The organism is Spirosoma aerolatum (assembly GCF_002056795.1).
In the GTDB taxonomy this organism is placed as follows: Bacteria; Bacteroidota; Bacteroidia; order Cytophagales; family Spirosomataceae; genus Spirosoma; species Spirosoma aerolatum.
This window is the reverse complement of sequence record NZ_CP020104.1, coordinates 4744766-4860108: the sequence shown is the minus strand read 5'-3', so window position 1 is coordinate 4860108 and position 115343 is coordinate 4744766. Positions and strand designations below refer to the sequence as shown.

The 115343-nt window shown below is 48.4% G+C and carries 103 protein-coding genes and 1 tRNA gene (1 of these 104 cut by a window edge); 59 read left to right on the top strand and 45 right to left on the bottom strand.

All coding sequences use genetic code 11. From position 1 onward, the window contains the following. Positions 1-323, bottom strand: partial view of a TetR/AcrR family transcriptional regulator gene (locus tag B5M13_RS20210; RefSeq protein ID WP_080057385.1) — the 5' end (the start) only. 370 nt of this gene lie to the left of the window's left edge; only the first 323 of its 693 coding nucleotides appear in the window; it begins with the start codon at positions 321-323; its stop codon lies beyond the left edge, outside the window. Between the two features lie 119 nt (positions 324-442). Here B5M13_RS20210 and B5M13_RS20205 point away from each other — a divergent pair, with 119 nt between their 5' ends. The 3 genes from B5M13_RS20205 to B5M13_RS20195 are packed head-to-tail and all read left to right on the top strand — an operon-like array spanning position 443 to position 4250. Further along, positions 443-1447: an ABC transporter transmembrane domain-containing protein gene (locus B5M13_RS20205; protein ID WP_080057384.1), complete on the top strand. Its 1005-nt coding sequence runs from the start codon at positions 443-445 to the stop codon at positions 1445-1447. A gap of 14 nt (positions 1448-1461) precedes the next feature. Continuing rightward, positions 1462-2820, top strand: coding sequence for an HlyD family secretion protein (locus tag B5M13_RS20200; protein WP_080057383.1), 1359 nt, complete (start codon positions 1462-1464; stop codon positions 2818-2820). Then, positions 2817-4250, top strand: coding sequence for a TolC family protein (locus tag B5M13_RS20195; protein WP_080057382.1), 1434 nt, complete (start codon positions 2817-2819; stop codon positions 4248-4250). Before B5M13_RS20200 ends, B5M13_RS20195 begins: the two co-directional genes overlap by 4 nt. 3 nt (positions 4251-4253) lie before the next feature. Here the strand turns inward: B5M13_RS20195 and B5M13_RS20190 are convergent, their stop codons facing one another. Genes B5M13_RS20190 through B5M13_RS20180 form a run of 3 tightly spaced genes read right to left on the bottom strand, consistent with a single transcriptional unit; the run spans position 4254 to position 7682 of the window. Beyond that, positions 4254-4883: an NUDIX hydrolase gene (locus tag B5M13_RS20190; protein WP_080057381.1), complete on the bottom strand. Its 630-nt coding sequence runs from the start codon at positions 4881-4883 to the stop codon at positions 4254-4256. A gap of 13 nt (positions 4884-4896) precedes the next feature. Continuing rightward, entirely contained in the window at positions 4897-6090 is a 1194-nt protein-coding gene (locus tag B5M13_RS20185) for a hypothetical protein (RefSeq protein WP_080057380.1), read from the bottom strand. A gap of 8 nt (positions 6091-6098) precedes the next feature. After that, positions 6099-7682: an NAD(P)/FAD-dependent oxidoreductase gene (locus tag B5M13_RS20180; protein ID WP_080057379.1), complete on the bottom strand. Its 1584-nt coding sequence runs from the start codon at positions 7680-7682 to the stop codon at positions 6099-6101. Positions 7683-7923: 241 nt separating this feature from the next. Here B5M13_RS20180 and B5M13_RS20175 point away from each other — a divergent pair, with 241 nt between their 5' ends. Then, on the top strand, positions 7924-9888 hold the full coding sequence (locus B5M13_RS20175; RefSeq protein ID WP_080057378.1) for a DUF4350 domain-containing protein: 1965 nt from the start codon (positions 7924-7926) through the stop codon (positions 9886-9888). Between the two features lie 89 nt (positions 9889-9977). Here the strand turns inward: B5M13_RS20175 and B5M13_RS20170 are convergent, their stop codons facing one another. Beyond that, positions 9978-11690 (bottom strand): FAD-dependent oxidoreductase, encoded by a 1713-nt coding sequence (locus B5M13_RS20170; protein WP_080057377.1) that lies wholly within the window; start codon positions 11688-11690, stop codon positions 9978-9980. Positions 11691-11719: 29 nt separating this feature from the next. Next, entirely contained in the window at positions 11720-12268 is a 549-nt protein-coding gene (locus B5M13_RS20165) for a P-loop NTPase family protein (RefSeq protein ID WP_080057376.1), read from the bottom strand. Between the two features lie 125 nt (positions 12269-12393). Between B5M13_RS20165 and B5M13_RS20160 the strand changes: the two genes are divergently transcribed. The 4 genes from B5M13_RS20160 to B5M13_RS20145 all read left to right on the top strand — a co-directional run bounded on the left by B5M13_RS20160 (position 12394) and on the right by B5M13_RS20145 (position 16533). Then, positions 12394-13602: an acyl-CoA dehydrogenase family protein gene (locus tag B5M13_RS20160; RefSeq protein ID WP_080057375.1), complete on the top strand. Its 1209-nt coding sequence runs from the start codon at positions 12394-12396 to the stop codon at positions 13600-13602. Between the two features lie 223 nt (positions 13603-13825). Next, entirely contained in the window at positions 13826-14365 is a 540-nt protein-coding gene (locus B5M13_RS20155; protein WP_080057374.1) for a hypothetical protein, read from the top strand. Positions 14366-14717: 352 nt separating this feature from the next. After that, the gene (locus B5M13_RS20150) at positions 14718-16139 is read left to right on the top strand and encodes a vanadium-dependent haloperoxidase (protein WP_080057373.1); all 1422 of its coding nucleotides are present in this window, start codon (positions 14718-14720) and stop codon (positions 16137-16139) included. A gap of 4 nt (positions 16140-16143) precedes the next feature. Further along, positions 16144-16533: a hypothetical protein gene (locus B5M13_RS20145; RefSeq protein WP_080057372.1), complete on the top strand. Its 390-nt coding sequence runs from the start codon at positions 16144-16146 to the stop codon at positions 16531-16533. A gap of 32 nt (positions 16534-16565) precedes the next feature. Here B5M13_RS20145 and B5M13_RS20140 read toward each other — a convergent pair whose 3' ends face one another. Next, positions 16566-16997, bottom strand: a complete 432-nt coding sequence (locus B5M13_RS20140) for an SRPBCC family protein (protein ID WP_080057371.1) — start codon at positions 16995-16997, stop codon at positions 16566-16568. 183 nt (positions 16998-17180) lie between these two features. Next, positions 17181-18140, bottom strand: a complete 960-nt coding sequence (locus B5M13_RS20135) for a helix-turn-helix transcriptional regulator (RefSeq protein ID WP_080057370.1) — start codon at positions 18138-18140, stop codon at positions 17181-17183. 174 nt (positions 18141-18314) lie between these two features. Between B5M13_RS20135 and B5M13_RS20130 the strand changes: the two genes are divergently transcribed. Both B5M13_RS20130 and B5M13_RS20125 read left to right on the top strand, forming a co-directional pair. Beyond that, positions 18315-18614 (top strand): GNAT family N-acetyltransferase, encoded by a 300-nt coding sequence (locus tag B5M13_RS20130; protein WP_080057369.1) that lies wholly within the window; start codon positions 18315-18317, stop codon positions 18612-18614. Further along, on the top strand, positions 18614-19579 hold the full coding sequence (locus tag B5M13_RS20125) for a polysaccharide deacetylase family protein (protein WP_080057368.1): 966 nt from the start codon (positions 18614-18616) through the stop codon (positions 19577-19579). The genes B5M13_RS20130 and B5M13_RS20125 overlap by 1 nt, the downstream gene beginning before the upstream one ends. A gap of 15 nt (positions 19580-19594) precedes the next feature. Here the strand turns inward: B5M13_RS20125 and B5M13_RS20120 are convergent, their stop codons facing one another. Both B5M13_RS20120 and B5M13_RS20115 read right to left on the bottom strand, forming a co-directional pair. Continuing rightward, a complete protein-coding gene (locus B5M13_RS20120; protein WP_080057367.1) occupies positions 19595-20338 on the bottom strand; it encodes a potassium channel family protein in 744 nt (247 codons plus the stop codon). After that, positions 20335-21036 (bottom strand): hypothetical protein, encoded by a 702-nt coding sequence (locus B5M13_RS20115; RefSeq protein ID WP_080057366.1) that lies wholly within the window; start codon positions 21034-21036, stop codon positions 20335-20337. The genes B5M13_RS20120 and B5M13_RS20115 overlap by 4 nt, the downstream gene beginning before the upstream one ends. 210 nt (positions 21037-21246) lie before the next feature. Between B5M13_RS20115 and B5M13_RS20110 the strand changes: the two genes are divergently transcribed. Continuing rightward, a complete protein-coding gene (locus B5M13_RS20110) occupies positions 21247-22569 on the top strand; it encodes a TolC family protein (protein WP_080057365.1) in 1323 nt (440 codons plus the stop codon). Positions 22570-22656: 87 nt separating this feature from the next. On the opposite strand, the gene B5M13_RS20105 is transcribed toward B5M13_RS20110, so the two are convergent. Beyond that, the gene (locus B5M13_RS20105) at positions 22657-22956 is read right to left on the bottom strand and encodes a YXWGXW repeat-containing protein (protein WP_080057364.1); all 300 of its coding nucleotides are present in this window, start codon (positions 22954-22956) and stop codon (positions 22657-22659) included. 217 nt (positions 22957-23173) lie between these two features. Beyond that, complete coding sequence (locus tag B5M13_RS20100) at positions 23174-24067, bottom strand: sterol desaturase family protein (protein WP_080057363.1); 894 nt, start codon at positions 24065-24067, stop codon at positions 23174-23176. A gap of 201 nt (positions 24068-24268) precedes the next feature. Between B5M13_RS20100 and B5M13_RS20095 the strand changes: the two genes are divergently transcribed. Further along, a complete protein-coding gene (locus tag B5M13_RS20095) occupies positions 24269-25222 on the top strand; it encodes a threonine ammonia-lyase (RefSeq protein WP_080057362.1) in 954 nt (317 codons plus the stop codon). 105 nt (positions 25223-25327) lie between these two features. Then, complete coding sequence (locus B5M13_RS20090; RefSeq protein ID WP_080057361.1) at positions 25328-26668, top strand: DUF4249 domain-containing protein; 1341 nt, start codon at positions 25328-25330, stop codon at positions 26666-26668. 4 nt (positions 26669-26672) lie between these two features. Here B5M13_RS20090 and B5M13_RS20085 read toward each other — a convergent pair whose 3' ends face one another. Continuing rightward, positions 26673-27440 (bottom strand): class I SAM-dependent methyltransferase, encoded by a 768-nt coding sequence (locus B5M13_RS20085; protein WP_080057360.1) that lies wholly within the window; start codon positions 27438-27440, stop codon positions 26673-26675. A gap of 229 nt (positions 27441-27669) precedes the next feature. Here B5M13_RS20085 and B5M13_RS20080 point away from each other — a divergent pair, with 229 nt between their 5' ends. Together B5M13_RS20080 and rlmB are read left to right on the top strand one after the other, a co-directional pair. Beyond that, the gene (locus B5M13_RS20080; protein WP_080057359.1) at positions 27670-29109 is read left to right on the top strand and encodes a GWxTD domain-containing protein; all 1440 of its coding nucleotides are present in this window, start codon (positions 27670-27672) and stop codon (positions 29107-29109) included. 83 nt (positions 29110-29192) lie between these two features. Beyond that, entirely contained in the window at positions 29193-29987 is a 795-nt protein-coding gene (gene rlmB / locus B5M13_RS20075) for a 23S rRNA (guanosine(2251)-2'-O)-methyltransferase RlmB (protein ID WP_080057358.1), read from the top strand. Between the two features lie 88 nt (positions 29988-30075). Here the strand turns inward: rlmB and B5M13_RS20070 are convergent, their stop codons facing one another. Next, the gene (locus B5M13_RS20070; RefSeq protein WP_080057357.1) at positions 30076-30465 is read right to left on the bottom strand and encodes a c-type cytochrome; all 390 of its coding nucleotides are present in this window, start codon (positions 30463-30465) and stop codon (positions 30076-30078) included. 167 nt (positions 30466-30632) lie between these two features. Between B5M13_RS20070 and B5M13_RS20065 the strand changes: the two genes are divergently transcribed. The 4 genes from B5M13_RS20065 to B5M13_RS20050 all read left to right on the top strand — a co-directional run bounded on the left by B5M13_RS20065 (position 30633) and on the right by B5M13_RS20050 (position 36540). Further along, positions 30633-31370, top strand: a complete 738-nt coding sequence (locus tag B5M13_RS20065) for a class I SAM-dependent methyltransferase (RefSeq protein WP_080057356.1) — start codon at positions 30633-30635, stop codon at positions 31368-31370. Positions 31371-31668: 298 nt separating this feature from the next. Further along, positions 31669-33909: a peptidase domain-containing ABC transporter gene (locus B5M13_RS20060; protein ID WP_394334321.1), complete on the top strand. Its 2241-nt coding sequence runs from the start codon at positions 31669-31671 to the stop codon at positions 33907-33909. A 5-nt stretch (positions 33910-33914) separates the two neighbouring features. Next, the gene (locus B5M13_RS20055; protein WP_080057354.1) at positions 33915-35210 is read left to right on the top strand and encodes an HlyD family secretion protein; all 1296 of its coding nucleotides are present in this window, start codon (positions 33915-33917) and stop codon (positions 35208-35210) included. Continuing rightward, positions 35185-36540 (top strand): TolC family protein, encoded by a 1356-nt coding sequence (locus B5M13_RS20050; RefSeq protein WP_170061161.1) that lies wholly within the window; start codon positions 35185-35187, stop codon positions 36538-36540. The genes B5M13_RS20055 and B5M13_RS20050 overlap by 26 nt, the downstream gene beginning before the upstream one ends. A 39-nt stretch (positions 36541-36579) precedes the next feature. On the opposite strand, the gene B5M13_RS20045 is transcribed toward B5M13_RS20050, so the two are convergent. From B5M13_RS20045 to B5M13_RS20035, 3 genes are all read right to left on the bottom strand, one after another. Then, the gene (locus tag B5M13_RS20045) at positions 36580-36801 is read right to left on the bottom strand and encodes a hypothetical protein (RefSeq protein ID WP_080057352.1); all 222 of its coding nucleotides are present in this window, start codon (positions 36799-36801) and stop codon (positions 36580-36582) included. Between the two features lie 43 nt (positions 36802-36844). Further along, positions 36845-37045, bottom strand: a complete 201-nt coding sequence (locus B5M13_RS20040) for a hypothetical protein (RefSeq protein WP_080057351.1) — start codon at positions 37043-37045, stop codon at positions 36845-36847. A 214-nt stretch (positions 37046-37259) separates the two neighbouring features. Further along, positions 37260-38948, bottom strand: coding sequence for a VRR-NUC domain-containing protein (locus tag B5M13_RS20035; protein WP_080057350.1), 1689 nt, complete (start codon positions 38946-38948; stop codon positions 37260-37262). A gap of 90 nt (positions 38949-39038) precedes the next feature. Between B5M13_RS20035 and B5M13_RS20030 the strand changes: the two genes are divergently transcribed. The 5 genes from B5M13_RS20030 (at position 39039) to B5M13_RS20010 (ending at position 43178) form a co-directional block, all read left to right on the top strand. Continuing rightward, the gene (locus tag B5M13_RS20030) at positions 39039-40001 is read left to right on the top strand and encodes a DUF2157 domain-containing protein (protein WP_080057349.1); all 963 of its coding nucleotides are present in this window, start codon (positions 39039-39041) and stop codon (positions 39999-40001) included. Continuing rightward, a complete protein-coding gene (locus tag B5M13_RS20025) occupies positions 39998-41185 on the top strand; it encodes a hypothetical protein (protein ID WP_080057348.1) in 1188 nt (395 codons plus the stop codon). Before B5M13_RS20030 ends, B5M13_RS20025 begins: the two co-directional genes overlap by 4 nt. Before the next feature lie 46 nt (positions 41186-41231). Then, the gene (locus tag B5M13_RS20020; protein WP_080057347.1) at positions 41232-41447 is read left to right on the top strand and encodes a type II toxin-antitoxin system VapB family antitoxin; all 216 of its coding nucleotides are present in this window, start codon (positions 41232-41234) and stop codon (positions 41445-41447) included. Beyond that, complete coding sequence (gene vapC, locus B5M13_RS20015) at positions 41444-41839, top strand: type II toxin-antitoxin system VapC family toxin (RefSeq protein ID WP_080057346.1); 396 nt, start codon at positions 41444-41446, stop codon at positions 41837-41839. Before B5M13_RS20020 ends, vapC begins: the two co-directional genes overlap by 4 nt. Before the next feature lie 151 nt (positions 41840-41990). Further along, positions 41991-43178 (top strand): phosphoglycerate kinase, encoded by a 1188-nt coding sequence (locus B5M13_RS20010; RefSeq protein WP_080057345.1) that lies wholly within the window; start codon positions 41991-41993, stop codon positions 43176-43178. 199 nt (positions 43179-43377) lie between these two features. Here the strand turns inward: B5M13_RS20010 and B5M13_RS20005 are convergent, their stop codons facing one another. The 4 genes from B5M13_RS20005 to B5M13_RS19990 form a co-directional block, all read right to left on the bottom strand. Next, entirely contained in the window at positions 43378-44928 is a 1551-nt protein-coding gene (locus B5M13_RS20005; RefSeq protein WP_080057344.1) for a tetratricopeptide repeat protein, read from the bottom strand. Then, positions 44912-45667 (bottom strand): zinc ribbon domain-containing protein, encoded by a 756-nt coding sequence (locus B5M13_RS20000; RefSeq protein WP_080057343.1) that lies wholly within the window; start codon positions 45665-45667, stop codon positions 44912-44914. The genes B5M13_RS20005 and B5M13_RS20000 overlap by 17 nt, the downstream gene beginning before the upstream one ends. Before the next feature lie 117 nt (positions 45668-45784). Next, positions 45785-46882, bottom strand: coding sequence for a Nif3-like dinuclear metal center hexameric protein (locus B5M13_RS19995; RefSeq protein WP_080060001.1), 1098 nt, complete (start codon positions 46880-46882; stop codon positions 45785-45787). A 103-nt stretch (positions 46883-46985) separates the two neighbouring features. Next, on the bottom strand, positions 46986-47630 hold the full coding sequence (locus B5M13_RS19990) for a porin family protein (RefSeq protein WP_080057342.1): 645 nt from the start codon (positions 47628-47630) through the stop codon (positions 46986-46988). Positions 47631-48128: 498 nt separating this feature from the next. Between B5M13_RS19990 and B5M13_RS19980 the strand changes: the two genes are divergently transcribed. The 5 genes from B5M13_RS19980 (at position 48129) to B5M13_RS19960 (ending at position 51692) form a co-directional block, all read left to right on the top strand. Then, entirely contained in the window at positions 48129-48569 is a 441-nt protein-coding gene (locus B5M13_RS19980) for a response regulator (protein ID WP_026261924.1), read from the top strand. 73 nt (positions 48570-48642) lie between these two features. Continuing rightward, positions 48643-50121: a hybrid sensor histidine kinase/response regulator gene (locus B5M13_RS19975; protein ID WP_080057340.1), complete on the top strand. Its 1479-nt coding sequence runs from the start codon at positions 48643-48645 to the stop codon at positions 50119-50121. A 296-nt stretch (positions 50122-50417) separates the two neighbouring features. After that, the gene (locus B5M13_RS19970; protein ID WP_080057339.1) at positions 50418-50627 is read left to right on the top strand and encodes a DUF2188 domain-containing protein; all 210 of its coding nucleotides are present in this window, start codon (positions 50418-50420) and stop codon (positions 50625-50627) included. Between the two features lie 40 nt (positions 50628-50667). After that, positions 50668-51084 (top strand): four-helix bundle copper-binding protein, encoded by a 417-nt coding sequence (locus B5M13_RS19965; RefSeq protein ID WP_080057338.1) that lies wholly within the window; start codon positions 50668-50670, stop codon positions 51082-51084. 104 nt (positions 51085-51188) lie between these two features. Beyond that, positions 51189-51692 carry a pyridoxamine 5'-phosphate oxidase family protein gene (locus B5M13_RS19960; RefSeq protein ID WP_080057337.1) on the top strand — a complete coding sequence of 168 codons (504 nt, stop codon included), beginning with the start codon at positions 51189-51191 and terminating at the stop codon, positions 51690-51692. 93 nt (positions 51693-51785) lie between these two features. Here B5M13_RS19960 and glgX read toward each other — a convergent pair whose 3' ends face one another. The 5 genes from glgX to B5M13_RS19935 all read right to left on the bottom strand — a co-directional run bounded on the left by glgX (position 51786) and on the right by B5M13_RS19935 (position 55930). After that, positions 51786-53924 carry a glycogen debranching protein GlgX gene (gene glgX, locus B5M13_RS19955; RefSeq protein ID WP_080057336.1) on the bottom strand — a complete coding sequence of 713 codons (2139 nt, stop codon included), beginning with the start codon at positions 53922-53924 and terminating at the stop codon, positions 51786-51788. A gap of 128 nt (positions 53925-54052) precedes the next feature. Beyond that, positions 54053-54508: a ferritin-like domain-containing protein gene (locus B5M13_RS19950; protein WP_080057335.1), complete on the bottom strand. Its 456-nt coding sequence runs from the start codon at positions 54506-54508 to the stop codon at positions 54053-54055. An 89-nt stretch (positions 54509-54597) separates the two neighbouring features. Beyond that, on the bottom strand, positions 54598-54942 hold the full coding sequence (locus tag B5M13_RS19945) for a DUF3140 domain-containing protein (RefSeq protein WP_080057334.1): 345 nt from the start codon (positions 54940-54942) through the stop codon (positions 54598-54600). A gap of 8 nt (positions 54943-54950) precedes the next feature. Then, positions 54951-55163 (bottom strand): hypervirulence associated TUDOR domain-containing protein, encoded by a 213-nt coding sequence (locus B5M13_RS19940; protein WP_080057333.1) that lies wholly within the window; start codon positions 55161-55163, stop codon positions 54951-54953. A 62-nt stretch (positions 55164-55225) separates the two neighbouring features. Continuing rightward, complete coding sequence (locus B5M13_RS19935) at positions 55226-55930, bottom strand: OmpA family protein (RefSeq protein WP_080057332.1); 705 nt, start codon at positions 55928-55930, stop codon at positions 55226-55228. Positions 55931-56367: 437 nt separating this feature from the next. Between B5M13_RS19935 and B5M13_RS19930 the strand changes: the two genes are divergently transcribed. Continuing rightward, on the top strand, positions 56368-57564 hold the full coding sequence (locus B5M13_RS19930) for an alpha/beta hydrolase family protein (protein ID WP_080057331.1): 1197 nt from the start codon (positions 56368-56370) through the stop codon (positions 57562-57564). 97 nt (positions 57565-57661) lie between these two features. On the opposite strand, the gene B5M13_RS19925 is transcribed toward B5M13_RS19930, so the two are convergent. The 3 genes from B5M13_RS19925 to B5M13_RS19915 form a co-directional block, all read right to left on the bottom strand. After that, complete coding sequence (locus B5M13_RS19925) at positions 57662-58774, bottom strand: hypothetical protein (RefSeq protein ID WP_080057330.1); 1113 nt, start codon at positions 58772-58774, stop codon at positions 57662-57664. Positions 58775-58883: 109 nt separating this feature from the next. Beyond that, positions 58884-59555: a response regulator transcription factor gene (locus B5M13_RS19920; protein ID WP_080057329.1), complete on the bottom strand. Its 672-nt coding sequence runs from the start codon at positions 59553-59555 to the stop codon at positions 58884-58886. A gap of 2 nt (positions 59556-59557) precedes the next feature. Beyond that, positions 59558-60865, bottom strand: coding sequence for a sensor histidine kinase (locus B5M13_RS19915; RefSeq protein WP_080057328.1), 1308 nt, complete (start codon positions 60863-60865; stop codon positions 59558-59560). Positions 60866-61073: 208 nt separating this feature from the next. On the opposite strand from B5M13_RS19915, the gene B5M13_RS19910 reads away from it, so the two are divergent. Next, entirely contained in the window at positions 61074-61466 is a 393-nt protein-coding gene (locus B5M13_RS19910) for a DUF1573 domain-containing protein (protein ID WP_080057327.1), read from the top strand. Between the two features lie 104 nt (positions 61467-61570). On the opposite strand, the gene B5M13_RS19905 is transcribed toward B5M13_RS19910, so the two are convergent. From B5M13_RS19905 to B5M13_RS19890, 4 genes are all read right to left on the bottom strand, one after another. Continuing rightward, entirely contained in the window at positions 61571-61912 is a 342-nt protein-coding gene (locus B5M13_RS19905) for a retropepsin-like aspartic protease (RefSeq protein ID WP_080057326.1), read from the bottom strand. A gap of 94 nt (positions 61913-62006) precedes the next feature. Continuing rightward, positions 62007-65015, bottom strand: coding sequence for an alpha/beta hydrolase family protein (locus tag B5M13_RS19900; protein ID WP_080057325.1), 3009 nt, complete (start codon positions 65013-65015; stop codon positions 62007-62009). 418 nt (positions 65016-65433) lie between these two features. Further along, positions 65434-66495: a ferrochelatase gene (gene hemH, locus B5M13_RS19895; RefSeq protein WP_080057324.1), complete on the bottom strand. Its 1062-nt coding sequence runs from the start codon at positions 66493-66495 to the stop codon at positions 65434-65436. A 96-nt stretch (positions 66496-66591) separates the two neighbouring features. Then, positions 66592-67380 carry a hypothetical protein gene (locus B5M13_RS19890; RefSeq protein ID WP_080057323.1) on the bottom strand — a complete coding sequence of 263 codons (789 nt, stop codon included), beginning with the start codon at positions 67378-67380 and terminating at the stop codon, positions 66592-66594. Positions 67381-67539: 159 nt separating this feature from the next. On the opposite strand from B5M13_RS19890, the gene B5M13_RS19885 reads away from it, so the two are divergent. The 4 genes from B5M13_RS19885 (at position 67540) to B5M13_RS19870 (ending at position 73984) form a co-directional block, all read left to right on the top strand. Beyond that, on the top strand, positions 67540-68481 hold the full coding sequence (locus B5M13_RS19885; RefSeq protein WP_080057322.1) for a hydrogen peroxide-inducible genes activator: 942 nt from the start codon (positions 67540-67542) through the stop codon (positions 68479-68481). Positions 68482-68578: 97 nt separating this feature from the next. Continuing rightward, positions 68579-70171, top strand: coding sequence for a T9SS type A sorting domain-containing protein (locus B5M13_RS19880; protein ID WP_080057321.1), 1593 nt, complete (start codon positions 68579-68581; stop codon positions 70169-70171). Between the two features lie 925 nt (positions 70172-71096). Continuing rightward, positions 71097-71936, top strand: coding sequence for a T9SS type A sorting domain-containing protein (locus B5M13_RS33735; protein ID WP_170061160.1), 840 nt, complete (start codon positions 71097-71099; stop codon positions 71934-71936). A 104-nt stretch (positions 71937-72040) separates the two neighbouring features. Further along, on the top strand, positions 72041-73984 hold the full coding sequence (locus B5M13_RS19870) for a peptidoglycan DD-metalloendopeptidase family protein (RefSeq protein ID WP_080057319.1): 1944 nt from the start codon (positions 72041-72043) through the stop codon (positions 73982-73984). A gap of 12 nt (positions 73985-73996) precedes the next feature. Here the strand turns inward: B5M13_RS19870 and B5M13_RS19865 are convergent, their stop codons facing one another. Continuing rightward, complete coding sequence (locus B5M13_RS19865) at positions 73997-74806, bottom strand: hypothetical protein (protein WP_080057318.1); 810 nt, start codon at positions 74804-74806, stop codon at positions 73997-73999. A 68-nt stretch (positions 74807-74874) separates the two neighbouring features. Then, positions 74875-75615, bottom strand: a complete 741-nt coding sequence (locus tag B5M13_RS19860; RefSeq protein ID WP_080057317.1) for an NUDIX hydrolase — start codon at positions 75613-75615, stop codon at positions 74875-74877. Between the two features lie 148 nt (positions 75616-75763). On the opposite strand from B5M13_RS19860, the gene B5M13_RS19855 reads away from it, so the two are divergent. Then, positions 75764-77395, top strand: coding sequence for a carboxylesterase/lipase family protein (locus B5M13_RS19855; RefSeq protein ID WP_080057316.1), 1632 nt, complete (start codon positions 75764-75766; stop codon positions 77393-77395). Positions 77396-77472: 77 nt separating this feature from the next. Here B5M13_RS19855 and B5M13_RS19850 read toward each other — a convergent pair whose 3' ends face one another. Then, on the bottom strand, positions 77473-78771 hold the full coding sequence (locus B5M13_RS19850; protein WP_080057315.1) for a protoporphyrinogen/coproporphyrinogen oxidase: 1299 nt from the start codon (positions 78769-78771) through the stop codon (positions 77473-77475). Positions 78772-78991: 220 nt separating this feature from the next. On the opposite strand from B5M13_RS19850, the gene B5M13_RS19845 reads away from it, so the two are divergent. The 11 genes from B5M13_RS19845 (at position 78992) to B5M13_RS19795 (ending at position 89862) form a co-directional block, all read left to right on the top strand. After that, a complete protein-coding gene (locus tag B5M13_RS19845; protein ID WP_080057314.1) occupies positions 78992-79621 on the top strand; it encodes an anthranilate synthase component II in 630 nt (209 codons plus the stop codon). Next, on the top strand, positions 79605-80381 hold the full coding sequence (locus tag B5M13_RS19840; protein WP_080057313.1) for an alpha/beta fold hydrolase: 777 nt from the start codon (positions 79605-79607) through the stop codon (positions 80379-80381). Before B5M13_RS19845 ends, B5M13_RS19840 begins: the two co-directional genes overlap by 17 nt. Before the next feature lie 134 nt (positions 80382-80515). Beyond that, the gene (locus B5M13_RS19835; RefSeq protein ID WP_080057312.1) at positions 80516-81184 is read left to right on the top strand and encodes a CBS domain-containing protein; all 669 of its coding nucleotides are present in this window, start codon (positions 80516-80518) and stop codon (positions 81182-81184) included. A gap of 87 nt (positions 81185-81271) precedes the next feature. Further along, entirely contained in the window at positions 81272-82150 is an 879-nt protein-coding gene (locus B5M13_RS19830; RefSeq protein ID WP_080057311.1) for an NAD kinase, read from the top strand. A 175-nt stretch (positions 82151-82325) separates the two neighbouring features. Continuing rightward, positions 82326-83312: a hypothetical protein gene (locus B5M13_RS19825; RefSeq protein WP_080060000.1), complete on the top strand. Its 987-nt coding sequence runs from the start codon at positions 82326-82328 to the stop codon at positions 83310-83312. Positions 83313-83316: 4 nt separating this feature from the next. Beyond that, entirely contained in the window at positions 83317-83988 is a 672-nt protein-coding gene (gene porG / locus B5M13_RS19820; protein WP_080057310.1) for a type IX secretion system protein PorG, read from the top strand. 143 nt (positions 83989-84131) lie between these two features. Next, on the top strand, positions 84132-84905 hold the full coding sequence (locus B5M13_RS19815; protein WP_080059999.1) for an HpcH/HpaI aldolase family protein: 774 nt from the start codon (positions 84132-84134) through the stop codon (positions 84903-84905). Positions 84906-84993: 88 nt separating this feature from the next. Beyond that, complete coding sequence (locus tag B5M13_RS19810) at positions 84994-86439, top strand: GntP family permease (RefSeq protein WP_080057309.1); 1446 nt, start codon at positions 84994-84996, stop codon at positions 86437-86439. A gap of 89 nt (positions 86440-86528) precedes the next feature. Next, positions 86529-87389 (top strand): 2-hydroxy-3-oxopropionate reductase, encoded by an 861-nt coding sequence (locus B5M13_RS19805; protein WP_080057308.1) that lies wholly within the window; start codon positions 86529-86531, stop codon positions 87387-87389. Positions 87390-87416: 27 nt separating this feature from the next. Further along, positions 87417-88529 (top strand): mannonate dehydratase, encoded by a 1113-nt coding sequence (locus tag B5M13_RS19800; protein WP_080057307.1) that lies wholly within the window; start codon positions 87417-87419, stop codon positions 88527-88529. 28 nt (positions 88530-88557) lie between these two features. Beyond that, positions 88558-89862 carry an enolase C-terminal domain-like protein gene (locus B5M13_RS19795; RefSeq protein ID WP_080057306.1) on the top strand — a complete coding sequence of 435 codons (1305 nt, stop codon included), beginning with the start codon at positions 88558-88560 and terminating at the stop codon, positions 89860-89862. A gap of 76 nt (positions 89863-89938) precedes the next feature. On the opposite strand, the gene B5M13_RS19790 is transcribed toward B5M13_RS19795, so the two are convergent. The 3 genes from B5M13_RS19790 to B5M13_RS19780 all read right to left on the bottom strand — a co-directional run bounded on the left by B5M13_RS19790 (position 89939) and on the right by B5M13_RS19780 (position 94104). Next, on the bottom strand, positions 89939-92659 hold the full coding sequence (locus B5M13_RS19790; protein ID WP_080059998.1) for a VWA domain-containing protein: 2721 nt from the start codon (positions 92657-92659) through the stop codon (positions 89939-89941). Positions 92660-92805: 146 nt separating this feature from the next. After that, on the bottom strand, positions 92806-93495 hold the full coding sequence (locus B5M13_RS19785) for a hypothetical protein (RefSeq protein ID WP_080057305.1): 690 nt from the start codon (positions 93493-93495) through the stop codon (positions 92806-92808). A 48-nt stretch (positions 93496-93543) separates the two neighbouring features. Beyond that, positions 93544-94104 (bottom strand): hypothetical protein, encoded by a 561-nt coding sequence (locus tag B5M13_RS19780; RefSeq protein WP_080057304.1) that lies wholly within the window; start codon positions 94102-94104, stop codon positions 93544-93546. Positions 94105-94272: 168 nt separating this feature from the next. On the opposite strand from B5M13_RS19780, the gene B5M13_RS19775 reads away from it, so the two are divergent. Both B5M13_RS19775 and B5M13_RS19770 read left to right on the top strand, forming a co-directional pair. Further along, the gene (locus B5M13_RS19775) at positions 94273-94992 is read left to right on the top strand and encodes a membrane or secreted protein (protein ID WP_080057303.1); all 720 of its coding nucleotides are present in this window, start codon (positions 94273-94275) and stop codon (positions 94990-94992) included. A 141-nt stretch (positions 94993-95133) separates the two neighbouring features. Beyond that, entirely contained in the window at positions 95134-97626 is a 2493-nt protein-coding gene (locus B5M13_RS19770) for a S9 family peptidase (RefSeq protein WP_080057302.1), read from the top strand. A 77-nt stretch (positions 97627-97703) separates the two neighbouring features. Here the strand turns inward: B5M13_RS19770 and B5M13_RS19765 are convergent, their stop codons facing one another. Together B5M13_RS19765 and B5M13_RS19760 are read right to left on the bottom strand one after the other, a co-directional pair. Beyond that, positions 97704-98444, bottom strand: a complete 741-nt coding sequence (locus B5M13_RS19765) for a LytR/AlgR family response regulator transcription factor (RefSeq protein ID WP_080057301.1) — start codon at positions 98442-98444, stop codon at positions 97704-97706. Further along, positions 98441-99682, bottom strand: a complete 1242-nt coding sequence (locus B5M13_RS19760; RefSeq protein ID WP_245859403.1) for a histidine kinase — start codon at positions 99680-99682, stop codon at positions 98441-98443. Before B5M13_RS19760 ends, B5M13_RS19765 begins: the two co-directional genes overlap by 4 nt. A 376-nt stretch (positions 99683-100058) precedes the next feature. On the opposite strand from B5M13_RS19760, the gene B5M13_RS19755 reads away from it, so the two are divergent. After that, the gene (locus B5M13_RS19755; protein ID WP_245859401.1) at positions 100059-103220 is read left to right on the top strand and encodes a ligand-binding sensor domain-containing protein; all 3162 of its coding nucleotides are present in this window, start codon (positions 100059-100061) and stop codon (positions 103218-103220) included. Between the two features lie 13 nt (positions 103221-103233). Here the strand turns inward: B5M13_RS19755 and bshB1 are convergent, their stop codons facing one another. Next, a complete protein-coding gene (bshB1, locus tag B5M13_RS19750) occupies positions 103234-103953 on the bottom strand; it encodes a bacillithiol biosynthesis deacetylase BshB1 (RefSeq protein ID WP_080057299.1) in 720 nt (239 codons plus the stop codon). 167 nt (positions 103954-104120) lie between these two features. Between bshB1 and B5M13_RS19745 the strand changes: the two genes are divergently transcribed. Then, positions 104121-105128 (top strand): nitrilase-related carbon-nitrogen hydrolase, encoded by a 1008-nt coding sequence (locus B5M13_RS19745; protein WP_080057298.1) that lies wholly within the window; start codon positions 104121-104123, stop codon positions 105126-105128. A gap of 56 nt (positions 105129-105184) precedes the next feature. Here B5M13_RS19745 and B5M13_RS19740 read toward each other — a convergent pair whose 3' ends face one another. Beyond that, entirely contained in the window at positions 105185-106297 is a 1113-nt protein-coding gene (locus B5M13_RS19740; RefSeq protein WP_080057297.1) for an AI-2E family transporter, read from the bottom strand. Between the two features lie 181 nt (positions 106298-106478). Between B5M13_RS19740 and B5M13_RS19735 the strand changes: the two genes are divergently transcribed. From B5M13_RS19735 to B5M13_RS19720, 4 genes are all read left to right on the top strand, one after another. Next, positions 106479-107042, top strand: coding sequence for an L-threonylcarbamoyladenylate synthase (locus B5M13_RS19735; protein WP_080057296.1), 564 nt, complete (start codon positions 106479-106481; stop codon positions 107040-107042). Between the two features lie 91 nt (positions 107043-107133). After that, a complete protein-coding gene (locus B5M13_RS19730; RefSeq protein WP_080057295.1) occupies positions 107134-108603 on the top strand; it encodes a CCA tRNA nucleotidyltransferase in 1470 nt (489 codons plus the stop codon). A gap of 102 nt (positions 108604-108705) precedes the next feature. Then, the gene (locus tag B5M13_RS19725; RefSeq protein WP_020595613.1) at positions 108706-108915 is read left to right on the top strand and encodes a hypothetical protein; all 210 of its coding nucleotides are present in this window, start codon (positions 108706-108708) and stop codon (positions 108913-108915) included. Between the two features lie 133 nt (positions 108916-109048). Next, positions 109049-110230 (top strand): acyltransferase family protein, encoded by a 1182-nt coding sequence (locus B5M13_RS19720; protein WP_080057294.1) that lies wholly within the window; start codon positions 109049-109051, stop codon positions 110228-110230. 82 nt (positions 110231-110312) lie between these two features. Here the strand turns inward: B5M13_RS19720 and B5M13_RS19715 are convergent, their stop codons facing one another. Further along, positions 110313-111104, bottom strand: a complete 792-nt coding sequence (locus B5M13_RS19715) for a M23 family metallopeptidase (protein WP_179950503.1) — start codon at positions 111102-111104, stop codon at positions 110313-110315. Positions 111105-111301: 197 nt separating this feature from the next. Between B5M13_RS19715 and B5M13_RS19710 the strand changes: the two genes are divergently transcribed. The 3 genes from B5M13_RS19710 (at position 111302) to B5M13_RS19700 (ending at position 114529) form a co-directional block, all read left to right on the top strand. Then, positions 111302-111493, top strand: coding sequence for a cold-shock protein (locus B5M13_RS19710; RefSeq protein ID WP_020595610.1), 192 nt, complete (start codon positions 111302-111304; stop codon positions 111491-111493). A 185-nt stretch (positions 111494-111678) separates the two neighbouring features. Further along, positions 111679-113838, top strand: a complete 2160-nt coding sequence (locus tag B5M13_RS19705; RefSeq protein ID WP_080057292.1) for a Tex family protein — start codon at positions 111679-111681, stop codon at positions 113836-113838. 67 nt (positions 113839-113905) lie between these two features. Beyond that, positions 113906-114529, top strand: a complete 624-nt coding sequence (locus tag B5M13_RS19700; protein ID WP_080057291.1) for a C40 family peptidase — start codon at positions 113906-113908, stop codon at positions 114527-114529. Between the two features lie 270 nt (positions 114530-114799). On the opposite strand, the gene B5M13_RS19695 is transcribed toward B5M13_RS19700, so the two are convergent. Further along, positions 114800-115054 (bottom strand): GIY-YIG nuclease family protein, encoded by a 255-nt coding sequence (locus B5M13_RS19695; protein ID WP_080057290.1) that lies wholly within the window; start codon positions 115052-115054, stop codon positions 114800-114802. Positions 115055-115204: 150 nt separating this feature from the next. Between B5M13_RS19695 and B5M13_RS19690 the strand changes: the two genes are divergently transcribed. Then, a tRNA-Ala gene (locus B5M13_RS19690) sits at positions 115205-115281 on the top strand. The last annotated feature ends 62 nt before the right edge of the window (positions 115282-115343 follow it).

Here is a 115343-nt window from a genome sequence, read left to right as displayed (position 1 = left end):
AACAGAAGCAAACGGATTAGTCGTTCCAGTTTTTGCCGGGGATCAGTCAGGTTGTTCGTTTGGAAAACCAGTTGAAATTCAAGCCATTGCCAATACCAGGCTACCAGGTACACCAGCAACCGATGCTTGTTCTCAAAGTAGCGATAGATGCTGGCTTCTTTCGTCCCCATCCGGTCGGCTAACTTCCGAAACGTAGTGTCTTCAAAACCAATCTCATTGACCAGTAAAATGCCTTGCCGAACAATACGTCGACCTAATTCTGAGCTTTCGGGGTCGCGCAGAAACAGGCGTTCGTTCATGCGCACATGTACAGAATACTCCATTTATCCTGATTTATAACCAATTGTCGAAAGAAAGGGTGCAAATTAAACAAAGGTTTGGTCGAGAAAGTTATATTTGCATTAAAGTTAGTAAAACTATCATATAATATTATAAAACTATCATGAGTGTTGTAAGGCCTATCGAATTACCTCCCTCGCCCTGGCAGCGATTGATGCGGCTTCTGGTCAATGAGAAAAAGGATATAGGCTACATCTATTTGTATGCGCTGGTAACAGGGATTATTAGCCTGTCTCTTCCATTAGGTATACAGGCCGTTTTTAACCTGGTATCAGGAGGGCTGGTTTTTAGCTCGGTGTACGTACTGATTGGGGTCGTTATTCTAGGGGTACTGGCAGCTGGTTTGTTATTGGTAGGGCAGATGGCCCTGGTAGAAGTTCTACAGCAGCGAATTTTTGCCAAGGCGGCCTTTGAATTTACCTACCGATTACCTCGAATTGAACCTGAAGCCTTGGAGGGCTATTATCCGCCTGAGTTGATGAACCGATTTTTCGATGTTCTGACCATTCAGAAGGGGTTGCCCAAATTATTGATCGATCTGACAGCCGCAACGGTTCAAATCATTTTCGGTCTGATTCTTTTGTCGGCCTACCATCCAATATTTGTTGGATTCGGGATTTTTACGGTATTTATTATCTGGCTCTTAAGTCGGTTATATGGACCAAGTGGTGTACGGACAAGTCTGAACGAGTCAAAATATAAATATAAAGTAGTGGCCTGGCTCGAAGCGATAGCCAGTGACTTACCCAGGTATCGAAACCCACCGAGAGCTGTCGATCAAGACCCGATCGATAAAATGGATGAACTGGTTGCAAACTATGTGAAGTACCGCAACGAGCATTTCAAAGTACTTCGCCAGTTTTTTTATGGGGGCGTAGCCTTTAAAACGATTGTAACGGGGGGGCTGTTGATCCTGGGCACCACGCTGGTTGTCGGTCGTGAAATGTCGCTGGGTCAATTCGTGGCTGCCGAACTGGTCATTGTCTTAATTACGGGCTCAGTCGATAAGCTTATTTCGGGAATCGATACCGTATTTGATTTGGTTACGGCGGTCGAGAAAATCGGAACTGTAACGGACATGCCCCTGATCGATCAACCATTATCCTGAATCTTGAAAGAACAATGCTCAATATATCCAATCAGCGGGTCAACGAAGAGTTATTGACCAAGTACCCACTTAAAACGCTTCACGCACTTCCGCAGTCGGATGGAGGACGAAAGCTGGGGCGCTGGATGCTTTTCTTTCTCATAGTCGGTGTTCTGATCATGTTTTTGCCCTGGCAACAGAATATCAACGGCGAAGGAACGCTTACAGCCCTGACACCCCAGGACCGCCCTCAGACGATCCAGAACGCCATTGCCGGTCGGATCGAACGCTGGGCCGTGAAAGATGGTGACTACGTAAAAAAAGGAGATACCTTACTGGTTATCTCCGACATAAAAGACGAGTATTTTGATCCCAACCTACCTCTGCGGCTGGATGAACAATTGGCCGCCAAACAAGGCAGTTTACAGGCTACCAATGCGAAAATAAAAGCATTGGATGGGCAAATTACGGCCTTACAGACGGGGATTACGGTAAAACTCGAAGCTGCTCGAAATAAAGTTCGGCAAAGTGAATACAAGCTATCAGCCGACGAAGCTGATCTGGCTGCCATTCAGAAGAACTATCAGATTGCTCTCGACCGATTATCCCGCTACGAAAAAGGCTACACGAATGGGTTGTTTTCATTGACAGATCTGGAAACCAGACGACTCAAAGTGCAGGAAGACAATGCCAAAGTGATTTCGCAGGAGAATAAAGTCAATGTGTCGCGGCAGGAATTGGTGAACGCCAAACTTGAATTAGGTACGCTCAGAGCTGACTTCCAGGAAAAGCTGGCTAAAGCGCAGTCGGACCGAAGTTCAGCTGTTTCGTATCTGGCTGATATCAACGGTGAAATTTCTAAACTTCAGAATAAGATGACCAGTGTGGATGTTCGACGCGGACTATATATTGTTCGGGCACCGCAGGCAGGATACGTCGTCCGTCCATCGAAAGCTGGTATTGGCGAAACCATTAAAGAAGGAGAGCCGATTGCTACACTTCAGCCGGCCAATCCGCAACTTGCCGTTGAGTTATATGTGCGTGCGATGGATGTTCCCCTGATTCAACGCGGGCGAACTGTTCGGTTGCAGTTCGATGGCTGGCCAGCTATTCAGTTCTCGGGCTGGCCGTCTGTATCGGTCGGTACGTTTGGCGGGCGGGTTGCGGTAATCGATGCGGTAAGCAGTGTAGGTGGCAAATACCGGCTACTGGTCCAGCCGATACAGGAAAAGGGCGATCAGCCCTGGCCTACCCAGTTGCGGGTCGGGTCGGGTGTATATGGCTGGGTTATGCTCGACGATGTACCCGTCTGGTATGAACTCTGGCGCCAGCTCAATGGCTTTCCGCCCAGTTTGAAAGAAGAACCTAAGGAAGAAAAAGGAGCGAAGAAATGAAGCGGTTGACAGCGTTATTCCTTTGCGGATTAGGAATTCTGGTGGGGAGGGTGTCGGCCCAGTCATTGGCTAGCCCGACCGATACCACCGTTTTTACGGCTGAATTATTCTTCGAATTGATTCGGGCCAACCACCCAATTATCAAACAGGCCGGATTGTTTGGCGAAGAAGCAAAGCAGGTCGTAATGCAGGCACGAGGGGCGTTCGATCCGAAATTGGCCTCGAGCTACGACCGGAAAGAGTTTGGTAATACCCTCTATTACAATCACTGGCAAAATAAACTGTTAGTGCCATTATGGTGGGCGGGGATTGATTTGAATGCCTCCTATGACCAGAATGCAGGTCAATATATTAACCCGGCCGAAAGAACTCCATCGTCTGGCCTTGCCGGAATCGGTCTGAGTTTGCCAATCGGCAGAACGATCAGTATTGATGCCCGACGTTCGGCCGTGCGACAGGCGCGTCTGGCCGTAAATCTGGCCGAAGCCGATCGGCTGAAACTGGTCAACAAAACGCTTTTCGATGCGGCCAAATCATACTGGGAGTGGTTTCTGGCGTATCAACAGCGTAGGTTACTGGTAGAAGGGTATGAACTGGCCGATTTACGTTTTCGGGCCTTACGCGAGCGGGCTTTGATAGGCGATGCCGCCATAATTGATACGACAGAAGCGCTGATAACGGCACAGGATCGACTGGTGCAGCGCCAGCAGGCAGAACTTGAGGAGCAAAACGCCCGGCTCAGGGTGAGCACCTTTTTATGGAACGAACGGGGGCAACCCGCCGAGTTACCTGTGTCAGCTATACCACAGCAGGCTCCGCTAACCACTTACTCAGCCGATACGCTTCAGGCACTCCTGAATCGGGCCACTCAGCAGCACCCTGAATTGCTGAAGCTGGCGGCCAAGGCGCAACAGCTCACGATTGAGGAGCAGTTTAGGCGAGCGATGGTACAGCCACAGATCACGGTCAGTGCCAGCCTGTTGAGTCAGACGCCTACGGTCGATGTTCCCTACGATTGGAGCGATTATTACTCGTTCCGCCCACAGAATCATAAAATTGGGTTGGACGTAGTATTTCCTTTATTTCTTCGGAAAGAGCGGGGTAAACTGCGGGAAGTTCAGGTGAAAAATCAGCAGGTGGCCTTAGAACGACAACAGACTAATCGGGACATTACAAACACCGTTCAGGCGGCCTATAATCAGCTTCAGGCTCTGGCCGGACAGGTGATTGTACAGCAACAGGCTGTTCAGAACCAGCAACGACTTCTTCAGGCTGAACAGCAAAAGTTCGACATTGGGGAAAGTTCTCTGTTTCTGGTTAATTCCCGCGAAACCAAGCTGATTGATTTACGAATAAAAGGAGAAGAACTGAAAACGAAATACCAGAAAGCGATTGCGGAGCTGTATTATGTAGCCGGTACCAGTCAATAGAGTTTAAGCATCCAGCAGCATCAACAATTCGCTGATCATCATGGCGGTAGCCCCCCATACCCGGTGCCCCTGAATCTGGTAGAATGGCGCATCGACCAGTACGCCCCGTACTTCGATCTGGCTATCGCCTACGATGGTTTCGTCGAGCAAGGTTTCCAGATCAACTTCAACGATGGCTTCTACCTCACGAGGGTCGGGGTAGAAGTCAGGGCGGTAGGGGAGTACACCCACCACAGGCTGTACGTAAAAATTGCTGGGTGGAATGAATAGCTCCGTGAGCAGGCCGAGTACCTTCACATCCGACACCCGAATACCAACCTCTTCCTGCGATTCGCGTAAGGCGGTACGGGTCAGATTCTCATCGAATCGCTCCATGCGACCACCCGGAAAGGCCATTTGCCCGGCATGAACGCCATCGTACTGAGGGCGAAGAATGAGCGGTAAATAAATGGAGTTCTGAAAAGGATAGAAACAAATCAGGACCGCACTCCGACGTGTCCGCTCGTTGGGTTTGATACCCAGCCGATACCGCGCTGCCGACGCCATTTTCTGGTGCGCAGCCTCACCGGGCAACGGTTGCTGTAACCGTTGCTGGAGGTTTTCGGTAAAAGCGTTGAACGAGGTTTGTAACATTCGGGCGGAATTTTTATGGATAATACTCGATCTTACGGACTAAGGCGCTGCCAATTTGTTTACCAGTAGCATCAACCTGTCTTCGTTCGATCCAGTTGCTATGTGTATCGTATTGGTACTGGTAAATCGGTTTGGTTATGTTGGTATAGTCAAATACACGTTCCTCCCATTTTCCGGCATGATTATTTCGCGAAACGTCAGATAATATGTAGCCCTCTACAGGATGCTGACGACTCTTAGTCTCGTTAATTAAATTGCCAGATCGATCATAATATTGAACTACCCTATGAGTAGCTTCTGGGGTGTAACTAAAACTAAATACCTCTGTCAATCGATTCTGTTTATAAGATGCTTGCCTAAGTAGTCTGGATTGATTGTCGTATTGATTTCGATATACCGTTGTATCGACAGACCATTCTGGCTGAAGGGCATATAAACTATCTTCTACACGTTTAAGACTATCTTCCCGATTTTTCAATTGGACTTTTCCTTTGGCCGCTTCTGCTTTGAAGGCTGCTTTTTCGTCCTCGGAAAGATTACTGGTTATTTCATCCATGAATGCGTCAAGCTCTGCCTGACCGAGTTTGGGCATTTCGTTAACTTGCTTCCGCCTGCGTATGATATGCTCCGTCAAATATCCCGGCTTATCCCAGGTATAACGTTCATCTTCTATCAGCAGTGTATCCTGTTTATAGGTACGTTTTATGGCAACCCGGTTTGCGGAATCCATCTGCATCTCCGTCCGAGTATTCCGGGGAACTCCTCCAATGATTCGTTTATCCCGAATTATATAGAGCTTGCTAGTTGGATTAAATTCATAGCTAACACGACCTTCGGAAAGAGGCATTCTCGATTTTTGGGCTAAAACTTCGTCCCAAATGGCGCTAATTTCTCCGATGGATCTATACGCGTAATGAGTAGCTACCTGTGGTTTATTATAATCGTCGAAGGAAGTACGTTTTTCCAGATAACCCTGCTTGTTGTATTCTTCTGAATAGTTCTGACCTGAATAGCCGTCGAGCCAATCGGCGGGTTTATTCGTGACAGGGGACTGCGTCTGAGTAATTGTTTTAACATTGCCTTTCAATTCATGCTTTTTGGCAACAGGCAACGAAAATCCCCAATAGGCACTGATACGAGCTTGTGCCTTTAGGTGAGAAGGAGTTAAGCCTAAAACTATAAGAACAATATAGAGTGGATATTTCATACTGAAAACTACCTGTACAACTTAACTAATTCTTCCGCACAACGTTCACCATCCATGGCTGCTGAAACAATACCTCCCGCATAACCAGCCCCTTCGCCACAGGGAAACAGCCGTTGAATGTCGACATGCTCACAGGTATCGCGGTGACGGGGTATGCGTACAGGCGATGAGGTTCGGCTCTCAACGCCAATCAATTGACCCTCGTTGCTCACATAGCCCCGCATTTTTCGACCAAAATCCCGCAACCCCTGCCGTAATGGCTGGGCAATATGATCGGGTAATACCTCCGTCATATCGACCGAAGCCAGGCCCGGCTGATAGGACGTTGGCAGCAGATCATTAGAGATACGGCCATCCACAAAATCGGCAATTAGCTGTGCAGGAGCCGTTTGTGAGGGTCGATCTGCCTGAGTTGCACCCATCCGGCAGGCCCAGCGTTCGAGTTCCTGCTGTAAGGCTAATCCGGCCAGGGGGCCTTCGTCGGCATAGGGTCGTAAATCGGCATCGGTAATAGCCACGACCAGTCCCGAATTGGCGTACTGAGAATCCCGACGGGAAGGCGACATGCCATTGACGACCAGTTCGCCCGGTGCAGTAGCTGCCGGAACAATAAACCCACCCGGACACATACAAAACGAAAAAACGCCACGTTCTACCCCCTGATAACGTGTTTGGGCAACTAAACTGTAAGACGCAGCAGGTAAATAATCTCCGCGGTTCGGGCGGTGATACTGAAATTGGTCGATCAGTCGTTGCTGGTGCTCAATCCGAACGCCCATCGCAAATGGCTTTGCTTCGATACGTACCTTTCGGTTGTGGAGCAGGTAAAAAATGTCGCGGGCCGAGTGGCCTGTTGCCAGAATGACCCCAATACCTGTTATCGCTTCGCCGTTGGCTAGTACCACACCATTCAGCTCTTTCCCGTCGAGTAAGAGGTCAGTTACTTTGGTATCGAATCGAACGTCCCCTCCAGCATTCAGAATACTGGTCCGAAGGTCGGCCACTACGTTCGGAAGTTTATTGGTGCCAATGTGGGGATGAGCATCCACCAGAATTTGTTCGGTAGCGCCGTGAGCAACAAAAATCTCCAGAATGCGCTTGACATCTCCACGTTTGGTTGAGCGTGTATACAGTTTTCCATCCGAGTACGTACCAGCTCCACCCTCGCCAAAACAATAGTTTGATTCAGGATTGACGATATGGTCTTTATTGATGGCAGCCAAATCGCGTCGGCGGGTGCGTACATCGCTGCCACGCTCTACAACGACCGGCTTGATGCCCAGTTCAATAAGCCGCAGAGCGGCAAACAATCCGGCTGGCCCTGCTCCTACCACAATAGCCTGCGGAGCTTTGCTGACATCGGTCTGTGGTTTTTGGTATTGAATCAGTGGGGGAGGAGTCTGGCCTACAAAAACATCGGCCTCAACCTGTATCCGCACCTGACGATTACGCGCGTCGATGGATTGGCGTTTTTTTCGAACAAGTATATCATCGGTGTTGGGTAGTGATAGATGACCGAGTACATGCATTCGAAATGCATCATCATCTAAAGCCAGTTCGGGCGCAAGCGTTAACGAAAGTTGGTGAATCATTGTAAATACGGCCAGTGTTTATCTGGCAAAGGACTATTTGTTAGGTAACAGGCGGCCCTGGGTTTGGGTTCGATTGCCTGCCAAGTAACATTTTTTCTGCCAATCATAGAGTATGTGGGCCGAATTTATGACTATATTCTTATTCAGCGATAAATCTTGTTCGTATGATTTACGCAGATCATACGGATCAATAAGACAAGAATTTTAGTCCAAATTGGCTAGTTGAGGGTAGCCTATAGAAATGATGAAATTTAGCCTTTTCAGTTGTTTGGTGGTTGTAAGTCAGGCCGTATTGGCCCAGTCTGGCACAACCCTCCCGTGGTCGGAGCGTATGGTAACCTCTATTATGGCCAGTAACCCTGATTCGATTTCGTATAAGCGGCAGGACGGTACTAAGGGTACTGCCCATTGGGAATATGAAACGGGCGTTTTGCTGGAAGGGGTAAAACAGGTTTGGTACCGTACCGCTGATGATCGGTATGTCAATTACATCCAGAAAAACATGGATCGGTACGTGAAAGCCGATGGCGATATCCGTACCTATAAGCTCGACGATTATAACCTGGATTTTATTACACCCGGCCGGTCGTTGCTCCTGTTATATCAACAGTCGTTGCCCGGCAAGGAAAAGTACCGAAAAGCGGCTGACCTGCTTCGGAAACAACTGGCCGAACAACCGCGCACAAAAGAGGGGGGCTACTGGCACAAGAAACGGTATCCCTATCAGATGTGGCTCGACGGACTCTACATGGCCGAACCGTTCTATGCCGAGTATACCGCCTTATTCGGCGATGCCAAGCACTTCGACGATGTGATCAATGAGTTTGTCTGGATGGAGAAGCACGCCCGCGATCCTAAAACCGGGCTGATTTACCACGGTTGGGACGAGAGCCGCGAACAGAAATGGGCTAACAAAGAAACAGGTAATTCGCCCAATTTCTGGAGTCGGGCTATGGGCTGGTATGCGATGGCGCTGGTCGATGTACTGGATTATGTTCCCCAGAATCACCCTCGTCGTGGCGAACTGATTGCCATTCTGAATCGGTTTATGCCGTCGGTGGTGAAATTTCAGGACCCCAAATCGGGTTGCTGGTGGCAGGTAACCGACCGTATGGGCGATAAAGGAAATTACCTCGAAGCTTCGGGTTCCTGCATGTTTGTGTATGCCCTGGCCAAAGGTGTTCGTATGGGCTATCTGCCAGCATCGCTGATGGCACCTGCTCGGAAAGGCTATGAAGGTATACTGAAACAATTTATCACCACCGACGATAAAGGACTCATTCACCTGGAAAAAACGGTGGTTGTAGGTGGCTTAGGCGGTTCACCTTATCGCGATGGTAGCTACGAATACTACCTTAGTGAGCCTATTCGGCAGGATGATCTGAAAGGCGTGGGGCCGTTTATCATGGCGAGTGTCGAAATGGAGATTGCCGCCGAAAATGCACTCGGAAAAGGCAAAACTGTTGCCGTCGATAATTATTTCAACCATGAGTTCCGCAAAGGCTATACAGGTGAACAGGAACCGTTTCATTACACCTGGGAGGATCAGCAGCATTCTGGATTCTTTTGGTGGGGTAGTATCTTTCGCAAACTGGGTGCTAAAACCACCACGGTTACAGGCGCTCCGACAGCCGCGTCGCTGAAAGGGGTTGATGTGTACATCATTGTTGATCCCGACACACCAAAGGAAACCTCTAAACCTAATTACGTGAGCGAAAGCGACATCAATGCCATTGCCACTTGGGTCGAGGCAGGTGGTACGCTGGTACTAATGGCTAATGATACATCGAACTGCGAACACAAGCATTTTAACCAGCTAGCTGCCCGATTTGGTATGCAGTTACTGCCCAAAAATCGGAATATGGTACAGGGCGACAAGTTTGAGCAGGGAAAAATCAGTATTCCGGCTGGTAATACGGTATTCCCGACCACCCGGACGGTATACATTAAGGAACTGTCGCCATTGAGCGTGAAAGCTCCGGCTAAAGCGGTGGTTACAGATGGCGGTGATGTGATTATGAGTGTTGCCAAAGTGGGCAAGGGAACCGTGTTTGCGGTTGGCGATCCCTGGTTGTATAATGAGTATGTAGACGGGCGGAAAATTCCCGCTCAGTATGAGAATTTTAAGGCAGCTAAAGAATTGGCCAGCTGGTTGTTGAAACAGGGAGGCACTGTTGCCCCTGGTTCGGCAACCAGCAAGCGGTAGCTTTACTTTTTTGTCATTCTGAGGAACGAAGAATCTTAATGCATCCTATTAGGGAATTTTGAGATTCTTCGTTCCTCAGAATGACAAAGTTAAAGCGTTGATCTCTTCATCTGCCTGACTGCGTAATTGGCAGCTCGGGCTGTAAGGGCCATGTAGGTCAACGACGGGTTTTGGGTACTGGTAGAAGTCATGCAGGCACCGTCGGTGACAAATACATTTGAACAGTGGTGGAGTTGATTCCAGCGGTTGAGCAACGACGTTTTAGGATCACGGCCCATGCGCACACCGCCCATCTCATGATTTTCGCTGCCGGGTAATCGCCCAGTATCAATCGTCCGAATGTTTTTAAAACCCGCCTGGGTAAACATCTCCGTAAACTGCTCAAAGAAATCATTCAGAATCTTCCGGTCATTCTCATCATAGTCGACCGATACGCGTAGCTGCGGAATCCCAAAATTATCTTTGAGAACAGGGTCGAGCCGAACGGTACTGTGCGGTTTCGGAATGGTTTCAGCCATCATGGCCGAACCTACCTGCCATTCGCCCAGATCAGGATTGATCAGGTTTTGTTTTAAGGCCGCACCGACACCGTTCTGATTGTCAACAGGGTTTCGAGATGAATAAAAGGTGGCAGCATAGCCACGCAGGAAGTCGGTTTCCTGTTTAAAAACGTTTCTAAAGCGAGGGATATAACTGCTGTTGGGCCGTCGTCCGTCGGTGGTAGCGTCCAGTAAGCCATCGTAAGTGGCCGTAATCCGGCCCCGGTAGCTGTGAAAGGCCATATACGTTCCCAATAAACCCGAATCATTGCCCAGCCCATTCGGAAAACGATGGGTGGTGGAGTTCAGTAGAATTAGATTCGTGTGCAGGGCCGACGCGTTGACAAAAATGATCCGGGCGTAGTACTCCGTCATTTGATGCGTCTGGGTGTCGATCACACGAACGCCCGTTGCCCGCTGTTTTTGCTCATCATAGATGATGGAATGCACTACCGAGTAGGGGCGTAGGGTAAGTTTGCCGGTACGCATGGCCCAGGGTATGGTGGAGGCATTGCTGCTAAAATACCCGCCGTATGGACAGCCCCGTTCGCAAAGGGTTCGATGCTGGCAGCGTGCCCGGCCCTGTTGTAAATGAATAGGTTTAGGCTCTGTAATATGGGCCGCCCGGCCAATAATCACATGCCGGTCCGAATGGCGGGCCGACACCTGTTGCTTAAAATAACGCTCCACACAAGACATCTCGTGTGGGGGTAAAAACTCCCCATCGGGCAGGGTAGCCAGTCCATCTTTATGTCCGGTTATGCCCACAAAGCGTTCTACATGGCTGTACCAGGGAGCTATATCGGCATAACGAATGGGCCAATCCACGGCATAGCCATCACGGGCGGGGCCTTCAAAGTCGAAATCGCTCCAGCGTTGGGTTTGCCGCCCCCAGGTTAGCGAACGACCGCCAACCTGATAGCCATGTATCCAATCGTAGGGTTTTTCCTGCACGTAAGGCTGCTCACTGTCTTTGGCAAAAAAGTGCATGGTATCCTCATGGAAGGCATAATTCCGGCTGGCTATTGAATACTCGTTTCGAACGGCCAACGGAACCTGTCCCCGATGGTCTAGTTCCCAGGGATTCAGCATGGCCGTCGGATAATCAGTAACGTGATTGACGGGACGCCCACGTTCCAGTAGCAACGTTCGAAGACCCTGTTGCGTAAGTTCTTTAGCTGCCCAGCCGCCACTGATACCAGACCCCACAACAATGGCATCGTAGGTTTGCGCTTTGCGACTATCGATGAGGAAGTTTGCCATGTTTTAGTAAAGTGAACAGATCAGGATTCTTACCTATGGTTCTGAAGGGCCAGTTGGCGGGCAACCATGTCTAGTCGTTCGGTAACAGTATGGTTACCCCGCAGTTCGATGAGTGGACAGGTAAGTTTCTGCATCCAGTTTTCGTGTGCCTGTAATGTCCGCCCATGTGCTACGTTGGTATCATAGCCCGATGCCCAGTCAATGAATTCTTCGTATTGTTGATGGCGATCTTTGTCTGTAAAAATGACATCGCCATACCGCTCAAACTCGCGTTTGCGCAGGCGTTCCAATCGTAAGGAAGGAGGAACCCAGAGGAAAACGGCCAGATCGAACGCAGAAAGCCATTGGTCGCCCCAGTTGAGGAGTGATCCTCCTACAATCCAGTTTGCAGAATGGCTCAGGTCGGTGGTCAGTAAAGCAATACGTTCAGTCGGATCTCTTCTGAAAAGATAGGGCGGGTTTGAAGGTATCCAGTAATACGCATCTGTATCGAAATAAGGTATTCCAGTTTGGGTGGATAAGGCGTTGCCCAGCGTAGTAACACCCGAGCCGGAAGCGCCAAAAATGTGGATTCTCATGGAATTAATAAGGCCTATCGGTTAGTCAGAAAATGCCTGCCCGAACGGATACGCAATTCTTCTCGTAAATTGGCAAAAAATACCCTATTCCTACAACAAGCCCCGTTTTTTTCGGTTAACCCACTATGCAATCCCAATCGATAACTCCGCCCAGAAACAAGGTCGATACGTTCGAATCGCCCGATTTCTATAACCTCGACGATCTATTTACGGCCGAACATAAATTAGTTCGGTCGGCAGTACGTGATTTTGTGAAGCGCGAAATAACACCCATTGCGGAAGAGTACGCTCAACGGGCCGAATTCCCCCAGCAGCTGGTTCGTAAGTTTGGTCAGATCGGTGTGTTCGGAGCTACCGTCCCAACCGAATATGGGGGTGGTGGACTGGATCAGATTTCGTATGGGTTGATGACGCAGGAAATTGAACGGGGCGATTCGGGTATGCGTTCATGTGTATCCGTTCAAAACTCCCTGGTTATGTATCCTATTCTGACGTTTGGCTCGGAAAAACAGAAGAAGAAATACCTGCCTAAACTGGCAAAGGGCGATATGCTCGGTTGCTTTGGCCTTACGGAGCCTAATCATGGTTCAGATCCGGGTGGTATGGAATCGAACTTTATCGAGCGCAGCGATTACTACCTGCTCAACGGCTCTAAACTCTGGATTACCAACGCCAACATTGCTGATATTGCCATTGTGTGGGCCAGAAACGACCAGGGAAAAGTTCGCGGCCTGATTCTGGAACGAGGTATGGAAGGCTTTACAACCGCCGAAATCAAAAACAAATGGTCGCTCAGGGCAAGCAGTACGGGAGAACTGGTGTTTCGGGATGTACAGGTGCCGAAAGAGAATATCCTGCCCGAAGCATACGGGCTAAAAAGTGCCTTGAAATGTCTGGAACAGGCTCGTTATGGCATTTGCTGGGGCGCGGTTGGAGCCGCTATGGAATGCTATGAGGTAGCCAGGCGATATGCACTCGAACGGATTCAATTCAATAAACCCATCGCCAGTTTCCAGCTTGTGCAGAAGAAACTGGCCGAGATGCTGACCGATATTACGCAGGCTCAGCTACTTTGCTGGCGGCTGGGGATGCTCAAAAATGAAGATCGGGCTACGGTAGCGCAGATTTCGCTGGCCAAGCGTAACAATGTTGAAATGGCCTTAAAAACGGCCCGCGAGGCTCGCCAGATTTTGGGCGCTATGGGTATATCAGGTGAATACCCAATTATGCGGCATCTGATGAACCTCGAATCGGTTAGTACGTACGAAGGTACACATGATATTCAACTACTGATTCTGGGAGCTGAAATCACGGGAATACCAGCCTTTAAATAGATAGATAAACGAACTTAAATACCGTAAAACGCGCTATTTTGTCATGTCGACCCAGGCGATATTTCAAGCTTCTCCAGTAAGTATGCCTGAAATATCGCCTGGGTCGACATGGCAAAATAGCCACTATACCGCCTATTTTAATAGAAAAGATGACTTAGAAGACTGGCATAAGTTTTGTAGATGGCTTGGCATACGTTGATGTTGCGTTGCCAAACCTCTTTACGTGAAGAAAGTTCTATCCATCGGCTTTTTTATATTGATTGTATATCATACGCTGGCTTATATGCTAGTGGCGGTAGCTAGCTGGTGGCAGGCTGAACACGATTTATCGGAACGCCTTTTAGTATACCGATCGGTAGATAGTCTTGTCGAGTTTCAAATTCCGCTAAAAAATAAATTTGAACTCAACGATATTGCTCATACAACATCTGATGGCTTTACATATCGCGGTCATTATTACTCAGTTGTTAGTATGGAAGTCAGGGAGGCCATACTTTATATTGCTGGCCTTGAAATGGAAAGCCATTCGGTTTGGCAGCATGATTTACTCTCTTTTCTGAATGATCATATTAGCGAAGCCAGTGAATCACAACGAAAAGCTAATCGCTTTCTTAAGTTCTTATTGAAAGAGTATTCACCCACTCCACGAGTGGTTTTTTATTTTCTTACTCCTCATTGGCGAAAGACCATTCGGATTCCTGATCTGTCGTTTGTGTTTCTGGCGCGGTCCCTACCTATTCACTCACCCCCTCCCGAGTGCTAAAGTGCTTACGTACAGCGTTGCCCATCCTCTGTCTCCAGTTGTTGACTGAAAGACTGGGGTTGCCACACTATGCGTATATCAGCGATTCGCCTGTTACCAGAAAATGCACACCGAATAAATAGATAAGGCTTACTGGTATAGGGCTGGTGCTGGCCCGATTTGTTCGAGTAAACCCCACCATACAGGCTCTACGTTCGCCTGGGGTAGTTAAGCTGTATCACTGGGTCATTCATTTGTTGGGGATTAATGTCCCGTAGGATCTGATCTGTTGGCGGTGGCTTTACATGGTATTAACCGTCATAGTTGGTACCAAAGTAAATACACCGTGACTTCACCATAACTTTCACTGATTATGAAAATAGTGCATTACATACTACAACTGAATTTAAGTAATTTGTTGAATTTGAGAGGGGCAATTCGGCTTCACTTCCTCTATGTTGCGGTTTTAGGGCTGTTACTAGCAGGATGTACCTCTACCATTGATGTAGAACCAGTTAAGCCGAACACGGTTTCCAATTATTCCGCTGATTTTCTACGTGAGTGGTTTTCGCTCGAATGTAGGATTGTGAAAGAAACGGCGGGTTTTTTACCGCCACAGGCTTCGCGGGCCTTTGGGTATGTAGGTATAGCAGCCTACGAGTCGGTGTATAGTGGGATTCCGAATGCAAGCCCCCTTGCCGGACAAATCAATCAACTCGTGCCTGCCAGTATGCCCAAAGCATCACCAGATTATATACGGTACCATTGGGGGATTGTGGTCAATGCGGCAGTCGCGGATATGATGCGGAATATGTTCGGCAAGAACTTAAGCGAAGCTAACCTGAAAAAAATAAACGATCTGGAAGCCCAAAATCTGGCCAATTTCACGGCCACGATTAACAAGCCCCTCGCCGATCTTTCTGAGCAACATGGGAAGGCTATAGCGCAGGCGATCTACGAATATTCTAAGACCGATGGTGGGCACGACTCTTATCTGAACCCTTTTTCAAAACCGTATACCCCAGTTACCGGTGTGGATAAATGGGTGCCAACCGATGCCAAAAATCTGACGCCGTTAAGCCCTTATTGGTACAAATGTCGTCCCATCGTTGCATCTAACATGACGTTTGGTAGTCCTTCGAAACCGATTGCCTTCTCAACGGATAAAACATCGAATTTCTATAAGCAGGCATTAGCCGTTTACAATCAGGTTAAAGGCAATACTGCTGAGCAGGTTGATATCGCCAAGTTCTGGGCCGACGATCCGTTTGCCACCTGTACACCTACCGGTCACACGTTTAATATTATGACGCAGTTGCTGGAAGAAACCAATGCTACGCTTGAAAAAGCAGTAGTCGGTTATGCTATGTTAGGTATTGCGGAGATCGATGCATTTATCGCCTGTTGGAAAGCGAAATACGACTACTCGTTGATCCGGCCAGTTTCATACATCCAGAAGTACATTGATCCTAATTTTCAGACTGTAATCGGTACACCAGCGTTCCCGGCCTATACCTCAGGACACGCCACCGAAATCGGTGTGGGTGAACGAATCTTTATAAAGCTATTTACGAATGGAGACGGGAACTATGCGTTCACCGACCGTTCGCAGGTACAGCATGGGTTTCAGCCAAGGAAGTTTACCAATTTTACGGCGATGGCTCTGGAATGTGCTAATTCCCGTCTATATGGTGGTATTCACTACGATATGGACAATCAAAATGGCTTGTTGATGGGACGAGGTATTGGCGACAATGTTATAAAATCGATTCAGTGGCCACAAATGATAAAATAACAGAATGAACAGGAACACGGCTCTTGGATTTGTACTTATAGGCTTCGCGGTTGGCAACTGCCAGAAAATCCAGCAATCGCAGCTAGATCGCGATGCCCAACTCATGGCAACATTGGAATGCGAGGCCCGCCAATTGAAAAATGAACGATTTAAGGCGGCCAACGATATTCGTTTTATGGAGGATTCGTTAGCAAAACACAACATACAACTTACGTCTGCCCAAAGTATCAAGATCGATTCAGTCAAAGAAAACTATACACTGCGTACGGGACAACTGGCTGAGAAAATCACGAAAACAATGGATAGTCTCTATGCTGCGACTTATCAACACCCGGAAGAACGTCAACAACTTGACGATGCTGTAGAAAAGGTTTTACAAACGATTTGTCATTGAGTGAAGCCCTCTTCACTCAATGACCTTATAAATTACCGCTCAGCAATTGCCTTGATCTGATTCAGGAAATCATCCATACCATTGAGCGAATGGGTGTAGCCTGCTTCTGATGAAAAGCCTTGCTGAGTCCAGGTGAATTCAGCAAGGTTTGCCCCTTTTTCAGCAATTTGGTAGGTGACTGTAGCGTAGTTCTCGGGTTTATCGTCCAGGCCCGAAAAACCGCTCCAATAGCTATAACTTAGTAATTGGTTGGGTACATTTTTCAGAATAATACCCTTGTCGCGATAGTGTTGATTTTCGTATTCGCCCTGAAAAATAATCTCGCTGCCAATGGCCCAGCTGGTAATTGTTTGGGTGCCGAACAGGTATTCCTGAATAAGTGCTGGGTTGGTTAGTACTTCCCAAACTCGGGCGGAGCTAGCGTAAATGTCGATGGATTTAGATACGATTAGGTCTTGTCGCATGGCGTTTCAATTGATTTACGCCAAAGTTGCATCGGCTGGCTGACAACCCTATGTCAGTAGGTTTCGGGTGAAGCTTTTTAGCTGAATGCCAGGATTGGTAAGGGGTATAGAACAAGTTTGTTGACCTTTTCGGGGGCTTTTCAGGTAATGATAGAGCAGGGTTTCGCCTGAAAGATCATCGATTTACCCCACAACTGGATGGGCTGAATAATGCGCCTGGAGTTCATCGACCTGTTTTTGAATCAGTGTCCGAAGCGATTCCGACTGTTCGATAGTTACCGCATTGCCATACATGAGTAGCCAGCGAGCCAATCCCTCCAGGTAAGGTGTTTGAAAAACCATACGAACCTGATCGCCAAGGTCTTCTTCATGCTGAAAGCCGTATGCGTACCGTTCTTCCAGCATGAAGCGGATCATGGATTTTGGGAAGACAACTGTAGCCTCAAAAATTTCCCAATCTTTACCCATCCGATTAAGATAATCCTGCAACGACAAGCGTTCAGGTCGGGCGAATCGCTGGCCTGTGTTGGTCAGTTCGCGAATCCGATCGACCCGGAAATCACGATAGTCCTGACGGGTTCGACAAAAGGCGATCAGGTGCCAGCTCATCCGGTAATGATGAAGTCCGACAGGTTCTACTTCCCGTTCCGTTTCAGCATCGTTGTATTGCGAATGATACCGTAGCAACAGCACGTTGTTCTGCGCAATAGCATGTTGAATATGGGTCAATAAACCATCCGAATAGGGTTGGCGATGCCTTGGTTTGGCTACGGCGATATGCGCATCCAGATCGTCCAGTCGCTCCTGATCGGTGCGTTTCAGAACGGATTTGATTTTGTACAAAGCCGATTCAAACTCAGTGCGGACGGAGGCATCGGCCCACTTTTCAATCAGTTTACTGCCCATAAGCAATGCGCTGGCTTCAGCACTGGTAAACATTACTGGCGGCAAGTGGTAATCGGTCAGAAAATAGCCAACACCCGCTTCAGCCCCAATTGGAACGCCTGCTTCTTCCAGCGATCGTACATCCCGATACACTGTTCGGAGGCTAATGCCAAAGCGGTCGGCAAGCTCCTGAGCACGCACAACCCGTTTGGTTTGTAGATGAATCAGAATGGCAGTCAGGCGGTCAAGGCGGTTCATAAAAGCAACAATTGGAATGACTGGCGCAAATTACGACGGATGAGTTAAATAGTGTTTCGGACTATTCTGAGGATTCTATTGTTTCTTTTGGTTCTTTTGCAGCTACAAACCGGGAGGTAGGGCAATCAAGTCTGCACGCTCCAGATAAACAACTATATAACAGAACCCAATTGCATGAATAGCATCCACAACAATACCCATCGCCATCGTTTCGAACTGGAAACGGATGGTAAGCTATCTATAGTAGAATACCAGAAAGTAGATGGTGAAACATTGGCGCTCGTCCATACCGAGGTCGATCCTAGTCTGGAAGGGCATGGGATTGGTTCAAAATTAGTAGAGGGTGTTTTCGAATACATTGAACAGCATGACCTGAAAATTGTACCGCTCTGCCCATTTGTGAGCGCGTACCTGAAACGCCATCCCGATTGGAACCGAGTCGTATCAACCTCTTTTACGGGTACCGGCTTTTAATGATTCCGACACGTTGCCTGGTATTGACTGGGGTTTTACTCGTTTCTGTAAGTTGGTCTGCGTTTGGCCAGCTTACAGGCTATCGTATATTGGTAGGACTTACTACCCGTAAGCCGGAGCAGGTCGTGCTTCGGGTTTGGAAACAGGATTCCCAAACCCGTTATCTGGTCCTCAATCCGCAGACGCTCCAAACATCGGTCGTGGCGCTATTGCCTGATGGAGTTCGAGAATTGCCCTGGTTGTCGGTTATGCAGCAGGTAAGCCAGACCGCTTATGGCAAAGCGATGCAGATGGAGCAGAAGCGGGATATAAACTTGCAGGATGCCGGTATTGAACGAACCGACACAACCGAACGGGGGTTTAGCCTTACCATCGACCTGTGCCCATCGACCAAACCGTTGACCCGCTCGGTTTTTGAACAACTCATCCAGGCATTTGAGCCGGAAGAAAAGCCCATCCCCATTACGATTACCATTACCGGACTCTGGATGGCGAATCACCAGCAGGATTTAGCTTATCTGAAAGGTCTGGTGAGTCGGGGTGAACTGGCCATTACCTGGGTCAACCATTCGTACCATCATCGGTATAATCCGCGCTTACCCCTTCAAGCCAATTTCCTGCTTGAAGCATCAACCGATCTCAATGCAGAAGTGCTGTTGAATGAGCAGGCCATGTTGCAGAACGGGTTGACGCCTTCCATCTTCTTTCGGTTTCCGGGGCTTGTATCTGATAAAGCCGTTTTTGATCGAATTCTTGCGTTTGGTCTATTACCCATTGGCAGCGACGCCTGGCTGGCTAAAAATCAGCAACCCAAACAAGGGAGCCTGGTTCTCATACACGCGAATGGCAACGAACCACTTGGTATCACCGATTTTATTACGCTAATCCGAAAAAAATCGGCTTCTATTGAGAACAAGAGCTGGCTGCTGTATGACTTGCCCGCCAGCGTGGCGAAGGAGAAATAAAGGGCTGGCATCTGCTTATGGCATTCGCTTTTCCATCTCTTCTATTTTCTCTCGTAATTGTCGGACCTCGCTGATCAGCTTTTGAATGTCATTGTCGGTTTGTTCCTGCTCATTTCCGACAAAGAAATTAGCAACATAACCCGTAAACGTACCGAAGAGACCAACACCCGCAATCATTAGAACAGCCGCGATCAGTCGACCGGCGCTGGTAATGGGAAATCGGTCGCCGTAGCCAACGGTGGTAATCGAAACGAACGCCCACCACAAGGCATCGGATGGGGTTTTGATATTGGCATCGGGAACCCGTTCGACGTACAGAATGGCGATGGCCCCGAAGATCATAAGTAATAAGGAACTGAGCAATACTACGGCCAGGGTTCCATTGGCACGGTCCCGGAAAAAGTAATTTAGAAAGCCCCGAATGGAACGAAAAGCCCGAACCATCCGCAGAATTCGAATGATACGCACTAACTGGCCCAGCCGACCCCAATCGAAAGCTGGAATACTTGACAGCAAATCGATCCAGCCCCAGCGCAAAAATTCCCATTTGTTGGGGGCCAGATAGAGCCGTAAAAAAAAGTCGTATAAAAAGTACAGACAGATGCCCGTATCAATCTGATCGAGTAATTCTCCGGTAGTTTTGCGTATCGGAATCAATTCCCGAACGAGTAGGGCTAAGACAACATATACCGATAGCACCAGCATGATGATCTGATGCAGGCGTACTTTCGACAAAGGCGGTTTGGAAGCCTCTTTCATGATTTTGGCGGCAATGGGGGATGAAAAGGCGAAATTCGCTCTTTCTTCCTGATCCACCGCCAAATATCCGTTGCAATAGCTGGGTAAATATTGAGCCCTAGGCTGTAATAACTCCCGTTGAAATTCTGGTTGATAGCCGTCTGAAAGACCGAAACCCGGTAGCCAATCTGTGCGCTCAGACCAAACCAGCGTGTGGCTTTCCATTGCCCATACACACCCGCCTGGAGCGGAACCAGAAAATCCCGTTTGGTTCGGTCAATAGGGGTTTCTTTCGTCAGATCGAGCGGAAGCGCGTAGGCCACGCCCCCGCCCAATTCAATGGGAATACTGACGGTCCATTGCTGATTTTTGGTGATATTGAACCAGTACATCATGCTTATAAACCACATATCCGTGCGGGTATAATAAGCCAGATTAATGCGTCGGGCGGCATTCCGTCGCCAGTCGATCAGGCTCAGGTAAGAGGCATAGCTGATCCAGTAATATCCCAGCGTGATTTGGTGGCGTTTCTTTCCATACTCGATACCCGCATTAACCCCCCAGACATTGACGTGCTGTTTTTCCAGAAACGAATCGCGAAAGTCGACATTGAAGGCTGGGCGGATACGCGGCCGTCGTGGCTGTAACGTATCCGCCGTTGCCGATGAATCGGTCGGAGGAAGACATAATGAACAGGCTACAAGTAGAACTGCGACCATAATCGATACTAACCTAAAAACGGCGGTTGTGGTTACAGAGATTATCGGTTATTGCTTCCATTGTGGGTGAGGCAATAGTAAGGAAAAATAACTATTGAGATCAGACTTTCTTTTTAAGGGAGAATTAATAAGGCTTTAACAACTCCTTAACGGCCAGAGCGGTATTTGCTACCCTAATCAGTCGGGTAAAATTAATCCGCTATCTTGAGTATGTTCCGTTTTCGATTCTATTACGCCTGCTTTCTTAGTGCTTTCCTGCTGGGGCTGGGCGTAGATTCACCGTTGCTCGCCCAAACAGCCGCAATACCAGCCGATACAATTCGACAAAGTTTACCCCAGCTTGAACAGTTGTTTCTGGAACGAAATTTTCAGCTACTCGCTCAACGTTACCAGATCGATATGGCCGATGCTGCTATTACCCAGGCTGGCTTGCGGCCAAACCCGAATCTGTGGTTTCAGGGTAACCTGTACAACCCGCAAACGCATAAAGTCCTTCCGTTTGGCCGTCCGTCGCAGGCCGATATCGACGCCGGGATTTACAACAGTGGGTACTATGCCGTACAATTGCAACAGGTTATTCAACTGGCAGGCAAGCGTAGCAAACTAGTCGCTTTGGCCGAAAGTAATAAATCGCTGGCTCAACTGGCCTTTCGCGACCTGATGCGGACATTGCATTATCAGCTATACTCGACCTACGCCAACCTGTATTATGATTTGCAGGCATTACGTGTGTTTGAAGACGAACTTGCGCGACAACAACGGCTGCTCGAATCGTATCGGATTGCCCTCCAGTCGGGTGGGGTGGCTCCTTACGAAGTTACCCGGTTGGAAGTAGCTCTTCGTGACCTTCAGGCGAACGAGGCCAACTACCGCACTCAGATTGCCGATGAGCAGGCTACATTACGGGTGTTGCTGCGTCAGCCCGCCCAAACGTTCATTTTGCCTACCGAATTGCCGGCTCTCCAGAGTACGGCTCCACCCCTGGCAACAGCGCTAGATTCTGCTCAGGCTCATCGGCCCGATATTGCTATTTCGCAGGAGCAGATCAACAATGCTCAGCGTAGCCTGACTTTGGAAAAAGCACGACGCACCCCCGATCTGACAACAGGTTTGCTGTTTGAGAAATACGGGAATGCCTATGTGAATTTTCTGGGTTTTCAGGCATCGATGGATTTGCCCGTTCACAATCGGAATCAGGGAGCAATCCGGTCGGCCGAAACGAATCTGAAGGCGGTAACGAGTGGGTTAGATAATCAGCAGGTAGTGGTTCAAAGCGATGTTCTGAATGCCTACGACAAGCTAAATACCTATTACGCCCAACTTAACGAACGGCCCGACGGCTATCTGGACCGGATTCGGAATATTTCGATTGAAGCCACAAAAGCGTATAATGCACGTATGATTGGCCTGCTCGATTATCTGGATAAAATAAAGACATACCAGCAGGCTCAACTCAATAACATTGACCTGATGAACAACCTCTTTCAGTCGCAGCAGTTGGTCAATTACGTAACCAATACGAAATTCTTCTAGCGGGAAATTGTCAAAAGTAGTCAGGAATGGTTACGTCTTGACACAGACATATACTACAACACGTAACCATCCCTGACTAGCTTCGTTTTACCGCCAGTAACCTGGCATCCAGACGTATCCACGACGACGGAGCGACCAGTGACCGGGCACCCATATGGCTCGTGGGCGAGGGGGAGCTACCCAATAACCGCCCTGCCAGCGATACCCCTGCCCATACGGAGCCCAATTATTCCGAACCCAGATGTGCCGGGGCGAAGGGGCAGGTGGACGAGCGATGACGACACGGGGAGCTGCAGGTCGGTGACGAACATAAATCTGAGCATTCGCATACGCTATTGTGCTCATGAACAGGGCAGTAAACAGCAGACTTTTTAAGGCGATTTTCATAACGAACGTAAGTTAAGGTCGACTTAAGCCTAAATGCATCAGCGTACGAGTTTTCATTCAGGCTGACGTCAACAGGTTATTTACTCTGTTTTGTTCATTAGAGTAACTAACACCAGACAGGTTTAAAAGGGTTTGGGACGTGTCATTAAAAAATTAAGGTTAGTGAACGCATAATCTAGAATTGCGTCCACTAACCTTAATTTTTTAATCAAAAATGTTAGGCTTCAACCTTCGACTCAACAACAGCGTTTTGTTGTGCCCGTAATTGCTTCGTTGTTTTTCGTGAACCATCGTGACTCCAGCCGGGAGGGCCGAAAAGATAGCCTAACGCATCCCCGACCGAGTGGGACCGACGTAGATCCTGTCCGATTGATACCCACTCATGAAATGCAATTCTGACCGGATTATGGGTATCAATATTTGTGGTCAGCCCGTAGGTAGGACGATGACGCTCCTCCTGAAAAGTACCAAACAGCCGATCCCAAATGATGAGAATACCCGCATGGTTTTTATCGAGATAATCCAGATCGGAACCGTGGTGTACGCGATGATGCGAAGGCGTATTGAAAATAGCTTCAATCGGGGCTGGAAACTTATTGATGAGTTCGGTATGAATCCAGAACTGATACAGCAAACTAATCGACTGCATAGTCATGATCGCAATGGGCGGAAAGCCAATCAGAGGTAACCACAGCCAGAAAACGAAAGCACCTGACAGATTGCCTGTCCAGGTTTGGCGAAGTGCTGTGCCCAGATTATATTTCATGGAAGAGTGATGCACAACGTGCGATGCCCAGAAATATCGGCTACTATGGCTGATTCGATGGAACCAGTAGTAGCTGAAATCTTCGGCAAAGAACAAAATCGCCCAGGCCCACCAGTTGGTCATGTCTATCGTAAACAGCCGAAATTGATAGACTAGCGTAAACGCGCCAAACACCAGAGCTTTGCCAATTAACGCACTGATGATGACATTTCCGATTCCCATCGACAAACTGCTGGCCGTATCCTTGGTAACGTAATAATCTTTCTGCTGTTTGACCGTCACAATTATCTCAGCAACTAGCAGAATCACGAATCCTGGAATGGCAAGTTGAATTAAATCTCTCATATTTAATCTTACTTTCATGCAAGTTACAGCCTTAACGTGTGCTTGTCAACTAACAGGATGTAGTTTGCGATTTCCGTTTACGGTAGACTGATATAGGGCTTATAGGCTCGTTAACTTTCCGTGAGCAGTAAACAGAAAACCATTCAACACGATTACCCTATTTTCTTCGTAATTTGGACGCTTTAGTAGCTTTCATCATCCATGATTTCATTCGATACCATCCTTGAGGCTCACGACCGTATCCGGCCTTATATTCACCGCACTCCCGTATTGACTAATCAAACTATCAATGAGCAGGCAGGAGCCAATCTGTTTTTTAAGTGCGAGAATTTTCAGAAGATAGGGGCGTTTAAAGCGCGGGGTGGCCTGAATGCCATATTGCAGGTGGTTCAACACCAGGAAGGGAAAGCGATCACAACGCATTCATCGGGTAACCATGCCCAGGCGGTAGCGTTTGCCGCTCGACAGGTTGGACTTCCGGCTTATATCGTCATGCCCCGAACGGCCCCAAAGGTCAAAAAAGAGGCTGTGCTGGGGTATGGTGCCGAAGTGATTGAATGCGAACCAACGCTCGATGCCCGGGAGGCAGGTGTGCGGGAGGTGATGGAACGAACCGGAGCCGTACTGGTTCACCCCTTCGATGATGATCGGGTTATTGCCGGGCAAGCCACTGTCGCAAAAGAACTGATCGAAGATGCGGCTGACCGCCAAAGCGTGTCCTTTGATACCATTCTGGCTCCCGTTGGTGGGGGAGGTTTGTTAAGTGGTACGGCCCTGGCAACCTATTATCTGTCGCCTACTACACGGGTTATTGCCGGAGAGCCCGAAGGCGCGGCCGATGCCATAGTGTCGTTCAGAAGCGGCCGGATTGAAAAAGCACCGTATATCAATACGATTGCCGATGGCCTGATGACTACATTGAGCGAACGAACCCTGGCCATTATTCGGGCGCACGTTGCGGATATTTTGACCGTTTCGGATGCCGAAATTAGTGCCGCTATGCGATTGGTTTGGGAACGGATGAAAATTGTAATCGAGCCATCAAGTGCAGTACCGTTAGCTGCTGTACTGAAACACAAAGACCAGTTTTCGGGGCAAAAAATTGGCATTATTATAACAGGGGGCAATGTCGATTTAGGGAAATTACCGTTTTGACTGGCAGTGCATTTTGTTGTTTTCATGAAAAGTTGAACATATTGGATTGATTCTAAAAGTAGAATACAAGTTCAGCGTAGTTTTAGAATGGATTAACCTCCAGCCATGCGCTCAACGTTTCGCTTTTTATTGGTTTATAGCTTTGCCTTGATTTTACCTTTCGCCTGTATTTACCCGGAGGAACTAGCTCAATACGGTACGGCGACCATCCTGATCGTCGATGGAACAATTACTAATCGGGCCGAACCGCAGATAATTACATTGAAGCGAGCGCAAGCTGATCGGCTAACTGGCCAATACAGTACCGTTCCAGTGACCCATGCCACAGTATCCGTGGTAGTCGACTCGATTCAAACCATCGAATGCCATGAAACGATTGATGGTACTTATCAGCTACCCAGTGATTTTAAAGGGCAGATTGGCCATGCCTACCAACTCCAGTTCACCCTTACGGACGGAAGCCAGTATCGGTCCACTCAACAGATAATGTCGGCCGTCGCACCCATTGCGGGTGTACATGTGGCCTTCAACCCGAACAGTTTATCGTCAACCCAGCTAAAGGGCTATACGGCAGCACACGACATCGTTATCGATACCCAGGATCCCGTCAATGAGCATAACTATTACCGCTGGGAGTGGAAACTATGGGAGCGCCAAAATTGGTGTCATAGCTGTCGGCAGGGGGTTTATGCCGTTTACAAAGTGCTACCAAACGTGTATAAAGATCGCGACTACTTTGTAACAGGTACCGAGTTGTATGAAGATTGTTTTAGCCCCCAAGTCGGAAAGGCGGGTGAAGAGGCCCCGGAAGTGCCGAACGAAGACTGGATTTATGATTACGGATGTCGTACACCTTGCTGGCAAATCATCTATGGTTACGACATCGTTGTGCTCGATGATAAATTTAGTAATGGGGCCCTGATCAGTCAGCAGCGGGTAGCTCAGGTGCCTTTTTATGATTATGCGCCCGGTCTGGTCGATATCCGCCAATATTCATTAACTGCGGATGCCTACCAATATTATAAACGCTTCCAGGAACAGACTCAGCACACGGGCGGGCTGGCCGACACACCCCCAACGGCTTTGGTGGGTAATATTCATCAGGTAGGCCGTCCACAAGTGGGCGTTGTTGGGTATTTCTCGGCGTCGGCAGTTTCACTGGTTCATTACTGGCTGGATCGAAAAGATACGCAGGGCGTACTGGCTTACGGCGCAACAGCTCCTTTTGATACCACTCGACGCCCTGGGGCATACACACCTACTGGCGATGGCCTTTTTTTCGCCATTAATGGTCGTCAGCCTAATCCTGAGCCATCGCCACCGTACCTGAAAGATCGGGATAAAGCCAAAGTTCGGCTTTGGCCTAATGCCGATCGGCCCCCACTGGCGCCTTGTTTACAAACCGATCATCAAACCCCTTTTAAACCGGAAGGCTGGCGGGATTAGGCCATTATTTGGTAGCGATGTAAAAGAAATCAAGACTTCCGGCCGGGTCCTGACTTACCTGATAATCGGTGTAATTTATTTGAGCAGCTAGGCCATCGGCCTGGAGGAGTCGATTTCGGTTCAGACGATTCATCAGATCGTAAGGGACTTGCAGGAGTCGGCGAGGAAGCCGGTATTGCAAATTAAAAATATCGAATCGGGTCAGTTTTTTAACCGACTCTTTATTTTGTTCATAGTAGGTCATCACCTTATTGTTACCATGTATGCCCTTCGTCTCGATCGTAGGGAAGTATTTAGTGATTAACGCTTTCAGGCCATCGGCGTAATATTCCCGTACGTGCCAGGGGTTGCGGGTGAGTGAGAAACTTTTGTTGACCGTTGTGAGGAGCAGTTTGCCGCCGGGTTTCAGTACGCGATAGGCTTCTTTCACAAACAAATCATCGTTCTCAATATGTTCGATCACCTGAAACGTTACAATGTAATCGAACGTATTATCTGCGAGGGTACGCAATGGAGGAATGTTTGCCGAAATAAATGTCGATTGAGGATATTCGGCTTGTAGGGCGTTGATCAGTTCCTGATTCTTATCAATACCCGTATAATGATTGGCCGCTTTGGTGAGCAATTCGAGTCCCCGGCCCCAGCCGCAACCGATTTCGAGTACATTACCGCTGACCATCTGAGCTGCTTCAACATACGGAAACAGTAAGCGCTGATGAACGGGATTATCGGAGGCTATTTCGGCGGAGGTTATTTCTGTAGTTTTGTACATGATCTAAAAGGGACGCGGGCCTGAACCTGTACCCGGCGGCTATTGCAATTGAATCGACAAAATTACTCTTTTGTAAACCGAAAGAAAAATGATAGGGTATATAAGTCGAACAACCCTGTTTTTTCGTTATTAGTAAACTGAAATCCCAGACATAAATCTGGAACGCATTTGCGGAACAAAACATTGACCATATTCGTCTGACTGGTTGGTCCGACATCCACGTTTGTTTATGCGAATTCTGTCTTTTTTACTTTTACTTGGTTTGTTGTCTGGCTGTGTCAGCAACAAAAAGAAGGAACAGGCACGTGTTAATGCGGCCTACGATGCCCGCACCGAAGCACAGCGAAATCAACCCAGCAAACCGACGGTTCGTGTTGGCGAATCGCAACGGGTTGATGGAACGGCTCAACCAGCCGATTCGCGTCCGGCAACAGTACAAACACCGGCTCCGGTGAAGGCTGCCGATGGTTCGGCCATTGGTACGGGCCCCGCTATGTCGATGAAAGGCGGGGAATGGGTAGTGACTTCCATCAAGGGTAAGTTTCTATTTATCGACTCGTCGACAGTACGGGTGTACATGGATCTCACGGCCAAAACCCCAATGGGAGATGCTGTTCAGAAACCCAGCGATTTTGTTGAGCATTTTCAGATCGCTTACGTTATGTATCCCGACTACAACAACCGTGAGCGATTGGGCTATTCAACAGTGCCATTATCGACACAGAACGTGGGGGCCGCTTCTGATCACCTGACGTTGACCTTTGACGTAAAACGGCCGAAAGGCGTGGCCAATGCTGTCTTATTGACGGAAATTACCGAAACGATGAACGGTACGAAGGCTCGTAATGACCTGTCGTTACGGTTTACCGGAACCAAACTGAGTGATCGGGTCACCCTCTTCGATAAGCAGGGCGTTCAACCCCAGTTGCGGAATTTTGCCAATGTAGGCGACACCATCATTCTTCGGGATGTTAACGGGACCAATAAGCCGCTATATGGCGTTCGGTACCGACATGATTTTGATGCCGCTTCGTCGCCCATGAACACATCGCCCAAGCCGACAGCCAAATCGCTGGACGTCGATTCAACGCTGACGATCACTACGAATCAGCCATTTGTGTTACCGCGTGAAGGCCTGTATTACTTTGTGGAAGATACTACGGATGCCTCTGGAATCGGGCTGGTAGTTGCTGACAAACGCTTCCCGAAACTGACCCGTCCCGAAAAACTGATCAAGCCTGTACTTTATATGAGTACCAGCACCGAAATCAGTGAATTGAATCAGGCGCAGGATACTAAAAAGGCATTTGATAAATATTGGTTGAGCCTGATGGCAGGCAATGAAGAGGTGGCCAAACGGACATTAAAAGCTTATTTCGACCGGGTGGAAGAAGCGAATCGCCTGTTTACCACCTATAAGGAAGGCTGGAAGACCGATAAAGGTATGATTTACATCGTACTGGGGCCGCCCGATCGGGTACAACGGAACCGGGAGCGGGAAGTATGGGTTTATAATCGCCGGGCTAATGTTTCGGAGGTGAATTTTACGTTCACCAAAAAGCCTAACCAGTTCGTAGAAGATCATTATGAGTTGGTGCGCTATATCGAATATCAGCCAATTTGGTATCCGATTGTTGAAGCATGGCGAACCGGCACCATCCGTGATTAAAGTGTATGATATAGGGTGTATGATGTATATATGTGTATCAGCCTTCATCATATATCTTGTATCATACATCATATATTGAAATAATGCCCCAGCAATTCAAGCGTAATTTTCGTCCTTGTCCTCAATTTCGTCCACAGCCCGACGAAATGGTATTTGGTATTCAGTCAGTTATCGAAACATTACGTTCCGATCAGCAGATTGATAAACTCTACATGGAAAAGGGGCTGAGCAATCCTGACATCCAAAACCTGGCTTTTCAGAATCGGGTAACTATTCAACGCGTACCGGTCGAAAAGCTGGATCGAATGACCCGCAAGAACCATCAGGGCGTAATATGCCTGGTCGCTCAGGTTCAGTATGTTAAGCTGTCGAACGTGATTGCGGATGTCTATGAACGGGGTGAACAGCCGTTTATCTTATTGCTGGATCGAATTACCGATGTACGAAATTTCGGAGCTATTGCCCGTACGGCTGAGTGTACCGGGGTGCAGTGCATTGTTATTCCGGGTCGTGGTGCGGCAGCGATTAATTCCGATGCTATGAAAACCTCATCGGGTGCCTTGAACCATATTTCGGTATGCCGGGAGCCCGAGTTGACCGAAACGGTAAAATACCTTCAGGAAAGCGGTATCACGGTAGTCGCCTGTACTGAAAAGTCGAGCCGCGATTTGTACGAGCGCACTACCGATCTGACCGGTCCGATTGCCGTAATCATGGGTTCGGAAGAAGATGGTATATCGCCCGAACTACTTCGAATGGCCGACGCTCATGTGAAGATTCCACTCCTTGGTGCCGTTGGGTCGCTCAATGTGTCAGTGGCTACAGGGGTAATCTTATACGAAGCCGTGCGTCAGCGGAGTTTGCAGGTATCGGTTTAATAATCGAATTAGGTAAAGTCTTATTTATAAAAAAGGCGTTCCAAATAAATGGAACGCCTTTTTTATGAACGAATTGACTGGGGCACGATTAAGACTTTTTAGTCGTCTTTTTAGTCGTGGTTTTCTTGGTTGTGGTTTTCGAGCCACCATCGAGCGAATTAATCCAGACGGCCAGTTTCATGGCGTCTTCCTTCGGTACCTGTGTCATCGGAGCCATTGGCGGATAACCTGGCCAGTGCGATGGAACAGGGTTATAAATCAGCTTCACAATTTCCTCGTTCGAATAGTTCTTCTTTGCTACATCGGCATAGGCTGGACCGACCAGTTTTTGGTTGGGGCGGTGACAGGCAATACAGGTGTATTTGGTCATCAGGGCGTTCATATCTGCCGGAATATCGGCTGGCGCCTGAGCGTTAGCATCGAAGGAGGCTACGGCCAGCGAAGCCGAAGCGATAAGAAGGCCAAAGAATTTTTTCATAAGAATCGGTAAGCGATAAATGGAAAAAACGAATTTTATTACGTTACAAGGTCAGTCGCGCAAAAATAGATGGTTTCGAATGATAACCCAATTTTGGCTACGGTTTTTCCTATAAGTCTTAGACTATTATTCTGGCAAAACGTTTAATATTTGCCAAAATAAAATGTATGCAACCGCTCGACCGTTTCTCTGGCCACGCCGATCTGTACGCCCAATACCGAATCGATTACCCCACCGATTTGTATGAATTTATACTCCAATTTGTTAATAACCGTCATATAGCCTGGGATTGTGCAACCGGAAATGGGCAAGTAGCGGGCACGTTGGCCGATCTATTTACGCAAGTTGAAGCCACCGATATGAGCGAAAAGCAACTGGCCGAAGCGGTGCAGAAACCAACCATTCGCTATCAACTCTCAACGGCTGAGCATACACCCTTTGCGGATCATACGTTTGACTTAATCACAGTCGCACAGGCGATTCACTGGTTCGACATCCAGGCGTTTCATCAGGAGGTTCGGCGTGTAGCTAAACCCGGTGGTGTTATTGCGGAATGGGGGTATGGGCTGGTACAACCTGGCCCCGACCTGGCCCCAATTCTGATTGATTTCTACCGGAACCGGATAGGCCCTTACTGGGACCCTCAGCGCAAGCACATTGATCATGCCTACGAGAGTTTACCGTTCCCCTTTGCAGATGCTCAAAGGGAACGGTTTACAGCAACCCGAACCTGGTCGTTAGAGCGGTTTCTGAATTATCTGCGAACGTGGTCGGCAGTTCGACAATATATACACGAAAACGAAGCAGACCCGGTTACCGATTTAGGAGAGCAATTGAAACAAACTTGGGGAAACGAGGAACGGGAGGTCCGGTTTCCGATTTTCCTTCGGGTAGGGAAGGTCTGATTGGTAGACTAGCCCCAATTTCTGGCCTTAGCAGGAACGTTTAAACTGCTTCACTGCTAAGAAGTTGTTTGTGGTAGTCAGTTTAGAGCGTTTTGTCCAGGTAGAGGGCGTGCAGATTCTCAAATCTGCCCGCTCTAACGCAATTAACTTCTAAGCTAAGCCCACGGAGAATAATTGACGGATTTTCGTCGATCATGTTGCTTTCTTAAAATTCTACGTCTAAGGTACGTTTATCGCCAGTTCATTCGATTACGTAACTTCAGTGCAGCGCTTTCCTCATTTTACGCAACCCGACTCAATGGATTGCGGGCCTACCTGCCTGCGGATGGTGGCCAAATACTATGGGCGTTCGTTTGCCATGCCTTTTTTGCGGGAAAAAGTAGAGATCGGTAAAGAAGGCGTCTCCTTACTGGGTATTGCGCAGGCGGCTGAACAAATCGGAATGCGGACCGTATCCATTCGTATAGCGTTTGACAGGCTGGCGACCGAGGCCCCGCTACCCTGCATTGTCCATTGGGGGCAAAACCATTTTGTGGTCGTGTACGCCATCAAACCCCGTAAGTTCCCCCTTCGGTCGGCTACCAAAGTGTATGTTGCCGATCCGGCTTCGGGATTATTGACTTTCAGCCGCGAAGAGTTTGAAAGCCAATGGGCCTCCACCATGACCAATAGTCAGCGGGTGGGGGTTGCTCTGTTGCTCGAACCAACCCCAAACTTCTACGAAAGCCCTGAGATAAGCTCAAAACGGGTCGGTTTTAGCCGATTATTTCGGTATCTGTGGTCGTATAAACAGTTGCTGATTCAGTTAGGCCTGGGGCTGGCCGTCAGTTCGATCTTACAACTGGTCATGCCGATTCTGGCGCAGTCGGTTGTCGATACGGGTATCCAGACGCATAATCTTAATTTTATTTACCTCGTCCTGACCGCGCAACTGGCCCTTTTTATTGGTCGGATGGCCATTGAGTTTATACGAAATCGGATGTTGCTCCACATAAGTACCCGCATCAATCTCAGTATTCTGTCCGATTTTCTGATTAAGCTACTCAAACTCCCGGTTTCGTTTTTTGACACCAAACTTATCGGCGACATTCTGCAACGAATTGAAGACCACGGGCGCATCGAACAGTTTCTGACCGGCACTTCGTTGGCTACTTTATTTTCGCTGTTCAATTTGCTGATTTTCGGTATAGCCGCTCTTCTTTACAGCCCGGTTGTGTTTGCCATATTTGCCGGGGCGAATCTGCTGTATGTTGGCTGGATCATTTTTTTTCTACGCTACCGCAAACAACTGGATTTTAAACGCTTTGCGCTGGCCTCGCAAAATCAAAGTAGGCTGATTCAGTTAGTGCAGGGCGTTTCGGAAATCAAGCTGAACAATGCCGAGCAGTTTAAACGCTGGGAGTGGGAAAACCTACAGGTAAAACAATTTAAACTGAGCCTGTCTGGTCTGTCCATCGAGCAATACCAGCAGGCAGGGGCGTTGTTCATTAACGAAGGCAAAAATATTGTGATCACATTTCTGGCGGCTACCGCCGTCGTAAATGGACAAATGACCCTGGGCGGTATGCTGGCCTTGCAGTACATTATTGGTCAGTTGAACAGTCCGGTTGAGCAACTGATCGGATTTTTACAACATTATCAGGATGCGCAGATTAGCCTCGAACGATTAAACGAAATTCATGAGCAACGCGAAGAAGAATCGTACCGTACCGGAGCGGGTGGGGGCGTTCAAATCAATGCTATTCCGCAGGAGGCCGACATCTGGCTTCAACAGGTTGGCTTTACGTATCCGGGGGCGGGTAATACGCCCGTACTGAAAAACATCAACCTGCACATCCCGTCGGGTAAAGTAACGGCTATTGTGGGCACCAGCGGGAGCGGCAAAACAACGCTGCTGAAACTCCTGCTTCGGTTTTATGAGCCAACCGAAGGCGAGATTCTGCTGAACAGCCCCCAGCCCGAAGGCGTTGGTATTCAATTTGTGACTAATCTATCGAGTGTGCCACATCGTGCCTGGCGTGCGCGATGCGGTACGGTGTTACAGGATGGGTTTATTTTTTCGGACACAATTGCCAACAACATTACTTTATGCGACGAAACGCCCGATTCGCAACGGTTGCTTTATGCGGTGCAGATGGCCAACATTTACCCGTTCATTCAGGGGCTTCCGCTAAAATTTAATACCATGATCGGAGCCGATGGAAACGGAATCAGTCAGGGGCAGCGCCAGCGTATTCTGATGGCCAGGGCTATTTATAAAAACCCCGATTACTTATTTCTGGACGAGGCTACCAATGCCCTTGATTCGACGAATGAAAGTGTGATCCTGAAAAATCTGGAATCGTTTTATCGGAACCCCAATGGCTATCAGCGAACCGTTGTGGTGGTGGCTCACCGGCTCAGCACAGTAAAAAACGCCGATCAGATTGTGGTTATGGATAAAGGACAGATTGCCGAAGTCGGCAATCATATTGAATTGACACAACGCTACGGGTTGTATTACCAACTTGTTCGGAATCAGCTAGAACTGGGTTCTTAAACACTATGCCAACAGCAGAACAACCCGATGCGGCAGGTATCGAACTGCGCAGTCCCGAAGCTCAGGACGTATTGAGCCGTCCACCTGGCTGGCTGGTGAGGTGGGGCAGTACGCTTTCGGCTTTGGTGTTACTATTGTTAGTGGCCGTGGCTTATTGGGTTAAGTACCCCGACCTGGTGCGGGGAAATCTGAAGGTGATTGCACGGCAATGGCCTAAATCGGTTACGGCCCGTACCGCCGGGCGACTCATGCGGTTGTTTGTGTGCGACCAGCAGACCGTAAAGACCGGAGAGCGGCTGGCAATCATTGAAAGTACGGCCAACCCCGACGAAGTATTTGCCCTTGAGGCTATGGTCGATTCGCTGATTCGACAGGAGCAACAGGGACAGGCGCAGGCTATTTCGGCTGCGTCGGCACCCGCTTATTTTCAACTAGGCGAGTTGCAGCAGGCGTATCAGCGTTTTGCCGAGAGTCGGGTTTCGGCCAATTCGCTGAGTAGTCGGGGATTATACGATCAGAAACGCCAGGCGCTGGAAAACGATATTCAGCAACTTCGGGCACTGGCCAATAACGACCGCATTCAACTCGAACTGGCAGAAAATGAACTCAGTCTGATCGAAGCCGAGGTGCAAAGTCAGGAACGATTGCTGAAACAGGGCTATGTTTCCCGCAACGATTATCGACAAACACTCAGCCGATACCTGGCCAAAAAGCAGGCGATTACGCAGGCTCACAGTGATTTGAACAATAATCAGATTCAGCAAAATCAGAAAAAGCAGGAACTGGTCTCCCTAAGTCAGACAACCCTCGAAGGGGCCAATGGTATTGTGCAGGCACTGCATACGCTCAAGAGCGAACTCGAAGCCTGGAAACAACGCTTTGTGGTGGTTGCCCCTGCCACCGGACGAGTCTCGTTTCTGAGGCTTCTGCAGGAGGGGCAGCCAATCCGCGAAGGGCAGGAATTAGTCTACGTATTGCCTAACGGGGCAGGGTATGTGGGCGAGATGTATGTTGGGCAATATAACTTCGGCAAAGTTCGGCCCAGCCAACGGGTCATTGTCAAATTTGCGGCTTATCCGTATCAGGAGTTTGGTACGGTAACCGGGCGCGTGCAGCAGATTGCCGATGTTGCCAGCGATACGGCCTGGCGTGTGGTCGTACAGTTTCCGCAGGGCTTGGTCACATCCACCCATCGACAATTACCGTTCCGAAACGGAATGCTGGCCAATGCCGAGATAGTAACCCAGGATGTTAGTCTGCTTAAACGACTTTTTTATGAAGTGGAGAAAGCAGTACGCTGATCGGCTTTTGAACCACGGGCGACGTTTTCGGCTGGTTGTTCTGGTGCTGGCCGGGCTGATAAACAACATCGTGCTTTTAGGGCAGTCGCTCAGTTTGGGTCAGTGCCAGGAATACGCCATCCGAAGTAGCCTGGACGTACAGAAAGCCGGATTACGGATCGAAGCCGACCGGATCAACGGGCAGCTAACCCATCAGGCAGGGCTGCCGTCGTGGGGTGTAAACTTGTCTGAAAGTCTAAATTTGGGGCGTGCCATCGACCCCTTCAGTAACACCTTTTTGCAGGAAACGATTCATTCGGGCGCCTTGGGTCTGAACGGGAATGTTGTCGTATTCAATGGCTTTCGCCAGAAGTATCAGGAGCAACAGCAACTCTTTATTCGGCGTGCCGACGAAGCCACCGTACAGCAGCAAAAGCTGGAACTTCGCCGACAGGTTACCGCAGCCTACATGCAGGTCTTGTTGAGTCAGGAACTGCTCCAACTGGCAACCGAGCAACGCCAGTTTGTGGTTGTTCAACTAAATCGGGCCAAAGCGTTGGTTCAGGAAGGACTTTTGCCCAGAATAGGACTAACGGACTGGGAGGCCCAATTGGCTACGGCCGATTATGAAGTGGTGGCGGCTCGAACTAATTTACAACAAAACCGTCTGGCGCTGCAATGGGCCATGAACTGGCGGGAGACGTCGGTTTTGTCGGTGGAGCCAATTGTTGTCCCTGACCCTCAGCCTCCGTCAACAGTAGCCCAGTGGGTCGATGATATGACCAGCCGCCTGGGCCGACACCCGGCCATACAAGCTGCCGAATGGCAACTCAAAAGTGCTCAGGTCGGTTATGCGGTAGCCAAAAGTAGTTTATACCCATCTGTAGCCCTGGGGGCTGGTATCAATACGGCGTATTCGAGTGTGGCTCCTCCCGATTTGATCGCTTTTGGACGGCAGTTACAGTACAATCTAGGCCAATTTGTACGGATAAGTGTAAGTTTTCCGACAACCAGTTTCCGAAGTACCCGATTGCAGATGGCTCTGGCCGAAATTAACCGAAAAAGCACGGCCCTGGATAGCCAGAAAGCTCGGTTGCAGGTAAACCAAACGCTCGAACAGGGCAAAGCATTACTACAGTCGGCTTATGAGAAATGGCAACAGGCACAAAAGCAGGTAGATGCCCAGCAAAAAGCGGTTGTGGCCGCCAAAGCCCGGTATGACGAGGGTCTACTGCAATCTGTTGAACTGGCGCTGATACAGGCCAATCTGGGTAAAGCCTTGTCGAACCGGGTTCAGGCCCGGTATGAGTGGTATTTTCGGAAACTAATGCTGGAACTGTTAATTGATTGAACCTAAACAAAATGGGCAGCCTAAAGCTGCCCATTTTGTTTACATCCATAAACCAGTGAAACCTGGAGGGGGACCTGCCGAAACCACTGAGGTCGAAGTACCTCCAGACGCGGGAAGAGCCCCATTATCGATTAAGATGCCTTTTTTGCCTTTTGGTCTGGTTATCTTAGGAATGACTGGACCTTTGGCTCCACCTACAACCTCTTTCATTTCCTGTAGCGAAAGACTATCTTCCTGAACAAACGAACTTAGTGATTTCATAGGATACTAAAGTGAAACGATGGGTAGTTAACACATAACTAAATTAAAGTATAGCCCACTGAGATCCGTCGGGATTGGTGCCGATAACAGTTGTGTTCGGAATTACATACTTTTTACCATTCGTTGGATCGGTACCAATAATAGGGCGTCTACGGATATAGGTTATGGTTGCGCCACCAACAACTTCTTTCATCTCCTGCTGTGACAGGCAATCTTCTTGGGCAAACGTGCTTAGTGATTTCATGGGTTATTTGTGATTTGAGTTAGAATTGGCTATTAAGACTAAAAGTCAAAAAAAAGTCACATAGGCCAGGCTAGCTCACAAAAAATACAGCTAGTTCGGAGCCTTAAGCGCCCATGTGGCTGAGTCTCGCACTAGCTTTTGAGGTAGAGTGTCATTAAGGAGTCAATAGGTAGCTATTGTCAATCGCTTGATAATTAAGCAATCCGATAGCTAATCAGGCTTCCCAGATTACCCGGACAACTTTACCCTGGACGCCTATCGTCTGAAAGAACTCAAGCCAGTGAAGTTGCTGGGGACCAAGGTGATCGGTTGGGGATTTTACCTCGACAAACTCATAGGAGCCCTGTTCATTCCAGATGAGTAGATCAGGAAAGCCGCGTGTATGCTCACGGACGTTACGGGCCATTTCGAGCAGAATAAGTCGTAATTGCTCAACAGAAAGAAGATCGATAATACGCTGAACCAACGTCAGCAACTCGTCCGACCAGTCGACTAGTACGTTCGTAATGCCATATTTCGCATTGAACATCCGGCCGGTGTGCCGTCGCCAGTCGTCGTGAGTGGTTAGTTCGGCCAGTCGTTTTTTTAGTAGATCTTCACGCTTCAGGTAGAAGTCGGGCAGATAGAAATCCGACGGGGCACGTTGAAGCGGATGGTGAATAGCCGACACGTTTGCATCGTAAATGATGTCCCAGAAAACCAGTCCGAACAGGCCGCGCCAGGGATAATTTTCGGTAAAGGCTGTATCGAAGTCATGCTCCAGATAATAATTCATTACCCCTGCTTCGACATGATGCCGATAAGCCACTGGAATATTGACGCTCTCGGCATCGAGCAGAAAGCGGGTGGTAGCTTTGCGAGGCCGTTTTTTTTCGCCAGCACTCAGAATTTTCTCGCGGAAGTCGTTGGCAAAGTAACGTTCTTCTGCGTTTAGTGGATTCAGGGCTATTTCATCGCAGAGGGCCAGGGCTTCATCGACAGAACCATTTCGGAACAACAGCCGCACGCGCCGTTCGCGGGCAGGCACACGGTCCGAAAGTTCGTAAACCGACAGGGCTTGTTCCGGTAATTTTTGTCGTTCCAGAAAGCCACCTACCCGGCACACCAGTTTCTGATAACCCGGAATGGCGATTTCGGTTAGTTCCGGGCGGGTTTCATTCCAGTTCAGGAACCAGTTATAAATGTCGTCGGCTGGCGTCTCGGCTTCTTTAAGATCGTGAAATTCTTCGTTGGTGAGCGAAATAAGCAGCTTGTCTTCTACTTCTTTGCGGGTTCGGAAGCGTGCCGTTAGTTTACTTTCATCATAACGCTCAAAGTTGACCATACCCAGGTCGCGCACGACAAACTCCGTCATGCTGCTACTCCGATTGCCGAAAAACAGGTATTTGATCATCATACCTTCGGCCTCGAAATTCATCTTGACAACGGTTTCGTGCGTAATCAGGCTTGTAACTATTTCGCCAAAATCCAGTTCTTGCAGGGCGTACCGAATTAAAGCCTCTTTCTTTTCTTTTGCCAATGGCCTGATTTCTTCCGGTTCGAGTGGTAGAAGTTCCAGAAGCTCTGGTTTGGTGAAAACACCCAGGGCCTCTTCACCTAAATGGGTATGACTGGCGGCTAGTTGTTCAATAAAACCAGCGTTAAGGAGTTCGCTGGTAGCGGCCGGTAGGTCAGTTATTTCGGTATATTGTAGTTTGTTAACGCGAAAAAAGAGTCCTTTGCGATTGCTGAATCGCACATATAGGCACTGTGCATCCAGGCTGAGTGCTTCAAAGTGATGCACAAAATTCCATTCAGCTTCGTTTAATAAACCACCATAGAGTCGTTTGACAAAGTCCAGTACATATCGGAAATTGTCGAGGTAATAACGAGGGGTTAGTATAACTTTTTGTCGTCCAAGCATGTGGTAAGGCGGTGATGCGGCATACGGTTGAAAATCCGCAATCACTGAGCGGGTTTGCACCCTCTCAATATAACAAAAAAATAAGTATTTATGTCCCCTTCCGACATACTTGCCGCGCTGAATAAGCAAGGTATTTTACCAACGGAACAACAGGCGAAAATAGCCGAAATTGAGCAAAAAAAGCCATTTTCTGTTCATTGGGAACTGCGCTCCATGCTATATATCGGTATTTTGCTGCTCAGTTCGGGTTTGGGGTTATTGGTGTATGATAACTTCGATCAGATTGGGCACGGAGCACTCCTGGTAGCCATTGCAGCCGCCTGTGTCGGGAGCTTTTTCTTTGCCTGGCGCTACCGGCCCACCTGGACACTTAGCGAAGCCAAAAGCCGATCCACATTTGGCGATTATGCCCTGATTCTGGCTTGTCTGCTGTTTCTCACCCTCGAAGGCTATGCCCAGTATGCATACAACGTGTTTGGGGAACGATATGGTCTGGTGACACTCTTACCCGCTTTACTGTTTCTACCAATTGCCTATCGGTTCGATCATCGAGGTATTTTAGGAATGGCCTTAACGGCGTTGATTTCGTGGGTAGGGGTCACCGTTCGACCTTTAGAACTGTATTTTAAAACGAACTTTTTTGATCGGCCTACCGTCTTTTCAGCCATCGGCCTCTCGCTGGTATTGATTGCCGTAGCCTTTGTGCTTCAGCGCAGAAAAATTAAAGCGCATTTTACTTACACCTATCTGACCATGGCTGGTAACCTGCTGATGGTAGCTTTGCTGGGTGGGTTGTTCAACTTTGATGAATTGCGCATTGGATTTGCAGTTGGCCTGGCTGCGGCTTGTGTGGTATTGGATCGGTTTGCCCGGCAGGAGCAATCGTTCCTGTTCCTGCTGATGAGCGTAGTGTATGGCTACATTGGGGCTACCTACCTGTTTTTTCATTATTTGCATCTGGACGACGAAGCGTATTACTGGTATTTTATTCTGACCGGTATTGCCCTGGTGTATTACCTGATGAGTCAGTTACCTAAACGCAGCCCGAAATGATAAAGGCCTATAACGAACAGTGGATTTATAACCGGGAGATACTTGCGCAGTCCGAACGCTGGTATCGACAGCAACTGCTATCCGATAGCCAGATGGAAGCGGTGCGAAACGCCTATCCGGTCGAATTTCGCCAGACGAACGGCTTTCTCGAAATCGGGCTGTTTTTGTTCACAACAGTAGCCATCCTGGCTTGTTACTTATTACCTGCCAGCATGTTTTCAATCTTTTCCGTGTCAACGACCTATGCCATCTTCAATATCATATCGGGCGTCGGAATAGGAGTAGTCGGGCAGTTACTCATCAATAAGAAACTGCTGTATCGGAATGGGATCGATAATGCGTTTGTGGTCACCACGGCCGGATTTCTGGCATTTGGCTTTAATCAACTACTGCCCAACGGGTTATCGACAGCCGGACATTGCTTTCTGACGTTGCCCTTGCTATTGCTCGTTCTGGGCTATTATGGCGACACCCTACTGGCGTTGTTTACCCTTGGTACATTGTATACGGGTATTTTTGATGGATTGCTGAGCTATAGCTGGGGGAAAGATGCCTTGCCGTTTATTATGATGGGAGTTTCGATACTGATCTATCTGACAGTCAGGCAAGTCAATATACGGAACCCTAGAGAGGTATATTATACTGATCCGCTCAATCTGGCTCAATGGGTTTCGCTCATCGTATTGGCTGCCAGCGGTAACTACTTTGTTGTTCGTGAATTGAATGGGTTGCTACTTCGGGCTAGTCCAGCCAGCCTGTATCTGTCAGAAGCGCCCCAGATTTCGTTGGCGTGGTTATTCTGGATATTAACTTTTGTTATTCCAGGAGTTTATTTGTGGCAGGGATTACGACGACGAAATCGAATGCTTCTGATTCTGGGCGTTCTTGGAATCATTGCGGCTGTTATTACCCTTCATGACTACACGGCATTGGTGCCGCTCAACGTCGCTCTGACAATTGGCGGATTCCTTCTCATCGGGATTGCCGTGGGTTGTATTCGCTATATAAGTACACCAAAGTATGGTTTCACCGACGCGCCGGACGACGATTCACCCGATGAGTTTTTCCTTAACGCAGCAACCGCAGCGGCTGTTCAGGCAGCAGGGGCAGCCCATCAGCCCAAAAACGATCTTCGTTTTGGTGGAGGTAATTTCGGCGGTGGAGGAAGTGAAGGAAACTATTGATGTGTATAAAATTCTTTAATTTTGTGTATGGAAATACTGAAAAGTTATGCGGACAAATATTGATATAAACGACGATTTGCTTCAAGAAGCAATGGAACTGAGCCGTTCTAAGACAAAAAAAGCGATCATTGAATTAGCGCTTCAAGAATATATAAAAATGATGCATCGTAGAGATTTGTTGTCTTTACGTGGAAAGGTGCAGTGGGATGGCGATTTAGAACAAATGCGCACTGACCTAACTCCAAACGACTGGGATAAATGATTGTCGATACGTCGGTTTGGATTGATTTTTTACGGGATGTTCGGGATGCCAGGACCGATCAGGTAGCAGAACTCATCCTTCAAAATGGCTTACTATATATAACGCCTACTATTTTACAGGAAGTTCTTCAGGGAATACATGTTGACAATCAGTTTGAACGAATAAAAAGAAGTTTGCTAGCTCATCCTGTATTGCAAATAGACCCCATTGAAGCGGCTGTTGAGGCTGCAACTATTTATCGATTTCTGCGCAAAAAAGGCGTGACGATTCGTAAACCGAACGATTGTCTGATTGCCCATTATGCTATTTTCTACGACATCCCAATCCTGCATAACGACGCCGATTTTGATCAGATTGCCCGCTTTACCTCCCTACGAATTGCTCAAGTCTGAACAGTTTATGGCTAGCCATTGACAACTAGTAGTTGCATGCTTACGCCCGACATGGTCCTCTTTCTTTCGAACATAAGCATGAACTTCCTGTTTGTGTCTGCTGAAAAACTGCTAAGTTTGGCCTCGCAAACCAACGACCATACGCAGTCGCATGAAAACCGTAGATTCCTACAATTTTGCCGGGAAGAAAGCCCTGGTCCGGGTTGACTTCAATGTGCCCCTCGACAAAGAGTATCATATTACCGACGATACACGCATCAAAGCGACGATCCCGACGGTGATGAAAATCGTTAACGATGGTGGTGCTGCCATTCTGATGTCGCATCTGGGCCGGCCCAAGGGTGGTCCCGAAGAAAAATATTCATTAAAACACATTATTCCAGCGCTGAACGAAGCCTTTGGCCGCGAAGTAAAGTTTGCTGACGATTGCATCGGTCAGTCGGCTACCGATCTGGCTGCCAGCCTGCAACCGGGTGAGATTCTGCTGCTCGAAAACCTGCGTTTTTACAAAGAAGAGGAAAAAGGTGATGTGGCTTTTGCCGAAAAACTGGCCAAACTGGGCGATGTTTGGGTAAATGATGCCTTTGGTACAGCCCACCGTGCTCATGCCAGTACGGCCGTTATGGGGCAGTTTTTTACTGACCGTGTTGCCGGTTATGTCATGCAGGCTGAGCTTGATAATGCCAAAAAGGTACTGGAAAATGCTGAGCGACCCTTTACGGCCATTATGGGTGGTGCTAAAATCTCCGACAAAATCCTGATTATTGAGAAGTTACTGGATAAGGTCGATAACCTCATCATTGGTGGTGGTATGACCTACACGTTTACGAAAGCACAGGGTGGGCAAATCGGTAAGTCGTTGCTCGAAGCTGATAAGCAGGAACTGGCACTCGACTTGCTGAAAAAAGCCGAGGAAAAAGGGGTAAAAATCTATATGCCCCTTGATAACTTGTGTGCCGATAATTTTTCAAACGATGCCAATCGTCAGGTGGTACCTACGGGCGAGATTCCCGATGGTTGGGAAGGGCTTGATATTGGTCCCGAAACCATCAAGCTCTTTACCGATGTTGTTCTGAATTCGAAAACCATCCTCTGGAATGGTCCAATGGGTGTGTTTGAATTTGAGAATTTTGCGCATGGCACAAACGCAATTGCTGAGGCCGTTGTAAAAGCTACCGAAGAGAATGGCGCATTCTCCCTCATTGGTGGTGGCGATTCGGCATCAGCTGTCAACCAGGCTGGCTACGGCGATCGGGTTAGCTACGTTTCGACGGGTGGCGGTGCCTTGCTCGAATATATGGAAGGAAAAACGCTGCCAGGCGTAGCAGCATTGGAATAAGTATAAAGCTTGGTTAACCTTTTATTTCGATAGCGTTTTTGTCATTCCGAGGAACGAGGAATCTTCGGGTGAGTAGATGTTTAGCATTTACTCACCCGAAGATTCCTCGTTCCTCGGAATGACAAAAAATACCAGAAAACTTAAATTACGCTGTAGTTATACCGTTCGCTTTGAAGTGAGCCAGTTAAGATTGACAACTTTATAACTGACTTAATCCCGCTCTGGCTTTATTGTCGATGCTGTTTTTGTACTCATGACGCTTGAAGCTAAGGGCTTTCTGAAAAAACGATCGGGCACGTGTCCGATCGTTTTTTTGCTGGTAAATATAACCCAGTTGCAAAGCGGCTGTTGCCCCAAACGACAGGCCTTCGGGCTCGCTGAGTGTCAGGGCTCGGTTGTGATAAGGTATAGCCACATCAGGCTCATTGCGTCGTTGAAAAATGCGCCCTATTCGGTAATTATATTCCGCTTTTTCGGCTGTGGAAATAAATTTAGCTTCGGTATACGGACGTAGATAGGTCAGGGCGCTATCGGTGAACCCGCCATCGGAGGCCAAGCGGGCTCGCATCAATACTTTCTGATTCGCAGAGGCTCCTTTTTTAACGTAGGTTTCGGCAAACTTCTGGGCTGCTTTATCGGATTCGACGGTGGTGCGTCCCGTCGTGAGTACTTTTTGGAGAAATGGTCGGCTTAGGGCGTCCGGTTCGTCGGCAAGCCAGTGGCACAGAAATAATTTATAATACGAATCTTTCAGGAAGTTTTGGCCTCTATAAGTAGTAAGAAAGCGCTGAAAATGAGTGTTTGCTATACTGTAATCGCCTTTTTGCAGGTAAATATCTCCCAGGATGTTATCGATAATGGGCAACGGCTGATAGGCTGAACCCGTAGGGCGTTTTAGTAAATAGGTAAGTGCCTGTTCACTATGCCCAGCCTTCTGCTCTATGGTAGCCCCAAAAAAATGAAGGAGCAGATTGTCCGTATGTTCATTGACGAGTTGTTGTAGTGTCTGGCTGTCGGAATTGGTAAATGTCAAGACATAAGCACGTACCATAAGGTCGATCAGGCGCGTCTCCAATCGAAAGATAGAGTCTTGCTGAGCTCGTAGCAATTCCTGCTGACCTTGCCTGATAGTGCCTCGCAATCCTAACAAATGGGCTACCCAGGCGTAATTGTCGGGTACCGACCCAATCATGATATGCAGTGTACCCAGTGATTTGTAGGTAGGCAAAAAGTCGGGAAATAGCCTCTGATTTTCGACCAGAAGTTTATACGCCTTAATTACATCCCAACTGGCACTGATTTCTTTTCCGAACTTGAGCTTGGCAAAAGCCCAGTGCAACCGTACTTCGGCCAGAGTAACCCGTTGCCAGGGAGAATTTTTGTCCAGATTGTTTAACGCATCGAGCCGATCATCTTCCCGATCACTTAACCGAGCAAACGCTTTATCGTCGTCGGTGGTGACGAGCAGGAGCATATCCGCATAATCATCCAGAAATATCCGGATGCCATTTGTGGGGGCTTCTCGGACTAGTATTTGCTGAGCCGATTGCACTTTTAGTTTTTGCAGATCGGCATAGGCTCGTAGCAGGGTTGGGGTCCAGCTAAAGTCCTGCCCGTAAAGACCAGTTGGGAGCAAAAGAAATACAAACAAAAACACCGGGTATAAACCCGGTGCTCCTGATAAAAAATAAGCCCAAAGACCGGGTTGATTACCAGCTTTTGGCGATAGAAGCTTACCGACCACGGCCAACAGGGGCTGGTTCGGGAACACCTTCTACATCGGCCAGAATACGGCCACAGTGTTCACAAACAATAATTTTCTTCTTGTCTTTGATATCGGCCTGCCGCTGGGGGGGCACTACGTTGAAGCAGCCACCGCAGGCACCTCGTTTGACAATTACAACAGCTAAGCCGTTGAGGGCATTGCCACGAATTTTATTGTATGAGTTCAGTAGGCGGCTCTCAATCGTGGTTGCCTGCAATTCGCGTTGCTTGATAATCTCCTTTTCTTCTTCCTGGCTTTCAGAAGTGATTTGATCCAGTTCCTGCTTTTTGGCCTTCAAATCTTCCCGGCGCTCATCGAGAGCTGCCTGAGTTGTTTTGATTTCCTCTTCTTTGCCGCGTACCCGAAACTGAGCTTCGTTGGCACGCTTTTCAACCAGTTCAATTTCGAGCGATTGTAATTCAATTTCTTTCGAAATAGCGTCGAATTCGCGGTTGTTACGGACGTTCATTTGCTGATCTTTATATTTATTGATCAGCTTTTCGGCATCCTTCTTCGCAACGCGATTGCGCTCAATATCTTCTTCCAATGCTTTGATTTCAGCCTGAAATTTTCCGATTCGGGTTTCGAAGCCAGCAATGTCATCTTCCAGGTCACGAACTTCTTCGGGAAGCCCGCCCCGAATTTTGATTAGTTCATCTAGTTGAGAGTCAAGCGATTGTAGTTTAAGGAGAGCGTCTAATTTTTGCGCAATCGTCAGTTCCATTCGGAAAATTGGTTTTTTTATGTATAATGAATAATGTTTAATGTATAATGACCTATGTTATAATCCACTGACTTTCAATAGGTTGTGGACTTTACATTATTCAATATACATTATTCATTAAAAATATCGGACCGGATTGGTATCCGTTTCAGATAAAATTACCGCAAAAGTAGTGAATTTTTTTGCCAAATGCCCGCTAATCAACTCTTTCGTAAAAACCTCACTTTCATAATGGCCAATATCGCAGATGCTAATGTGGTTATCGGCATCAAAAAATTCGTGATACTTGTAGTCGGCTGTCACAAAAATATCGGCTCCAGCACGTATGGCATCGGGTAGTAGAAAGCTACCGACACCCCCGCAAACCGCAATACGACGGATAGGTCGGTCGGGTATAGGTGTGTACCGGATGAGGCTAAGCTGCATACGCTCCTTTAGATATGACAACCACGATTCGCCCGACAGCGGTTCGCTTAATTCGCCCACAGCACCAGAACCTACTTCCTGATTCTGATTATCGATTGTAGTCAAGTAATAGGCCACTTCTTCGTACGGATGGACCTGTCGAAGGGCGTTTAGTACCTGACCCTGCTGGTGGGTTGGTATGATAACCTCAATTCGATGTTCAGTTTCTTCGTGGTATTCACCTATTTCACCAATAGCGGGAGTAGCGCTTTCGCCAGGTTGAAAGGTGCCTGTGCCTTCGGTGCGAAAGCTACAGTTTTTGTATTCCCCTATTTGTCCAGCCCCAGCGGCATACAGTGCATCCAGAATTCGTTGGGTATCCGTCGGAGGGACAAACGTTACCAGCTTGCTAAGAACTTGCGTTTTAGGAGCCAGAATACGGACCTTCTGTAATTGAAGTTTCTCGGCAATTTTGAAATTAACTCCACCTGCCACATTGTCTAAATTTGTATGGGCTGCGTAGATGGCTATGTCGTGTTTGATAGCTTTGATGACCGTTCGTTCTACGTACGTTTTGCCGTTCAGCTTTTTTAACCCTTTAAAAATGATAGGATGGTGGGCAACAATCAGGTTGCAACCTTTAGTAATGGCTTCATCAACAATCGCTTCGGTTACATCCAGAGTAACCAGAACGCCCGTAATATCAGTGCTAGGTTCGCCCACAATAAGGCCCGCATTGTCGTAAGACTCCTGATAGGCTAACGGGGCAAACGATTCTAGGTAGGCCGTCAATTGCCGGATTTGCGTCATATCCGATAGGAGAAATTGATAAGATGACGGCAAGATATAGGTAAAGAGCGAAAGAGCGAAAAACTGACGTAAGCCATTTTTCGCTCTTTCAATCATTCACTCTTTAATTTACACTAAAGCCAATAGAAAGTAGGCCTACGCCGTTTTTAGCATTGCCTAATACCGTTTTGGCGGCTCCACTGTTTGCAATTTGCTGAAGACCCTGTTCATAGCGGGCACCAATAAACGCTTTGCCAAAGTAAATATTGAGGCCGCCTGCAATACCATAGTCGACTTTGTTAAAGTTATCGCGGTTGATGGCACTTGATCCAGTACCAAAATCGCCGTTTGAGTTAATGTTTGAATTAAGCAGATACGAAATGTAAGGCCCTGCCTGCAATTCAACGGCCTGTCCTAGTTTAAATGTTGCCAGAACAGGAAGTTCTGCATAGTTTAATTTAAACGTATTTTTACCGCTAAAGCCAAGTACATTGTAAGTAGCCGAAGCCCCTTTGGTCATGTACAGTAATTCGGGTTGAATTGCGAAAAACTCACCAATTGGCGCCTGCGCGAATACGCCGACATGGAAGCCTATGCGCTCATTCTTATCACTAACGCCTTGACTATCGTAGAACAGTGAACTAGCATTCAAGCCACCTTTTAAACCAACGCGAGTAATGCCCTGTGCTATGGCACGGTTTGGTTGTAACATGAATAGACTTCCCGTTAAAATGGCGGTGGCAAGCAGAATTTTTACTGACTTTTTCATAACGATTATGTGGGCAGAGCAGGGTATGATTAAGCCTGCTCTATACCATATAGAGAAGCAAATTCGTGCCAAAATCGAATAAAATGCCTGTAATGAGCTTATCGTACTCAGATTGATGCAATTAACGATTACATTCAGGTAAGACCGTATAATTACTTACCAGAAACTTTTGGGGAATTATTTGCCCAAACTGTAGACTAGGCCATTCAATCTATGGGCAAGAAAAGGCTATTGTTTTTATACACGGTTACGACAATTTTTTTTGACAGTTTTAAATATGATTATTTAATAGGTTTATTCGTTATCAAAATAGGTATATTCGATTTTATAAATCTTAGGCTACTAAAAAGTTGATGTTTTTGAGTAATTTTGAAGGTAGGGCCAGCTTCTGGGAAAGGATAAAACAACGTTATTTTTAAAATTGAGCAAATACGTTCCTGGTATTTTTTGCCCTGACCAAATGTATCAGCATTAACAGCCGTAACTTTTAAGATCTGTATGCACCGTAAACCTACCTCCATGACGATTTTGATAGCTGATGATGACACAGACGATCGCTTGTTTATGGATAAGGCACTTCGTCAGAGTGGTTATGCGCACAATATCCAATTCGTTGAAGATGGAGAAGAATTGATGGAATATTTGCGTCGGGAAGGGCGCTATAACGAAAAAAATGCTCCCTGGCCCAATTTGCTTATTCTGGATTTGAATATGCCGCGTAAAAATGGGTTTCAGGCCCTAAGTGAAATAAAAGATGATCCTAAACTTCGCCGATTGCCAGTTGTGGTGATGACCACATCGACTGCCGACGAAGATGTACTTAAAACCTATAATTTGGGAGTTAATTCGTTTGTAACAAAGCCATTCAATTTTAACCGTTTGGTTGAAATGGTAGGAGCTTTAAAAACGTATTGGATGGATACCGTCAAATTGCCTTAAAACAGTTGAAACTGGACGTTATTGAAATATCTGTTTTTCAGCTGTTTGCAGCTTACAATTTCCTGTATTTGTTATGATTACTGCGCCAGCCACGCTCAATGTTAATGAGAAAAAAGAAATCATTCGCGTGCTTCTGATTGAAGACGATGAAGATGATTACCTACTTACAAAAGCCTTGGTGTCGGTCAAGGAAAATGCATCGATCAAACTTGATTGGGTCGATAGTTACGATAGGGCGCTGGCTGCTATTGATAAAAACCAACATGATGTGTATCTGGTCGATTACCGGCTAGGTCACTACACCGGTATCGATCTGATTCAGGAAGCGTTCCAGATGGGATGCCGGGCTCCCATGATTCTGTTAACCGGTCAGGATGATCTTACTGTAGATCAGTCGGCTCTGGAATTGGGCGCTGCCGATTACCTGGTAAAAGGTCGTATCGACGCTCAACTGCTGGGCCGGAGCATTCGGTATGCACTTCGGCAGGCCAGCGTTCTGGCCGAATTAGTCCAAAAAGAAAACAAGTATCGGACTCTGTTTGAACGGTCGATCGACGCCATTTTTGTGGCAAACGATGAAATGCGCTTCCAGGATGCGAATTCCTCCGTTGAGCGCTTGTTGGGCTACAGTCGCGATGAACTCATACATCTGAACCCGGCTCGCCTTTTTGCCGATCTGAACCAACTCCGTAATCTACGTTTTAACGTACGTGAGCATGGACAGATTAAAGACTTCGAAACCACACTTATTCACCGAAATGGACGCAAACGAATCTGTCAGATTTCGGTCTGGGCCGTCGAAGATGTTATTGGACATCCCGAATGGTATCAGGGAATTGTGCGGGATATTACCGATCAGAAACGCGCCCAACAGGATCTTATTCTGGCTGAAAAACTAAGCATGACCGGAAAAATTGCCCGAAGTATTGCTCACGAAGTTCGAAATCCGCTTACGAATCTGAGTCTGGCTCTGGAGCAGCTCAAAGATGAACTGGATACGGACAGTGAGTTTATTACCATGTTTACCGATATCATCGAGCGTAATGTCGATCGTATTGGGCAACTCATTACCGAAATGCTCAATTCATCGAAACCGCGCGACCTGGATCGTAAAAAGCAGGATTTCAACCCGGTTGTTCGAGAAACTATTCAACTTATTAGCGACCGAATCAAGTTGAAACGGATGCGGCTCGAAACCCAGTTTTCGACCGACGATTGCTCGGCGCTACTCGATCGAGACCAGGTAAAGACCGCGCTGCTTAATATTCTGGTCAATGCGGTAGAGGCCATGGAAGAAGGAAAAGGCATATTGGTGGTCAGAACTGGCTGCACTGATAACAATCGGGTATATGTCGAAGTGAGTGATAATGGAGAAGGTATCAGCGAATCGGTTCGCCAGCGGTTGTTCGATCCATTTTTCACCGGAAAATCGGGTGGAATGGGGCTGGGCTTAACAGCTACTCAAAACATTATCAATAGCCATAAAGGATCAATCGAAGTTGAAAGCCAGGAAGGGAAAGGTACAACGTTCCGACTTTATTTCCCGAGATAGAATTGGGTTTATAAACAGATTAATCACACCGATTCAACAGGTTACGTTTCAACCAGCTTTCTGTAGAAAGCTGGTTTTTTTGTGGAATCAATTGAGTAAAATTATACACAATCTTCCACAAAAAAATCTTTTTAAAAATGGATGCTTGCTGTATAATATATAAAAAAACAAATTCTGAATAAGTTGTAAACTATTGGTAATTAGTGCATTGCTGCCTGTAAAGTTGAAGTATGTTAAGTTGCTGATATATATGGCATAAAAAAAGCATAGTATTCGATAACCTACTAATCTAAGCTATGTGGTCTATTACTCATTTTCCGGCGGCCATGCGTTCACTAAGTCCAAGAATACGGGCAAAAGCGATTGAAATTGCAAATCAACTGCAGGAACAAGGGCAGTTAGATCAGCAGCATATTATTATGATTAGCGTTGATGAAGCCCGTCGCTGGGCTCGCCTTGAACGCTCCAATGAATGGACCATCAAAAATGATCAGCTCTACGCCTGATCGTACTCCCAACAAAACACTACCTAACTACCTGTTGACAATGATCTGGAAAAAAACGATTTACGACTCTTTGATAGGCTGTTCTGCTCTGTGCAATCAGTTCGCAACGGAATGTTCGAATGCAGAAGACATCGAGAACTGGTACCGCAGCATATTCCTTACCCTCGATTGTGCCGATATGTGCCGGAACCTGGCCACTTTATACGTACGAGGCTCTGAGAACGCTCGTCTGTTGGCTAAAGCCTGCATTGAGGTCTGTGAGAAATGTGCACAGGAAGTAAGTCAGTGTAATACCGAACGCGCTAATCAGATTTATGCCAGCTGTCAGCAGACCATCTGCTGTTGTGTCAATATCATCGATATGGGGTATCAAACCGATTTGGAAGCTAAAAATCCCGTAACAACCCCAGCATCCTTATTTTACGGTATCGATCTGCGTCAAACGCTATATAATTAACTTAGTCGATAATTATCAATTGTCAGTCGATAGTTAACAGTCGTAGCTAGGTATGTACCTCACTATGGGCTGGCAGCTACTGGCTGACGATTTTTTTAAACGTTATGGAAACAAAACAACAGATCAACAAACAGTTGGAGAAAGTCCGTGATTTGATTGAGGACATTCGTATTACTATGATGACAACCATTGATCAGGAGGGTAAACTGGTTAGTCGGCCGATGGCTGCCCTCCAAGTCGATGAAGAGGGAACCATCTGGTTCTTTACGAATCGGACATCACCCAAAGTCGATCAGATTGACCACAACGACCATCGCGTGAATCTGTCATTTGCCGACGTTAGCAACGCAGATTATGTGTCGGTATCGGGTCATGCTGAAGAGCTGGACGATCGAGCAAAAGTGGATGAACTATGGAATCCACAGGCTAAAGCGTGGTTTCCAAAAGGGAAAGATGATCCCGATCTGATTTTGCTGAAGGTTCATATCGATATGGCAGAGTATTGGAGTGCCAGCGATAGCCGAATGGTACGCTTATTTCAGCAGGCTGCTGCCCTGGTTACCGGTACCCCACCCGATATGGGTGAAAATAAGAAGGTCTATAATTAGGCAAGATATAAAAGCAAAAAGCAAAAGTGCCGAACGGAGTAAAGGAACGATTTGTATAACCTTTACCCCATTCGGCACTTTTGCTTTTATGTTTTATGCGAGCCTCAGAAGCATTGATGAACGGCCCCCAACCGTTATGGTGCTGCCACCTTTAACGGCCTCTCCTTGTGGATGAACCTGCCCCCTAGTGGTATCGACAATAACTTCCCACGACGCCCGTTTTCGGTCTATTTTCGGGAGTTTAAATGGAATGTCTTCCCAATAGGCGTTCAGAATCCAGAGTAGTTGTTCGTCGCCCACGTCCTGGCCATCTTCGGTTTGTTCGGTAACCCGAAGACCATCGATAAACAGAGCCAGACAGTGAGTGTTTGGGTTATTGAAATCATCGCCCGTCATTTCCAGACCATCAGGACGCACATAAGCAATCTGTTCGGTACCAAAAAAACGTCGTCGGCTAAGTAGGGGAGTCGCCTGACGCAAGGCGGTAAGCTGGCTTGTGAATTCAAAAAGAGCCTGTTGCTGTTCAGTCCACTGCCAATCCATCCAGCTAATTGGGCTGTCCTGATTGTAGCCGTTGTTGTTCCCTTGTTGCGTACGACCGTACTCATCACCCATGACAATCATAGGTGTTCCCTGACTGAGCATCATGGTGGTCAGGAAGTTTCGTTTCTGACGCTCACGAAGTTCATTTACAGACGGATCGTCGGTAGGCCCTTCGACTCCGCAGTTCCAGCTTAAATTATCGTTTGATCCATCGCGGTTGTCTTCGCCGTTGGCTTCGTTATGTTTCTCGTTGTAGGTAACAAGGTCGTTGAGCGTGAAGCCATCATGAGCCGTAATGAGGTTAATGCTATTGGCTGGAGATCGACCATCATTCGCATATAAATCAGGGCTACCCAGGATTCGAGTAGCGGTTTCGGCTGCTTTGCCGGGATCCCCCTTCCAGAAAGCCCGGAGGGTATCGCGGTATTTGCCGTTCCATTCCGACCATCGAACCGGGAAACCGCCCACATGATACGAATGAATATCCCAGGGTTCGGCAATCAATTTTACCTGAGCCAGAATTGGGTCTTGAGCAACCGTATCCAGGAAAGCGGAAACACTGCCAAATTCTTCGTCAGTTCGAATCAGCGCCGATGCTAAATCGAAGCGGAACCCATCTACGTGCATATCGGTAACCCAATAGCGCAGGCTGTCCATCACAAGCTGTAACACGCGCGGGTGGCTCAAATTGAATGTGTTGCCAGTGCCTGTGTAGTCCATGTAATATTCTGGATTGTCGCCTACCTGATGGTAATATACCCGGTTGTCGATTCCTTTAAAGGATAGGGTAGGGCCCATCTGATTGCCTTCGGCGGTATGATTATAGACAACATCCAGAATAACTTCAATACCTGCTTTATGGAGGTTTTTGACCATCTGCTTAAACTCCATCACCTGTTGCCCCATCATACCGGCAGACGAATACGTGTTTTGTGGAGCAAAAAAGCCGATGCTGTTGTAGCCCCAGTAGCTTTCGTCGGTGAATTGATGGACAGGTAATAGTTCGACGGCCGTGATGCCTAATTTCTTCAGATAATCCACGCTTTCAGGCGAGCCCAGCCCTGCGTAGGTGCCCCGAATCGACTCGTCGATGGTGGGATGCTGGTAGGTAAAGCCCTTTACATGCACTTCATAAATAATTGACCGATGTAAGGGAATGGCCGGAGCCGTGTCGTCTTCCCAATCGAAATCCGGGTCAATAACAATACTCTTGGGCATTGAAGGACCACTGTCTTTTTCGCTTCGAATCAGTGTTGTTTGATGCGGTTCAACGCCAACGGTATCCGACGACAGTTCGCCATAGTCGTAACCCAGCCAGTCATCATTATGATTAACCGGAGCATGAATGGCACGTGCATACGGATCGAGCAGTAGTTTGGCCGGGTTAAAATAGTGACCCGAAGCTGGATCATAAGGTCCATCGACCCGGAAACCATATAGTTGACCTGGCTTTAAACCATCCAGATAAATGTGCCAGACCAGATCGGTTCGCTCAATAAGCGGAATGTGGGCCGTTTCCTCGGCGGGATTCGCTGGGTCGTATAAACAAAGCGTAACAGCGGTTGCATTTTCACTAAACAGGGCAAAGTTTACGCCTTCACCATCGTAGGAGGCTCCAAGTGGATAAGGTTTACCCGGCTTGGTAGTAAACGAGCTTGTTATAGATTTTTCTTTAGATACTTTACTCATAACGTTTTTTGCGTAGAGAATAATGGTTTTGTTGCTTAACTGAGCGTGAGAGGGGATTGTTTGAGTAAATGTATAAACACAAAAAAGCCTACCCCCAAAGGGAGCAGGCTTTCCAATCCCACCATTCACTACACTACCAAGGCCAGACGGGCCATTGTAGAATTGGCCGAGTCGATACTCTGTTTCTGGCGAAGCAGCAACTCTCGAGTACTGGCTACTAAGTCAGTTTCCTGAAGTACAGAATTATAATTGTTTAGGGCTTCCTGGTCACCCCGGTGGCATTCCTGTACAACGGCTTTATCATCATTGGTGGCAAATGCTGATTTTATATTAATCCAGGCGCGATGCAGATCGGCAGTCAGGCTTGTACTGTCGTCAGGTTCACCGCCCAGTGTTCGGATTTCGCGATCCAGTTCAAGGGCAAACTCGGCCCGTTGACGCGATTGGGTAAGTAGTAATGATTTTAATTCATGGCTGTCGACATGTTCCGATGCTTCCTGATACCCCTTTTCGGCATCACGATTAAGCGTTAACAAGCGACTAAGTTGATCGAGGATTTCACTCCGGGTTACTTTCACATTCATAACGTTGTGTAGGTTGTACTAGATCAGAAAAATTTCGTAACGTTTCGAGTTGAGTAAATCAGAAAGTTAAGCCGTCTGACAAGCAGCTTTTATTTTTCGGGGTCATGCCCCCAGTTTTTGAGCGAATAAGTCCAATTTGAATCAGCTACGTGTTCGGGGCGCTGAGCGCTATGTCGTTTCACATAACCAATTACTTTTTGTATATGCTCATAGTCGCTTTCCGTAAGTTCATCGACCTTCTTTTGTAAAATATCGATAATACGTTTTCCTGACTGATGACCTATAGACTCCTTGTGACCGTCTTTTGTTTGACCAACAGATTTAGATTCTTCGGTTTGCAACCACTTTGTTAGTGTAGAGGCCGACATATTGATCAACTTGCCGAACGTATGCCTAATCTCCTTTTTCTCTTGTTCATCGAGCGTTGCTATCATAACTCAGTTTATAGTTTTGTTACTTCGCTAGCTGACTTGATAATTCGCTTCCGGTCTTGTTTGATGATCAGGGCTGGTTCGTCGGTCGATCCCTTCCGCTTGACCGTAGCGCCCTGAACGGTACGTTCTACATCGTTGGTATGGACTTCTGCAATGGTGCCCTCTGCTTTCCCTTTTCCGTATTTCCAACTCACTTTATCTCCTTTTTTGGGCTTATCCATCGGCTTTACGTTCTAGTTTAGTAGCATAGGGTTAGAAGTCTCCTCCTAACCCTATGCCAGGTTTATTCGCTAAGCTTGCCGTTTTTTGCATCACGTTGCATTTTTTTGTTAGCAAAAATGGCTATGTCGACGCGTCGGTTTCTTTGACGGCCTGATGCGGTTGCATTGTCGGCAATAGGTTGCGATTCGCCATAGCCTTTCTCATCGACACGGGATGTTTTCACACCCTGAGCTTCCAGAAAGTCAGCCACGGCATTTGCTCGTTGCTGGGATAATTTGAGGTTATGGTCCGCCGAACCAGTAGCATCGGCATGCCCCTCCACTAGAATATCTGTTTCTTCTTCCTTGTTAAGCGTCTGCGCAAATTCAACCAGTTGCTGTTTGGTTGAAGGCTTTAAAGCATACGAATCCACGTCGAATAGGATGTCTGAACCGAGTGAAACTTTAATTCCTTCACCTACCCGATCGACTTGAGCATTGGGCATCTGACGTTGTATTTCCTCAGCACGTTTATCCATCCGTCGGCCAATAACAGCACCGGCTGCGCCCCCGACAGTAGCGCCCAAAATAGCTCCCATAGCGGTTTTTCCTGTACTCTTGCCAATCATGCCTCCAATAACAGCACCACCGCTGGCTCCCACTATAGCACCTTTCTGGGTCTTGTTCAGTTTTTTCTGTTGGGCACAAGCCACATTTCCAGTCAGCAGAGAAAATGCCAGTGGAATAGCTAATGCCTTTGTTGCAACAGATTTTAGTTCATGATTCATAGCGTTGTGAATATTGGTATTGCTTATAGATACCCAAACCCTGTACCAGTTTAATCCTTGGGATCTCGCCTTTTTGATGTGGTTTAGACTAAGTGGCTGATAGATAGTTAGTTAATTTGAATTGGTTAAATCGAAAATACTGAATAAGGGTCAATATAACGAAGTAGTTTGATAGAGTAACCGGGAAGTAAGATGCATATAGTTGTGGAAAGGGTTCTACAAAACTGATATCTGTTGTAACGTTTCTGGTCTACACTACTACTCGACTAGGTCAAACGCTTTATACTATGGGTAGAGTATTTATTTTGCAACCTTTGTAATGCATTGATAATGAGGTCTTTTTTTTGAAAGGATATTGATCGTTTTAAGCTCGTTCAGATAAACGAAAGTGAACAAAAAAGCGTTGAATAAATAGCTTCTCAATTGGTTACTACCTCATGTTATTTACCAAATCATTACTAACTCTTTTTTTAGGGGGCGTATTACTTTTCGCGCCAATGGCCTGTAAAACGGTCGATAGCGATAGCGCCGTAATACCTACACAACCCGCCGTTTTAGTAAACAGCTCGTTGATCGGAGAGTATTCAACAGATCAGTTACGGAGTCGTTTTACGGGCGTGAATTCGCTTCTACAAGTATTTATCCGCTATGGTATCAAAGCTTACCGACTGGAATATATGACCACCAATACGGATGGTAAGCCGGTGAAAGCATCTGGAGCCTTATTAATACCGACCACAACAACAGCCGTGCCATTGCTAAGTATGCAGCATGGGACAATCACCAGTGAATCTGACGCTCCCTCAAACTTCGGTCCCAGTAGCGAAGCCTATACATTTGGATCGGTGTTTGCCTCCCAGGGGTATATTATCGCAGCGCCCGACTACATTGGCTATGGAGCCTCGAAAGACTTGCCTCATACTTATGAACATCGCAGCGGTCTGGCCACAGCATCGCTCGACATGCTGCGGGCCACGCGTGAGTTTCTGAAGAGTCAACGCCTAAATTGGGACAGTCGCCTGTTTCTGGCTGGCTATTCGGAAGGAGGCTATGCAACGATGGCGCTACAGAAAAAAATAGAGGAAGAAGCTGGCACTGAGTTCAATCTGGTCGCATCGAGTTGTGGGGCGGGTGCCTACGACAAGCCAGCGTTTATGAGCTATATTCTGAATCAGAAAACCGGTGGAGACGCTAGTATTAATCGGCTGTACATCTGGGTGCTTCTTACATACGACCGAATTTATGGTCTGAACCGCCCCATGAGCTATTATTTTAAAGAACCGTATGCGTCGCAGGTGGCTGCATCGGGGAAAAATGCAGCCATCAGCATTAGCCTGAATCAGGCGTTTACGGATAGCTTCAAACAGGCTGTCAACGATGGGACGGACAAGGCTTTTCTGGCAGCAGTGCAGGATAATGATATCCATGACTGGAAACCCCGAACCCGCACTCAATTGTATCATGGTGATGCTGACGAAATCGTGTTCTACCTGAACTCAAAGAATGCCTATGAGGCCATGCAGAAGCGTGGCGCCACGAATGTAGAACTGATCACCATGTCGGGTGCAACCCATGCTACGGGCATTGTTCCCTTCATCACGGGTACGTACTCGTTCTTTGGTTCGATTCAATAAAAGTTGTAGGTGTTGCTCGTTTATGATTGAATTACGGACGAGCACAAAACTGCCCGAAAGCTTAAACTTTCGGGCAGTTTTGTTTAGAGACCTCAGCTTAGTTAACTGTTAAAATGGTATAGGCTGCCTGATTAGGTTGCCGGGTTGTTGTGCCAATGGTTGTTCGGGTGCGGTCGTCGTCACTGATGAGCAGTAGGCGGTTTCGGTCCAGTGGGGTCAGGTCTTCGGCTTTGTGGCCGGGCGTATGAATCGGCTGGCCCTGGGCATTACGCATCAACGAAAATGGTTTGCCTGCGTATAAGTCGGCCTGGCTGATGGTCCAGAGATAGGCATCCAGTTGGCCATTCGCTTCCATCGATGTCAATAGCCAGAAGCACCCTCGGTATGGATCATACTCCAGACTAGATAGAGCCAGTGGTTTGGGTAGCGAGGGCTCAGCAGCGGCAATATCGAAGTTGTTAATAATTTTCCAGTCGTCGGCCAGTCGAATACGCTCCGTATCGCCTTTTTTCTCGATCTGGTACGACACGCTGATGATTTTGGCCCGATAGGTAAAGCTCTCGTACGATTTGCCTTCCTCACGAATCCCGAACAGGAGCTGCTTATCCGTTGCGGCTAACCCTTCAATCTTGAAGTATGGAATTGCACCCGGAAATTCCGAAGTAGTCAATAACTGGGCGATGCGCTGGCGATAGGCTATTGAGGTTCGGCTGGTATCATCAGGGGTAAGTACGTGCGGATGTTGTTCGTCGCCACTGCGCCAGTAGAGAATGGTGTTGTAACTATCCCAGTCATGACTTCCCGACTTTACCCGGTCGAATGCTGTAGTGAGCAGCACAAAACGGCGATCGGGCGTCTGGGCGAAATCCTCATACTTTCGGGTTGAGGAGAAGATAGGGCGTGTGAGGTAAGTGGGTGAGCTGGTGGAATCGGCCAGATCGTCGAGTGTTTTCATGAAAACTGGACTCTGACCGGCAGGCATATCTTTGTCGTTGGCAAACAGTATATGTTTCCCATCAAACAAGACCGCCGATGCTTCGCACCAGACGGGTTGATTGTTGAGCGAGGTTCCGGGAGCAAAGCAGGTAAGAAACCCTTCCTGCGAAATGCTGGCAGTAGTAGGAAGTGATTGATGGGGGAGTTTCGCTGTTTTACAGCCGTACGAAAACAGTCCAGCTAAGAGTACAAGGACAGGTAATTTGTAATTCATCAGATAGTTTGTGGTTTAAGAGTTGCTAAGTGCTGTACATGCGGGCCGTCAGCGCAAATTTCGGAATGCAAACTACGAAGCAGAAAAGATAGGCTGCAAACGGAGTTCATTAACGGCGCAAAATAAACCCCACACCATGTACATTTTCGATTCGGATGGCAGGTGCCTGAACTAATCGTTTGCGCAGCCGGGAAATGAATACATCCAGACTACGGCCCATGAAATAATCATCATCGCCCCAAACGGCCCGCAACAACTCATCGCGCCGAACCAGCGTATTAGGGCGATCCAGCAAATAGGCCAGCACAGCGACTTCACGGTACGTTAAATTCTGAACCTGACCATTGATTATCAGTGTAAGATTCTGTCGATGAAGCTCAAAGTCCGTTGCCGGTAGCTGGGGTTGTTGGATGATTGTACGGCGGAGGAATACGTTGATTTTCAGAATCAATTCTTCGATGCTAAAAGGCTTGGTCAGGTAATCGTCGGCTCCCAGTCTCAAGCCCTGTAGGCGATCATCTTTATTGGCTAGTGCACTTAGAAACAGAATGGGAATCAGCGTATTGACTGAACGAATTTGGCGGGCAAGTGTAAAGCCATCACTCTGAGGCAACATGACATCCAGTAAACACACATCGAACGGGCCAGATTGGAAAGCCTCCCAGGCTTCTGTGCCGTTGGTGCAATGGGTGACCTGAAACGGGACGTTTTCGAGCGTGTCTCGGATAACAAATCCCAGATTTACATCATCTTCAACGAATAAAATGCGAGCGGGTGCCAAGGTTAAAGAGCGAAAGAGCGAAAGAGTGATTCGTTTAGCGTAAGCTTTTCACTCTTTCGCTCTTTCACTTTTTCGCTTTTAGTTATTATGGTAAATGTACTTCCCTGACCGGGTTCACTGGTCAGGGCCAACTGCCAGCCGTGTGCCCGAACAACCTGCCGGACGTAATACAGGCCAAGCCCAAAACCTTTTACGTTGTGGGTATGCCCAGAACCCACTCGAAAGAACTGCTGGAAAACAGCTTTTTGATGCTTTGGAGCAATTCCGATGCCATTGTCGCTGATCGACCAGATTAGTTTGCCGTGTTCCTGTCGGGTATGCAATACGATTCGGGGTGATTTGTCGCAGTATTTCAGTGCGTTATCGATCAGGTTATTCAGCGTGGTTTCAAGATGATACCGATCAGCATACAGGTTGGCGTGGGTTGCGGTCAGGTCAAGAGTTATGTGTGGAGCAAACTGGTGGGCCGCTTCGGCCATTAATTCGTGTAGGTTGACGTCAGTCCGTTCAAGCACAAAACCCGTTCGTTCAGATTTCGCCAGTTGTAAAATGCTGTTGATCTGTTTTTGTAGCCGCTGACTTTCTTCTCCTAATACCCGTGCGTATTGTTTAAGTCGGTTAGGTTGTTGGGTTATTCCATCGGTTTGCAGAACATCGGCCGCTACCCGAATCGTTGAAACGGGCGTTTGTAGCTCATGTGTGATGTTGTTGATAAAATCCCGTTGTACTTCGGTCAGCCGACGTTGTTTTAAAACAACGCTGAGTGTATAACCGAAAAATAGTACGACCAGTAGTACAGCTACGGTTGACCACACCCATCCGGTCAACTGCCCCGCAACGAACCCAGCCTGATTCGGAAAACGGATACCGAAATAATAGGTGTATCGAGGGAACTTGGGCAGATTTCGGATACTCTGGAGCCTGCCTTTCGTCAAGGTGCTTGTGCCTACATAAGCTCCATAAACCATCCGGTCGGTTTCGCAGTTGTAAATGCCGTATTCATAGTCGGTAATCAGATTATGCGCCTGAAGAGAACCCTGGATAAAGGTTTCAAGGGCTGCCGGGTCGATGGGCGCATCTGTATTGACAATAAAATAATCGTCCGAAAGCTGGGTAACAGCGTAGCGATTCAGTGTAAAGTGATTTAGTCGGGCGACTTCATCAGCCACATCCTGCAAGGCAATGAATGCCGACTGGCGAAACTGGCGTTCGCGCAATGCATAGGCGTTTCGTACCCACACTACCTGTACTGCGAGGATACCAATAATGGAAAGCACCGAAAGAAGAACCAGTAGCCGCAGTCGAGACATATTCAATGAGTGATTGAGCGATTGTGAACATGTAAAGTACGGACTATTCGCTCAATCACTCAACCACTTATTCGCTAACTGGTGCCACGTTAACAACTCATTAACAAATGTTAGGCACTGTTTAACAGAGTCGAGTAACTAGGAGAAGTAGGTTTGCATAGTCGCCTGAGTGGGCAGTACATAACAAATCCTATCAAACCAATTTTCTATGAAACGTTTTCTGTTTATCGGCTCGTTTTTAGTATTGACAGCTTCCATGGCCATGACGGTACCGGCTGCGTTGTTCAACTGGAAGAACGCTACCCACGATTTCGGTCGTATTCCGCAGGGGAAGCCCGTTACGGTTGAATTTGCCTTTACCAATAAGGGCGAACTACCACTCGTGATCAACCGGGCGCAGGGTTCCTGTGGCTGCACAGGGGTAGATTATCCGAAAGCGCCGGTGTTGCCCGGACAGGCCGGTACGATTAAAGCGACCTATAATGCAGCTGCGATGGGCGCGTTCAACAAGTCAGTAACGGTAGAGTCGAATGCCGAGGGTGGAACGGTCGTGCTGTATTTTAAAGGCGAGGTAGTGAAAGAAGCTGGAGCGGCTCAATAAAACTCAACACAGTAAACAACAAGAGCCGGATTTACGTCCGGCTCTTGTTGTTTTAAATCAATTGCATTTTGGCCACTTTAGAATCAACGTGAACCAGGTCATGCTCAAACCGCGACGGCGGACCGTTCTAGCTTTATGCGCCACTTCTGCATGGTAGCCGCTCCAATAATTGCTTCTTCGCTCAGGCCCGGTACTACCAGAAATTCATCGGAGAGTAGAACATCATCGATGTAGAAATCCAGACGAACAACGTGTTTAACTTCGATATAGTGGCCTTCCGCTGCGGTAGCAATACGTCGAATTCGACCCAGACTGACTGGGATTTCTAGATCATTTACGAATTCAGGACTGATACACGAAAGATTGGCTCCACTGTCGAAAAGGGTATAGAGATGTTTCTCCCCTTGAGAGCCTACATAAAGTAAGGGCTTCTTGATAATGGACATGTCGGCAATTTATTTGCTCGAAGTTACATATGGAAATGAATAATGTACAATCAGCAACTCTGATTGTACATTATTCATTGTACATTATCCATTCTTAATTCGACCCGCCACTCGAAATCTGCTGTGGCTCCACGGCTAAGCCATACTTCATTTCACCCCGGTCTTTCTCCACGGCTGTACGTCCTTCTTTCATCCAGAGCGGCATAGGTGCATCTTTGAGGTAATAATCGAAGAACTGATACAATCGAATACTCAGGTCTTTAGCATTGTGCCGCTGGGTGAGGTTATGCCCTTCGCCGTTGTACACTAGCATCCAGACGGGCTTGTTCAACCGGCGGAGGGCCGAGTAGAACTCGATGCCCTGATACCAGGGTACCGCCCCATCGGCATCGTTGTGCGTCATCATGAGTGGGGTCTGGATGCGATTGGCAAAGAAAAGGGGAGAGTTTTCAATGTAATTCATTGGTTTATCCCACAAGGTTCCGCCAATTCGGCTTTGCGTTTTCTCATACTGAAACTGACGAACAATACCCGTTTCCCATCGAATGCCTCCATACGCTGAGGTCATGTTGGCCACGGGAGCACCCGCTTCGGCCGCCCGGAATAGATTGGTGCGGGTAATGATATAGGCCGTCTGATAGCCCCCCCAGCTTTGCCCCTGAATACCCAAGCGATCCCGATCTACGAACCCTTTGTCGATCAGGCTCAGCACACCCGGTACAATACAATCGTAGGCATTTGGCCCTGGCTGACCTGTGGTATACACAATGTCCGGGATGAAAACCAGATACCCATTTGAGACGCAGTAAGCTACGTTGATGGTCGAACGGCTCGGCGCTGGTGCTTTGTAATCATTCAGGGTTTCGGCATTCCGCTCGTAAAAGTACGTAAGCATAGGGTACTTCTTTTTCGGGTCGAATCCTTCAGGTTTATACAACAGCCCTTCCAGTTTGACACCGTTGGTGCCTAGCCAGCTTACCAGTTCAACACTCCCCCAGCGAATGCTGTCCTGTTGGGGATTGACACGGGTGAGTTGAACAGGATTAGCCAGGGTGCTATCCGTCCGGAAAAGGTTGATCGGCTCCTGAAAATTCCCCCGATAGAAGGTCATTGTCGAGGCATTTTTGGCTTTGTTCAGGCCAAAGTATCGGTGGTTGCTACGCTTCAGGGTTGTGGGTTCCAACGCTGAGAGGCCATTCTTGCTCTTTAAAATCCCCGTCGATTTATCACTTTCCCAGATTCCCGTGAAAAATACTTCAGCTTTGGGATCAATAGGCTTATCGGGTGCTGACCGACCAAATCCGGGTCCTGGCGAGTCGTCTTCGCCCATGTCGGCATACCGAAGTCGAACGCCATTTTTGCGCCCCCAGCCTGCCGTAAGGTTGGTCGGCTTTTCGCGGCCCGTCGGATCAACCTGCCAGATGTCGTAGCGGTCGTAGAGCCACAGGTAGCGGTCGCCGGTAGTCCAGCCAGCCGATCCGTACGCACCCGGAAGGTTTGGCGTATCGTGCTCTTCATCGAAAAACTTGCTGGGTAAACCGCGCGTCAGGTCGATGCGTTTGTTTTCAGCAATGGACCATGCTCGCCAGAGCGAATCCCGTTCATCGAACCAATAAGCGTACTGACCACCGGGCGATAATTTAGGCTGTGATGCCATCACATCGTTGGCAATACGTTTTTTCTCGCCCGTCTGCGTATCAATCAGATACAGATCGGTATGGCCAGGGTCCCAGGAGGCTTGCACCTGATACGGTAAATCACTTAATCCCAGAAGGTACCGTGAGTTGAGTTTGGGGTCAAATGCAACAGTCGGTACTTCACGGTTGGCCAGCATCGTAACTTTTCCGGTGGTTAAATCGGCCAGTGTCAGAAAACCGCGTTCCTTTTCTTCCTTAAGCCGCCGTTGCTGCATGGGTTGCAGGCGCGTATCCGTCCAGGTCCAGATGTCCATTTTTACTTTTTCATCGTCTGGAGTCAGTGTGTCTTTGGTTGGTTTGGGAGGAATGGGCGATGTGGAGAAATAAAGCCGCTTGCCATCTTCGGCAAATTTGGGTTCTCGAAATTCGTTGACCGACCAGCCTTTGGGGAGAGCTTTAAGGGTTGTATCAGCCAAAACCCGGTAAGGGGCTTCGGGCTCAGCCGATTTGCTTTTCTTCCCTTTTGATACGGTGGGTGCGGCAAGGCTTTTATAATAGAGTGTAAATACTTTTACATCGGCACCTGCACTATCCGCCGATGCCATCCACGCTACCTGATCGCCGACTTTGTCGATTGCCAATCCTTTATAAATCCTGCGTTTCGAGCTGGTATCCACCAACATAGTTTGCCCGTTGGCCGTATTGAACAGGAACACACCTGGCACCGCATTATCACTTGCTTTCAGGGTATCGGCCGCTGACTCTTTGCTGTAAAACACTTTCTGGCCGTTATCTGAAATCGCCACGTTCGATACGTATCGGAAGGTTTTGCGTGAACCGTCGGCCAGATTCAGGAGGGTCAGGTCATCACCTTTGGGGCGTTTTGATGGCCCTCGTCGGGTAGCAACTGTCGTTGTCGAAATGGGAGCCGACGGGAGTAAGGTATCTTTCTGGGTTTGGGTTGCCGCACGAGGGGCCGGTCGTGAGGGGTCGTCTTTGCGTTCCTGCACCACGGCCAGCCACGAACCGCCATCTTTGCCAAACGTATACGATTTTACACTGGCAAACCGAACCATTTTGCCTGTAGCCAGATTCAACGCCACCAGACTATCTTTCGGCATCTCGTCGGGTTTCTTCTTCTTGAGTTTGGCTTTGCGAGTATCGGCTGCGGGCGCTTTGAGCCGCATAACCAGGAACTTACTGTCGGGGGTGAACTGAGCCATATACCCACGAGCAAAACTATAGCGTGGCTGGTTACCCCCACTGGTACTGGCTACTTCCAGCCGTCCATCGCCTTCCTGACGGTCGATCTGGTAGGAGATCCATTGCCCATCAGCCGATATTTTTTCGGCTCGAACGCTTTGCCATCGATCATAGTCCGATGCATTGAGGGGGCGTTTTTGAATTTGGGCGAGGAGAGGTATTGAAAGGAAAAAACACAGTAAGAGTTGAGTGAAGCGTGTCATTGGGAGGAAAGTTAAGACTTACTAAGCTACTAAAAATCTGCGAGTTTGCGTAGATAAATGGCAAAAGGGTCATTAATTATAGGTTTCGTTCTGTTTCTACTTCGATAACTACCAGATTATTTTTGTGCTGTTATGAGCGTTTACCGAACCATACGAAATTTGACACCACTAGAAAAATGATGGGTTCGCAAAAACATTATTGAATGAAAATTGTTTAATGGTAAAGCATGTACGGACTGATCGCTTAGTGAAGGGATATAATGTATTGCTGTAAATAAGAATCTATAGGATTAGTATACCTGCAACAATGAATTGCCCCTTGTTATTTCAGTACTGTATCTGCCGTAATGAAAAGCCCGCTTCTTGTTAAAAGAGCGGGCTTATTTATAAGGCTCACTGGGCCTGAGTGTAGCGATGATCAGGCTGTTTTGACCAGATCGACCAAGGTTTCAATCCAGATCGGGCTATCGTTCAGACTTTCCACCAATTGCCAGTGGTGCCCCCCCGATTTTTCGAACAACTCTTTGTATTCTACACCTACCTCAATAGTTGTTTCCAGGCAATCGGCAACAAAAGCGGGCGAGAAAGCTAGTACACTTTTGATCCCTTTGCCAGGCAGTGATTTAATAATATCGTCGGTATAAGGCTGTATCCAGGGATCTTTGCCTAGTCTCGATTGAAAGCTGGTCGCATATCGGCCTTCGGGTATACCCAGTGCCTTTACAATCAGCCGGGTTGTTTCGAAGCATTGAGCCCGGTAACAGTGTTGATTTAGGGCATGAAGGGTATTACAGCATTCGCCTAACTGACAAACCCGTTTGGTAATATCCCCTTTATAAATCTGCCGTTCGGGCAGGCCGTGATAGCTGAACAGGAAATAATCGTAATCGTAGGCTTCCATGTATTTCCTGGCGATCTGAGTGAAGCCTTCAATAAATTTTGGATGCTCTAGAAATCGGTTGACAAACCGAATCGCCGGTATTACTTCCCAACGCTTCACCAAATCCATAACCAGTTCATAGATGGAACCTGTTGTAGCCGAAGCATACTGGGGGAAAAAGGGAATAATGATAAGTTCGGAAAGCCCTTGTTGCTGAAACTCCTTTAAGCCCGCTTCTATGCTGGGATTCTGGTAGCGCATGGCCAGTTTCACAATATACTCAGTGCCGAGTTCTTTCTGAAGTTCCCGTTCAACAATTTGACCATAATACTTTAGGGGCGATCCCGATTCTGTCCAGAGTTCCTTATACACTTTAGCGGACTTTGGTGCCCGAAATGGCGCAATGATACCATTGACCAGCATAAAGCGTGAAGCAAACGGAATGTCAATAACGCGACCATCCATCAGGAACTCGCGTAAGTACTTACGGACATCGGGCACGGAAGGGCTGTCGGGTGTGCCCAGATTAACTAATAAGACACCCGTTTTACCTACTGATTTTCGGACTGAAGCAGGAGAGGATTCAACAGAAAGATTCATGCAAAGGCTAACAGAAATTTGATGCGGTAAGTTTACAGTATTCAGCGCTTGCTGAAGTGTCTATGAGGCAGAGCAATGTAAACCGGAAAGGTACAGTTACTTCGCTTCATGATAGCGACTTAAATCGGTACGGGTGAAATCGCTGAATACCTCGCCGGGTAAACCCGTAAACACCATTATATCGGAAAGATCATGACTACCCCGTTCACTGGCCAGCAGAATATCGCCATGTTGCTGGTAATCATCCCAGGGTACCACAAAAAGAGGCTGTTTGTCAGTTAATTTGGCGTACTGTGCCCACTGGCTCACCAGCCGGGATTTTTTATCGATCCATATTTTATGGCGTATACCGGGTGATAAGTTATTGCTTTTATACGTAAGTTGTAAAATATCAGCGGGTTTCCCGGTCTGCGTAGCTTCGGTGCCCAGGTATTTAAGTGTGGCCCCTCCATCTTTAAGTTTAAAGGGCATAACCAACCAGTACGAGTCATTAAGCCAATGGCGTTTACCCTGCCGAACATATTTCATTACAGAGTCAGGTTCGGTTAATTCTTCGCCATTTCGGTAAACGCGGCCTTTCTCACTATTAATGTTCAGTAAGATTGTTTGGTCGTCGAGTAGATTGTCGATCCGAACATTGCCCGAATATTTATCCCAAACGAGCTTGCGAACACCGTTGAAATTCCAGGCAATTAGTTGCGTATCGTCCCAGGCAGGTCGGCCTCCCATAGCCGCCATGACTTCATCGGCGATTTGAACCGCGCGAGCATCCGAACCCGCCAAGTCAAAACCAGGAACAGGCGGATTGATTGACTTCTGCGATTGTGCCAAAGTCATAAAACCGCTAAAGCCGATGAACAGGCAGCAAAGGATACGTGTTTTCATAGGTTAGTTAGTGAGGATTTTACCCGCAAAAATAGAACAAGGACGGCTTCTTTTGGTTTGAGAAGCCTTAGATTTGTTATTTATGTATGATATAGGGTGTATGAAGTATGATGATTTTCCTTTACTCATATAGCCTATATCATACATCATACATTGCTTATGACGCTTTCTCAGCTTGATTATATTGTTGCCGTTGATACCTACCGACATTTTGCTACGGCTGCCGAAGCCTGCCATGTAACGCAGCCTACCTTGAGTATGCAAATCCAGAAACTGGAAGACGAACTGGGGGTGTTGGTTTTTGACCGTTCGAAGCAACCCGTTGTACCAACTGAAACCGGGCAGGCGATTCTGGCACAGGCGCGGGATGTGCTGCGAGCTGCCCGTCGAATTCCCGAAATTGTAAATGAATCGAAAGACGATATTCGGGGCAATTTCCGGATCGGAATCATTCCCACGCTGGCTCCCTATCTGCTTCCTTACTTTATTGGAAGTTTTATTCAGAAGTACCCGGCTGTATCCGTGCAGATACAGGAATTAGTAACGGAACAGATTATCGAACGACTTCGTAATGGATTGATTGATGTGGGATTAGTGGTTACACCTTTAGCCGAAAATGGGATTACCGAAATGCCACTATTTCAGGAGCCTTTCGTGTTGTACGCGGCTGAATCGAATCCGTTACTGGACAGACCGACCATTCGCTCGGAAGATTTACAGGCTGATGGCCTTTGGCTACTGACAGAAGGGCATTGTTTTCGAAATCAGGTGATGAATCTGTGTGGCGCTGATCGACAGGTTACTGGTGGCACACCCCTGCGGTATGAAACGGGGTCGCTCGAAACGCTGATTAAATTGATCGATAAACAAGGGGGGTTTACGTTACTGCCCTATCTGGCTACACTCGATCTGGATGCTATCCGCTGTACTCGGCTTCGGCCATTCGATTCGCCCCAGCCCGTTCGTGAAGTCAGTCTGGTGATGCACCGGAGTTTTCTGAAACGAAAGTTAATCAACGCATTTAAATCTGAAATACTCGACCATCTGCCCGCAACCTTGATGGGGTCCGTAAAAGTAGGACAAACCGTTCGCTTGAAATAAACGAGCATTTTTCTGACTTTAGTTAAACTTAGCCGTAGAAACTTATTGGCACATGGGTGGTTGTTGAACAAAACCCGACCCTTTTCTTACCGCTGGTATGACTCCGTATTTACGTTGGTTTAGTATCACTATACAGGTAAGACATTGCCTTTATATCAATCTGTGCTGCTTTCTGGCTTTCTTCGGTGGCTGTGTGTATGCCCAGGAGACACTGGATACACAGCCTTTAGTTGTAACCTCGGTCTGTGCGGGCTCATCTATTGATGTTACCGCGTTTCGGACATTTGGCAGCAATACCCTGTCGGTTGAACTTTCGCCGGACGGGATCATATACAGTGAAATTCCCGCTTCGCTGGTATCGGCGTCCGGGCGTTATGAGGTGACGTATCGGGCTCTCATTCCAGCTAGTACAGCCGTCGGGGCTTCCTATCGGGTCCGGGTTGTATCAAAAAATCCACCGGTTACAGGCAAGCCCAGCCCAACCACGTTAACCGTAAAAGCTCGGCCAGCACCACCAACCATCGATAGTCTCGTGCTGGACTGCCAGCGTGTGTTGCCGAGTAGTGACCTTATGTCCATTATTTCGACAACTGTAGTTTCGGGGGCCGAAGCCATGCTCTACAATGCGAATCAGGTTTTTATGCGCAAGAGTGATGTAATAAGCGACGCAGAACATAGCGCCTTTTTTATTCCGAAGCCATACCTGGGTAGTACGAACTACAGCTATCCTGTCAAAGAAACTGTTTTTTTCGTTACGCAATCGGTCAACGAGTGCGAAAGCGAAAAAGTGAAGACAGTTTTGCGGATTTTATACAGGCCAACAACGGGGCCATTTCCTACGAATGGGAAAGCCTATGACATTGAGCCGCCAAACTGGCCACCAACCTATTACGGAACGATTGCCTACTGCCAGAATAGTCGGGCCGATCCATTGAATGTCAATGGGCATATTGCTCCTCCGCAGAACTACCAGGTCATTTATCGGTTGCTGCCCGATACAGTTCAATCCAAAACCCCACCGATACCCAAAACAAACGTGCTGGCTTCTCAAACGTATGAAATGGCGTTAGTACCCATTGACCCAACAAAAGGATGCGGCAACTATACTGCTTTAAATACGCGCCTGACGGTTTCGATAAAACCATTGGCTACGGCTACGCTCGCCGGTAGTCAGACAATACTGGAAGGGCAGCCCGCCAGCCTGTCTGTCGCTTTTACGGGAAATCCCCCCTGGACATTTACCTATCGCGATAGTACGGGTACAGGTTTGGGAAACGGTACGTCGGTTACGACCGATGCCAATCCGTATGTGCTTCGGGTAAGTCCCAAACAAACAACGGATTATAAACTAATATCGGTCAATAATGAGTGTGGTGAGGGAGTCGTAACCAATCGGTTAGTGGTCGTTGATGTCAGACCGTTACTGGCTATTGAGGATAACACTCTAGGCGATATGATAGAGGTGTCGCCAGTCCCAACAGCGGCAAGTCTGGCGATACATATTCGGAGTTTGCTACCATTTCAGGTGGCCGTTGTAGAAGTAAAAGACTTGGTTGGGCGTACAGTGATGCGGCAGGAAATCAGTCAGCATACTGCATCTATTGCGTTGGAGAGCCAGCCTGTTGGGGTATATCTGGTACAGATTCGAATTAATGACCGATGGGTGACTAAACGTGTCGTGAAGTTTTGAGAAGTCAATGTAAGGCGCTTAGTTGGTATAGATTACGGCCATAGTGATGCAGAGTAAGAGTGGTTTTGTTCCCGCAAAGCTTATTTATGAATGTATTGAGTAGTTTATATATTTAGGGGCTTTTGTGCAACCTTATCGAATGTATGGGATGAATAACTGTATAACCGCTCTTTACTGTTCTACACCGTTCAGGTTTTCCCTATTAAAATTTTATTGGCTGATAAATAGTGTATTACTACTGGGCGGACAGCTTAGGGGGCAGTCGATTGATACGCAGCCTTTAGCCGTGACGTCGGTTTGCGCAGGGTCTCAACTGGAAGTAAGGGGACGTATAAATGGAGTGGCAGGAGACGTGGTCGTTCAACTTTCATCGGACGGAATAACCTTTTCCGAAATCCCATCTGTGCTCTTATCGATAACCGTGGGCGGGGAGGTTCTCTACCGAGCTACTATTCCTGTAAATAGCCTGGCTGGGAGTAACTATCAGATTCGACTATCGGCTAAAAATCCGTCAGTTACAGGTACAGCCAGCCCAACAACGTTTGCGATACAGGCCAAACCGGTCCCGCCGAGGGTTGATAGCCTGATGGTGGATTGTATGCGCGTGCTTCCCAGTGGGGATGTTAGTACTTACGTTACAACAACTGTTATCGCTGGAGCAACGGTTAACCTTTATCGGTATAGTGATAACATACTGAATCAAGGAGCTACTTATTTTACCAGAATAAATTCTGGTTCTGTTGATCAAGTAATTATGGCTATACCTAAAGCGTTTGCTCCAACTGATACCTATAAATACCCTGTTGAAGAGCATTTGTATTATTGTACTCAGACGCTAAACGGGTGTGAAAGCGATACTGCAAAATCAAAATATAGGGTTTTATATCGACCGTTCCAGGGGCCGAGGCCTGCCAATGCTATATCGGTGTACGAAGTTTCACACTGGCCAGATATCTATTATGGGAGCGTTGGCTATTGTATTGGTGATAAGGCAGTTCCACTGAACGTAAATGGCCACGAGGCTCCTCCCGACAATTATCAGGTTCGATATTCGTTGAAAGGCAGTTCGGTTGAAACCGCAAGTCCACCACTACCTGTTACAAATGAACCATCCAGTGCAGAATACTATTATCGGCTCGTACCAAATGACCCAACAAAAGCCTGTCCCAGTTGGACGTATTCGCACCTAACCGTCAACGTCAGTCTCCCTCCATCGGGCACCATCACAGGGGGAAAAACGCTTTTGGAATGGGAATCTACCCCGGCTAGTTTAAGTATTAATTTATCGGGTAGGGCTGCCTGGAGGGCCTTCACCTTTGTTTTGCAGGATAGCTCCGCTGTTGGATTGGGGGCACCCAGATCATTGACTTCGTTTGGCGGTGAATATTCTATTGATGTAAAACCGCTGATAACGACGAGTTACACGATCAAATCCATCAGTAACGGCTGCCTCAATGATACGTTTAAAGCCAGTACCCTTGTTAAGGTAATTCCGTTGCTGGGCGTGGAAGACCCGGCGCTGGCTGATGCAATCGAGATTTACCCTATTCCGGTAACGACTGACCTAAACGTGCATATCCGGGATTTGCCACCTACCCAAACCGCCATTCTGGAATTGATTGACCTGACAGGGCACCCCCTTGGTCGGCAGGAGATTCGCCAGACGACGGCATCTATACCAATCGATAAGCATCCACCAGGAATGTATCTGCTCCAGGTGCAGGTTGGGGATCGGAAAGCCACCAAACGGATTGTAAAGTTCTGAAACGGATTGGCTAACGTGCTGAGCAGAACTATACCTAATAGTCAAAAGATCATTGGGGCTATTATGAAAAATAGTAGCTTACCGTATCCTCTTTCGACAACCTAATGAACAAAAAACTACGACCGGTCTTATTGCTATTTCTGCTGTTAGTGAGTAAGTTATGTTTACTTGCGCAGCCTGTTTCTGTAGGTAGTCGGTTGGAGGGTGCTAGCTTAGATCGGCAACCGTGTCTGACGCCCCAGGAGCATGCCGATATTCAGCAGATGCTTCAGCAAAAGCTGGCGCTACTGACGAAGAATGGAGCCCGAAAAGCGGCAACCCATCCCGTTTTTTCGTTTCCTTTACGCTGGGCAAAAAGTCAGGCTCCCTATGGATTCTGGACTATTTCCAATTATGTGGATTTAAACCCCTCTGTTGGCCCCGACGATGTAAATCAGTATACGACCTATAACCTGGATTACAATTGTGGTAACCGTACTTATGATCAGAAAAATGGCTACCAGCATCAGGGGACCGATATTGCCCTGTGGCCATTCAACTGGTCGGTGATGGCGGGTGAGTATGTGAAGGTGGTAGCGGCTGCACCGGGTGTCATTATTTCTAAAAGTGATGGCAACGACGATCAAAGCTGTGGTTCATTTAGTAGTGCTACCCGTGACTGGAACGCTGTGTATATTCGACACGATGATGGTTCAGTGGCTTGGTATGGGCATCTGAAAAAGCAATCATTAACCACCAAAAGTATCGGTCAGCGAGTCAATGAAGGTGAGTTCCTGGGCTTTGTAGGGAGTTCGGGCCGGTCGTCGGCGCCCCATCTCCATTTTGAGGTATATAATGCCGATGGAAAGCTGATCGACCCCTTTCAGGGAGCCTGCAATAAAACCATTACCGATGCCTGGTGGAAACAGCAACCACTCTATAAAGATAAGACGCTCAACCGACTGAGTGTTCATCTGGTTCAGCCTGTGATGGGCGTTTGTCCCGGCTCGGCCAACGTTACCAATGAGGTCGTTGTCGCACAACCCGGCCAGCGGTTTTACTTTTATGCCTTCGGGCGTGAGCTGGAGAATGGCGATCCTATCCAGTTCGATGTATTTCAGCCAGATGGGCAACTCTTTACTACCTTTCAGGATAAAAGCACATCCAGTTTTGCCAACTTTTACTGGTATATCTATGTAACCATACCAGCCGATGCGCCGAATGGTAAATGGACGTTTCGTACTCTTTTCAATGGCAAGACGTACGAGCGAACGTTTATCGTTGCCAAAGATTTTCAATCAGTCGTTCAGATTTCACCTTCTGGGAGAACGTCATTTTGTACGGGCGATAGCGTGACGTTAACCGCTAATGTCGAAACTAACCAGTATATCTGGAAAAAAGATGGGGTTGTGCTCAGTAAACGGACTGACCAAGCGATCGTTGCCCGTGAATCGGGTACGTATACGGCCGAACTGACCGGGGCTGTTTCGAATGCTATTTCAGTAACGGCATTTCCCTCTGTGCTACCAACGGCAACACTTGCCGGCAATCAAACCATCTATGAAGGTCAACCCGCCAACTTATCGGTCACGTTTACCGGGGAAGCTCCCTGGAATCTGAGCTATCGGGATAGTACAGCTTCTGGCTTGGGAACGGTGGTACCCGTGGTTACCTCTGCCAATCCATATGCATTTCAGGCAAGACCCACTAAGTCAACAGGCTATCAACTGGTAAGTGTTAGCAATGTATGTGGCAACGGTAACCTTCTTACAAAGAGTGTTGTGGTAGTGGTAAATCCATTGCTCGGCATTGATGACCCTTCGCTGACGGCTGCTGTAGAGGTGTATCCGGTTCCGGCAGCAAGTGCCGTGACCGTTCAGGTCAATGGATTGCATTTGGGTCAGGTTGCTTCGTTCGTCTTAACGGACATGAATGGGCATCAGATCCTGATGGGCGAAACTCGGCAAAGGAAATCTACAATTCAACTTGATACCTATCAGGCTGGTACCTACCTGCTGCAAATTCAGACTGGTGATCGAAAAACTACCCGCCGAATTATAAAGTTGTGAGAATTGAATCGCTTATCGGCTCTGTTTTTCAATGCGTTGGTAGGCGTCTTTGAACGGTTCTCCGTCTGTAATGGCATTGGTCAGCACCAGTACGTTTCGGTGACCTACGCGGCTAAGCCAGCGGGCTACTTCCTCAGCGGCTGTCTGATAGGCTAACATGGTATGCATATAATCGGTACCGAAAAAATCGCGGGTGGTTTCAAGCTCGGAAAGTTTGAGCATCGGGTGATGGGGGTATGGTCTGACGGAGGGGTTGTCAGATGCAGAGAAATCGTTTTCTGGACGATCGGTCCGTTCCCAGACCGACGGATAACTGTATCGGTAATCGACCATGAGCGCCAGCCCTTCATTGAACCATTGCGGAATCTGACGCTTGACCTGCCACCACCCCAACCGGGCAAACAACTCGTCATGACATAGTTCGTGGGCAATCACATCGACATCGTTCCCGTCTGGGCCCAGAATTAAATAGGCACTACCCCAGGGCGTACCGATGCTACAGCCTGCTCCTTCACCTCCGGCGCAATACTGTTCATAATCGGCCTGCGTAGGACAGTAAATCAGAATGGCCCGCCCTTGCTGGCTTCCCCAAAAACGTTGTATACGGCTCCGGGCCTGAATTACCTGCTGACGAAATTTGGTTTGTTGCCGTTGGGTAGCGGTCCGACTTATATAAACGTTCGTCATCCCCTTAGCAGTCTGAAAATGGCCTGAATGCTCGATCCAAATGCAGCGGAGTAGCTGTGGATTGAGCAGCAAAAAACCAATCGGCAGTGCCAATAGTAAAAGCAGACCATAACGAACAAATGCGTTTCCAGGCATGAATGGGTAACGGTTGGCCGGAGTGATCTGAAAAATGTCGTTATCGGACGTTGTGCAACGATCAGCAGTTATACCGGCTTTTTATCGGAAGCGAATCGGTAAAGATAAGGCGCTTTGTGGGCTCCTCCACTGTATTGTTTATCGAGTCGCTCCAGAATTCCCAGGCTGAGCATTTTGCGCTGAAAACCGGAGCGGTGTAGTTTCTGGCCTAAAATGGTTTCGTAAAGCCGCTGTAAATCAGCCATTGTAAACGTTTCGGAAAGCAGGTTGAAGCCAATCAGCTTGCGGTCGAGTTCGAGCCGTAAGGTGTCCAGCGCTTTCTGAACAATTTTCTGATGATCCTGCATCAAGGGGGGGAGATTGGCCAGGTCATACCAGTCGCAGCGGTCGGCCAGCAGATCGGGTACGGGTACCGCTTTTGTGAAGTCGACCAAGGCATAGTACCCAACCGAAACAAAGCGACGGAGCAACCAGTGGTGGTCGGAGTAGTTGAGGCCATGTGCCGACATAATGGCCCGTAGGGGAGTTGGATCGTAACGATCGAGGTCGCCAAAGGTGTAAAACTGATCCAGATAGATACCCTGCAGGCTGGTCCGTTCGGCAAGTACCCGTCGGGCTGCATCGTTCAAATTCTCCGTTTCCTGAATGAAACCGCCCGGTAAGGCCAACAGGTTGGTGTTCGTATATTCCAGGAGCAGAATTTTTAGCTGGCCTTCGTGAAACCCAAAGATAACGGTGTCGATTGCCAGACTGGGTAAAAAGCCAGCACCATCGGTCTGCATTTCTTCGGGATGTAATCGCTCGCGCATCATGATTCGTATGGATTCGTCTGTCAAAACATTCTTCTAACAGCTCTTGATCTACGGCAAATAACAAAAACGTTGGTAGTATCGGCGCAAGTTTTTATTATTGTAACAAATTGTTACAATAATAAATAGAATCCTTAATTAACTTCAAATGAAAACCTTTTTTGTGCTTTCGCTCCTGACGGCCCAACTGGCGTATCAGGCTGTTGCGCAGTCGACGGCTGGCCCGCAGGTCAAGACGGCAAATGGTATGGTAGAGGGGGTCACCGAAGCCAGCGGTATTCGGGCGTTTAAAGGCATTCCGTTTGCCCAGCCTCCGGTTGGTGACCTGCGCTGGAAAGAGCCCCAGCCTGTTAAAAACTGGCAGGGTGTACGGAAAGCCGATCATTTTGGACCACGGGCCATGCAACGCGCTATTTTTGGCGATATGGGCTTCCGGTCTGACGGTATGAGCGAAGACTGTCTGTATCTGAACGTATGGACACCCGCTAAGTCATCGAACGAAAAACTGCCTGTGCTGGTGTATTTCTACGGGGGAGGCTTCGTCGCTGGCGATGGTTCGGAGGCTCGATATGATGGAGAAAGCATGGCTAAGAAAGGAATCGTAGCCCTTACGGTAAATTACCGATTGGGTGTTTTCGGTTTTATGGCCCATCCCGAACTGACCAAAGAATCGCCCCACCACGCATCCAGCAATTACGGCTACCTCGACCAGACGGCGGCCTTACGCTGGGTACAGCAAAACATTGCTGCATTCGGTGGCGATCCAAAGAAAGTAACCATTGCGGGTGAGTCGGCCGGTTCGGTATCTGTAAGTGCCCAGATGGTATCCCCGCTGTCGAAAAACCTCATTGCCGGTGCTATTGGAGAAAGCGGCTCGCTGCTTGGTACCTTACCGCCATCGACTTTATCGGCGGCCGAAGAAATGGGTGTGAAATTTGCGACGGGTGCAGGGGCTAACTCATTAGCCGAATTACGGGCGATGTCGGCAGAAAAACTGCTGGAAGCAACGGCTAAACCCGGTGTGCCCTGGTTTACATCGGCTATCGACGGATATTTCTTCCCGAAGGCACCAGCCGATCTGTACGCAGCTGGGGAGCAGGCACATGTACCGCTATTGGTAGGCTGGAACTCCGAGGAAATGAACTACCGGGCTCTGTTGGGCCAGGAAAAACCAACGGTGGAGAATTACGTGAATGCCGTCAAAAAGCTCTATAAGGAGCAAGCCGACGAGGTATTGAAGGTATACCCTGCCAGCACCGACGACCAAGTGGTACAGGCGGCTACCGATCTGGCCAGTGACCGTTTTATTGGCTACAGTACCTGGCGCTGGTCCGACATTCAGGCTAAAACCGGTGGTGGCAAAGCCGTGTATCGGTACATGTACGCTCGCCCACGCCCAGCCATGACGGCAGCTATGGGTGATGCCGCTCCCGGTCTGGCTGGTGGTGTTGTAAAAGGCGGGGATGCTGCGGCTATGAAAATGCCTCCCGCTCGTGGAGCTGTTCACTCGGCTGAAATCGAGTATGCAATGGGCAATCTGGCCAGCAACAAAGTGTATGCCTGGACACCCGACGATTACAAGGTGTCGGAAGTGATGCAGAACTACTTTGCCAACTTTATCAAAACCGGCAATCCAAACGGCCCTGGTTTACCGAAATGGGCACCGGTGACAGGTGATAAAAATGTTCCGGTGATGCATATTGATGTGAATACCCAGGGCGAAACCGAGAAAAATCGGGCTCGTTATGTACTGCTGGATCAACTGAGCATGAAGCAGTAGAACGACAATTGCTGTAAACAGACTGCCCCGAAAACACCAGGTTTTCGGGGCAGTCTGTTTATTATAGAACACACTATCTACTGTTGACGTATAATCATCTCGGCCACTTCCCGACCCGTCTGCATGGCAGCATTAAGGGATGGGTAGGCTGTCTGATCGCCACACTGATACACAGAGTTGGTCAGTTGAAGGGGTTGACGAAGGGCATTCTCACCGGCCTGTTCGGGATTGTAGGTCGGTAAAGCGTGAGGGATCGTATAAGTTCGTATAGGGTTCCACTGTTGTACTTCATTGCCAAACCAATCACCTAATTCCTGCTGAATCTGACTAGTTAAGAGAGCAGGGTCTACATTGGTTACCCCTTGTGTGCTTACCGAAATAAGACTTTGCCCACCAGGCGCATAAGCAGGGGCTACATCACTCAAAACGGCAATATGATGTACAACTGACTTACGCTGGGTATTCAGCATCAGAAGCTTTTGGCCTTTTGCTGAGGCTGGCGATTTAGGCGCCGAAAAATAGGTACAGATCGTCTGATTGAAACCCGGCGGGATAGGATGACTATTCTCTCTCACTAACTGGCTGCGTAGCACTGCCGCCTGAGCGCCATCGACAGCTAGTACAATTGCTTTAGCCGTCAGCGTTTTACCATTAGCTAGCCGAACAGTATTCCCGTCAACCTGATCAACAGACGTATTCAGCCAGATTTGTCCGGGCATTAGCCGTTCGGCGAGTTGGGCCGCGATGGCACCCATACCCCTGGCCGGAACGGCAGCTTCGCCCTTGAAAAACATATGGAAACAGAACTCGAAAAAATTGCTTGAGGTCGAAAGGGCGTCTTCCAGAAATACCCCACCAAAAAATGGCCGAAAAAACCGTTCGATGATCTGTTCAGAAAAGCCAAACTCCTGTAAAAACGACTGGGTAGTGCTGGGCTTCTGTTGAAATACTTCATCCGTTGATAGCCCTTGTGTCCGACGCATCAGTTCGGCAATACGCACTTTATCGCCCATTGTGCCGACAGACGAAGCCAGCGTTTGAAAGACAGCCGTTGGTTCCTGTAGTGGATTGATCAGGGTGAGCCACTGCCCCTGATCATGAATAAGTGCTCCCGACCGGAACGGCTGAAGATTGAGCGCCGAATAATTGAGCAACCGTTGCGCTTCGGGATAGGCTGTCAGCAGTATCTGAAATCCTCTGTCCAGTTGAAACCCATCGACCAGATCGGTGCGTATGCGTCCGCCAACACCATCGCTCGCTTCCAGTACGAGTGCATGGATGCCGACTTGTTTTAAATAAACCGCACAGGTCAGCCCTGCAATACCGGCACCAACAATAATAACAGGCGATTCAGTATCTGACGAATCAATTGACATAGTAGAATCGTATTTAGCGCTAAAATAACGGTCAAAGTTGATGGGTTGGACGTGTCTAATAGAAAATGTGCCATTCTGTTCTGGTACTTTTTTAATAAAAATTGCACATTTTAAATTTAATGAAAAGATAACATTCTGATAATCAAATGCTATTATTCAACGGTTCTTGCTTTTTTTTAGAAAACGTTAATTTTGCGGCAGCTTCCTGGGTTATAACCACATGAATCTATTGGTTGTTGATAATTTCGATTCGTTCACTTACATGCTGGTTGATTACCTCCAACAGGCAGGAGCCGTATGTCGCGTTGTTCGAAACAATGACTCGTGGGAGCGGCTGACAGGAAGTTCGGTTGATGCAGTCGTGCTATCGCCCGGACCGGGGTCGCCCTATCAGTCGGGCTCGTTGATGAATGTTGTTCATTATTATCATCGGCGAGTTCCTATGTTAGGGGTTTGTTTGGGGCATCAGGCTATCGGTCAATACTTCGGTGCTGAGTTAATACCTGCCCAACGACCGATGCATGGTAAGGTATCGACGATTCGAACAATCACGGAGGATGTGCTTTGGCAAGGTTTGCCCGAAACGTTTGATGTGACTCGGTACCACTCACTCGTCTTAACCAATATGCCGGAAGCCCTGATTAAAACCGCTATTACCGACCAGGATGAGGTGATGGCGATACGACATTGTGCGTTACCCATTTGGGGAATCCAGTTTCACCCCGAAGCGGCTTTAACCCAGAATGGGTTACAACTTATCAAAAACTGGACTGACTATATAACAGTTAACCATAGAAAAACAGATTTTATCACATCCCTAACCAGCCAGTACAATGAGCTATACTATTAAAGAAGAAGCCGGTTTTCGCTATGTTGATGAAGGAGAGGGCGACGTATTGCTGCTCTTGCACGGCCTGTTTGGCGCTCTTAGTAACTGGGATAGTGTAATTACTACGTTTTCAGGGCGTTATCGCATCGTTATTCCCTTGTTGCCTATCTATGAAATGCCGCTTCGTCAGGCCAGTCTGGAAGGGCTGGTGACCTTCATCGAAAAATTTGTAGCCCAAAAAGATCTGCATAATATGACGTTGCTGGGCAATTCGTTAGGAGGGCACCTGGCTATTTTATACACCTTCAAAAATCCTGATCAGGTCCGTGGATTGGTGCTGACGGGTAGTTCGGGTCTGTTCGAGAATGGAATGGGTGGCTCGTTTCCGAAGCGGGGCAGTTACGATTACATTGCCGAACGGGTGGCTTATACGTTCTACGATCCGAAAGTAGCTTCGAAAGAGTTGATCGACGAGGTCTTTGAAATTACGAGCAGTATTCCCAAGTGTATGAGCATTGTGGCCATTGCCAAGTCGGCACAGCGGAACAATGTAGGCAAGGACTTACACAAAATTCAGGTACCAACGTTATTAGTATGGGGGCTGAATGATACGATCACACCAGCGGAGGTCGGTCATGAATTCAACCGACTGATTGAGCATTCTGAATTGTACTTTATTGATAAGTGTTGCCATGCACCCATGATGGAGTGCCCCGACCGATTCAACGAATTACTGGAAAGCTGGCTTACCCGGCACTTCGTGGGCGAATTAGTCGAATAAGTACCTGGTTGGTTTACAAAAAAGAGGTGATTGCCTAATTAAGGGTTAGGCCAAGCGATCAAAATTTGAACTATGGAAGTTTTTCTGTAGTTTTCTGGCAACAGTTTTCTGTTAAAACACTACACGCAACGTATATGCTGGCTGCCGAACTAATAGACCCAATGCTTCCGGCCCTGAAACCGACCGATTCGGTTGCGCGGGCGTTGGACTGGATGCAGGAACATCGCGTCGGGCAACTTGCTCTAACCAGTGAGGGAGAGTACCGAGGCATCGTAAGTGAAGAATTACTACTGGATGCTGGCGACGACGAGCAACCCGTGGGGGCAGTTATGCGGCTATTTGAGCAGATGTATGTGCTCGAAGACCAGCATTTGTTCGAAATTATGGGTCTGGTGCTTCAACATCAGATGGAAATTATTGCTGTTCTGAACGAAGGACGGGAGTTTATTGGTACAATCTCGGTCAATGAATTGCTCAAGCAATTTGCGCAGGAACTAGGTGTGCAGGATGTGGGTGCTATATTAATCCTGAATCTCAACGAACGGGATTATTCCATGTCGGAAATAAGCCGCCTGATCGAGTCCAATAATGTGAAAATTATCAGCAGTTATTTTTCGAGTGCAGCCTATGGCATGCCCGACCGCTCCCGGTTAACCATGAAATTGAATCGGCGTGACATAGCGCCCGTTATCTCAACACTCGAACGCTTTGGTTATCAGATCGAAGCTGCCTTTGCCAATGCTCCAGTTGAAAGCATCGACCAGGAGCGTCTTGATTCGTTGCTTCGTTATTTGAACACATAGTTTTGAGGTTTATGGTTTACGAAGGGCTGACCCACGACAAGCTTATGCGAAAGCCCTCCGTAAACTGTAAACTGTAAACCTCTTTTTATGAAAATCGCCATTCACGGGCGCAACTTTCCCGAATCGGCTCGGCCTTATATCCAGTCCATGTTTGAGGAATTGGCCCGACGTCAGGCCGAAGTAGTGATTTCTCGAGGCTATCGTGAGTTTCTGGATAATGCGGGTGTTGCGCACTATAGCCAGGAAACCTATACAGTTGAAGAAGGCGGTGTACTCGATGCCGATTTTATTTTCAGCCTGGGTGGCGATGGGACACTGCTGGATGCTGTTACCCATGTGGGTTCCCGACAAATTCCCATTGTCGGTATTAACATTGGTCGATTGGGATTTCTGGCTACGGTAGCTCCGGCGTCGGTACGATTGATGATCGACGCCCTTTTCAATGAGCAATATAGCATCGACGAACGGACACTGGTGAGTGTTCGATCGAGCCAGGATATATTCGGAAATTTACCTTTCGGCCTGAACGACTTTACAATTACGCGTACCCAAACATCGTCGATGATTACGGTACATACCTACCTGGATGGTGAATTCCTGAATTCGTACTGGGCCGATGGATTGATTGTATCGACACCATCGGGATCAACGGGCTACTCGTTAAGTTGCGGAGGCCCCGTGTTATTACCCCATACGGATAGCCTTATTATCACGCCCATTAGCCCTCACAATCTGAATGTTCGACCGATGATTGTGATGGACACCTGTCAGTTAGCTTTTGAGGTCGAAAGTCGGAGTGGGAACTTTCTGGCCGCCCTGGATTCGCGTTCCTTTACCGTAGAAACCTCCGTTCGGATCAGTCTTCAGAAGGAAACATTCAAGGCCAGACTGGTCAAGCTTAAGGATGATAATTTCCTAAATACGCTTCGAAGTAAACTTAATTGGGGCTGGGATATTCGTAACTAACGCACCAAACCGGCGATTGGTGATACACAACGAGTTTTATTTTTTTTAGCCGTCTGAATTGCCATTTGTGGCATAATTTTTACGGTAGAATGCCAATAAAAGTATCTGGCTGGCCGTTTCCGAAATGGCTGGCTTATGGGGATCAGCCACGGTTGATTCATGTATTTTGAAACTTATGATTAACTACAGGCAGTTGGTAACAGGCGTTACGGCAGTGTGTTTGCTGGTAGGCTTTACTACAGAAACTTCGGCTCAGCGACGGCCCAATCCGCATTTTGCACCGTATTCGGCTGTTTCGCTTGGTGTCGGAACGTCTACGTATTTTGGGGAGTTGAATCCGTACAGTGTTCCATGGAAATCACTATTTACGCTGCCTCGCTGGAACGCAGGTATAGGCTATACGCGCTATTTTACCCCCCGTTTTGCTGCCCGCGCTATGTTTACATGGGCACGAATGGTGGGTGATGACTACACCTTTAGCAAGAGTAACCCAGAGAAATATGCGCTTCAATATGTACGGAACCTCCACTTTCGGAATGACGTAAAAGAGTTTTCGGTTACGGGTATCTATAATCTGATTCCTGAAGGGCGTAATTCTGATGTTAGGCCAAAGATTGTTCCGTATCTGTTTGCGGGTCTGGCATTGGTAGCTCATAGCCCTGAAGCCCTGACACCAACAGCGAGCTACAGTTCGAGCCAGCAGTACACGCCGGGTACATGGGTTAAACTTCAGCCGTTGCATACCGAAGGGCAAGGTCAGCCAGGGTATCGGAAACCTTATTCCTTGGTAACTGGAGCCATTCCGGTCGGATTCGGGGCTCGGTTTAAACTCAATGAAAGTTTTAATATTGGCGCTGAGATCAGCTATCGAATGACCTTTACCAACTACCTGGACGATGTAGGTGATGCCTATGCTAACCCTGATGCCTTACAGGGGCTGGCATCGATCATGGCCGACCGACGCAATGAACCAGATGCCGCTCGGGTCAATCAATCGCGTGACCCGGCTCTACAACAACTTCAGCAGACCAATCCTGAGCTTTTCTCGACATCTGCCCGTGGGGGAGGGGCGGAGAAAATTCCTAGAGATGGCTACGTGCTGACGCATTTCTCCATACAATATGTCATTCCGGGTAAAATCAAGTGCCCACCGGTTAAATAGATTTATGCTCCAATATGCCATAAATACGGCCCGACTGGTACTAGTCGGGCTTTTTATCAGTTTTACTGCACAGGCTCAGAAGTTCGAAATAGGCGGAAGCCTGGGAGGAATGCTCTGTAAAAGTGACGTAACACCTGCTTTAAATCCGCGATTTATTAGCCCGGCCATAGGCGGATTTTTACGGTATAATGTAAGCCGATCGTTTTCACTGCGGTTCGGTGGAGCTATCGGAAAGCTTCGGGGAGAAGATCGATACAGTAGCAATTCATTTCAACAGGCCCGTAATTTTTCGTTTAATACGAATATTAACGAATTGTTTCTGGATGTAGAATATAATTTCCTCAACTATAAACCCGCACCTAAGGCAAAAAACTGGACTCCTTATGTGTTCGGTGGAATCGGTGTGTGTAAATTTAATAACGACGTTATTCGTGTGGGAGGAGTAATGACCTACCCATTGGGAGTTGGGGTTAAATATGAAATCAAGCGCCCATGGAGTATAGGCCTGGAATTTGGAACCCGATTTACCAGAAACGATTATCTGGATGCGCTGGGAGACCTGACTTTTGGGAAGGCGACTACAAAAACAACACAAGGTAATCCGTCTCTTACGGATAGTTATACCTACACGGCAATTACAGTTAGCTATACGTTTTATAAAATCGTTTGCCCCTAGAGGCCCCATATTGCCTACATGCCAGGACTAGTGTGGCTATCTTTTCTGTCGTACATCTGCTGTAACCCCATTTTCTGATCGGCTTCGGGGACGAATCTGCGGAAATGAATAGTAAAGCTTCATTTCCAATGCCTTTCGTGTATATGAAAGATTTGAAGAAACGACTTCGCCAGGGAGAAACACTGAACGGATGTTGGTTGAATCTGGGTAGTTCTCTGACTGCGGAGATAGTCGGGCAGGCGGGATTCGACTGGGTACTAATCGATTTGGAACATGGCGCTGGTTCGGAAAAAGATGTTCTGTATCAATTACAGGCACTTGAGCATACATCGGCAGGAGCTATAGTGCGTGTTGAAAGCGCCGAAAGCCAGCGAATTCATCGAGTACTGGACATGGGCGCTGAAGGAATCATGTGCCCTAAAATAAGTAATCCAGACGATGCCCGAAAAGTCGTAAGTGGCTTGCACTACCCACCTTTCGGGAGCCGGGGCGTAGCCAAAATGGTCCGGGCAACGGGATTTGCACAACAATTTGACCAGTACTACCACCAGGCGCAGGAAACCATTCTGGGTATCGTTCAGATTGAAACGGTTGAGGTGCTGAATCACCTTGACGAAGTAGCCGCTATCGACGGGGTAGATGTATTGTTTATTGGCCCGGCCGATCTGTCGATGGAGTTAGGAATCTTCGGTCAGTTCAATCATCCTCGTTTTATAGAAGCTGTCAAAGCTACGGTCGATGCTGCCCAGAAAGTGGGTAAAGCCACCGGTATTCTCTTCTTTAATCCCGACGACTACCAACGCTATCATGATTTAGGTATCCGACTGATTGCCTGCGGAGCCGACGCTACGTTTGTGGCCGACGGTGCCCGAAATCTGGCCAAAAAGCTGGATTCGTTTCGGTCGATTTATAAATAGTTTATGATAGTCTGTTTATAGAGGCCTGATGCGAAAGCAATTAGGTGTCAGCCCTCCGTAAAACCCACCATTCCTAAACACTTTCTGAATGACGGACCCTTTATTGATCTTAGCTGTTGGTGTTGTAATCGTGGTTGGTGGAATCATCGGTCTGAAACTCCATCCTTTTTTAGCCTTGTTATTAGGAGCTTTTGTGGTTGCGTTGATGACGCCAGCGTCGGCTATTGAACAGTTTGCCATTACCAAAGGGACTGCTCCGGTCGCTGCAGCAGCCCTGGCGAAAAAAAATATTGGCGAACGTATAGCCACTGAGTTCGGCGTTACCTGTGGTAAAATCGGAATACTGATTGCCATGGCCGCTATTATTGGCAAATGTATGCTCGAAAGCGGAGCCGCCGAACGAATTATTCGATCAATGCTTCGAATCACAGGTGTTGAACGGGCGCCCATTGCCTTTTTGATAAGTAGTTTCTTTATCGGCATCCCCGTATTTTTTGACACGGTCATCTTCCTGATGATGCCACTGGCTAAGGCTATGACTTTGCGAATTGGTAAAAACTACCTGCTGCTGGTGCTTTGTATCATGGCTGGAGCAGCGATGGCCAACTCATTGGTGCCGCCAGCGCCAGGGCCTTTGTTTCTGGTCGGTGAAATGCACATTCCAATTGGTATGATGATGATTGGGGGAACTATTGTTGGCTTGATGACCATCACGAGCGGCTATTTTTTCGCCCTATGGGCTAATAAAAAATGGCCCACTCCGCTGCGTGATGCGATGGATGCCCGGCTGGAAGATATTAAAGCCATTGCTGCTAAAGAAGATAAGCAACTGCCTGGCCTAGGGGTGTCGCTGCTACCCGTTCTTATTCCACTCGTTTTTATCTGTGCCGATACCGCCCTCACGGCCATGGCCACACCGGGCGTTCCATTCACCGATTCACCGTTTCTGCTGAAGTTGATAAGCCTGATCAAATTCTTTGGCGATAAAAATATCGCAGTAGTTTCGGGAGGAATTGCTGCTCTGCTGGTATTGGCCCGACAAAAGAAGGGAAGTAAAGAAGGGCTGACTCCCTTTGTGCAGGCAGCGCTGATGAGTGGGGGAGGTATTATCCTGATCACGGCAGCTGGGGGAGCCTTCGGGGGAATGTTACAACAAACGGGTATTAGCGCCCGCATTGCCGATATGACTAAGGACTATCAAATGGCGCTGATTCCGATGGCCTTCTTTATTGCGGCTGTTGTCAGAACGGCGCAGGGGTCGGCAACGGTGGCTTTAATTACGGCTTCGGGTATTCTGTCGGGTATGGCTAGCAATGCCAGTCTGGGCTTTCATCCGCTATACCTGGGTTTAGCCATTGGATGCGGCTCCAAACTAGTGCCCTGGATGAACGATGCAGGATTCTGGATCGTCTGCAAACTTAGCAACCTCACCGAGCAGGAAGCCTTAAAAACAATTTCACCACTGTTGGTCGTCATGGGCCTGACAGGTCTTGTTGTTATTATGATTGCTGCACAACTGTTTCCGCTAGTTTAAAGAGTGAAAGAGCGAATGAGCGAAAGAGCGGGAAAGAGCTTTCGTTGATAATTCGCTCTTTCACTCATTCACTCTTTCGCTCGTTTATTATGGAAAAAATAGGATTTATTGGACTGGGCATTATGGGCAAACCGATGGCCCTGAATTTAGTAGAAGCCGGGTATCCGGTATCGGTTTTGAGCCAGAGTAAAGCTGCTCCGGATTTGGTGGCCGCTGGAGCACAGACGTATCCGACGAGTAAAGCATTGGCTGAGCAGTCCGATGTTATTATCACGATGTTGCCCGATTCGCCCGATGTCGATCAGGTGGTAAATGGACCGGAAGGGGTGCTGGCGGGTATTCAATCGGGTGCTTTGTTTATCGATATGTCGACCATTGCACCGGTTACCGCTCGCGGGATTTATCAATCCATGCAGGCTAAAGGGGTAGAGGCACTGGATGCGCCCGTTTCGGGTGGTCAGGTGGGGGCAGAGTCGGCTTCGTTATCCATTATGGTAGGTGGGAGTGAATCGGCTTTTAATCGGGCGTTGCCGCTGTTTCAGGCGATGGGCAAAAACATCGTTCATATTGGCGAGCCTGGCGCAGGACAAACTACCAAAGCTTGTAATCAGATGATTGTAGGTATTACGATTCAGGCCGTAGCAGAAGCGTTTGCACTGGCGTCGAAAGCGGGGGTTAATCTCGAAAAAATGCGAGAGGTGCTGTTGGGGGGCTTTGCTCAAAGCCGCATTCTCGACTTACACGGTAAACGTATGATCGACCGGAATTTTAAGCCGGGGTTCAAAGTCAAGCTGCATAAAAAAGACATGGGCATCGCGTTGCAAACGGGCGAGGAGTTTTCGGTGCCGCTGAAAGGAACTGCCCTGGTCGCTGAACAGATGGAAAATGCCGTCAATCAGGGTAATAGTGAACTGGACCATAGTTCGTTGCTATTGTTGCTGGAAGAATAGAACTACTTTCCCATCCTTTAATCGACCATGAATCGTCAGCATTTTATTCGGGTTATGACCGTAGGAGCGGTGAGCCCGGCAGCATTGGTCTCTAAATCAGCACAGGCTGAGTCGCTACGAAAACCGAAGAAGGTGTTGATGAAAGTGGGTTGTCAATCAGGAGGCACCACGAAGGAGAATCTGGAATTTAAGGCCCGGCATGGCGTTTATAATCTGGATGGGGGAGCCCCAAAAACGATTCCGGGTAAAGGGTGGGACCTGGCGGATTCACTGATAAAAAAAGAAGCTTGCGAAAAATACGGCATTAGCCTAGACGCCTACCATTTTCCACTCGAATCGTCGGGTATCGACCGCGCCCAATATCCGAATATCATGCTTGGTAAAAGCCCTGAACGAGATCGGGAAATCGAGATTTTGCAGCAGATGATTGAAGTAGCAGGTAAAACGGGTATCAAGGTGCTGAATTATAACACAACGATCCTGCCTGTATTACGAACGGGTAAAACCCTCGATCCGAAGCGGGGTAATGCGGAGTACAGTACCTGGAATTACGAAGCCGCCCTCAACCGAAACGACCCAAAAACCATAGCCGGAGATGTATCGATTGAACAAATGTTCGAGCGCATCACGTATCTGTTGGATCGACTTCTGCCCGTAGCAAAACAGTATAAAGTAAAGCTGGCCAATCACATTGCCGACCCACCTACGCCCGCAGGCTACCGTGGTATTACCCGCTGGAACAGTCCGAACGTATTTGAAGGTATCCAGCGGTTTGCCAAACTGTACGATAGTGAATACCACGGCTTTAATTTCTGCATTGGGTCCATCGCCGAAGGCCTGAACGATCCGAAAAATGAGATTATCCCGATCATCAAATGGGTAGGCGAGCGAAATCAAATCTTCAATGTGCATTTGCGGAACATTAAAGGGGGCTGGAACAACTTTCAGGAAGTGTATCCCGATAATGGCGATATGAATTTCCTGCACGTTGTCAGGGCGTTACGCGATGTTGGGTATTCGGGTATGGTCATGCCCGACCATGTGCCTATACATGCCGATCCGGCCAGTAGTTTACAGGCGTTTGCTTTCTGTTATGGCTACATCAAAGGATTGATTCAGACCGTAGCTGATGATATGTAATTTTTTCTGACAGGATATAACTCTTCCTATGCCCTATCAAACAGGCCCCCGAATTAAAGACATTCAGATTACTCCCATTGCCATCGTCGATCCGCCACTGTTAAATGCCGCTGGCCTTCACGCGCCCTATGCATTGCGAACCATTGTCGAGCTGGTTACAGACGATGGTATTTCCGGTATCAGCGAAATACCGGGCAATAAAGACATTGATGCCGCTCTGGCCGATTCCTGCGATCTACTGATTGGTAAAGATGTATTCCAACTGGCCGAAATCCGTCAGGCTTTGGTCAGTCGGTTTGGTACCGAAACAACCGCACAGCGGGGCGAAACCCCCTGGGATCAGCGAAAGCTCGTGCACATTTTCAGTGCTATCGAAGTAGCCTGTCTCGACATAATCGGCAAAGTAACCAATCGGCCGGTGGTTGATCTGCTGGGTGGCAAACTGCGGGATCGGGTTCCGTTTTCAGCCTATCTGTTTTACAAGTATGAAGGGGCAGGGGGCGAATTCGGGTTTGGGCTCGACCCATCGGCACAGGGTTGGGAGGCTGCCCGGCAGGCTGCGGCTCTTGATCCGGCGGGTATTGTCGCCCAGGCTAAAGCCATGTGTGCTGAGTTTGGTTTTCAGTCGATCAAATTGAAAGGTGGCGTATTTGAACCCCAGCAGGAGGTCGATGCGATGTTTGCCTTGTACGAAGCTTTCGGACCCAATGTTCCGTTGCGGGTTGATCCGAATGCGATCTGGACCGTTGAAACATCCATAAAATACGGCCGGATGATGGAGCCCATCCTGGAATACCTGGAAGATCCAACGCGGGGGCAGGCTAATATGGCTGAGGTGCGAAAAGCCCTGAAAACGCCGTTGGCAACGAACATGTGCACCACCTCGTTTGAGGATATTCCGAACAGTATTGCGATTGGCTCTGAGGATATTATCCTGAGCGATCACCATTTCTGGGGTGGACTTCGGTCGTCCATGATGCTCTCGTCCATTTGCGAAACCTTCGGTCGGGGCTTGTCGATGCATTCCAATAGCCATCTCGGTATTTCCCTGGCGGCTATGGTGCACCTGGGAGCGGCTCTGCCTAAAGTTCCTTACGCACTTGATACGCATTATCCCTGGCAATCGGACGAGGTGATTATGGGCGGTCGTATCCGATTCGAGGAAGGTAGTGTAGCCGTACCGGAAGGCCCCGGATTAGGTGTTGAACTAGACCGTGCGGCACTGGCTAAACTGCATCAGAATTACCTATCCTGTGGTCTGACCAAACGGGATGACGAAATCGAAATGCAGAAAGTGCAGCCCGGCTGGACCTTTCAATCCGTCAGGTGGTGAAAGGCGAGTCACCCTCAGTCTCCTGTAAGATTAGCCTTTAGGGGTTGGGAGTAAAACGACTGATCAACTTATTGCATCAGCGGGCTTTTTTGGCCTGAGCCTCGACAATTAGCTGGAGATTTGCGTTCTCGCGGGTGATGTGTGTATAGCTACCCTTACCGGCCTGCGCTAATTTTTTGAGATTTTTTCCAGTAAGCTCATTCTTGCCAAACGTAAAGATCGTTAGGTAAACGTCCTGATTGCTGGCGTCCCGGACGAGTTGATAGACCTCTTCGCTAACGGGGAATTCGCCGTCGGTAGCTAAAATGATGCGATTATTACCCGCCCGCACGTAATTCTTGTCGGCAACTTTATACGCTAACTGAATGCCTTTGTTTCCATCGGTATCGCCATCCGACTGGAGTTGATCAATCGTACGGGCAATTTCATCGGCATTTGCTCCCGAGGTCGGTTTCAATGCTACCCGCGCCTTCCCGGAATACACCACAATGGAAATCTGATCTTCGGGACGAATAACTTTCAGGAGCGACTTGATAGCCGTTTTCAATAAAGGCAGTTTATAGGGCGAATCCATAGAGCCCGACACATCAACAAGCAGCACCATGTTGTTTGTCGCAAATCCTTCCAGTGAATTGACTAGGCCCGGTTGCCCTGTCCGATCTACGAAAACCGTGTCCACTTTTGTTGTGTTGATATAGACCGTATCGTGCTTGACGACTGTTTTTCCTACGGATGCGGTTGGGCTGCTCAAGGGCGTAGTCGTTGTCGTCTTGACCTGATCAATTCCGTTTTGGGTTATTTCGGGAGCGGTTTTAGGGGCTGGTTCAGCGGGCTTAACGGATGCAGTTGCCCGACGGAAAGCCAGAAGGTTGGGTTGATTTATGGTTTTCAGTACATCAACTTTAGCCAGTTCGCTAAACTGGTTGTAGGCATATACCAACTGGTTATTATAGAAGTAATAAAACGATTCGTACGTGTTGGAAGCCGATTTGGTCGATGGCCGCTGCGCCATTTCTGCCAGTTTAAGCGAATTCTCGGTGAGGTCTTCATAGGGCGTGTAAGGGCACAGACCATTGTTGCGACCTAATCGCTGTAAGCCTTTCAGGTTTTTAAATTCATTGATAATCAGGTTGCGGGCTTCGGCCTGAACGGCTTCGGTAGCAGGTAGCTGAGATGTTTCGCCCTCTAGGTACGCTTTTACGCCAACTAATACGTCTTTGTTCAAATCCATCAACTGCAGCATGGCTCTACCTGACACATTCCAGGGATCGTTGGGCTTTTTCAAGGGGTAACTTTCGTGAATGCGCCGAACGTCCTGATATAGTCGCTCTTTTTTCTTGTCGAATACGTTGAACAGGTAAGCGTATCGATCCAGAATTTCGTCCGATCGTTTCAGATGATCCTGCTCGTATTGCCGATTGCTGGTATAATTGATCAGGTCAATACTCAGCGCATCCATTTCGTTCAGGATCGCCAGCAGCACATCCGCCTGACCGTTGATTGAGGTTCGATACGTTGTGGGAATCTGCTGGCTGTTGATCTGGAGCAGTTGGTGTTCGGATACCGGGACTTTAAAATCGTCGTGCCTGTACGTCAACTGACTTCGGCGGCTAGTGCGGGATGGGTCGCGGTAATACTCGGCCGATGACTGGTAATTCCGAACCAGTATCTGCATATGATTCATCTGTCGCAATCCTTCGTTGATAAAGTCGACATAAGCGTTCAGCGCGCTAAACGTGGCTGCAGAGGCAGGTGCGGGAGCTGGTTTGACTGTAAAAGCAAGAGGCTGAACATCCCGAAAAGGTGTTGTGTTCGTTTGTTTCGACGTTACGGTGGGGGCATCGATCACAAAAACCGGACTGTATTTCGGATAATCCAGCAAATGAATGGCCGACTTACTATAATTGACGAACTGCTGATACCAGCTTACGAGGTCGTTGTTGTAGTAATTCAGGTATGATTTGTAAAAGTCATTGTCGTGACGAACCGATTGCCGGGCCGCAAAATTATAATCGTCGACAGCCTGCTTTTTCAAAGTCTGAAGCGACCGAAGACCTGCCTGAAACGACCCGATCATATCGGAAGCTGGATAGGCGATATGACTCTTCGCTTCGCCCAGGCCAGTCAATAGCTTTTCATCGGCCAGAATACTTTGCTGTACCAATTCAACGGGCCAGTGCGATGGATTTTTCTCGTTCAGGCAATACGATAACGAATCGAGTAATGTCTGCTGGCTGAGCAATACCTGTTCCATTTCTTTCTCCGTATAGAGGTATGCATCGGTAGCACGATACGGCTGGTAGCGTCGATAAACCCGCTGAATCTGTTTATAGAGCGAATCTTTGCTCTGGCTGAATTGTGTTGTCTGGCTCTGGAAATCGGCAATCAGACTATGCGCTTGTCTGAAATTATCGCGCTGATAATCTTTCAGTCGGTCGTAAGTTTCCAGTGTTTTGGCCGTCTGATCGATCTTGTTCAGTAGTTTCCAGAGCGATTGAGCACTGGCCTTCAACCGTTGTTTCTCGGCGTCCGTAAGGGCTTCGCTGGCAATGGCTTTCTTATAATAATACGCTTCCAGAGTGCCTGAGGGCGACATCCTCGGGAACCCATGCGATTGATTTGCTACCATGCTGGCATGATACCCTTGTATGCGTTGAAAACGATCCGCTACTTCATCGACCGATTGATTCAGAAAAGCTACATACTGGTTCAGAGCCTGCTGTGGGGTTTCACGCAGAGACTGACCCGTGGCAAAGGCAGCGGAAAAGAGGAGAAACAAACAAATATAGGTCTGCATAAACCAAAAGATGACCGATACGCCAGTCTGACAGCATCGTACGAAGTACGCTGTATTGATGGTGTGAAACGTAAAACGTTGAGTATATGGACTAAATAAGTAGGATTGCTCCGGTAACATGGGTGGAAACCCGCGCTGACTGGTTACTAGGGGTCCTGTCCATAAGGAACAAGCCGGAACCGATACCGTATGCTCAGTCCTGAAAGCGCCGGATGTTCAGGTTGTTTAACGGGTAGTATCCAGGCCGACCATTCTGTTGATTGAGTTGGTCGTTTAGGTAAGTCCATCTGAAACAGGTTTTCCGATTGCCCTACGTCGACCAGAACACTCCAGTCGGCAACGCGGTGGAGATACGTAAACCAGGGTAGGATAACCATATCGCCTTCCCGACGAATCTGCTCAGTCTGATAATAGCTTAACCCTGATTCGGCAAATCGAATTCCCACTACCTGGTCAATGGGCTCGCCGTCTAACAGAGAACTGTCGGCACGTACTTCAATATCCAGAACGGCGTTGTGGTCAGCGTAGTTTAACGCCCAGGGCTGCGTGTCGGCATACAAGAGCCAGGCGATCAGCCAGCCAATGAGCATAACACCATCGGCAAGCTGAATCGGTCGCAGATACCCTTTGCCAATCAGATGATTTGTCAGGAAAGCTGCCAGGATAAAGGCGGCAATAGCGGCTCCCGTACCGATAAAAAGACCGCTATAGCCAGCCGCTATACTATCGTCGGAGTTACCACTCCTGTGTGTTCCCCAGACCATCCACGCACCCGCCAGAAAGAACAGCGGAGCAAGGCAAAGGCTCGTAATCAATATCGTTAGAAACCGTTCCATGTTCTCTTGTTCGTTTTAGGCGCTTTGCTGGCCTGGCTGAAACACCGCTTATTCCGCGCTTAGGTTGAGAATTTCGTTGATCAACCAGCGATTGTTGGTCTTTATGAGTCGGAACTCATAATCGTCCAGCAGGAAAAATTTTACCGTTGCCCGATTGCCATTGACTTTTACGGAGCGGATTTTCAGCGTTTTCAGTGAGTCCATTTGCGCGTCAACATCCTGGCTTAGCATCACCAGATCGTATTCGAAACCGGTTGGAGGACCTTCGTTTTGGGGCGAAAGCTGAAACCCTTCCTGCCGTTGCTTAAAGTATGTTCGCCATTCGGCCAGATAGCTATCGGTGAGTAACTGGCTACTTTTTAAAGATGAAAGGTAGCGCTCGGTATGTTTAAAATTGACAGCGTAGGGTTTGCCGGGCTTCTGATCGACCAGGTAAATTCTGCTGATCGATAGCATGTTGGCCTTGTACCAATGTAGGAAGCTCACAACCGCTTGTCGGGCATCCGCCGATTCGTTAGGCGTTGTATGGGCCAGGGCGTTTGTCGATAGCAGAACGAATTGAAGAAGTGCTATAAAGACGGTCTGATTGAACCTGATTCGTGTTTTCATGGTCCAAAATTGAAGGGAGTGCGGGCGGAAATCCAGTCAGAATCAATAACCAGTGGCTTTGGGATAATAATCCGCCCATTTGCTGCCATAATCAACCACGAATGTCGTGAGTAGTGTATTGGGCCTTTGCCTCTTTATTAGAGGATCGACACTAAATGCCAGCAAACTATGCACTTACAAAAACAACAACTTATCGTATTCCTTGGACTTATTAGTAGTCTGACAGTTGCATTCAGACCACTACAAAAAAGTAAACTGGAGGGCGCCTGGCGACTGACAGAACCTTCAGGTACGATTGTAATGCTTACGATGGCTGATAACTACCTGATTCAGACAACTTACGAACCCAATCGATTTGTCAGTACGCGTGGAGGGGCCTTTCGGCAGGAGGGTAATCAGTTAAGCCTGATGGTTGAGTTCGACACACAGGATAGTAGCCGGGTGGGTCAAACCGAAACCTATCCCGTAACGATCAGCAAAGGGCAATTGACGATGACTAGCCCTGGCGGCAATCGGGTGTTTACCCAACTGAGTGAATTATCGACACCACTTACCGGACTTTGGCGAATAACAGGACGGGCCAACGATGCGGGACAGATGACGACGATGCAGCGTGGGCCGCGTAAAACCATAAAATTACTGACGGGTAGCCGATTTCAGTGGGTAGCCATTAATCCGCAGACGAAACAGTTTTCTGGAACTGGAGGTGGTACCTACGTGCTGAAGTCAGGAATTTACACCGAAACGATTGATTTCTTTTCCCGGGATAATAGCCGCGTTGGCCGATCGCTCACGTTTAAAGCCGCTGTCGATCAGGACGAATGGCATCATAGCGGTCAAAGTTCAACGGGTGGCGCTGTGAATGAAATTTGGACTCGTGAGAAATAATGGAATTTTATGGTGATAGATGAATAAAAGTTGAAATAATAACCTATAAATTAATAAGTGTTCCTAATTTTGTCTTAGCGCGATTGCGCTTTACTACGTGTTTCAGTTACACCTCATACAACCTAAAACGTCACTCGATGTATGATTTCTAATCAAACAATTAATCGCTCAGGTCGCTGGCTTTTGCTACTGGCAGGGCTTTCCGTTTCAGTTGCCGGATATGCACAGGATGCGGTATCGTATCAAACTCCGCCTAAACCGTTGGCCGATCTGGTTACGGTGCCGTCAACCCCTACGGTGAGCATGTCGGGGAAAGGCGACAGGATGGTCATGCTCGAACAGGCCGAAGTGCCGACAATTGCTGAACTGTCGCAACCCGAACTCAAACTGGCCGGACTTCGCCTGAATCCAGCCAATACAGGTCCCAGTCGGGCGCGGTACATTACGGGACTGAAACTGCGGAAACTGACCGATAAAGAGGAGAAAACAATTGCTGGTCTGCCAGCCTCGCCAATGATTAGCTATGTTAGCTGGTCACCCGATGATTCGAAGATTGCATTTGCTAACTCGACTGATAGCCGAATCGACCTGTACGTAATCGATGTGGCAACAGCTACGGCCAAGCAGGTAAGTACAATGGCACTAAATGCAACGCTGGGTGTGCCGTATCGGTGGCTGTCGGACAATAAAAGCCTGATTGTGAAAGCCGTTCCGGCCGGCCGTGGCCCTGCGCCAGAGGTAAGCCGCGTGCCTGTAGGACCCACCACGCAGGAGAACGTGAAAGGTGCCCGCGGACAGGCTCCAACCTACCAGGACCTGCTCAAGAATCCATCCGACGAAAAGCAATTCGCCTATTACACAACGGCACAGGTCGTTAAATTGGGATTAGACGGTACTACGACCAACATCGGCCAGCCCGGCATCATCCTCTCGGCCGATCCCTCACCAGATGGAAAATATGTCATGGTCGAAACGGTACATACGCCGTTTTCCTATCTCGTACCTGTATATCGGTTCCCGCTAAAAACGGAGATTTATGCCACTGGTGGGACGCTGGTGAAAACGCTCAACGACGGCCCATTGCAGGAAAATGTTGCCTACAGCCGGGATGGCGTTCCGACAGGACCGCGCGATTACAACTGGCGGACGGACGTCGCGGCTTCGGTCTATTATACGGTTGCGCAGGACAATGGCGATCCGAAAGTAAAGGCTGATGTTCGGGATAAAGTGTTTTTGCTGGATGCGCCCTTTTCCGCCGAGCCTAAAGAAATCTACGCGGCTCAGTTTCGGTTTGGTGGGTTCGATTGGGGGAACGAGTCGACGGCATTAGCCAGCGAACGGTGGTGGCAGAGCCGCAAAACCATTACCAAAGTTGTGAATCCAGCTACCTGGCAAACCTCGGTTCTGTTTGACCGCTCGTACGAAGATCGATATGCCAATCCAGGTCAGCCTGATGTGAAGCAGAACCAGTATGGCCGGGATGTGCTGAACATTCTGCCTACGGGCGAAATTCTGATGCTGAATGGACAAGGCTCATCCCCCGAAGGTGACCGCCCGTTTGTAAGCCTTCTGAATCTGAAAACAAAGCAGACGAAAGAGCTCTGGCGTTCGGCGGCCCCGTATTTTGAACGTCCGGTTGCCGTGCTGGATGCTGCCAAACAGGTGATTCTGACCACGCGCGAATCGCCCGACGAAAACCCAAATTATTTCGTTCGGAATCTGAAAGCACGGATTGCTCCCATTCAGGTTACGTTCTTCCCGCATCCGTACCCGCAACTGAAAGGGATTCAGAAGCAGCAACTGCGCTATAAGCGCCCGGACGGTGTCGACCTAACTGCCACTTTGTACTTGCCGGTTGGTTATAAGAAAGAACAGGGACCACTGCCTACCTTCCTATGGGCGTACCCAGCCGAATTCAAAAGCAAAGATGCGGCTGGTCAGGTATCGGGTTCGCCCTACCAGTTCAACCGGATTAGCTACTGGGGCGCGGCTGCATTCGTGACAATGGGTTATGCTATTCTGGATAATGCCAGCATTCCGATTGTAGGCGAAGGGGATAAAGAGCCGAACGATACCTATGTGGAGCAACTGGTAGCCAGCGCAAAAGCCGCTATTGACGAAGGTGTTCGGTTGGGCGTAGTCGATTCAACCAAGGTAGGTGTAGGTGGTCACTCATATGGTGCGTTTATGACGGCCAATCTGCTCACACACAGCCGGATGTTTAAGGCCGGTATTGCACGTAGTGGGGCCTATAACCGGACATTGACACCGTTTGGCTTCCAGAACGAACAGCGTACCTACTGGCAGGCTCCCGAGGTGTACAGTAAAATGTCGCCATTTATGAATGCCGACAAGATGAAAACGCCACTCTTGCTGATTCACGGTGAGGCCGATAATAATACGGGCACGTTTCCCATTCAGTCGGAACGGTATTACAATGCGCTGAAAGGGTTTGGCGCTACCACCCGACTGGTGTTCCTGCCATACGAAAGCCACCATTACGATTCCAAAGAATCGCTACTGCACATGCTATGGGAAATGAATGGCTGGCTCGACAAATACGTGAAAAACCCAACAACGGCGGCTCAGCCCAACAAAGCTGGTAAAGTAGGCGGAGGGAAATCTGAGAAGTAATCGATTTTAAGTGATTAATCATCCAGACGAAGGAGGAGGCTTAAGGACTCTCCCTTGGCTGGATGATATTTTTTGCTTTATATTTTCTCCAGCAGGCTTAGAAATTCCTGCTTTTTATTGCGGGAAACAGGGAGGGCCTTGTTATTGGCCATGACCACTTCGCCACCATCGCCCCGAATATAACGCTGTACATACCGCAGATTAATGAGGTAGCTGTGATGCACCCGGCAAAATCCTTTCGTTTCCAATACATCTTCTACCTCCTTCAGCGTCTTCGAAATCAGGATAATCTGCCCGTTTTTAAGCGCAAAACGTGTATAACCACCATCCGATTCGCAGTAATAAATTTCCTCGCTGTGAATAATTTGTAGACCTTCCATCGTAGGAAGCGCGATCCGATCGCCCACACGCTGACTTTGCAGGTAACCTAAAAACTGCTCGATATTGGTGGGGGCCTGTGTGGATTGTTCCTGCTCGGCCTTATTGACCGCCCGTATCAGTTCATCTTTATCAACGGGTTTCAGAATATAATCTAGGGCATTATGCCGAATGGCTTTAATGGCGTATTCGTTGAAGGCGGTCGTGAAAATCACGCGAAATCCGTTATACTTACAGGCTTCCAGCATTTCGAATCCACTCATCCCGGGCATTTCAATGTCCAGAAAAATCAGATCAGGGTGCATCGACTCGATGGCCGCCAGACCTTCCTGGCCATTAGCGCATCCGGCCAGAATCTGAACCGAAGGACAGTACCGTTTCAGCAGGAGCGTTAGTACGTCGCGGCAATGTTTTTCATCATCAATAAGTAGAGCAGTCATGGTTGTTTGAGTTTCATGGTAAATATAACGCTGGTTCCGGCCGGTTCACCAGTCGGTCTGGTTAAGTCGGTAAAGTAGATACCTGCATTCACATCATACACTTCATTTACAATTTGTAGCCGTTCTTCCGTAAGGGCATGTCCGTAGGTCTTATGCGCTGTCAGCCCACGTAGTTGTGCTTTGGCAGAGGCTTCGCGGCCAATGCCATTATCGGTAATTTCGATCACTAAATAACCATCCTGTTCACGGCAATCGATGCATAAGGTTGGCTTACGAACATTCGGCTGCAAAAGACCGTGTCGAATGGCGTTTTCAATATACGGATAGGTCACCATTGGAGGAATGCTCACCAGATCAGGATTGAGGGATTCACTGACGGTTAGCTGAAAATTAAACTGGTTATCGCACCGCAACGACTCCAGTTCTACATACAGCTTCAGGGCTGTCAGTTCGTTGCTTAGGCTGACCCATTCATTGGCCGTATTGGCCATAATCTGGCGCATGAGCTTCGAAAACTTAGTCAGGTAAAGCGATGCCTGCTCCGACTCATTTTCCAGCACAAATTTATTGATGGCGTTCAGGCTGTTGAAAATGAAATGTGGGTTCATCTGGAGCCGCAATGCCAGCAATTTAGTTTCGGCAATTCGTCGGTTGTTGATTGCCAGTTGTTGTTGAACCTGCTGGTAGGCCTGTTCGGTTTCGACCCGACGGATTTTCTGGGCGCATAGGGCCGCAATTTTGGTCAGGATGGTAAGGTGATGCGGACGGAAAAAGCCTCGTTTCGGATGTTCGGCATCAATGACTCCCCAGACACAGCCGTTATGCCAGATGGGTACGGCAATTTCGGAAAGACGAACGGCATCATCGGCAATATAGCGTTTGTCAAGAGCCGTATTATCAATCCGCTCGGGCTTGCCGGTTTGGGCAACAGTTCCTACAATGCCCTGACCTACAGTCAGTTCGATGGGGTGAACGATCGTCCCGGCAGTCGATCCTTTAGGGCCATGAGCCGCTTTTTGAATCAGTACCTGGCGGCTTTTGTCAAGTTCATAAATCACACAGTCAACAAACTTCAGACGAGCGATACAGTTCCTGACCACGTCCCATAGTACCTCATCCACGGTGCTCTGCTCCAGCAGCGACATCGCGAAGAAGTTAATGACCCGTTCTACTTCCAGTTCTTCTTTTAGAGAAGGCTGATATTCCGGCCTCGAAACTGTTTTTTTATCATTTGCCACAATCCGTTTGCTGTATGAGTTAATCGATGAACAAAAGAGCATTGCTTCTGTGAAACCACCTAGCCCGAACCAATAACAGGCGGATTTGGCCCGATAACTGGTCTACTTTACCAATAGCTGGTAGGCAATGAAAGCTCTGAGGAGCCTGAAAGCCTGTTATTGACGTAATGCTACCAGTTGTTGGTCCGATACTACCAATTGTTGACTGAGGCTGGTTGTTGAAGACAATCGCTCGAAATTTGTTCCCCAAGTAGACCTTAAGCTACTACTAACGATCCTCCTGGTTCGTATTTTGTATGGCATCGTATAGTATATTCGTTCGATTGAGGTACCAGAACAAACAGCAGGTGCCTGGGAATATATGCCCCAACTTCAAATGAACCATGCTGCCGCCAAAAGGAATGCCATGAGTGATTGGTTCAGACGTACGCAGTGTATTCAGTTGTTTATACTGATGCTCGTGTTTGGGTCGGGTTATGGGCAGACTCCGGCTATATCGTTTCAGCGGTTGACCTTACAACAGGGGTTGCCTGCGAATTATACGTCGGCCATTACCCAGGACAAAGCAGGGTTCATCTGGATTGCCACCGTCAATGGCCTGTGCCGATTCGATGGGTTACGCTGCCTTCGGTTCACTCGTCAGCCCGGCGACTCGCGATCGTTATCCCATCGTATCATGCGAACGGTATTCACATCCCAAAATGGCACTCTTTGGGTGGGGGCGCAGGAAGGGCTGAATCAATTCGAACCGGCTACCCAGTCGTTTCAACGGCATTCATTTGCCAGTTTGGGAGCAGGTTGCGATTTTATTCGCTATATAGCCGAAGGTCAGGGTGGACAATTGTGGCTGGCTACAAAAGGAGGGGCAGTTAGCTTTAACCCGGCTACGGGTAAATCGGCTTTATTAATCCTGCCTGTTGGTACAGCTTCGCCTACGGATGTAAAATCGATTCGCCGGATTCTGGTCGATGGTCATACACTCTGGATTGGGACACAGGGAGGCCTCTATGCGTATGATGTACGTACAAAGCAGGTTCGTTCATGGCTATCTAACACCTACATTTCTGCGCTGGCCCGGCATCCGCGAACCGGCGAAATTTTGGTAGGTACGAATCAGGGGCTTTTAACACGACTCAACCCGACTACGGGGGCTTTGATGCCCGTCTCGGAGTTAAGCGTTCAGGAGCCGATCGCGTCCATATTGTTTACCCGAACGGGCGATTTGTGGGTGGGGGTTACCCGGAAAGGACTCTATCACTTCGATGCGGCTAGTAACCGGTTCCTGCCGTATCAAAACAATGAAGACAACCCGCGCAGCCTTAGTTCTAACTCCATTATTTCGCTATATGAAGACCGAGCTGGCGTTGTTTGGGTATTGACCGACGATTCAGGCGTTTGCTGGTTCAATCCAACCGTTGAGAAGTTTCACTCGCTATTTGATGAAGTTAATTATATGCCGACCAATACCTTAGGGTTTGATGCGGCCGGTTTATCGATCGATCCAACCGATAATTCCGTGTGGGTGGCAACTCGGGATGGCGTGGCGCACATCAATCCCCAGCATAAAGCGTATCAACTTTATCATCACGAACCGGCGAATACCAACAGCATACGGGATAATTTCAATTACTCTATTCTAGCCGACCAGGCTCGACGAATATGGATTGGTACAAAAAATGGCCTTGACTGGCTTGACCCCATTTCCGGTAAAGCAATGCACATACCGAGCCTGTCTGAAGGTATGGAGCGTGGCCGCTTGCCCAATGCACACAAAGCCATCGCCGGTAATCAGGTGTTCGGACTGATTAAAGCGCCTGACGGACGAATCTTTATTGGCACCAACGAAAGACTTACCATTTACGACCCTCGAACAAACCACTTTTCGCACCAATATAACGATACGCGCATAGCCAGATTGCCCGGTAAAAATTACAACACGCTCTATTTAGACCGGGAGCAGAATTTATGGGTAGGCGGCCTGGGACCCGTTTATAAGATCAGCCCTGATTTCAAACTGCTGGCCCAATATGTACACAGCGATGACCCACAGAGCCTTCCCGACGATGGGGCAACCGGATTTGCTGAAGATCGGTTTGGGCGAATGTGGATCAGTACGGATGATGGACTAGGGTGTCTAAATCAGAAGACGGGAAAATTTCAGGTGTTTTCGACCCAGCATGGGCTGCCTCATTTTGATGCATCTGGCGTATTTGTGGAGGGCGATACCGTTTGGGTTACTACCAGTCGTGGGTTAGCGCTGGCCGATGTTCGGCATCTGAAGTTTACAGTGTTTACAGAAGCCGACGTGTTTTCGGCCTCCGAATTTGAGTCCGGTTCCATCGTTCGGGATGCATCGGGACGGCTTTACTTCGGGGCTATGCACGGATTGGTTTATGCCGATCCGAACCGTATGCGACGCAACCAGTTTGTCCCACCCGTATGCCTCACATCGTTGCGGGTAAATGCACAGGAATGGGGACCTGGTCAGTTAGCGACCCCCAACAAACTAGAGCTGCGCTACACGCAAAATATGTTTACGTTTGATATGGCGGCTTTGAGTTTCGATAACCCAGGCGATAATCAGTATGCGTACAAACTGGAAAATTTCGATGCCGACTGGAACCGGGAGGGGAATCGTGCTTTTGCCAGCTATACCAACGTGCCTCCCGGCGATTATGTGCTGCACGTGCTTGCATCGAACAACGATGGCGTGTGGAATCGGACAGGGTATCGGCTTCCGATCACCATTCAGGCACCTTTCTGGCAAACCTGGTGGTTTCGGATCACTACGCTGCTGACTCTGCTGACTCTGACCGGGTTTGTGGCCCGTTGGCGTGAAAAGCAACTGGCCGCTCAGCAACGGGAAAAAAGTGAACTCCGCGAGCGGATAGCCGCTTCGGAAATGAAGGCGCTACGGTCGCAAATGAATCCTCATTTTTTGTATAACTCGCTGAATGCCATTCGGTTGTTTATCCTCCAGAACGATAGCGATAATGCCGATAAATACCTGGTTAAGTTTGCCCGGCTAATGCGGCTGATTCTGGATAACTCCCGGCTGGAATGGGTCACGCTCGATAGTGAGCTGGAACAGTTGACCTTGTACCTGGAACTGGAGCAACTTCGGTTCGATGACCTGTTCAATTTTTCAGTTTCCGCCGACCCGTCGTTAGCGCTGGACAAAACAGCGATTCCCCCCATGATTATTCAACCGTATATCGAAAATGCGATTCTTCATGGAATGGCTCATAAAAAGACGAAGGGATGTATCCGGGTAACTATTGAGCCTAAGCCTACTCACCTGGAATGTACCGTTGACGATGATGGGGTTGGCCGTCAGCAGGCGCAGGTGCTTAAAAAGCAGGCTTCAGGCCACAAGAGCGTTGGCTTACGGGTAACCGAAGACCGTCTTCAGTTGATCGGCCAGCGAAGTGGGCAGGCTGCAGGTGTTCAGATCATCGATAAATACGACGAAAACCAGCAACCCGCCGGTACGCGTGTGATCATTCAATTGCCGTTCCTGAATCAACAGGCTGAATAAAGCTGTTTTGTTGCTATCGGAGCGCGAACAAATCATTAATGCCGAGCATCCGTCGGCTAATAAACCCTTCACCGAACTCGGCACCGATCATGTGACCATGCTCACGCGTGCGGGCTTCGAGGAATTTCATGAATGCTTCGCCCGAAATGTAGCTTTGAGGCTCATCGCTGTCGGGATTGAAAAACTGGCTTTTATAGGCCTGAATAGCGGCTAACTTTTGATCCCAGTAAGGCGTAACGTCAACCACAAAATCGGGCTTTAGTGAACGATCCTGAATGAAATTATAGATCAGAATAGGGCGGTGTGCTTCCTGCGGCTGGCCATCTTTACCAATGGTTTTTATCTGCCGGAGTCCTGAGTAAAAACAGGCATCGGCTACCAGTTCAGACGCTCGGCCGTGGTCGGGGTGGCGGTCGTCGGGTGTATTGGTCAGGACTATTTGGGGGCGATACTGACGGATCAGTGGGATGAGCGCCAGTTGATGCGCTTCATCGTTTCGGAAAAAACCATCACGAAAGCCCATATTCTCGCGGGCACTCAACTGCATGATTCGCGCGCCTTCTGCGGCTTCCTGGGCTCGAATTTCGGGAGTACCCCGCGTGCCGAGTTCCCCCCGTGTCAGATCAATGACGGCTACGGTTTTACCTTGGGCAATCAACGAAAGAACCGTGCCTGCACAAGTCATTTCAACGTCGTCGGGGTGGGCCGCAATGGCGAGTACATCTACTGTCATGAAAATGGTTTTGTTGATTGGTGGTTATACTCTATAGGGTTGTCTCTATACAATCAAGCTGCCCGTCGATTTGTTCCAATAGGCTTTTAAAAAGCCCGGTGACGATTATTTCATATAAACCTAGTATTATTGGCAACCCAACCATCGACTCCTGACTACCTTGACCTATGTCGTACAAAGCACTTGCCCTTCAACTAACCTGCCAAACTGTTAACTCCTGCCAAACCCGCGAAGAAGCCGAAACCAAAATGCTGGAAACGATTCAGCGAATCGAACGGCAAATTGCAGCATCCCTTACAACAATTGGGCGAGAAACCCTGCTGGTGGTGGTACCCGAATTCTTTCTGACCGGGCCGCCTGAAGATGAAACTGTAGAGCAATGGGTCGATAAGGCGGCTCTGGAAATAGATGGTCGGTTGTACGAAGCGATGAGTGCGATGGTGCAGCGCCAACAAATCTATTTTTCGGGTAACGTATACGAACAGGACCCATTTTTCCCGGAGCTGTATTTTCAGACCAGCTTTATTATGGGGCCAAACGGCGACGTTTTGCTGCGCTACCGGCGGCTGAATACCTTGTTTACGCCTACACCGCACGATGTCTGGGAATTATACCTGGACGCCTATGGCTATGATTCGCTGTTTCCGGTTGCCAAAACCAACATTGGGAATCTGGCTTGCATTGCATCCGACGATATTCTTTACCCCGAAGTAGCGCGTTGCCTGACCATGCAGGGGGCCGAGGTACTGATTCATTCTTCGTCTGAACAGAACAGTCCGTTACCTACAGCGAAAGGGATTGCCAAACAGGCGAGAGCCATCGAGAATATGACGTATGTTGTTTCAGCTAATTCGGCTGGTCTGGTGGGTAATTCCCTTCCCGGTAACACCATCGATGGTGGTTCGTCCATTATTGATCCGAAAGGGCTGATTTTGGCGAAAGCTGGTTCGGGCGAAAGCCTGGTGGCAAACGCCGATATTGACCTGGCTGCCTTGCGGGAATTTCGCCAACGACCTTCGGTCAGTAATTTATTGGCACGCCAACGTACAGAGCTATACGCTGGAAGCTACGCAAAACACACGGCTTACCCGCCTGGAACCCTGTTGAGCCAGCCTGCCGAGCGTCAGCATTTCATGCGTACCCAGCAGGAGGTGATTAAAAAGTTGTATAGCTAGTTTACAGTTGGCTGACTTACAGTTGATTCTATACGGTTCGAACTGTAAACCGTACATTAATCTTCCGCCTTAGCTTTCCTACGTCGTCGTTGTAAGCGGAACAAGTTGCTTCCTGCTTCTTCGGGTGTTTGATCGCCTAGTAGTACACCCCAGGCACGGAGGCTGTCGACCCGGTCGAAAATGACTTTCATGATGGCGATGGCTGGAATCGACAGAAACATGCCTGATACACCCGCCAAGGCTCCACCGATCAGTACGCCCACGATAGAAACCAGCGCATTGATACGAACTTTAGACGCTACAATCAGCGGAACCAGTACGTTGTTGTCGATGAACTGGACAAACAGAAAGATGCCAATAACGCCCAGAATGACTGAAAGTTCTGGATTGGTACTGAAGGTAACGAGAACCGTAAGTCCCGTTGCTACCAGACCGCCAATGTATGGAATCAGGTTAAGGATGGCCGCCATTACACCCAATAGAATGGCATATTGTACGCCCAGAATCATCAGCCCTATCGAATTCAGCGCTGCTACACAGGCTGTTTCGATCAACAGTCCGACCATATAACTCTGGATCACCGCTTTCACTTCGGCCATAACTACCCGTACGCGTTCGGTATGCTTTTCCGGAAAGAGTACAACGATAAAATGCAGTAGCATAGAGCGATAGTAAAGCAACAGAAACACATAAATCGGCATCAGGAGTATGGTGCCCAGCGGCCCTGTTATGACGCCCAGCGTATCGGGACTTTGCAGGGTGTTGAGCGTTTGTGCCTGAGCTTTCTGAAGGTATTTCTCCTGCTGCCGATAACTGACATTATATTCACGGCGTATCCATCGTTTGGCATCCTGCACAAAATCATTGATGTGATCCCGAATTTTGGGAATGTCGTCAGTAAAGTCCGATAACTGTAGGGAAATCAAAACGGTTACCCCTGTAATGATGATTATAGCGGCCAATAAAGCCAGACTAATGGCAATAACTTTATGCATGCCAAGCCGTATGAGCCAATTCTCAATGGGGCGGAGCAGCACAGCAATCAGGCCCGACAGCGCTAGCGGAACCAGAATATCCTGACCTAAATAAATGCCGGCTGTCAGAATGGCCAGGGCCAGTAATGAATGCGAAAACTGGTGGTAATGAGGGCGGGTAGAGTCGTCGGTCATGAGGTAGCGAGGGTTTAGGCGTTCAACCGTTACAGGTGAATTTTGTTTACAGAATGCCTACTTCGAACGAACTGATTGAAACAACGAAGTTGACAGTTGGCAGGTAATATAGCGTAAGATCTGAGTTGTTTTATGGGTACTTTCCCCTCGGAACGAAAACTTACCGTACTTTTGTGGATTCATGATGACACCAACCATTCGAGATATTGCCTATCAGCTTCGGCAGGGAAAGCTGATCGCTCTGGCCGATGAGACAGGCTGGTCGCTAGCCGTTGATCCAGTCAATGATGCGGCTGTGGCCCAATTGCTATCGCTGGCAAATCGGATACCTGCTGGCCTGCAACCAACGGTCCTGATTCAAAATGCGGATCAATTGGGGTTGTACGTGCTTAAACTTCCCGATATTGCCTTCGATCTGGTTGAATTTGCCGAAAACCCCCTCACCGTGGTGTACGATCAGGGTAAAAATATCTCTTTGTTGGTCTGGAAGGATGGGGCGTCTGGCGAAGCGGGTAGTCTAACGGCTGGTGAAGTGTCGGTTCGTCGTGCGTTGAATATCGACATTCAGCGGCTCATTGGTAGTTTTGGCCGCGGATTACTTACGTTACCATTTGAATCGTTGACGCTACCGGCTGATGTCGAATCTCTGATTTCCGAACGCTTTGGAACGCTCCCCGGTATGCCTAAACGCCCCCGTATCATGCGGTTGAAAGCGAACGGCGAGGTAAGTTTTAGTAGAAAGTAAATCGGGTTTCCGGTTGTCGGTTTACAGTGATGCGGAGCAGTCCTGCATTAGACTGTTGTAAACCGACTACCGGAAACTTCTATGTAAACGAATGAATTTTAGCGAAACACTTCATAAGCACCCGATTTTTGACACCATTGCCCAGCAGGCTAATGTGCTTGGGCTACGCGCCTACGTCATTGGTGGATTTGTGCGTGATCTGGTGATGAATCGACCTTCGAAAGACATCGATGTGGTGTGTATTGGGAGTGGTATTGCCCTGGCCGATGCTGTAGGAAAAGCCCTTGGAACGCACGTTGCGGTATTCCCGAACTTTGGTACGGCCATGTTACGGGACATAAAAGGAGAACAGGAGTGGGAGGTTGAGTTTGTCGGTGCCCGGAAAGAGTCGTACCGGAGCGATTCCCGAAAACCCATTGTTGAAGACGGTACGTTGGAAGATGATCAGAACCGCCGGGATTTTACGATCAATGCAATGGGGATTAGCCTGAATGCCGATGACTTTGGCGAATTGCTCGATCCATTCAACGGGCTACGAGACATCAAACGAAAAACCATCCGTACACCGCTTAATCCCGATGTTACGTTTTCCGACGATCCCCTGCGGATGATGCGGGCCATCCGGTTTGCTTCGCAATTGAGCTTCGACATCGAACCCGATACGTTCGATGCCATTGTTCGGATGAATGAGCGCGTGACGATTCTTTCCCGCGAGCGCGTTACTGACGAACTCAACAAAATCATTTTGTCGCCTACCCCGTCGTATGGCTTCAAACTGCTGTATCACGCGGGAATATTGGACCGGATTTTTCCCGAACTGGTGGCGCTGAGAGGGGTTGAGACCATTGAGGGTAAAGGACATAAGGATAATTTTTACCATACCCTGCAGGTGCTGGACAACATTGCGCATCGTGCCCAGCTCAACCCTACACCGGCCGATCGGGAAAATGAACTTTGGCTACGCTGGGCGGCCTTGTTGCACGACATTGCCAAACCCGCTACCAAACGGTTCGACCCGAAAGTGGGCTGGACGTTTCACGGACACGAAGACATGGGCGCGCGCTGGGTACCTGGTATTTTCCGTACCATGAAACTGCCGCTAAACGAACACATGCGGTTTGTCCAGAAGCTCGTGCGGCTTCACCTGCGTCCTATTGCCCTGACGAAAGAGCAGATCACCGACTCGGCCCTGCGCCGGTTGCTGTTCGATGCGGGCGACGATCTGGAAGGGTTAATGGCGTTATGCCGGGCCGATATTACCTCGAAGAATTACGAGAAGGTGCAGAAACATCTGCGTAATTTCGATAAAGTAGAACGGAAACTGCATGACCTTGAAGAACGCGATAAAGTCCGTAATTTTCAGCCGGTTATTACGGGTGAGTTGATTATGGAAACGTTTGGTCTGGGTCCCTCAAAAATTGTAGGCGATATCAAGACCGTTCTGCGGGAAGCCATTCTGGACGGTCTGGTTCCCAACACGCTCGAAGCCGCTTTCCCATTTTTACTGGAAGAAGGCCGCAAACGCGGTTTAACCCCCCCTAAAACGATTAAAAATGAATAATGGACAATGAACAATGTAGGATGGATAATGAGCAACCGGGTGCTTGTGCCGCCATTTCTCATTGTTCATAATATAGTGTTCATTAGTCATTCATATTTTTTTATGGACAACAACAATACCAACTTTCGGCGCTTTTTTGGCGCAGCACTCACCATCCTGGGTGTCGTAGTCGTATTATTCGCGCTAGTTGCTTTTCTGTCGGAAGGAAAAGCGGTTTTGGGCCTGCACGTTTCGAAAGCCGAATCGGCTGCCCCTTTTATTGTCGGCATGATATTTCTGGTCACGGGTGTGAATCTTGTTCGGGAGTCGTAACGGCTTACTCGCCCTGCTGGCATGTACAGCCAAATGGGTGGTTTCCGAAATGTCAACCTGAATAGTCTCGTATCCACGCAACATATTGATTGTTTTTCGGTCTTTCCTGCATGAGTGTTTATGTAGGCTTTGTATGGCAATCGATGGTTCGCGTGCAATTTGGGTTGATTATCTTCGGGCATTTATTACCCTTCTGGTTGTTGGGCACCATGCCGCTTTAGCCTACCCAACATTTGCCTTTTTTGACTCTACTCACTACATCTATTCGACCGCTCCCATTGTCGATAATGGGCGCTGGGCGGTTATGGATAGGTTTATTGGGTTCAATGACGTATTCTTCATGGCCCTGATGTTTTTCGTCAGTGGATTGTTTGTGTACCGGGGGCTACGCAAGAAGGGCAGTCAAGTCTATTTGAAGGGTCGATTTGTTCGGCTGGGGATTCCGTTTCTCATTGCTGAGTTATTGATTATTCCGCTGGCCTATCTACCCTCGTTTTACCTATCCACGAATTCGACTAGTCTGGCTGGGTTTATAGAGGATTACGTGATTACCCAGCAATGGCCTGTCGGACCGCCCTGGTTTATTTGGCTGCTGTTGGCGTTCGATGCTGTTACCGCGCTGGTATACTGGCTGTTTCCGTCCTTTTTTTCGACCCTTGGAGAGAGCTTGGTTCAACTCATTCGAAAGCCTTTTCGCTTCGGATTACTTGTGTATGGATGTGCTGCTGTTTCGTTAATCCCATTGAGCTTATGGGTGGGTCAATACACCTGGATCGGCAATTGGGGCCCTTTCGACTTTCAGCTTAATCGGGTCGTCTTTTATCTGCTGTTTTTTTGGGTAGGCGTTGGCTTAGGAAGTGCCGACTGGCAGCCATATTTGTTTCAGCACGACAGGTTATTTAATCGCCACTGGATGGTTTGGCTGCTTGTGAGTTTGTTCGCCTACTGGCTGGTTATACGGGTATCTGCACTGGGCGAAAATTGGGTAAAGCAGGGTCTAATCTCATCCGTTGAGGGTTATTTGCTGTACGATCTGGCCTTTGTTGTGAGTTGCTTAGCAAGTATGGCGGCCTGTCTAAGCATTTTCCGACAAGCCCTTAGAAAACCCAGTGTCGGCTGGACGAATCTGTCAGGTAGGGCTTATGGCATTTACATCGTACACTATCCATTTGTTACGTGGCTACAATTTACTTTTCTTGACGCTTCTCTGCCCGTTTGGGTAAAGTTTCTGTTCGTATTTGCAGGGGCTTTAAGCCTGAGTTGGCTCAGCGTCAGTCTGCTTCGAAGAAACTCACTGGCTGCTCAGGTTCTATGAATTGTCACGGCCCTTCTATTCGGCTTCAATACTATTCGCCGGTTAATGGCTGCAAGAACAGTTGATTTGAAGAAAAATGGCATTACTTGGTCAGCCGTGCCGTTACCAGCCATGGGTAGGTATTGAGTGGCTGCGGTAGACCATCTGGCTGAATTTGAAGATACATCAGGTGCAGGTGAGTTGGAGAGCGGGATTTGTAGGCGTTAAAACCCGTACGGCCCATTTCGGCCAGTTTTTGCCCGCCCTGCACCCAATCGCCGGGACGGACATCGATCTGGCTGTTATGGGCATAATAAAACAGACCATGCAGGATGGGGTCATACACCCAGATCCAGTTGCCGCCCCGGTATTCGGAACCGGGCTTCCACTGCGTTTCAATGCCGATGACAAGGCCGGATGTCATGGCTAATATATCGACGGGGGCACCTGTACGGTCGTCGATAACATCCTGATTTCGGTCGCTGATGAAGATGTCCTGTGCTGGGTGGCTTCCCCGAACATTGTAATCGAACAGATCGAAGCCCGTACCTCTATATCCTTCCCCATGTTTACCCCCGATGGCGCTGGGTGAATAACCTTTAATAGGAAAATTGAAGTACTGACCAGATCGGCGTAGACTGTCGCGTTGGATAGAATCCAACTGGAAACTCTCCTGACTATGAAACCGCTCCTGTAACCCATGCATAATACGGCTGAACTGCATGCGGGCGGAGTCGGGTGTTATACTTTGTTCGCGGATTTGTGTATAAAGTGTCTGAAATCGCTGACAATACGTATAAACGGATGGTTCGTCGGAGTCACTGATCACCGTTTGGGATGAGGCCGCATTCAGGCCTCCAATCAATAACGCTCCCACAATACCCAATACCCGCATGTACAGAGTTAGGTCAATCTTCACTACGCTAATGGTTCGATTAATTCGTCAAAATTACGCAAAGAAGCGGCATTGACGTATGAAATGGCAGGGAAACGAAAGGCTTTCTGAAAATAACGTTTTCACAGCGGAAAATCTGAAAATCATTTGGAAATAAATTTTATTGTCACGTTATTCGCCCAAATTTATAACAAACAATGCAAACAGGAACTGTAAAATTCTTTAATGAAACCAAAGGGTTTGGTTTCATTAAACCCGATGAAGGTGGCGAAGATATTTTTGTACACGCTACTGGCCTCATCGACCAAATCCGCGAAAACGACAAAGTGAAATTTAACGTCGAGCGTGGACGGAAAGGCTTAAACGCCGTTAATGTCGAAATAGCTTAATTGTAAGATATAAAGACAAGCCGTTGAAAAAAACATGCCTCAAGGCATGTTTTTTTTTGCCCTATCAGTTTCCCGCGCCATTTTTGTGGACGAACCAATTGGTCATTTACTGGTGATTGATAGTCATTCATCGTTTTACAACCAATGACTATCAATCACCAGTAAATGACAACCAATGACTATTAATGACCCTATCTATTGACCAACGGGTAGCTGCCCGGCTCGGCCTGAACAACCGGGCAGTGGCTGCTACCATCGAATTACTCAACGGCGGAGCTACCGTCCCCTTCATTGCCCGATACCGCAAAGAAGCTACTACCTCGCCCGATCGTGGCCCTCTCGATGAAGTGCAGATTGGACAAATCCGGGAAACCTATCAAAAACTACTTGAACTCGACAAACGCCGGGAAGCTATCCTGAAAGCCATTGACGAGCAGGGGAAACTTACTCCCGAACTGCGTAAGAAAATTGAAACTACCGATTCGCTGGTCGATCTGGAGGACCTGTATTTACCCTACAAACAAAAGCGGAAAACCCGTGCCGTGCTGGCGATTGAGCGCGGGCTGGAGCCACTGGCCAACCTGCTGATGGCGCAACGGGAACCGGATCTGGAACGAATTGCCCAGCGCTATTTGTCGGATGCAGTGCCGACCGTAGAGGATGCGTTGCAGGGGGCACGCGATATTCTGGCCGAACGCATTAGTGAAGATACCGACGCCCGACAACGCATAAGGAACCTGTTCGACCGCGAAGCTATCATCAGATCGGTCGTCAAAAAGGGCAAGGATACAGAAGGGATAAAATTTAAAGATTACTTCGATTTTGCCGAACCCCTTCGGCGCGTACCCTCGCACCGCTTGCTGGCCCTGCGTAGAGGAGAAGCCGAAGGCTTTTTGAGTGTGAGCATCGGCCCCGATGAAGACGCGGCTATCGAACGGCTTGAGCGGCAGTTCGTTGCCGAACGGTCGGGAACGCCGGCCTGTAAGGAACAGCTTTCCCTGGCAATTCGGGACGGCTACAAACGACTGCTCAAACCATCGCTTGAAACCGAATTTGCCAATAGTTCGAAAGAAAAGGCTGATGCCGAGGCTATTCGGATTTTTGCGGAAAATCTGCGGCAGTTGCTGCTGAGTCCTCCCCTCGGTCAGCAGCGGGTATTGGCTATCGATCCCGGCTATCGAACGGGGTGCAAAACAGTTTGTCTGGACGCCCAGGGTAATTTGTTGACCGATACGGTATTATACCTGACCCAATCCGAAGCGCAGCGCCAACAGGCCGCGCAGGTAGTTCAGAGATTAGTTGCTCAGTACAAGATCGATGCGGTTGCGATCGGAAACGGAACAGCTGGGCGGGAAGCGGAAGAGTTTATTCAAAGCCAGAACCTCACCAAACCATCGGGCGAACGAATCCCCATCTTTATGGTAAGTGAACAGGGCGCTTCTATCTATTCGGCATCGGAAGTGGCCCGGAGCGAATTTCCAGACCACGACGTAACGGTTCGCGGAGCCGTCAGTATTGGCCGCCGACTGATGGACCCACTGGCCGAACTGGTTAAGATAGACCCCAAATCCATTGGCGTTGGGCAGTACCAGCACGACGTTGACCAGACCGATTTAAAAACCAGTCTGGATATGGTGGTTGAAAGCTGCGTGAACCAGGTAGGGGTATCGCTCAACACCGCTAGTGCGTATCTGCTTCGGTATGTATCAGGTTTAGGCCCACAGTTAGCAAATAACATAGTTGCGTACCGGGCCGAACACGGTGCCTTCAGTTCGCGCGATCAGTTGAAAAAAGTAGCCCGGCTCGGACCAAAGGTATTTGAGCAGTGTGCCGGATTCTTACGTATCGAAGGAGCTAAAAATCCGTTAGATAATAGTGCCGTTCATCCCGAACGCTATGCCATTGTAGAACGTATGGCCAAAGATGCGGACAGCACCGTAACAGACTTGATTCGTCGCCCCGAATTACGTCAGCAGATCAAACCCGAGCGATACGTGACTGATACCGCCGGTTTACCCACCCTGCGCGACATTCTGGCTGAGCTTGCCAAACCCGGTCGTGATCCACGTGAGCAATTGTCGGTGTTTGAATACGATGCCCGCGTTCGGTCGGTCGATGATTTGCACGAGGGTATGGTGCTACCAGGGGTCGTGACCAACATTACGGCCTTCGGTGCTTTTGTCGATATTGGTGTGAAGCAGGATGGTCTGGTACACGTTTCGCAGATGGCCAACCATTTTGTTTCGGACCCGAAAACGGTGGTGAAGGTGCACCAGAAAGTAAAAGTTAAGGTGATGGAAGTCGATAAAGCCCGTAAACGTATTGGATTATCGATGAAATTTTGATAGGTTGCATTGTTCCTATGTGCTTTCGCGTTACTTAAAGGCACTTACGATCCAAACCCCAATCCGTATGCAACAACGCTGGTTCCGGGCTACTGTCGGTCCCGTTCTGCTGAGCGCCTGCCTGCTTTCATTGCTTTCTTCCTGCGAAGCCCTCCGTTCGTCGGGCCCCTCCGTCAGTCGTCGTCCATCATCGGCTAAGCCTGTTGCCCGTCGTGCGTCAACGGGTAAGACGCCTGCTCGTCCTCCCGCTGTTCCGGCCAAACCTACGGGTAGGGTCGTGGATTCGCGAACGTACGAAAATCGATACGTACCTGAGGTCGTGAAAATTGCCCGAACCTACACGGGTACGCCGTATCGTTCGGGGGGCAACACGACCGATGGGATCGATTGCTCTGGATTAGTCTTTGCCGTGTTCAACACGGTTGGCCTGCGAATGCCACGGATATCGTGGCAGCAGTCGGAAGTGGGGCATGAAGTAGAAGTGGCCGAAATTCTGCCCGGTGATCTGATTTTCTTTGTTCCCGATAAGGGGCAGGCGGGGTATGTCTCGCATACGGGTATTGTGACAGAGGTAAACGGCGCTCAGGAAATCCGGTTTATCCACGCGTCGTCTTCACGGGGTGTACGTGAAGACAACCTATACAGCGATTATTTCAAAGGCCGTTTCGTCAAAGCTCTGCGGCCATTTTGATGAATAGTGGGTACTGCCAACAACGAATGCGCCTTTAACTAAGAGGTTTTCAGACTAACTAATTGCGTAGCGATCCAATGTTTGCAGCTACAACCAGATTGACTGCATAAGGCGTGCCGTAGGTACGAAATTGATTAACAGTATCGTACCTACGGCACGCATATTACTGTTGAGAGATGGCATATAAATGCTTATGATACTGAAATGAATAAGAACTAAAAAACGAAAACCGCTCTCTGGAGCGGTTTTTCTATACAATGGTGGATGAGTTCAGACGGTTGGCTGGGTGCTATTGATGAGTTCTTCCCAGTGGGCGCGATCTTTTTTCTTCAACTTCATTTCCAGACTTAGGGCTTCGTTTCGGGTTGGGAACTGCTGCGTAAACTTCACTTCCCAGGGTTTCCCATCGGCTGTGGCCGGGTTGGTTTTGGCATTGTGTTGCCACAGGGTGATGCGGAGGTCCTTAGTCTGACCAATGAAGTACTGGTCGATGGTAGGGCTGTATATGATATAAACGGTATGCATACGGTTACTAGACTATTGTCAAAACTACACATTTGATAACAGAAAACAAACATTAACCGTGTAGGCGGGAAAGTATATTGACTGGAGTAAAAAAAATGGCTATTGGAGTTGGATGAGTAGATTTTTTCATCATCTTTGCACCCACAAAACGGGGGATTAGCTCAGTTGGCTAGAGCGCTACAATGGCATTGTAGAGGCCATCGGTTCGAATCCGATATTCTCCACCAAACACCCCTAAATCCTGCTTTCCAGCCCGGAAAACAGGATTTATCATGTTCAGCCACCTCAA

Bases quoted from the DNA above. Each gene is read 5' to 3' on its own strand.
- B5M13_RS20180 (WP_080057379.1), bottom strand. From the start codon at position 7,682: ATGATTCACCAACTTTCGTTAACGCTTGCGCCCGAACTGGCTTTAGAT.
- vapC (WP_080057346.1), top strand. From the start codon at position 41,444: ATGATTGTCGATACGTCGGTTTGGATTGATTTTTTACGGGATGTTCGG.
- B5M13_RS20055 (WP_080057354.1), top strand. From the start codon at position 33,915: ATGCCAACAGCAGAACAACCCGATGCGGCAGGTATCGAACTGCGCAGT.
- B5M13_RS20170 (WP_080057377.1), bottom strand. From the start codon at position 11,690: ATGGCAAACTTCCTCATCGATAGTCGCAAAGCGCAAACCTACGATGCC.
- B5M13_RS19980 (WP_026261924.1), top strand. From the start codon at position 48,129: ATGCACCGTAAACCTACCTCCATGACGATTTTGATAGCTGATGATGAC.
- B5M13_RS19715 (WP_179950503.1), bottom strand. From the start codon at position 111,104: ATGCGGGTATTGGGTATTGTGGGAGCGTTATTGATTGGAGGCCTGAAT.
- B5M13_RS20095 (WP_080057362.1), top strand. From the start codon at position 24,269: ATGATTTCATTCGATACCATCCTTGAGGCTCACGACCGTATCCGGCCT.
- B5M13_RS19940 (WP_080057333.1), bottom strand. From the start codon at position 55,163: ATGGATAAGCCCAAAAAAGGAGATAAAGTGAGTTGGAAATACGGAAAA.
- porG (WP_080057310.1), top strand. From the start codon at position 83,317: ATGCTCCAATATGCCATAAATACGGCCCGACTGGTACTAGTCGGGCTT.
- B5M13_RS19900 (WP_080057325.1), bottom strand. From the start codon at position 65,015: ATGACACGCTTCACTCAACTCTTACTGTGTTTTTTCCTTTCAATACCT.
- B5M13_RS19910 (WP_080057327.1), top strand. From the start codon at position 61,074: ATGAAACGTTTTCTGTTTATCGGCTCGTTTTTAGTATTGACAGCTTCC.
- B5M13_RS19805 (WP_080057308.1), top strand. From the start codon at position 86,529: ATGGAAAAAATAGGATTTATTGGACTGGGCATTATGGGCAAACCGATG.
- B5M13_RS19705 (WP_080057292.1), top strand. From the start codon at position 111,679: ATGACCCTATCTATTGACCAACGGGTAGCTGCCCGGCTCGGCCTGAAC.
- B5M13_RS20150 (WP_080057373.1), top strand. From the start codon at position 14,718: ATGAAAATAGTGCATTACATACTACAACTGAATTTAAGTAATTTGTTG.
- B5M13_RS20030 (WP_080057349.1), top strand. From the start codon at position 39,039: ATGTCCCCTTCCGACATACTTGCCGCGCTGAATAAGCAAGGTATTTTA.
- B5M13_RS20185 (WP_080057380.1), bottom strand. From the start codon at position 6,090: ATGAAATATCCACTCTATATTGTTCTTATAGTTTTAGGCTTAACTCCT.
- B5M13_RS19930 (WP_080057331.1), top strand. From the start codon at position 56,368: ATGTTATTTACCAAATCATTACTAACTCTTTTTTTAGGGGGCGTATTA.
- B5M13_RS20145 (WP_080057372.1), top strand. From the start codon at position 16,144: ATGAACAGGAACACGGCTCTTGGATTTGTACTTATAGGCTTCGCGGTT.
- B5M13_RS20160 (WP_080057375.1), top strand. From the start codon at position 12,394: ATGCAATCCCAATCGATAACTCCGCCCAGAAACAAGGTCGATACGTTC.
- B5M13_RS20085 (WP_080057360.1), bottom strand. From the start codon at position 27,440: ATGTACAAAACTACAGAAATAACCTCCGCCGAAATAGCCTCCGATAAT.
- B5M13_RS20135 (WP_080057370.1), bottom strand. From the start codon at position 18,140: ATGAACCGCCTTGACCGCCTGACTGCCATTCTGATTCATCTACAAACC.
- bshB1 (WP_080057299.1), bottom strand. From the start codon at position 103,953: ATGACAGTAGATGTACTCGCCATTGCGGCCCACCCCGACGACGTTGAA.
- B5M13_RS19975 (WP_080057340.1), top strand. From the start codon at position 48,643: ATGATTACTGCGCCAGCCACGCTCAATGTTAATGAGAAAAAAGAAATC.
- B5M13_RS19825 (WP_080060000.1), top strand. From the start codon at position 82,326: ATGATTAACTACAGGCAGTTGGTAACAGGCGTTACGGCAGTGTGTTTG.
- B5M13_RS19860 (WP_080057317.1), bottom strand. From the start codon at position 75,615: ATGCGCGAGCGATTACATCCCGAAGAAATGCAGACCGATGGTGCTGGC.
- B5M13_RS19775 (WP_080057303.1), top strand. From the start codon at position 94,273: ATGCACTTACAAAAACAACAACTTATCGTATTCCTTGGACTTATTAGT.
- B5M13_RS19710 (WP_020595610.1), top strand. From the start codon at position 111,302: ATGCAAACAGGAACTGTAAAATTCTTTAATGAAACCAAAGGGTTTGGT.
- B5M13_RS20100 (WP_080057363.1), bottom strand. From the start codon at position 24,067: ATGAGAGATTTAATTCAACTTGCCATTCCAGGATTCGTGATTCTGCTA.
- B5M13_RS19855 (WP_080057316.1), top strand. From the start codon at position 75,764: ATGAAAACCTTTTTTGTGCTTTCGCTCCTGACGGCCCAACTGGCGTAT.
- B5M13_RS19890 (WP_080057323.1), bottom strand. From the start codon at position 67,380: ATGAAAACACGTATCCTTTGCTGCCTGTTCATCGGCTTTAGCGGTTTT.
- hemH (WP_080057324.1), bottom strand. From the start codon at position 66,495: ATGAATCTTTCTGTTGAATCCTCTCCTGCTTCAGTCCGAAAATCAGTA.
- B5M13_RS20020 (WP_080057347.1), top strand. From the start codon at position 41,232: ATGCGGACAAATATTGATATAAACGACGATTTGCTTCAAGAAGCAATG.
- B5M13_RS19990 (WP_080057342.1), bottom strand. From the start codon at position 47,630: ATGAAAAAGTCAGTAAAAATTCTGCTTGCCACCGCCATTTTAACGGGA.
- B5M13_RS19785 (WP_080057305.1), bottom strand. From the start codon at position 93,495: ATGGAACGGTTTCTAACGATATTGATTACGAGCCTTTGCCTTGCTCCG.
- B5M13_RS19730 (WP_080057295.1), top strand. From the start codon at position 107,134: ATGAATTTTAGCGAAACACTTCATAAGCACCCGATTTTTGACACCATT.
- B5M13_RS19770 (WP_080057302.1), top strand. From the start codon at position 95,134: ATGATTTCTAATCAAACAATTAATCGCTCAGGTCGCTGGCTTTTGCTA.
- B5M13_RS20165 (WP_080057376.1), bottom strand. From the start codon at position 12,268: ATGAGAATCCACATTTTTGGCGCTTCCGGCTCGGGTGTTACTACGCTG.
- B5M13_RS20190 (WP_080057381.1), bottom strand. From the start codon at position 4,883: ATGTTACAAACCTCGTTCAACGCTTTTACCGAAAACCTCCAGCAACGG.
- B5M13_RS19795 (WP_080057306.1), top strand. From the start codon at position 88,558: ATGCCCTATCAAACAGGCCCCCGAATTAAAGACATTCAGATTACTCCC.
- B5M13_RS19995 (WP_080060001.1), bottom strand. From the start codon at position 46,882: ATGACGCAAATCCGGCAATTGACGGCCTACCTAGAATCGTTTGCCCCG.
- B5M13_RS19800 (WP_080057307.1), top strand. From the start codon at position 87,417: ATGAATCGTCAGCATTTTATTCGGGTTATGACCGTAGGAGCGGTGAGC.
- B5M13_RS20090 (WP_080057361.1), top strand. From the start codon at position 25,328: ATGCGCTCAACGTTTCGCTTTTTATTGGTTTATAGCTTTGCCTTGATT.
- B5M13_RS20025 (WP_080057348.1), top strand. From the start codon at position 39,998: ATGATAAAGGCCTATAACGAACAGTGGATTTATAACCGGGAGATACTT.
- glgX (WP_080057336.1), bottom strand. From the start codon at position 53,924: ATGAGTAAAGTATCTAAAGAAAAATCTATAACAAGCTCGTTTACTACC.
- B5M13_RS19865 (WP_080057318.1), bottom strand. From the start codon at position 74,806: ATGCCTGGAAACGCATTTGTTCGTTATGGTCTGCTTTTACTATTGGCA.
- B5M13_RS19845 (WP_080057314.1), top strand. From the start codon at position 78,992: ATGAATCTATTGGTTGTTGATAATTTCGATTCGTTCACTTACATGCTG.
- B5M13_RS19935 (WP_080057332.1), bottom strand. From the start codon at position 55,930: ATGAATCATGAACTAAAATCTGTTGCAACAAAGGCATTAGCTATTCCA.
- B5M13_RS20080 (WP_080057359.1), top strand. From the start codon at position 27,670: ATGCGAATTCTGTCTTTTTTACTTTTACTTGGTTTGTTGTCTGGCTGT.
- B5M13_RS20045 (WP_080057352.1), bottom strand. From the start codon at position 36,801: ATGAAATCACTAAGTTCGTTTGTTCAGGAAGATAGTCTTTCGCTACAG.
- B5M13_RS19815 (WP_080059999.1), top strand. From the start codon at position 84,132: ATGAAAGATTTGAAGAAACGACTTCGCCAGGGAGAAACACTGAACGGA.
- rlmB (WP_080057358.1), top strand. From the start codon at position 29,193: ATGCCCCAGCAATTCAAGCGTAATTTTCGTCCTTGTCCTCAATTTCGT.
- B5M13_RS19765 (WP_080057301.1), bottom strand. From the start codon at position 98,444: ATGACTGCTCTACTTATTGATGATGAAAAACATTGCCGCGACGTACTA.
- B5M13_RS19945 (WP_080057334.1), bottom strand. From the start codon at position 54,942: ATGATAGCAACGCTCGATGAACAAGAGAAAAAGGAGATTAGGCATACG.
- B5M13_RS20195 (WP_080057382.1), top strand. From the start codon at position 2,817: ATGAAGCGGTTGACAGCGTTATTCCTTTGCGGATTAGGAATTCTGGTG.
- B5M13_RS19915 (WP_080057328.1), bottom strand. From the start codon at position 60,865: ATGTCTCGACTGCGGCTACTGGTTCTTCTTTCGGTGCTTTCCATTATT.
- B5M13_RS20105 (WP_080057364.1), bottom strand. From the start codon at position 22,956: ATGAAAATCGCCTTAAAAAGTCTGCTGTTTACTGCCCTGTTCATGAGC.
- B5M13_RS19700 (WP_080057291.1), top strand. From the start codon at position 113,906: ATGCAACAACGCTGGTTCCGGGCTACTGTCGGTCCCGTTCTGCTGAGC.
- B5M13_RS20125 (WP_080057368.1), top strand. From the start codon at position 18,614: ATGATTCCGACACGTTGCCTGGTATTGACTGGGGTTTTACTCGTTTCT.
- B5M13_RS20130 (WP_080057369.1), top strand. From the start codon at position 18,315: ATGAATAGCATCCACAACAATACCCATCGCCATCGTTTCGAACTGGAA.
- B5M13_RS20110 (WP_080057365.1), top strand. From the start codon at position 21,247: ATGTTCCGTTTTCGATTCTATTACGCCTGCTTTCTTAGTGCTTTCCTG.
- B5M13_RS19725 (WP_020595613.1), top strand. From the start codon at position 108,706: ATGGACAACAACAATACCAACTTTCGGCGCTTTTTTGGCGCAGCACTC.
- B5M13_RS19755 (WP_245859401.1), top strand. From the start codon at position 100,059: ATGAACCATGCTGCCGCCAAAAGGAATGCCATGAGTGATTGGTTCAGA.
- B5M13_RS19925 (WP_080057330.1), bottom strand. From the start codon at position 58,774: ATGAATTACAAATTACCTGTCCTTGTACTCTTAGCTGGACTGTTTTCG.
- B5M13_RS20120 (WP_080057367.1), bottom strand. From the start codon at position 20,338: ATGAAAGAGGCTTCCAAACCGCCTTTGTCGAAAGTACGCCTGCATCAG.
- B5M13_RS19735 (WP_080057296.1), top strand. From the start codon at position 106,479: ATGATGACACCAACCATTCGAGATATTGCCTATCAGCTTCGGCAGGGA.
- B5M13_RS20175 (WP_080057378.1), top strand. From the start codon at position 7,924: ATGATGAAATTTAGCCTTTTCAGTTGTTTGGTGGTTGTAAGTCAGGCC.
- B5M13_RS19810 (WP_080057309.1), top strand. From the start codon at position 84,994: ATGACGGACCCTTTATTGATCTTAGCTGTTGGTGTTGTAATCGTGGTT.
- B5M13_RS19965 (WP_080057338.1), top strand. From the start codon at position 50,668: ATGATCTGGAAAAAAACGATTTACGACTCTTTGATAGGCTGTTCTGCT.
- B5M13_RS19780 (WP_080057304.1), bottom strand. From the start codon at position 94,104: ATGAAAACACGAATCAGGTTCAATCAGACCGTCTTTATAGCACTTCTT.
- B5M13_RS20205 (WP_080057384.1), top strand. From the start codon at position 443: ATGAGTGTTGTAAGGCCTATCGAATTACCTCCCTCGCCCTGGCAGCGA.
- B5M13_RS19870 (WP_080057319.1), top strand. From the start codon at position 72,041: ATGAACAAAAAACTACGACCGGTCTTATTGCTATTTCTGCTGTTAGTG.
- B5M13_RS19745 (WP_080057298.1), top strand. From the start codon at position 104,121: ATGTCGTACAAAGCACTTGCCCTTCAACTAACCTGCCAAACTGTTAAC.
- B5M13_RS19740 (WP_080057297.1), bottom strand. From the start codon at position 106,297: ATGACCGACGACTCTACCCGCCCTCATTACCACCAGTTTTCGCATTCA.
- B5M13_RS20010 (WP_080057345.1), top strand. From the start codon at position 41,991: ATGAAAACCGTAGATTCCTACAATTTTGCCGGGAAGAAAGCCCTGGTC.
- B5M13_RS19905 (WP_080057326.1), bottom strand. From the start codon at position 61,912: ATGTCCATTATCAAGAAGCCCTTACTTTATGTAGGCTCTCAAGGGGAG.
- B5M13_RS19835 (WP_080057312.1), top strand. From the start codon at position 80,516: ATGCTGGCTGCCGAACTAATAGACCCAATGCTTCCGGCCCTGAAACCG.
- B5M13_RS19695 (WP_080057290.1), bottom strand. From the start codon at position 115,054: ATGCATACCGTTTATATCATATACAGCCCTACCATCGACCAGTACTTC.
- B5M13_RS19960 (WP_080057337.1), top strand. From the start codon at position 51,189: ATGGAAACAAAACAACAGATCAACAAACAGTTGGAGAAAGTCCGTGAT.
- B5M13_RS20140 (WP_080057371.1), bottom strand. From the start codon at position 16,997: ATGCGACAAGACCTAATCGTATCTAAATCCATCGACATTTACGCTAGC.
- B5M13_RS19830 (WP_080057311.1), top strand. From the start codon at position 81,272: ATGAAAATCGCCATTCACGGGCGCAACTTTCCCGAATCGGCTCGGCCT.
- B5M13_RS20070 (WP_080057357.1), bottom strand. From the start codon at position 30,465: ATGAAAAAATTCTTTGGCCTTCTTATCGCTTCGGCTTCGCTGGCCGTA.
- B5M13_RS20050 (WP_170061161.1), top strand. From the start codon at position 35,185: ATGAAGTGGAGAAAGCAGTACGCTGATCGGCTTTTGAACCACGGGCGA.
- B5M13_RS20060 (WP_394334321.1), top strand. From the start codon at position 31,669: ATGGATTGCGGGCCTACCTGCCTGCGGATGGTGGCCAAATACTATGGG.
- B5M13_RS19880 (WP_080057321.1), top strand. From the start codon at position 68,579: ATGACTCCGTATTTACGTTGGTTTAGTATCACTATACAGGTAAGACAT.
- B5M13_RS19720 (WP_080057294.1), top strand. From the start codon at position 109,049: ATGGCAATCGATGGTTCGCGTGCAATTTGGGTTGATTATCTTCGGGCA.
- B5M13_RS19840 (WP_080057313.1), top strand. From the start codon at position 79,605: ATGAGCTATACTATTAAAGAAGAAGCCGGTTTTCGCTATGTTGATGAA.
- B5M13_RS20065 (WP_080057356.1), top strand. From the start codon at position 30,633: ATGCAACCGCTCGACCGTTTCTCTGGCCACGCCGATCTGTACGCCCAA.
- B5M13_RS19885 (WP_080057322.1), top strand. From the start codon at position 67,540: ATGACGCTTTCTCAGCTTGATTATATTGTTGCCGTTGATACCTACCGA.
- B5M13_RS20040 (WP_080057351.1), bottom strand. From the start codon at position 37,045: ATGAAATCACTAAGCACGTTTGCCCAAGAAGATTGCCTGTCACAGCAG.
- B5M13_RS20115 (WP_080057366.1), bottom strand. From the start codon at position 21,036: ATGGTCGCAGTTCTACTTGTAGCCTGTTCATTATGTCTTCCTCCGACC.
- B5M13_RS20035 (WP_080057350.1), bottom strand. From the start codon at position 38,948: ATGCTTGGACGACAAAAAGTTATACTAACCCCTCGTTATTACCTCGAC.
- B5M13_RS20200 (WP_080057383.1), top strand. From the start codon at position 1,462: ATGCTCAATATATCCAATCAGCGGGTCAACGAAGAGTTATTGACCAAG.
- B5M13_RS19970 (WP_080057339.1), top strand. From the start codon at position 50,418: ATGTGGTCTATTACTCATTTTCCGGCGGCCATGCGTTCACTAAGTCCA.
- B5M13_RS20000 (WP_080057343.1), bottom strand. From the start codon at position 45,667: ATGGAACTGACGATTGCGCAAAAATTAGACGCTCTCCTTAAACTACAA.
- B5M13_RS19850 (WP_080057315.1), bottom strand. From the start codon at position 78,771: ATGTCAATTGATTCGTCAGATACTGAATCGCCTGTTATTATTGTTGGT.
- B5M13_RS19790 (WP_080059998.1), bottom strand. From the start codon at position 92,659: ATGCAGACCTATATTTGTTTGTTTCTCCTCTTTTCCGCTGCCTTTGCC.
- B5M13_RS19950 (WP_080057335.1), bottom strand. From the start codon at position 54,508: ATGAATGTGAAAGTAACCCGGAGTGAAATCCTCGATCAACTTAGTCGC.